Genomic DNA, 112351 nt, shown 5'->3' with positions numbered 1-112351 from the left:
TTGGACGTGGGCCTTGGACGTGGGCCTTGGACGTGGGCCTTGGACGTGGGCCTTGGACGTGGGCCTTGGACGTGGGCCTTGGACGTGGGCCTTGGAGTGAGCCGCGGGCCGTGAGCGGTCGCGCGGGCCGTGGGCGGTCGCGCGGGCCGTGGGCGGTCGCGCGGGCCGTGGGCGGTCGCGCGGGCCGTGAGCGGTCGCGCGGGCCGTGAGCGGTCGCGCGGGCCGTGAGCGGTCGCGCGGGCCGTGAGCGGTCGCGCGGGCCGTGGGCGGTCGCCGCGGGCCGTGGGCGGTCGCCGCGGGCCGTGGGCGGTCGCCGCGGGCCGTGGGCGGTCGCCGCGGGCCGTGGGCGGTCGCCGCGGGCCACAGCCCGCGGACCGGTGAGCCGCGAGCTATGAGCCGTGAGCCGTTGGCGTCAGCGTCAGCGTCAGCGTCAGCCACCAAGCCAATGAGCCTCTGCGCCTATGAGTCGCGGCTCAGCGGGACGTTAGCCGCCGAGCCCGTGGAGACCGGACCGCGAAATTGCTGTCGCCGCGACGTTGCCCAGGCAATGCGGTCCAATGCCTGACTGCCAGTCTGTCGAGGCCAGGTTTCGGACGACCAGGACAACGAGACCCGGCCAGCGCGACATTCGGCCAGCGCTACGCCCAACCAGCGCAACGCCGGGTCCAAGCAAGCACGGAACAACGGGCGTCGGCCGGCCAGCAAGTGGAGCGGGATGTCGAGCGGCCAAACCGAAAGCTTGATCGGAACACCCGGCGGATGCCGAGCCGCTTCGACGATCGGTGCCTGGAAGGTCGGCGGCGAGGGCTGATCCGGCAGTCTGGACACCGGACCGTTGAGCAGGCGTGCTCGGGCCCGGCCTCCGAAGCTTCGGGGTAGCGGAGCCCTGCAGGCGGAGACCGAGTCCTCGAACCGGCAAGTCAGCGGGAAGCGGAGACCTCCTGGCACAACCAGACACACCGAGTCCTGTGGCCGGCGGAGTCCGAGCCACTGCGCCGACGGCCCGGGCGCGCAAGTTGCCGGGAGGCCGAGTCACTCAGATGTTCGGTTGCTGGGCATCTAGCGGCAGGCCCGCCACTGCGGGTTCGGCCAAACTGTCGTGGTGGCCGGACCGGCGTGCCACCGAGACCGAGTCTCCTGGGCCAGCGGGGCACCGAGGCGCCCGGCCCAGATACCGTCCACCACGCCGCCGGCACAGCCGCGGGTGGAAGCGCCGAGCGTCGGAACGCCGAGTTGGCCCCGGCGGGCCAAGTTGCTTGGCAGCCCGCTGGCGGATGATGCTCCGTGGGTTCGGAGCGATGAAGCCACCTGCCGTGCGAAGTACCCACCACCGACGAGGTGGAGCACACCCAACACACGTTTGGATGACCAGGTGGCTCGTGTTTCACGTGAAACGCCTCAAGGCTCGATGCGGCCGACTTGGAGAGCTCACCGCTTCAGCGTTGGCGAATGCGAGGGAGTCAGCCGCCGCATTGACCGCCTTGTCCTCCAGCCGGGCGCCTCAGGCGCTGGCGGCCTTCCTCGATCAGGTCGGCGGGGCAGCGAAGTACCCAACCACACCGTCGTTTCACGTGAAACCAACGGGGCTCGTGGATCGCCTGGATCTGAATCTCCGTTGAGCCGTTGAGCCCTTTCCTTCGCTGACGGCGGCACCTTCAGGCAACCTGCGAGTCAACCGGACCGAGATCCAGATCTAGGAGCGACGAGGCGAGCTGCGCTCGGCTCCGGCAGCCACGCAACACCCCAGCCCAGTAGCCCATAGACCCAGCGACGTCGGCGCTCGGCGCTCGGCGCTCGGCGCTCGGCGCTCAGCGCTCAGCGCTCAGCGCTCAGCGCTCGGCGCTCGGCGGCCCAGCTTCCCGGCAGCGCCGGGAAGCTGGGCCCGTAGCCCAGCCACCCAGCATTCGGCCACACAGCATCAGGCGACGCCCATGGCCCGGCGACCCCGACAGCCGGCGACCTGCTGACCCGGCGACACAGCGACGAGCGACCCGGCAGCTCAGCGACCTGGTGCCTGACGACCCAGCAACAGGCGACGCAGCGGCGCGTCGACCATGTGTCTAGCCGCCGCACAGCCCGGAAGCCCAGGTCCCCGACGGTCCGTCTGCCGGCGCGATTCGGCTACCGGCTACACAGTGGCCGGCATTCGGAAGCCCGGCCCGGCAGCCCGGCGTCAGGCGATTCGACAGCTGGCCGTGACAGCGGCGCAACGACATAGCGTCTCGGCGTCCGGGCGGGCGTCTTGACGTCCGGGCGAGCGTCCCGGAGGAGCAGCGCCCTAATTCTCAGGCCCTCAGCGCTCTTCAACCACGGCTCGTTGGCAACACGTCTGGGCAGAGGTGATGGGAGAGCCTGCGAAACCAAGCCGGAGGATCGAAGCCACACTTCCGTTGGCCCCGAATTCATTGCCGGCAGATTCGGCGCCCTAAAGGTTCCGGGTGAGGCAGCAGCGAAACATTTCCCTGCGGGGAGGCTTCGAAGTGCGAGTGGGCTGACGGATGACGGTGCTGGAGTGACGACGCACGGACTTCAGTCGGTGCATCGAGAACCTGATCTCATCGAGCTCAGCCGCTGCCGAGGTTTGGCGCCAGGACGTTAGTGAATTTCCGGGCTCGGGTCGTTGGCGTGATCCGACCTTCAGTGGTGGGCCGGCCCGATCGCCGTATTGCGCAGCTCGCCCGAAGTCTCCACTGCGCCCTTCAGGACTCGGTTGTTTCACGTGAAACGGCGAGCGGTCGTGGCGATGCGGGCACCTCACCGCCCGCTGATTGCGCGACATGATCAGCGCGCCTGGAGCTACCGGAAGGGCCTGGTGTGGGTCGCATCAGACCCAATCGATCTTGATCGCAGATGTTGCTCGTTTCACGTGAAACCAAGTCTCCTGGAGCAAGCGACATGAGCGATCTAGAAACTGACCAACCGGCTCTCAGCCCGCTTCCCGACGAGACGCAGCCGGGTTTCCGCCGATGGTCGCGCAAGGAGCTCAGTAGAGACATCCGCACCGGCCTCCGCCGATCACCTCACTGAACGGCCGGGAGTACCGGGATGTCCGGGGAAGCAGGTAGTCCTAAAGGGCTCCGCCGGATCTCTGCGCTCGCGATCCTTGCCGCGAAGATGACTAAGGCCGCGAGCCGACGGGTGACTACCGAGGAAAGCTAGACAGCGGCTCAGAGAGGTCGCGCAAAAGAGGAGGCTCGGAACGATCGAGTGCAATCGTCTGCTTCGGATCGTGGGGCGTGAGCGTCGCCGGCTAGCCGAATAGAACGGCTCGGGACCCGGTCCGGCAACGCCATATGGCGGCAGCGCCAGTGATGGCCTGCCCAAGACGCCGGTTAGGGCACGCGCAACCGCCGAATCAGCCACGCACAGTTGCGACGCCAAGGCGGGCTGGACTGCTTCACGAGGACGCCGAGTCCATCCGAATCGTGACCTCGGGCAACCGACCGTCCGGTTGAGAGGCAACGCATTCGTCAGCGTGGACTCAGCTGCGACCCTCGATGGCTTAGCCGACCAAAGGCCGACCCGGGACTGGTCAGTCCAGACCATCACCCGCGGCCCAACGACAGCGACAACAGCAACCGGTGTCATCCGCTCAGTGATTGCATACGACGAAGCAACCAGGCCGGCGCGGCCCGGGCTGGCGAGTGAAGACCACTCCCACGAATCGTGGCCTGTCCGACCTTCGCGATCGCCTCTCACGTCGATGGGCCTTCGGGATCATGATCGTTCCCGCGGCAGGGACGCACGCGCGATCGCGGTTTGCCAAATCAACGTGATTAGTCTTCGTCTTGCGAGAAAGGTCGGCTGAGCGCGCCGTGATCTCGTGGAGTTGCAGCAAGATCCACACGAACACGTAGCTGGTTAGTGCCCGCAGCGGGCATGGCATGCGCCAAGACCTGATCTTGGCGTTTCTAAACCACAACCGCGTAGTTCTAGGCTGGGATCAAATCTCGGCACGATGGCTCTGACAGAAGTCGTTGAATCTTAAACCTATAGGGCTACTGCACTGCAGGTCAGGTCCCTCTGCCCACATCGGCTTGAGCTAAGGTCGGACACGAAGAAGGCACGCGATCCGCCTTGATCACGTGCCTCGCGTTCTCGTTGCCCGCCGACGCCTCCGGCGGCGAGCTCCGTCACTCCTCCGTGGCTTCGGCGCCCTCTTCTTCGACGCCGATCATGCCGACGATGCGTTCCAGATCGTCGACCGTTGCGAACTCGATCGTGATCTTGCCTTTGTTCCGTCCAATGTCGACCTTGACTCTGGTGTCGAAGCGATCCGACAACCGGTCCGCCAGATCGTTGAGTGCCGGCGCGTGGACCTTCGGCCTGCGGGACGGTGTCGCCTTCTTGGCTGGGCCGTCGGCGATGGCCAGCGACACCAGTTCTTCGGTGGCGCGCACGGACAAGCCCTCGGCGACGATGCGCAACGCCAGCTGCTCTTGCGCTTCGCTGTCGTCCAGGCCGAGCAGAGCTCGCGCGTGGCCCGCCGACAGCACGCCAGCCGCGACCCTTCGCTGCACCGGGGCCGGCAGGTTCAGCAGACGGATCGTGTTCGAGATCTGGGGGCGGCTGCGGCCGATGCGCTTCGCGAGTTCCTCGTGGGTCGCGCCGAACTCGTCGAGCAGCTGTTGGTAGGCGGCCGCCTCTTCGAGGGGGTTCAGGTTGGCGCGGTGGATGTTCTCGAGCAGTGCGTCGCGGAGCATGGCGTCGTCGCGGGTGTCGCGGACGATTGCCGGGATGTTCTCCTTGCCGACGGCCTGGGCGGCACGCCATCGCCGCTCACCCATGACGAGTTCGTAGCGCCCGTCGCCCATGTCGCGGACGACGATCGGCTGGAGGAAGCCGACCTCCTGGATGGAGATCTTCAGTTCCTCGAGCGCCTCTTCGTCGAAGACATGCCGCGGCTGCTTCGCGTTCGGCACGATCGACGAGACCGGCAATTCAGCGAAGCGCGCGCCCGGGACCGGAGCGAGCTCGCTTGTCGGCTCCGGACGTACGGGCTCCTCGTGCTGAGGTTCGGGCGCGGGCTCCGGCGGCACCGAAAACTGCGGTGGCGGGGCCGACACCGGGGGAGGAGGGCTGACCTCTTCGGTGGCGACAGCAGCGGCCGGCGCCGTCGGAATGAGTGCGCCCAAGCCTCGGCCGAGGCCTCCCCGCGGACGGTTCTTCATGCGGTGCCTCCGTTACTGACCCCACGCATCGCGATCTCCAGAGCGGCTTCGAAGTAGCTGGTCGCACCCCGCGAGCCCGGGTCGTAGGTCATCACGGACTGCCCGTAGCTCGGCGCCTCCGAGACACGCACGTTCCGCGGGATGACCGCCTTCAGCACCTTCTCCCCGAAGTGGTTCCGCACGTCCTGCTCGACGGCGTCGGCCAGCCGGGTGCGGCGGTCGTACATCGTCAGCAGGATCGTCGAGACGTCCAAGGTCGGGTTCAGGTGTTGTCGCACCAGGTTGATGTTATTGATCAACTGGTTGAGGCCCTCCAGCGCGTAGTACTCACACTGGATCGGGATCAACACCTCCTGCGCCGCGCACAGAGCGTTCACGGTCAACAGGCCCAGCGACGGCGGGCAGTCGATGAAGACGTAGTCGAACTTCTCGGGATGCGCGGCGATCGCTCGGGCGAGGCGAGACTCACGCGCCACCACCGAGACCAGCTCGATCTCCGCGCCGGCGAGGTCGATGGTCGCGGGCACGCAGTAGAGGTTTGGGATGCCCTCGACGGCCTGCGCGACGTCGGCCAGTGGCACGTTGTCGATCAAGCAGTCGTAGACGTCGGGGACGCCAGCGTGGTGCGGCACGTTCAGCCCGGTGGAGGCGTTGCCCTGCGGGTCGAGGTCCACCACCAGCACGCGGTTGCCGTGCAGCGCGAGTGCGACGGCGAGGTTCACCGTCGTGGTGGTCTTGCCGACGCCGCCCTTTTGATTCGCGACGCAGAGAACCCTCGGATGATCGGGCCGCGGCATCGTGATCTCGCCGCTCGGATTGAGGATCTGCACAGCACGCAACGCTTCCATGGCGAGCGGCGGATCGTCCTCATCCCGGCCCGGCGTTTCACGTGAAACATGCTCGTCCGGCTCGGCGTCTCTGGCGTCGACCGGCGGCGCGGACGTTGGCGAGACAGTCGTGCCGAAGGGCTGGACGGGAGGACCGGGCCGCGGCGCGGGCGTGGGATTGCGCGGGTCGACCGAGTACGCCACGTCATCCGGATGGTCACTCGACGGTGTCGCCGGTTGACCGATCGGAGTCCCGTACACCTGACCGCCTGAAGCTTGTGGGCCGGCAAATCCGGTGCCGACTCGCGGCTGCGGGACCGCCTGCTCGCCGCCTTCCACAGAGCCGCTCACGAAACCAAACCCTGGCGCAGCAGGGCGATCAGTCGAGCTTCCCGAGTACGGGTGGGAAGAGCTGTCGATGTCTGCGTAGGGGTTGGTTTCACGTGAAACAAGGCGCCCGCCGGGGCGTCCGTCGTCGAGGCCTTTGCCGTACTCATGCACCGTCTTGTCCCTGCCTGCTTGGAATGGGTCGGCACCGCGAGCGCCCACCCCGGCACCGTCAGGCGGTGGGCCAGGTGGGGCATGAGGCGGTGCACCGGGTGCGCCCGCCAACCGGTCCACACTATCGACGCGCGGCCAGCCTACGGCCGTCGGGCGGCCGCTGCCACGCTTGTCCGCCTGACGGGGCGATGCACCACGAGCCACATCCGTCGTCGGAGCGGCCCAAGTCGTTGAGGCCGACGAAGCGTCACCCGAAGGCGCTGTCGCATCGACCGTGTGGGGAGAAGTGAGAGCTGGTGTCGGCGCCTCCGACGCCGAGGTTGACCAGGCTAGGACCAAGGGCGCACTGCCAGCAAGACCCAAATCGAAGCCTGTGGACAACGTCATCGAGGCGGTCCTTACGGCCCCGGGGCCAACCTCGGCGTCGCCTCCCGCGAGCGGCGCCGCCCACGCTGTGTCGTGCGTCTCAAAGACCAAGAAGCCCGGTACGAGAGCAAGCGACGCCCCGCAAACCCGCGCTACCGAGGAGGGCCACCCGGTGTCCGAAAAGGTTCGCCGTGGCGCAACCTCCTCAGCATCGACGTCCCACGAGGATGCGGGCGACGACGTGTCGGCGGACCGGACGGACGGCAACGCACCCGCGGACGGGACCGACGACGCACCCAAGGTCGGGACCAACGACGACGTGTCCGCGGACGGGACGGACGGCAATGCACCCGCAGACGGGACGGACGACGACGCACCCAAGGTCGGGACCAACGACCACGTGTCCGCGGACGGGACGGACGGCAATGCACCCGCAGACGGGACGGACGACGACGCACCCAAGGTCGGGACCAACGACGACGCCGGGTGTTGAGATTGGGACGGCGTCGGAGAGGCGACTGGGGACGGTGCGGAAGAGGGCCCCGGGCGTGATCTGGCCGGCCATGACCGCTGGTTGGTTGGGCGGGCGATATGCGGACTCGGACGCCGCTGGTCCCCAGCCGAGCGGGCCCTGGAAGGAAGCTCCCGCCACTCCGTCGGAGAGCAAGCCAAGTCACCCTCGGGACGCACCGACAAGGATGGCACCGCGAGATCCAGCGTCCGCGACTGCCGCGATGTCCCGACCGCATCGGCCGGCACAGCATCAGCAGACATGACATGCGACGGAATCGCGGCCGTGGCCGGAGAAGGCTGGGCAGCCTCAGCCGGCAAGTTCGCCATGGACAGGTCCAGACACGGCAACCCGGAGGACAAGCGACCAGACGGCAAACGCAAGTCAACCTCAGCGGCCACCGACAAGGAGGGCACCGCGAGATCTGATGTCCCCGACTCCCGCGAAATCCCGACCGCCGCCAGACCTGGCGTTCCCGACAGCCGCGAAATCCCGACCGCCGCCAGACCTGGCGTCCCTGACTGCCGCGAAGTCCCGACCGCCTCGGCCGGCACAACATCGGCAGATGTCACCTCGGAAGCAAGCGCGGCCATGACCGGAGAAGGTCGGGCAGCCTCAGCCGGCAAGTTCGACATGGACACGTCCAGGCACGGCAACCCGGAGGACAAGCGACCAGACGGCAAGGGCATGCCTTGGGAAAGCGACGTGACCGTCGGGGAAGCAGACACCGGGGCCGGCAGCGACTCGGGCGCGGCGAGACCACGCCTGACTTCCACGAGGTGACCAGGCTGCCTCGGCCGACCTGACGTCACTGAGCCGGCAGACCACAAAGACAACGCCGCAACGGGCAACGTCGGGACCTCATGCGCCGGTCGCGCCGACACTCCCAGCGCAGACGGCACAGGCATGAATTCGGCGGGTGGCCAGGCCATGGTCGACGCAGGAGGCGGGGGCACGGCGGCCAGGGAAGGCGCGCACGAGGCCATCCTCGGAGCCGCCGAGGCAGACGCCGGCGAGGTCATGGACATGGGCGCGGACGTCGCAGACAACGGCGAAGGCGCACACGAGCACACAGACATGGACCACGGCGCCGGGATGGGCGCTATCGCGGCAGCCAATTCCGCCGAGGACGGGTGTGAAGGCAGCGATGCAGCAGGCGGCACCGAAGCCGAGCCCGGAACGGACGTGGAAGCCGACGCCGACGAGGACAACGGTAGGACCTGGGCTGCGGGCACTGGAACCAAGACCGGAACGGACGCAGGAGGCGATATCGAGGCCGGCGCGAGCGACTCCGGCAAGAACGTGGGCGAAGGCGAAGCCGAGACCGGAGTCGGTGCCGCAAGAGCCGGAGACGCCAAGGACGGCGCGGCCGTCGACAACACAACGCCAGGAAGCCCAAGCGAGCGAACACCCTCGCCCGAATCTCCGGCCGCAAGCCCGCGCCGCGGCGCGACGCCAGACCCGGCGAACGGCGAATACCACCCCGGCGCCGGCGCCGCGACCGCTTGAGGATCCACCGGCCCGGGCGCACCCCCCTGCCACTTCGCCGATCGCCTGCGTGCGCCCCGCCGACCCATGGATCAACCCCTCCGCGTGCTCCTTCGCCCGGATTCGCGTCCGCCATCACGACGCCCCGAGCCCGCCGCCCTCTTGGGCGGCTTGACCTTCGGCGGCACGACGACCCGTTCGCGGACGATCTCGACCACCGTGGTGGGTGGCTCGATCAGGCCTGCGCCGCAGACGGAGACGACCGGCTCGGAACCGCCCAGGCGGGCGACGGTCTCGCGGTGCTCGGCCACCTCGTCCGCGGCAGAGGCGCCCTTGAGTGCCAGCAACCGGCCGCCCACGGCGGCCAGCGGCAGGCACCAACCGGCGAGCCGGTCCAGCGGCGCCACCGCCCGCGCGGTGACGACATCGGCGGCGACGGGGGGTCCGCCGGCGAGGTCTTCCGCTCTGCCGCGTACGACCGTCACGGTCGCGTCGAGGCCGAGGGCTGTCACCGCCTCGGACAGGAAGGCGGTACGTCGTGCCAGCGGCTCGACCAGGGTGATGCTGAGATCCGGCCGCGCCACTGCGAGCACGATACCGGGCAAACCGGCACCAGAGCCCACGTCAATCACCGAAGCGCCGATACGGATCTTTTCGGATATAACGGCGCAGTTGATCAGGTGCCGTTCCCAGATGCGCGGTGCCTCCCGCGGGCCGATGAGACCTCGCACCACGCCATCGGTGACGAGCATTTCCGCGTACCGCTCAGCAAGGCCGAGCCGATCACCGAAGGCCGCGGAGGCCGCCTGCAGAAAGGGTCCCGGGGACGACGACGGCCCGGGTGCGAAGTCACCCGGGCCGGAGTCAGCCCCGCCGTCAAGCGGGAACGTCATCAGTCAGCCGCACGCACGACGATCCGCCGGTTGGGCTCCACGCCCTCCGACTCGCTCTCCACGCCGGAGATCGCGTTGACGACGTCGTGCACGCACTTGCGCTCGAACGCCGACATCGGCTCGAGCCGGACCGCGTCGCCGTGCTCCTTGACCTTTTCGACGGCGTTGCGCGCCACCGCGGCCAGCTCCTTGCGCCGGGTCGCGCGGTAGCCGCCGATGTCCAGCAGCAGGCGGCTCGGCGAACCGGTCGCCCGGAAGATCGCCAGCCGGGTCAGCTCCTGCAGCGCCTCGAGCGTCGCGCCGCGCTGGCCGACCAGGGGCTGCAGGCGGCCGCCGACGACCTCGACCATCGGCCGGCCGGCCGACACCAGCTCGTCGATGTCGCCGTCGTAATCGAGAATGTCCAGCAAGCCTTCGACGTAGTCGGCAGCGATCTCGCTCTGCCGGAACAAGTCGCTGTCGGAAGCCACGCTCTCCGACTTCTTGGTCTCCTCCGGCGCGGCCGCCTCCTCGACATCTTCCGAGACGGGAGATTCGGCGGCAGAAGAAGAGTCGGTGCTGGTGTCGGTCACGGTTGTCATCTCCGTACTAATCGGGCCGGACCTGTTCGGTCCGCTGTCCCGCGCGGTCGAGGCCGGGCGCGGGGAGGTCACTGTGTGGAAGGTCAGCTCCGTGGCTTGTTCGCCGGTCGGGCGCCCTTCTTCGGCACGGTCGGCTTGGCGCCGGGCTTAGGAGCACGCGATTTCGCGTCGACCACCGGGTTGCTCTGCGGCTCGGGCTCGGCGGCCTTGTTGCGGCCGAAGAGACCACCGGTACGCGCGGGCTGCACCGGGCTGGCCTTGCCGTTGCTCTTGGCCGGCGCCGCCTTCTTGGCCGGCGTGCCCTTCGCGGCGCCGGCCGTGCGACCCGGCATCGGCGGCGGCGGGAACTTGCGCAGCACCCACTGCTGCTGGGCCAGCGTGAACAGGTTGTTGGTCACCCAGTAGATGACCACACCGATCGGGAACAGCGCACCGGAAACCAGCAGCGACAGCGGGATGCCGTAGAGCATCAGGCGCTGGATCATCTTTTGCTGCGGGTCCTCGGCCCAGCCGGTCTTGAGGATCATCTGGCGGCTGGTCAGATAGGTCGTGGCCATCATGATGAGGACCAGCACACCAGCAATGATCTTGACCGTGACGCCGTTTGCCTGCAGCGCCGCGAGCTCCTGCACCGACGAGCCGAACTTCGCCGGCAACGGCACGGTGAACAGTGACGCGTGCGTCGCCTGGTCGAACTGCTCGGCGGTCCAGCCATAGAGCGTCTTGCCCTGGTTGTCCGGGCTCAGCCGGCGCAGCACGTGGAAGAGGCCCAGGAAGACGGGCACCTGCAAGAACATCGGAAGGCAGCCCATCAGGGGGTTGGCCTTCTCCGTCTTGTAGAGCTCCATCATTTCTTTCTGGAGCGTCTCCCGGTCACCCTTGTGCTTTTCCTGCAGCACCTTGACCTTGGGCTGGAGCGCCTGCATGGCCCGCTGCGACTTGATCTGCTTGACGAAGACCGGGAACAGCACGACCCGGACCGAGACCACGAGGAAGACGATCGCGAGGATCCAGGACCAGTTGGTGCCGAGGAAGCGGCCCTCGGGCACGCCGATCGCATCCCACAGGCCGTGCCATCGCAGCAGGATCCACGAGATCCCGTAGTAGATCCAGTCGAGACTCAATTCAAGCTCCAGTCACATCTGCCGGACGGTGACGGATCGGAACCGGGTCGAACCCGCCAGGGTGGAAGGGGTGGCAGCGCAGGACCCGCCAGATCGCCAGCGCGAGCCCCCGAAAAGCGCCGTGCCGCTCCAGGGCCTCCTGGGCGTACGCGCTGCACGAGGGATAGAACCGGCAGCGGGCCGGCAGTGCCGGGCTCAAGTAACGACGGTACGCGACGATCGGCGCGGTCAGCACGCGGGCGGCGGGGCTCATCGGCGCTTCCGGGGTGATCGAGCCGACGCCACGGCCGCGTCGAGGTCGGCGCGGAGGGTGTCATATGACGCGGTGGCGGCCGCCGGCAGTGCGCGTACCACCAGAGAAGCGCCGCCGGGCAGCTCGCCGAGCACCGGTCGCACCAGGTGGCGAAGCCGCCGTTTGACCTGGTTACGCACGACGGCGTTGCCGACGGCCTTGGACACGACGAAGCCGGCGCGCGCCGTGGTGGCGTGCGCCGGCTCATCGATGTGCAGATGGACGACCAGGGTGCCCCGCCCAGAGCGGCGGCCAGCACGGAACACTGCGGTGAAGTCGCTGCTCTTCCGCAGTCTCTGCGCCGCGGCCAGCACGACTACCTGGGCATTCCGGGCCCGCTCCAGCGTCGGCTCAGGCCGACAGCTTGGTGCGGCCCTTGGTGCGACGGCTGGCGAGGATCGAACGGCCGGCCCGGGTGCGCATGCGCAGCCGGAAGCCGTGGGTCTTCGCGCGACGGCGGTTGTTCGGCTGATAGGTGCGCTTGCTCACGTCAGAACTCCGAATCGGTGCAACGGGTGTGCAATGCGGAATGCACGACAGGTCCAGGGGGCATCACTGCCAGACGACCACTTTAGCAGGGGCCCGGCGGAGCAACCGCCCGACCCTACGCAGGCTGCATCCGGTGGTCAATCACCGCTCGCCGCGGCACGCCGGAAACGATCTTAGGTAGGCACAGATGGCGGTCTCTCAGCGCCTGAAGTGAATCTCCGCCGGGCGGCGGCCCACCGCCGGATGGGACGCCGGTTGAAGCGGCGGTGGCACCGCTGTTAGCGTGCCCGTTTGCTGGTCTCCGGTGTCGCGGGCAGAGCGGCTCCGTCCGGGCGGAACCGGACGAGGCCGTGAATCGTTCGGCACGGTGAGCCTGCGACCGCGCCAACGCAGGCTCCGGGTCGAGCTGCGATTCCGCGAGTTCGCCGACCATCCGGCCGGGGAGCGACCGCCAGTGGCCCCACAGCTTGTGGATAACCTGTGGACAGCCGGTGGATGAGCTTGGTTTGGGGGGAGCCGGTCGTCAGCCTGCTTCGAGGGTCGTCGGGCAGGGCGGAAGACCGGACAAGGCCACTGGGGGTCGGTGGCGATGGGGGTGGCGCGGCGGTGGCCGATTCGGTCGACCTGAGCGGGGTGTGGACCGCAGCGACGGACGAACTCGCGGACGAGATCGTCTCGGCGCAGCAGCGTGCCTACCTCCGGCTCACCCGCCTGCGCGCGATAGTGGAGGACACGGCACTGCTCTCGGTGCCCGACGCGTTCACCCGCGACGTGATCGAGTCGCGGCTGCGGCCGGCGATCACCGATGCGCTGTCCCGCCGGCTCGGCCGCCCGATCCAGGTCGCGGTCACCGTGCGACCGCCGGAGGACGGTTCCGGCCGGCCCGGCACGGTCTATGGCACGCCCCCGCCGATGGAGCAGCCCGCGCCGAACCACTATGCGGAGCCGACCGGCTCGGCTCAGCATTCGCCGCTGTCCCCGCCGTACTCGCGGGGGGTGCCGAGCGCGCGCGACGGCCAGGACGCGCTCTTCGCGGCGCCGATGCCGCAGACGCCCCCGCTGCAGGCCCCGGCGATGGCCGCGCCGCAGCAACTCGCACCGCAACAACTCCCCGCCGCGGAGAAGAAACAGCCCAACGAGTCCGGCCGCCGGATGCACACCGAGCAGTCCCAGTTCCGCGACAATCTGGGTTATCAGGACGACCGCCGCGACGACACCTTGCGAATGTCGCAGGGCGGCGATTCCGGCCCGATGCGCAACACCGCCAATCCGGATCGCCGGCCGGGCGGCAACGACGGCAACCGGCTCAATCCGAAGTACATGTTCGAGACCTTCGTCATCGGCTCCTCGAACCGCTTCGCCCATGCCGCGTCCGTCGCCGTCGCCGAATCGCCCGCCAAGGCCTACAACCCGCTGTTCATCTATGGCAGCTCCGGGCTGGGCAAAACGCATCTGCTGCACGCGATCGGGCACTACGCCACGACTCTGGGGCACGCCCGCTCGGTGCGTTATGTGTCCACTGAGGAATTCACCAACGACTTCATCAACAGCCTGCGCGACGACAAGACGCAGGCCTTCCAAAGGCGCTACCGCGACGTCGACATCCTGCTGATCGACGACATCCAGTTCCTGGAAAACCGCGAGCGCACCCAGGAAGAGTTCTTCCACACCTTCAACACGCTGCACAACGCAAACAAGCAGATCGTGATCAGCTCGGACCGCTCGCCGCGCCAGCTGGCCACGCTCGAAGACCGCATGCGCACCCGATTCGAATGGGGCCTGCTGGCCGACATCCAGCCGCCCGACCTCGAGACCCGCATCGCGATCCTGCAGAAGAAGGCCGCGCAGGAACGCATGTATGCCCCCGACGACGTGCTGGAATTCATCGCGTCCCGGGTCTCGAACTCGATCCGCGAACTCGAGGGCGCACTCATCCGGGTCACCGCATTCGCCAGCCTGACCCGCAGCTCGGTGCAGTTGTCCCTGGCCGAAGAGGTATTGCGCGACTTCATGCCGGACGGCGCCGGCCCGGAAATCACCGCCGACCAGATCATGGTCTCCACGGCCGACTATTTCGGCGTCAGCCTGGAGGACCTGCGCGGCCATTCCCGCAGCCGAGTCCTGGTCAACGCCCGCCAGGTCGCGATGTACCTCTGCCGCGAACTGACCGATCTGTCCCTGCCACGAATCGGCCAGGCCTTCGGCGGCCGCGACCACACCACGGTCATGCACGCCGACCGCAAAATCCGCCAGCACATGGCCGAGCGCCGATCCCTCTACAACCAGATCGCGGAACTGACCAACCGCATCAAACAAAACACCTAGATCAAATTCTTCCGGGTACGCCGGACACAAAGTCCCGCCCCCACCCGGCGGCCGCACTGCAACAAAAGGCCGTCTGCACCCATCCGGCCCAGGCGATTGATCATCGGCCGTCCGCCGGACGGCCGATGATCAAGCAGGTGGGAAAGCACAACGCCCGCGGCCGCAGCACCGTCCCCACCCAGCTCGCCGTGGTGGCGGTGCTGGTGGGCGCGGCGTCCGGCGCCATCGCCTACGGGATCTGCGCCCTGCTGGCCGAGCCCGAACATCCCGCCCGCAGTGGCCGCTTCAAGATCGGGGCCCGAATCCTGATCGCACTCGCCGTCATTGCCGGCCTGGCCACAGTCCTAATCCAGCCCCTGGCCCTGAGGAGGCCGGGACCTCCTGGTCCCGACGTGGCCGACTGGACGGGCGGCGCGGTTCGTGGTTCTGGCACGCCGAAGCGCGGGCTGCACGATCGGGCGTGGCGAGGGGCGCCACATCGCGATGAGCCAACGCCGAACTGGCACTGGCTCGCGCCGGATCGGTCTTGAGCAACTCCACCCCGGCAGAAAGGGCCCTGACCCTCGCGCACCCGTCTCACTCGCAGCTGCGCTCAGGGGCAAACCCGAGAGTCAAAAGGGCAATCTTCCGATAGCCACGGCGGCTGGCACGGCGCCGAGGGGGCGAGCAGCCGGTCGGTGGTGGGCAGTTCGCGTGGGTGGGGCCCGCCACATTCGGCCGCAACATGATCTAAGGCGAGTTTGGCCGATCGCGCGGCTTCAAATGGACGACGCAACCTGGGGCGACGCGGGACGACGGGCTGACGACGCACCGGCCGGGATGGAGACGCCGCGCCGCCGGCCCTCACTCTCGAAGATCATCCAGGCCGCGGCGGGATTTAGCGGCGGCCGGGGCGCGCGGTCGTTCTGCCTGCTCTTCGAAGTTCAGTCGCCGGAGCGCGCCCTCCGCGGCCGCCAACCCAGCAGGTCAGCCGGCCCGGAGCACAGGGCGGACCGGCTCGATGCGGCACTTGCCGAGATGAGCTTCTGCCGACGGTCGAGCGGGCCGACCGAGGAGCTCATGATCGGCGCCCGCCACAGAGGTGTTGCTTATTTGTGCGCAGAGCAAGAACACGACGTTCACACCGTCGGGCCGGCCGCTGCAGGTAGGAGGCCGCCCGAGCCAGCTCGTTGACGCCCGGGGACTGGGCGAGGACGACGGCGGAACGCGACCTTGATGACGCCCGGGAACCGGGCGGACGGCGAAACGCGACGTTAATGACGAGCGCCAGGGGAGCAGCCCGGAAGGGGACGACCGGCCGCACTCGAGGCGAAGGCGATCGGCTGCGCCGCAGCTAGACCCAGCCGGCTGAGCAACAGCCCAACCCAGCCAGTGCAACCCAGCCAGTGCAACCCAGCCAGCCCAACCCAGCCAGCCCAACCCAGCCAGCCCAACCCAGCCAGCCGAGCCGTGGCCAAGCCCAACCGGACCGGGTTGACCGTCTCCACCCCGTTGACCGTGGTCACCGCGGCGGTGCGTCCGGGTTGTCGGGAAGGGGCCGGGCGGTCCGGCGCGGGTGAGGCCGGCCCGGCATGCTCGGTCGCATCCCGATCAGCGGCGGTTTTGGCCGGTCACGGCGGCTTCAACCAGACGACCGCGACCATCGGCGGAACATGAGAAAGGGCTGGCGTTGGGATCCGCGGCGGCCGAGGAGCGGTCACACTTGCCTGCACTTCGAGGATCAGCCCCGGAACAGGCTCCGCCGGCGACATTCAGCAGGTCAGCAGGCCAGAAGTACAGGGCGGGACCGGCTCGATGCGGGCACTTGCCGGGATACGCCTCTAGGAACGTCGAGCGGGCCGACCGGGGAAGTTCATGATCGGCATTACCTGGTGGAGGTGGTGCCGACCCTGGTCGCGCCATGGGGTGTTGCGTGTTTGTGCGCAGAGGAAGAACACGGCGTTCACACCGTCGGACCGGCCGCTTCGCAGGTCGGAAGGCGCGCGAGCGAACCGGCCCGGACGGACGAGGACGAATACAACCTGCCGCACCCAAGGCGAAGCTGAGCCGCGGCCGAAGCCGAGCCGCGGCCAAAGCCCCAGCAGGTTCGACGCTTCTACCGGGTTGATCGTCGTCGCCGCGGTGGTGGTGGCGGCGATGGTCCGCGCTGCGGGGAACGCGCCGGGCGGGCATGCGCGGGTAAGGCCCAGCGCGGCGTGTTCGGCCGCATCCTGACCTGCGGCGGGTTCGGCCGGTCACGGCGGCTTCGCTTGGCGGCTGGGTGGCTCACGACTATCTCGCCGAGCAGTGGAGCGAGCAAGAGCAGTGGATCGAACCAGAGCAGTGATCGGTGGCGGGTGAGGTGGTCGGCTACCCGCCAGTTAAGGAACCACACAAGACATGGACGGTCGGCCGGCGGTGAGATGGGTGCCCGCCATCTGGCCGTGCAGGGACCGCGCACCGAATGACGGCCCGGCCGGTGGGGTGGGTCTCGGCCATCTCCGTGCAGGGACCGCACACCAGAAATCGGCCATCTCCGTGCAGGGACCGCGCACAAGAAATCGGTCGGCCGGGAGGGGTGGCATATGCCCCGGTACCCCCGCCAGGCGGGAACCAGGCACGAGAAGGTGATCGGCCGGCGGTCGGGCTGGGGGTCTCCGCCACGTCGCCGAGCAGGGACCACCCACCAGAAGGCAGCCAGCCGGTCAGGCGGGCCCGGCCATCTTCCGAATCGGGATCGCGCACGAGATGGCGGCCGGCCGGTGGGGTCGCTCTTTGGGGTGAGGGTGTGTGGGCACCTGGAATGAAGGGTGTGCGCATCGGTCTGGACGCGCCAGCGGCCTTGATGTGCTCGCCCGGCCTCGGCGGGAGCTGCGGACCTCAGCCACCCACCAAGGCACGACACCCAGCCCTTGATCTTGACCGTCAACCACCCGCCGGACACACCCACGCCAGGAGGCTCAGGTCGTGGCCCCGCCATGCCACGACCGAGTCCGACTTTGCCCTGTGGCGCGTGCCATTGTTATCCACCGTTCGTCCCCAGGGGTTGTCCCCAGCGGTGGATAACCTTGATCGGCCTTCGCCCACAGATGTGGACAACTCCTGGGGAAATCGATGTGGACAGACACTCAGCGTCACAAAGTTGCGCACAGCCTGTGGACGCGTGTGGATTTCCTGTTGAAGGTTCTGGGGACGACGAGCCGGTGGCGTCTCGGCGTTATCCCCAGGCCTGGGGGCAAACCCGGTGGATAACCGGTGGATAGCCGGTGGACAACGGTGGACAACCGGCCCTCGCGTCGGAGACTGTGGACGCGGACCGGGGTTTGTACCCCGGTTGCCCACATGTTCATCACCGGTGGATAACCCGTTGACCAGCGCAAACGGGGGTTCTCCACAGAGTGCACAGGCCCTACGGTTATGACGAGTTATCTCTTCTAAGAGAACAAAAACCAATCATCAGCGTTGGGGATGGTGTGGAGGAGCCGCTCCGCGGTGGACCAGGCCTCCAAAACCAAAATCGCACCGGGGTCGGGGAAGCGTCCCGAGCCCTCGCGCCATAGAGTTCGGGGTCCGCCCCCTAATAAGAGGAAGCTCGCGGAGGACAGCATGAAGTTCCGGGTGGAGCGAGACGCACTCGCCGACGCCGTGGCGTGGACGGCCAAGAGCCTGCCCAGCCGCCCGTCGGTGCCGGTTCTCGCCGGCGTCATGCTGCGGGTCACCGACGGTCGCCTGCACGTCTCTGGTTTCGACTACGAGGTCTCCAGCCAGGTGAGCGTGGAGGTGCAGGCCGACGCCGACGGCGCCGCCCTGGTCTCCGGTCGCCTGCTCGCCGAGATCACCAAGGCCCTGCCCAACAAGCCGGCCGACATCGCCGCCGTCGGCGCGCATCTCGAGCTGGTCTGCGGCAGCGCCCGCTTCACCCTGCCGACGATGCCGGTGGAGGACTACCCGACGCTGCCGGAGATGCCATCCAGCGCGGGCACCGTCGACGCTCAGGCCTTCGCCTCCGCCGTGGCGCAGGTGGCGATCGCCGCGGGCCGCGACGAGACGCTGCCGATGATGACCGGCGTGCGGGTCGAGCTCAACGGCACCTCGCTCGCCATGCTCGCCACCGACCGCTACCGGCTGGCGATGCGTGAGATGGAGTGGAACCCGGACGACCCCGAGATCAGCCTCAACGCGCTGGTGCCGGCCAAGACGCTGAACGACACGGCGAAGACGCTCGGACCGCTCGGCGGCGAGGTCACCATCGCGCTGGCCCAGGGCGCGGCCGGCGAGGGCATGATCGGTTTCGCCGGTGGCACCCGGCGCACCACCAGCCGCCTGCTCGACGGGGCAAACTACCCGCCGGTGCGCTCGCTCTTCCCGGCCAACCACAACGCCAGCGCGCAGGTGCCGGTCGCCGCCCTGATCGAGGTGGTCCGCCGCGTCGCCCTGGTCGCCGAGCGCACCACCCCGGTGCTGCTGAGCTTCAGTGAGGACGGCCTGGTCGTCGAGGCCGGTGGGACGGAGGAGGCGCGGGCCAGCGAGGCGATGGAGGCCACCTTCACCGGTGAGGCGCTGACCATCGGCTTCAACCCGCAATACCTGATCGACGGCCTGCAGAACCTCGGCGCGCCGGTGGCGTTCCTGTCATTCGTCGACGCGTTCAAGCCGGCCGTGATCTCGCCCGCCTCTGAGGACGGGGAAATCGTGCCCGGTTACCGCTATCTGATCATGCCGATCCGGGTAACCCGCTGATACTGGGCTGAGGAAACACTCACCGAGGGGGAAAGAACCATGCAGCTCGGCATGATCGGTCTGGGCCGGATGGGCGGAAACATGCGTGACCGCCTCCGCGCGGCCGGGCACGACGTCATCGGCTACGACCACCACCCGGAGAACAGCGACGTCGCCAACCTGACTGAGCTGGTGGAGAAGCTGTCCGCGCCGCGTGCGGTGTGGCTGATGGTGCCGGCCGGCAAGATCACCGAGGACGCCATCAACGAGCTCTCCGGGCTGCTGTCCGAGGGCGACATCATCATCGACGGCGGCAACTCCAAGTTCACCGACGACAAGCCCCGCGCGGAGCGGCTGGCGCCCAAGGGCATCGGTTACCTGGACTGCGGCACCTCCGGTGGCATCTGGGGCATCACGAACGGTTACGCGCTGATGGTCGGCGGCGAGGCCGAGCACGTGGCCCGCGTGCAGCCGATCTTCGACGCGCTCAAGCCCGCCGGGCAGTTCGGCTTCGTGCACGCCGGCCCGGTCGGCGCCGGCCACTACACCAAGATGGTCCACAACGGCATCGAGTACGGCCTGATGCAGGCCTACGCCGAGGGCTACCAGCTGATGACCGCCTCGGAATACGTGCAGAACGTGCCCGGCGTGATCAAGAGCTGGCGGGAGGGCTCGGTGGTCAAGTCCTGGCTGCTCGACCTGCTCGACCGTGCGCTCGACGAGGACCCGACGCTGGCCGGCATCCGGGGCTATGCGGAGGACACCGGCGAGGGCCGCTGGACGGTCGACGAGGCGGTCCGGCTCGCCGTGCCGCTGAACACCATCACGTCCTCGCTGTTCGCCCGGTTCGAGTCCCGGGTCGACGACTCCCCGGCCATGAAGGCCGTCGCCGCGCTGCGCAACCAGTTCGGCGGACACGCGGTCAAGCGCTGATTTCATGCATGTGCGCCGGGTCGAGCTCGCGGACTTCCGTTCCTATCAGCGGGTGGCCGTCGATCTCGACCCCGGCGTGACCGTGCTGGTCGGCCAGAACGGCATGGGCAAGACCAATCTGATCGAGGCGCTGGGTTATGTGGCCACTCTGGACAGTCACCGGGTGGCCACCGACGCCCCGCTGGTCCGGTCCGGCGCCGCCTCCGCGGTGATCCGGTGCGCGATCGTCCACGATGGACGTGAACTGCTCGTGGAGCTGGAGATCGTGCCCGGCAAGGCGAACAGGGCACGGCTCAACCGTTCTCCGGTGCGGCGCCCCCGCGAGGTCCTGGGCGCCCTGCGGATGGTGCTCTTCGCCCCGGAGGACCTGGAACTCGTCCGCGGCGACCCGTCCGAGCGCCGCCGCTACCTCGACGACCTGCTCGTCGCCCGGCAGCCGCGGTTCGCCGGCGTGCGGGCCGACTACGACCGGGTGATCAAGCAGCGCAACGCGTTGCTGCGCACGGCATACCTGACCCGCAAGGTGGGCGGCAACCGCGGCCAGGACCTCTCCACCCTCGAGGTCTGGGATCAGCACCTCGCACACCACGGCGCCGAGCTGCTGGCCGGCCGGATCGAGCTGGTCACCGCGCTGGCGCCGCACCTGACCAAGGCCTATGACGCGGTCGCGGCCGGCCGCACGTCGGCCGCCATCTCCTATGCGTCGCGCCTGGGCGAGGGCCTGCTGCCGGAGCGTCCGGCGCTGCAGGAGGCGCTGCTCGCGTCGCTCGCCGAGCGCCGGCCGGCCGAGATCGAGCGCGGGACCACGCTGGTGGGCCCGCACCGCGACGACCTCACGCTGGTCTTGGGAGACCTGCCCGCCAAGGGGTACGCGAGCCACGGCGAGTCCTGGTCGTTCGCCCTGGCGATGCGGCTGGCCGCCTACGACCTGTTGCGTGCCGACGGCATCGAGCCGGTGCTGGTGCTCGACGACGTGTTCGCCGAGCTGGACGCCGGCCGGCGGGACAGACTGGCGGCGCTGGTCTCCGATGCCGCACAGTTGATCGTGACGTGCGCGGTGCCGGAGGACGTCCCGTCGTCGCTGGCCGGCGCCCGCTTCGAGATCACGCTCGGGGAGGTGAACCGTGTCGGAGGAGAAACCGCCGGAGCCGAAACCTGAACAGACCGGTCCGGAACTCGTCGGCCCGGAGCTCGCCCGAGCGGTGATCGAGGCCGCGTTCGCGAAGCGCAAGGCCGCACCCCGCAAGCCGTGGCGGCCGACCGGTGCGGCCGGCGAGCGGCGCCTGCGCGGCTACTCCGGACCCGGACCGGACCCGCGCGACCCGCAGCTCTTCGGCACCATGCTCGACCGCCTGATGAAGCAGCGCGGCTGGGAGAAGCCCAAGGCCGAGGCCACCGTCTTCGGCGCCTGGGAGAAGGTGGTCGGCGAGGACATCGCCAAGCACAGCCGCCCGGTCAAGCTGGACGACGGCGTGCTGACCGTCGAGGCCGAATCCACCGCGTGGGCGACCCAGCTGCGGATGCTGGCCGGCTCGCTGATCAAGAACATCGCCAAGGAGGTCGGGCACACCGTCGTGAACCGGTTGAACATCCACGGCCCGTCCGCGCCGTCGTGGAGCAAGGGCCCGCGCCGGGTGCAGGGCCGCGGCCCCCGCGACACCTACGGCTAGGCCGCTCAGTAATCCGCGAAGACCGCGTAGCCCCGCTCGGCGCAGCGGCGGTAATACGCCGCCAGGATGGCGAGTTCGGTGCGCGCGAAGGTCCAGTGTGGCGCGTTGCCGGCGTCGTCGCGCAGGGCCGACAGCCGGTGGTCCAGCCAGCGCAGCTGCTGCTCGGCCAGCCGGCCCTCCTTGATCGCGGCCCGCATCACCGCCGCCACACTGTCGAAGGTGACCAGGTCACCGTGCTCCTGATGCCCCTCGACAAACCGCTCCAGCCCGCCCGCGATCCACGCGCAGCCGTCCGGGTCGATCACCGGATCCTCATCCTCGGCCGCCGCGTCAGTGGCGTAGAGAACCCCTTCAAGACCAAGAAGAAGATCAACCAATTCGGTGTACGCGGTCGCGCGCACCGTGCCGGTCTTGGCGATGTGCAGGGCCAGCGCCCCGGTCGGCGCAGCGATCTCCGGCTGGTCGGCCACCTCGCCGAAGTCCACGAACTCGCCGGGCGCGACGGGGTCGTAGTACTGGTTTGTCCGCGGCCAGTGCACCGCGACGTTCTCCAGACCCTTGTCCAGCGCCATCGGGCCACCTCTCCTAGACGAGGCTGTCTCGTTCGGGGCGAAAGGTTACGACACCACCGCCCGCCGTCGTCAGGCAGTGTCGCAGCGCGTGGCCGTCGAGCCCGGCAGGCGCGCCCCAGCGGACCCCACCCGATCATTCGCCGTTGCGGAGCACTCGCAGGCCGTGTAGGTGGTCGCCTGGGAGGGGGTGTCAACGGCGCTACGGCAATCTGAGGCACCCGGACGGGGTGCCGGACCCTCGATAACTCGCGTCGGCGGAGTAGAATTACCGGAGACCGGGAAACCGCCCTGTTCGGCGTCGCAGTGAGTTGTCTGACGTCACGCTACGCGGTTTTCCAGCCGATCACGATCCGCGGGTGACCCGCGGCGACCGGCGCGCTCGGTTTCACCGGTGGTCCGCCTCCTCCCCGCGGGTCTCGTCGGTGCTGCCCCGTGCCCGCCGGCCGCCGACGAGCGCCTGCCAACCCGTGTCGGGCCCCTGGGGCCCCGGTGCGAGAAAGTGGCCGAGGGTGGCAGAGAAAAAGCAGGAGTACGGCGCAGAGTCGATCACCGTTCTGGAGGGCCTCGAGGCCGTCCGCAAGCGTCCCGGCATGTACATCGGCTCGACCGGCGAGCGCGGCCTGCACCACCTGGTGCAGGAAGTGGTGGACAACGCGGTCGACGAGGCCATGGCCGGCTACTGCGACACCATCAAGGTGGTCATTCTGGCCGACGGTGGCATCTCGGTCACCGACAACGGTCGCGGCTTCCCCGTCGACCTGCACCCAAAGCTGAAGAAGCCCGGCGTCGAGGTGGCCCTCACGGTGCTGCACGCCGGCGGCAAGTTCGACGGCAAGGCGTACGCGGTCTCCGGTGGTCTGCACGGGGTCGGCGTCTCGGTGGTCAACGCGCTGTCCACCCGGATGTTCGTGGAGATCCACAAGTCCGGCTTCGTCTACCGGCAGCACTACTCGGCGTCCAAGCCCGGCCCGCTGGAGAAGGGCGAGGCGACCGACACGACCGGTTCCACGGTCCAGTTCTGGCCGGACCCGACGATCTTCGAGTCCGTCGTGTTCGACTTCCAGACGATCTACCGCCGGCTGCAGGAGATGGCGTTCCTGAACAAGGGCCTCTCCATCTCGCTGATCGACGAGCGGCCCGACCAGCTGGACGAGAACGGCAAGCAGCGCCAGGTCACGTTCATGTACGAGAACGGCATCGCCGACTTCGTGCGGCACCTGAACAACACCAAGAGCGCGATCCACAAGTCCGTGATCATGTTCGAGTCCGAGGCCAAGGACGAGGGCATGGCGGTGGAGATCGCGATGCAGTGGAACGAGTCCTACGGCGAGTCGGTCTACACGTTCGCCAACACGATCAACACGCACGAGGGCGGCACCCACGAGGAGGGCTTCCGCGCGGCGCTGACCAGCATCGTCAACCGCTACGGCGCGGAGAAGAAGTTCCTCAAGGGCGACGAGAAGCTCTCCGGTGAGGACGTCCGCGAGGGCCTCGCCGCGATCATCTCGGTCAAGCTGGCGAACCCGCAGTTCGAGGGCCAGACCAAGACCAAGCTCGGCAACACCGACATGAAGGGCTTCGTGCAGAAGGTCGTCAACGAGTGGCTGGTCGACTGGTTCGAGCGCAATCCCACGGACGCCAAGCTGATCATCACTAAGGCATCCCAGGCTGCGCGCGCCCGGATCGCCGCCCAGCAGGCCCGCAAGCTGGCCCGGCGCAAGTCGCTGCTGGAGTCCGGCGCGATGCCCGGCAAGCTGGCCGACTGCCAGTCCACCGACCCGACGGTGTCCGAGCTGTTCATCGTCGAGGGCGACTCGGCCGGCGGCTCGGCCAAGCAGGGCCGCGACAGCCAGATCCAGGCGATCCTGCCGATCCGCGGCAAGATCCTCAACGTGGAGAAGGCCCGGATCGACCGGGTGCTGAAGAACAACGAGGTCCAGGCGCTGATCACGGCGCTGGGCACCGGCATCCACGAGGACTTCGACGTCGCCAAGCTGCGCTACCACAAGGTGGTGCTGATGGCCGACGCCGACGTGGACGGCCAGCACATCCAGACGTTGCTGCTCACCCTGCTGTTCCGCTTCATGCGGCCGCTGGTCGAGCTCGGCCACGTCTATCTGGCCGCCCCGCCGCTTTACAAGATCAAGTGGAACAACAAGGGCGACGACGCGCAGTACGCGTACTCGGACCGGGAGCGTGACGGTCTGATCGCGCTGCGGCAGCAGAAGAAGCCCAACGCGAAGCCGAACGACATCCAGCGGTTCAAGGGTCTCGGCGAGATGAACTTCCGCGAGCTGTGGGACACGACGATGGATCCGGCCACCCGGACGCTACGTCAGGTGACGCTGGACGACGCCGCAACCGCCGACGAGCTCTTCAGCGTGCTGATGGGCGAGGACGTGGAAGCCCGGCGATCGTTCATCCAGCGCAACGCCAAAGACGTGCGTTTCCTGGACATCTGAGGCGGGTGAGCGGTGCCGGAAGCGGTACCGCTCACCGTGGGTTATCCCCAGCTTCAGCGGCTTTCCACAGTGTTATCCACAGCCATATGCGCACTCTAGGCCTAGATGTCTGTTTTTACCTTCAGTAAGGGTTAACTGTGACTGACACTCCCGAGACCCCGGCCGGCGACGAGCCCCAGGACGTTCCCGGCGGCGGAATCTCCCAGCGCGTCGAGCCCGTCGGCCTCGAGGTCGAGATGCAGCGGTCCTACCTCGACTACGCGATGAGCGTGATCGTCGGCCGCGCGCTGCCCGACGTCCGTGACGGCCTCAAGCCGGTGCACCGCAAGATCCTTTACGCGATGTACGACGCCGGCTTCCGCCCCGACCGCGGCTACGTGAAGTGTGCCCGTGTCGTCGGTGACGTGATGGGCAACTACCACCCGCACGGCGACTCGTCGATCTACGACGCCCTGGTCCGGATGGGCCAGCCCTGGTCGTTGCGCTACCCGCTGATCGACGGCAACGGCAACTTCGGCTCGCCGGGCAACGACCCGCCGGCCGCCATGCGTTACACGGAGTCGAAGCTGGCGCCGCTGGCCATGGAGATGCTGCGGGACATCGACGAGGACACCGTCGATATGCAGGACAACTACGACGGCCGGGCCAAGGAGCCCACGATCCTGCCGGCGCGGTTCCCCAACCTGCTGGTCAACGGGTCCGAGGGCATCGCGGTCGGCATGGCCACCAAGATCCCGCCGCACAACCTGCGCGAGATCGCGGCCGCGGTGCAGTGGTGCCTGGACAACCCGGAGGTCGACGAGGCCACGACGCTCGAGGCGCTCCTGGAGTTCGTCAAGGGCCCGGACTTCCCGACCCGCGGTCTGATCGTCGGCCAGCAGGCGATTCAGGACGCCTACCGCACCGGTCGAGGGTCGATCCGGATGCGTGCCGTCGTCGAAGTCGAGGAAGACGCTCGGGGCCGTCCCTGCCTGGTCGTCACGGAACTGCCTTACCAGGTGAATCCGGACAACCTGGCCGAGCGGGTGGCGGAGCTCGTCAAGGAGGGCAAGCTCACCGGGATCGCTGACATCCGGGACGAGTCGTCCGGGCGTACCGGGATGAGGTTGATCCTGGTTTTGAAGCGCGACGCGGTCGCCAAGGTCGTGCTGAACAACCTTTACAAGCACACCCAGCTGCAGGACACGTTCGGCGCGAACATGCTCGCCCTGGTCGACGGCGTGCCGCGCACGCTGAACCTGGCGCAGTTCATCCGCTACTACGTCGAGCACCAGATCGAGGTCATCCGCAGGCGCACGGCCTACCGCCTGCGCAAGGCCGAGGAGCGCGCGCACATCCTGCGCGGCCTGGTCAAGGCGCTGGACATGCTCGACGAGGTGATCGCCCTGATCCGGCGCTCGCCGACCGTCGAGGACTCCCGGCAGGGCCTGATGCAGCTGCTCGACGTCGACGAGATCCAGGCCGGCGCGATCCTGGACATGCAGCTCCGCCGGCTGGCCGCGCTCGAGCGCCAGAAGATCATCGACGAGCTGGCCAGGATCGAGATCGACATCGCCGACCTCAAGGACATCCTGGCCAAGCCGGAGCGGCAGCGGGCCATCGTCAAGGAGGAACTGGCCGAGATCGTCGCGAAGTTCGGCGACGAGCGAAAGACCCAGATCATCCCGTTCGACGGCGAGGTCTCGATGGAGGACCTCATCACGCGGGAAGACGTTGTGGTGACGATCACACGCACCGGTTATGCGAAGCGCACCAAGGTCGACCTGTACCGGTCGCAGAAGCGCGGCGGCAAGGGCGTGAGCGGCGCATCTCTGCGCCAGGACGACATCGTCAGCCACTTCTTCGTGATCAGCACGCACGCCTGGATCCTGTTCTTCACGAACAAGGGACGGGTCTATCGGGCCAAGGCATATGAGCTGCCGGAGGCCATGCGCGTGGCCAAGGGTCAGCACGTCGCCAACCTGCTCGCCTTCCAGCCGGACGAGCACATCGCCCAGGTCATCCAGATCCCGAATTACCAGGTCGAGCCCTACCTTGTGCTCGCCACTAAGAATGGTCTCGTGAAGAAGACCCGACTCGAGGAGTTTGACTCCAACCGCAGCGGTGGCATCATCGCCATCAACCTGCGGGAGGATGACGAGTTGGTGGGCGCTTCGCTGGCCGCGTCGGAGAACGATCTGCTCCTGGTCTCGAAGCGAGCCCAGGCGATCCGGTTCAACGCCACGGACGAGGCGTTGCGGCCGATGGGCCGGGCGACCTCCGGTGTGATCGGCATGCGCTTCGGCGAGGCCGACGAACTCCTCGCGATGGAGGTGGTTCGTGAGGGCATGGACGTTTTGGTCGCGACCAACGGTGGGTATGCGAAGCGGACGCCGATCGAGGAGTACCCCGTGCAGGGGCGGGGTGGCAAGGGCGTGTTGACCGCGAAGATCACGGAGCGTCGTGGCGGACTGGTCGGTGCGTTGGTGATCAGCCCGGAGGATGAACTGTTTGCCATCACCAGCAATGGTGGTGTCATCCGGACTCCCGTGAAGCCTGTACGGCGCACGCGGGATCGGAACACAATGGGGGTCAAGCTGATGGACCTCCCTGAAGGTGTGACCATCGTGGCGCTTGCTCGTAATGCCGACGAGCCTGACGAACAGGACTAGTTGATGACGGAGACAACGGCGAAGTCGGGGAACTCGGGGACCTCGACATCTCCGGTCGACGAGACGCCGGGCAAGAACGGCGCTGATTCGGCCGGACGCGACGCCGCCGGCCGTGACGCGGCCGGCCGTGCGGCGGTGCCCGCCGACGGCTCGTCGTCAGCGCCAAAGTTCACCCGGGCTCCCGGCATGGCCCCGCCGCCCGGCGACCCGGGAAAAGACCAGCAGGATGAGGCGAAGCGGCCGGGTGGCCCCGCTGTGGCGAAGGGTTCCGCGACTGTGCCGATCGTCACAAAGGGAAACGCCGGTCAGCCGGCCGGCAACCCGGCTGCCAACCGCGGCGGCGCTGGTGGGAATGCCTCCGGACGCACCGGGGTAATGCCGCAGGCGGCGCCACCGCGGACCGGACAGGCCCCGCCGCAGGCGCCGAACGAGGCCGGCAAGCGCCCGGGTGGCGCGGCCGGCTCCGCCGCTGTCGGTGCCGCCCGGGTGACCGAGACGGTGCGCGCGGCGCGCCAGACGGTCACCTCGGCCGCCGCCCGTGGCCCCCGGCGGGCCCGGCTGAACCTCAAGCGCATCGACCCCTGGTCGGTCATGAAGTTCTCGTTCGCGGTGTCCGTGGTGCTCTTCATCGTGGTCGTCGTCGCCACCTCGGTGCTCTATCTGGCCCTCGACGCGATGGGCGTCTGGGGCGAGGTCAACCGCAGCCTCGGCGACCTGGTGAACGCCAGCGGCGGCGAGGCGGCCGGCGGCGGCTTCCGGGTGACCGCGTGGGGCGTCATCGGCACCTCGATGCTCGTCGGCGCGGTCAACGTGGTGCTCTTCACCGCGCTGGCCACGCTCGGCGCGTTCATCTACAACGTCTGCGCAGACCTGGTCGGCGGCGTCGAGCTCACCCTCGCCGAGCGCGACTGACCGTCACTCGCCTCGGGGGCAGCCGACCGGCTGCCCCCGATTTTGGGTGGCGCTGCGCGGTACGCTAACCTCGGTGTCGCGTTACGGGGCTATAGCTCAGTCGGTTAGAGCGCAGAGCTGATAACTCTGAGGTCGATGGTTCGATTCCATCTAGCCCCACCCTTTCCCCGTCCAGGTCTCATCCGCTTTGGAGACAGCCGTGCTGAAGAAACTCCTGATCGTGGCCGGTGTGATCGGTGCCGCGGCGTTGATCGTCAAGCGGGTCAAGGCCTCCAGCGACGAGCGTGCGCTGTGGCACGAGGCGACGACCGCGCCGGACCTGCGCTGACGGCTGCAGTTCCCGGGACCTGGATAGACTGGGTTTCTTCGGGGCCCTAGCTCAACTGGCAGAGCACCGCCTTTGCAAGGCGGGGGTTAGGGGTTCAAGTCCCCTGGGCTCCACTCGACTGGGGCCGAGGTCTGTCCGCGGGGTGCGCGGACCTGGCAGTCTCGTTTCCTTGCCTTTGCCTGGGCTTCGCCCGGCAAGAGCGGGGGCTCCGCCACCCGCACCCCCGCTGCCGTTGGGTTGCTGGCCGTTGGTGGTTGGGCTTGGGCGGGTTTGCCGTTGGCGCCTCGAGCTTCCCTGGGTGCCGCCCGTGCCACCCATCCCGCGCCGCCTTGGCCCGTTGGCCGTGCCGCGCCGCCTTCGTCGCGCCGCCCTCCCCGCGGCGCTTTGGCCCGTCGGCCGTGCCCGCGCCGCCTTCGCCCGCGCCGGCCTACCCCGCGCCGGCCTACCCCGCGCCGGCCTACCCCGCGCCGGCCTACCCCGCGCCGCCTTCGCCCGCGCCGGCCTACCCCGCGCCGGCCTACCCCGCGCCGGCCTACCCCGCGCCGGCCTACCCCGCGCCGGCCTACCCCGCGCCGGCCTACCCCGCGCCGCCTTCGCCCGTGTCCGTGTCGGCCGTGCTCGTGCCGCTCGCCCCCTCGTGCCGCTCACCCCGTGAGCCCTTACTTGCTGGCCTTGCGGTTGCGGCTGGGCTGGGTGGTGGGTTAGCGGGTGAGCTTTTTGATTGCTGCTTCTGTTAGTGGGGTGAAGAAGTTGATCAGGTTCTTGTCGGGGTCTCGGAACAGGAGGGAACGGTTTCCCCACGGCATTGTGGTGGGGGTTTGGACGAAGCCGGTGATGACCTTGGTTAGTGACTTGTAGGTTGCGTCCACGTCTTCGACTTGGAACTCGATGATGACTGTGTGGTTGTCGGCCGGGCGGGCGGCTCCGGAGGCGAACAGGGAAACCGTGCGGGTGCTGCCGATCGCCAGCGTCGCGGCTGGGGTGTTGAGTTCGGCGAAGTCCTCCGTCGACCAGGTGGCTTGGACGCCCGTCACCTGCTCGTAGAAGGCGACCAGGCGGTTGATGTCGTCGGTGATCATGCGGATCGATACGAAGTTCATGTGGGGACGGTAGGCCTGATACTGGACAGGTTGAGTCCAGTATTTGGAGTAAGTTTCGCGGTGTGGCGGGATCCACCAATCGCGTTCTGATGTTGCTCGAGCTGTTGCAGTCGGGTGGCACTCGGACCATGACCGAGCTTGCCGGCCGTCTTGGGGTTGGTGAGCGCACTGTGCGGCGTTATGTCGAGTCGTTGATTGAGCTCGACATTCCCGTGGAGTCGGTGCGGGGTCGGTATGGGGGATATCGGCTGGGGGCCGGCTTTCGGATGCCGCCGCTCATGCTCAGCGATGACGAAGCCCTGGCCGTGCTGCTCGGGCTGGTTGCCGGCAGTCGGGCGGGGCTCGCGACGGCGACGGGCACCGCAGGGGAGACCGCTGCGGCAAAGATTCGGCGGGTGCTGCCCGCGCGTCTCGGGGAGCGGCTCGATGCGGTGTTGGAGACGCTGGCGTTCACCACGCCGGCCGGGGAGTTTCCGGTGCCGGAGACGCCGATCCTGCTGGCTGTCGCGGATGCGGTTCGGCACCATCGGCCGCTCTCGATCAGATATACCGCCGGTGATGGGCGGCGCAGCGAACGGACGTTGCATCCCTATGGGCTGGTCGCGCACTCGGGGCGGTGGTACGTGACGGGGGTGGACCCGGGGATCGGCGAGGATCGGACGTTGCGGCTGGATCGAATCTCTGATGCGCGGGCGCTGCCCGGGGCGTTCGAGCCGCCCGGCGACGTCGACGCCAGTGAGCGTGTCCTAACTGGACTCGCGCGGGCCGCGTACCGTCATGAGGTTTTGATCTTGATCGAGGGGACGGTCGAGCAGGTGCGGGCGCGGCTTCCGGCCAGCGTCGCGCGTCTCGACGAGGGCGCTGACGGGTGGCTTCGGGTCGAGATCCGGGCGGAGCGGCTCGACTGGCTGCCGGGGGTGCTCGCGTCGCTCGACCTGCCGTTCGTCGTCGAGCGACCGGACGAACTGCGCGACCGGGTGCTCGCGGTGAGCGAACGAATGGCGGCGGCGGTCAGGTGAGATCGGTGACGGACAGGGCGGACAGGGCGGGGGCGCCGGCCGCGGGAATCGGGAACGTGCCGCCGGCGGCGGTGGGGGACCAGCCGAGAGCCACGCCATGGGTGATCAGCGTGCGGACGTCGTCGGCCGTCGGCAGGCTGTAGGTATCCGGCGGGGAGATCAGGTCGGCCTGCAGCGCGCACCCGCTCTTGCCGGAACCCCAGACCCGCACCCGCACGAACCGGTCGTCGCCGGCCTCGGTGATCGTGGCCCGCCAGGTGAATTCACGACCGTCCAGGTGCAACGTGCGCAACGGCGACCTCATCGGACGGCCGCGGCATATCGGCGGGACAGCTCTTCGAGCATGGTTCGCAATTCTGGTGGGTGCTGGACCTCGAAGTCGACGTCCAGCGACGTCAGGAACGTGATCAGGTCGCGCAACGACTCGGTGCCGGTGTCGAAGAGGCAGGTCCGGTCGTCGATCGGGGTGAGCAGGCCGGCGGCCGGTGGCAGGCGGTCGGCCATCTCCGCGTGCGAGGCGTGCAGGCGGATCCGGGCCTGGTGGCGGTAGGCCAGCGAGCCCGTGCCGCGGACCACGTGCCGGGCGGCGTCCTCCGGCGGCTCGCGCGGGGCGAACCGCGGGCCGGCCGGCAGCCGCGGCTGGATGCGGTCGGCGCGGAACGTGCGCCAGTCATCGCGGTCGCAGTCCCAGGCCAGCAGGTACCAGCGGCGGCCGGTGTAGACCAGTCGGTGCGGTTCGACGCGGCGGATCGAGGACTCCGAGTCGCGGCTCAGGTAGTCGAAGCGCAGCTGCTGGTGGTCCCGGCACGCCGCGGCGATCGTGGTCAGGGTGTCGGCGTCGACCGTGGCGCCGCCGCCGGCCGCGGAGACGGTGGCGTGGCGGAGCGCGTCGAGCCGGTGGCGCAACCGGGCCGGCAGCGTCTGCTCGAGCTTGGTCAGCGCACGCAGGGACGTCTCCTCGATGCCGGTCACCGTGCCGGCCGCCGCCACGCGCAGGCCCACTCCCACCGCGACCGCCTCGTCGTCGTCGAGCAGCAACGGGGGCATGGCCGAGCCCGGGGCCAGCCGGTATCCGCCGGTGAGGCCGGTGCTCGACTTCACCTCGTACCCCAGGATCCGAAGTCTTTCGATGTCGTTCCGGACCGTGCGAGTCGTCACGCCGAGGCGGCCGGCCAGGTCGGCGCCGGACCAGTCGCGGCGGATCTGCAGCAGCGTCAGCAGGCGGAGCAGGCGCACCGAGGTGTCCAACATTCGCGAAGTCTCTCACCCATTGCGGAACGGGAGGTTCCACAAGTGCCGATAGCGTCAACGGCAGAACGAAGACGACGACGACGAGAGGACAGACCGATGAGCCTGCGTGGATTCGCCACCCTGAACATCTGGGCCGACGACGTGGCGGCCGCCGCCGATTGGTACGCGAACTTCCTCGGCGTGCAGCCCTATTTCCACCGCAACGGGCCGGACGGGAAGCTCGCCTACGCCGAGTTCCGGATCGGCGACTACCAGGCCGAACTCGGCATCGTCGACCGGCGCTGGGCACCGAAGTCGGCGGCCACCGAGCCGGGTGGGGCGCTGATGCACTGGCACGTGGACGACCTGGCGGCGACCGTCGAGCGGCTCCTCGACCTCGGCGCCAAGGAATTCGAGCCGATCACGCCGCGCGGCGATACCGGGTTCGTGACGGCGTCGGTGGTCGACCCGTTCGGCAATGTGCTCGGGGTCATGTACAACCCGCACTACCTGGAGATCTTGGGGGAGACTCGGTGACATGAGTAATCACGTCTATCGCCTCAGCGAGATCGTCGGCAGCAGCCCGGACAGCGTGGACGACGCGATCCGCACCGCCCTGCGTAAGGCCTCGCAGACGGTGCGCAACATCGAGTGGTTCGAGACCCAGGAGATTCGCGGCCAGGTCGTCGACGGAGACGTCGCGCACTTCCAGGTACGCCTGAAGATCGGGTTCCGGGTCGAGGACTGACCGCCCGGCCGACGTAGGGTCGAAGCGTGACCGACATGCCGCCGAAGCTGGCCGAGATCGTCGACGAGTTCGCGTCGGCGCCGCGTGACGTGGTGCTCGAGATGTTGCTCGAGTATTCGGACGCGGTGCCGCCGCTGCCCGCTGAGTTGCAGGGGCACGAGGGCATGGAACAGGTCCCGGAGTGCCAGACGGCGTTCTTCCTGAAGGCCGAGGTGCAGGCGGACAAGACGGTACGCACCCTGTTCGACTGCCCGCCGGAGGCGCCGACGACGCGCGCGTTCGCCGGCATCCTCGCCGAAGGTCTGGCGGGCGCGACGATCGACGAGATCCTCGCGGTGCCCGACGACCTCTATGCGCGGATGGGCCTCGGCCAGTCGATCAGCCCGCTGCGGATCCGCGGCGGCACGGCGATTCTGGCGAGGCTGAAGCGACAGGTGCGGGAGCAGTCGGAGTGAGCATGGACATTCAGGTGTGGTCGGACGTCATCTGCCCGTGGTGCTACCTGGGCAAGCGGCGGCTCGAGGAGGCGCTGCGGGGTGACTCGGTCAGCACGGTGACGTACCGGGCGTTCCAGCTCGACCCGTCTCCCGTGCCGGCGCCGGTGCCGCTCACGCAGGCGCTCGCCGCGAAGTTCGGCGGGCCGGCCCGGGCTGAGCAGATGTTCGCCCACGTGCGGTCGCTCGCGGCCGCCGAAGGGCTGGAGCTCAACTTCGACCGCGCGATCTTGGCCAACACGTTCGACGCGCACCGGCTGATCGCCTGGGCCGCCGCCCAGGGGCGGCAGGCCGCGATGCTGGAGGCGTTGCAGGTCGCGCACTTCACCCACGGGGTGGACATCGGTTCGCACGCGGAGTTGGCCGGGATCGCCGGCGCGATCGGCCTTTCCGCGGGGTCGGCCGCGGAGTTCTTGGGTACGCGCGACGGGGTCGACGAGGTGAACGCCGATTTGCAGGCGGCGCACGACTTCGGCATCACGAGCGTGCCGACATTCGTGATCGATGCGAAGTATGCGGTGCAGGGCGCGCAGGAGGTCGAGACCTTGCGGGCTGCCTTCGCGGAGATTCAGCGGCGTGAGTCCGTACCCTCTTGATCTTGCTGTTCCACGTGAAACCTAGGCCTCTCGGGCCAACCCCTCGATGACGACGGCTCCCGGCAGCGCGCCGAGCGCCGGGCCGGCGATGGCGATCTTGCTGTGCCGCACTCCGGAACCGATGATCACGTGCGTCTGCGCGACGATCCGGGCGTCGACCAGCACCGGCCAGTCCTTGGGCAGTCCGATCGGCGTGATTCCGCCGTATTCCATGCCGGTGAGCCGCACGGCGTCGTCCATCGGCGCGAAGCTCGCCTTCCGGGCGTCCAGGTGCTTGCGCACGACGCCGTTGACGTCCGCACGGGTGGTGGCGAGCACGACGCAGGCCGCGTAGCGCGTGACGTCGCCGCGGCGCCCGGCCACGATCACGCAGTTGGCCGACTGCTCGAGCGTCACGTCGTAGGCCTCACAGAACGCCGCGGTGTCCGCAAGCTCCGGATCAATCGGCGCGACCAGCACCTGATCACCGTCGATCGGCGCCTCGGCCGGCCACACCTCGAGGGCGGCCGCGACCGGCTGGGCGAGCAGGTCAAGGCGGGACAGAGCGGGTTCGAGCTTCAGGCTTCCGATCACGCCCGCCATCTTCGCTCAATGGTGCGTGGGTAGGTAGTCCCGCCACGGGTGCGTCCCCAAGAGGTGCTCGATCAGCGACTGCAGGGCTGTTGCTCGTTCTCGCTGCCATTCGCGATGCGTGGGCATGCCCGGATGGGCCGGCAGCGTCGAGTTGCGGCGCCACATGCCCGCCTGGGCGATCACGAATCGTGAGGCCTCGGCGGGCTGATCGGCGAGCTGAGCCAGGGCCTGGCGTCGGGCGGTCTCCGGGCCGTCAACGTGACCTGCCGCCATCACGTCCGCGGCGAGCAGTGCGCGGTCCAGCCAGCGGGCTCCCATCGAGCCGTATCCCCAGTCGACCAGGGCGGCTCGACCGTCGGTGGAGTCGATGATGATGTTGTCGCCGCGGACATCCTGATGGCTGAGCTGCCGGCCGCTGGTCCAGCGTCGCCATCCGGCCGTGGCGGCGACCAGGGGCTTGATGTGGTGCCTCTCCCAGGCAGTCAGGGAGCCGGGGTCGGCGGCCAGCTTCGCCCAACCGTCGAGGTCGGGCAGGCGTTGGAGCACTGCCGGGACGCCGGGCGGAGCGGAGATGTCGGCCAAGACGGTGAACGTGCGGGCAGCCGCTCGGACCGACGAGGTGGTCCAGGGCGGGCCGGCCACCGGGCCTGGCACGAAGTCCGTGACCAGCGCGATCCAGTCGCCGTCCTCGGCGACGCCGCGGAGCCGAGCGGCGGGGACCTCCGCGGGCATGACCTCGAGGATTTGGGCTTCTTGCCGGTACAGCTGGTGCGAACCGGCGTTGACCGCCCTGGTGATCGCCTTTGCGAAGACTCGGACGCCGCTGCTTGATGTCAGGACGGCGGCCGGGCCGGGTGACATGCCGCCGGTCACGTCGTGAGAGTCGATTATGCGGTCGCCGACGCAGCGCTCGATCCGGTGGCGCAGGCCGGGCGGTGTGGTCTGCCACGGCGGCCGAGAGGTGAATGACACGGTCACGGCTCCTGAGCTTGTCACTGTCGGCGCACTGTGCTCGTCGGAAATCGCCGACCGTTGCCGGTGCTGCCGCCTCGCCCGACCCTGAATAAGGCGACTAGTCCCAGCCAGCGGTCGGAATCCTCCGGACGAACCACGCATCCGCGCCGTGATGTGTGCTCGCTCCCCACGGATTCTCAGGCCGGGCTCCAACCTGCCGAGTGTCAGTTGGTGTGGGAGAGCGACGCGGCGCACGGGTAGGCACGGTGAGTGGCCTCGCCCTGCTCGCGGGCGGCACGGCCGTGGCCGCGGTCGCCGGCGGCGCGCATTCGATCTTCGCGACGATCCTGCTCGGCATGCTCACGGTGGGCATGGGACACGCGCTGCTCGAGGAGATCCGGCGGCAGGCCAACCGGTCGATGGCCGGCTGGGCCGCCCACGACACGGTCAACGCGGTCCTCTTGGCAAGCTGGGCGGCGGGCGCGCTGATCGCCACGGTCCTGGCCGTGACCCCCATCCCGGTCCGGGCCGTCGGCCTCATGCTCTCCCTCGGGTACGCCGTGAGCTGCTGCTACTTCGTCGTCCAACGAGTCCGGGCAATCGCCTCCTCCCAGGCAGTGCTCCCCAACGACCCGCCGGCCGTCGTGGGCTCGCCCGCGGCCTTGGACTCGCCCGCCGCCGTGGGCTCGCCAGTCGTCATGGACCCGTCAGCTGTCATGGACCCGTCAGCTGTCGTCGATCCGCCCCGTCGTCGAGGAAGCCGGTAAACCCCACGAATCCTCCGCTGCCTGACCGGCCGGGTTCGATCGGGCGATCCGAGGATCGGGCTTTCCCAAGCCCGATCCTCGGCTGTCACCGCCGCGCGTCCCGTTGAGGTCGGCGCGGATTCGTCCTCACCGGTTGGCTTGGCGAAGCATCTCTTCTGTCTCAGGGTCTGGCATGAGCTCTCGGACGTCTTGCGCGCAGCGACAGGCGACGGCGGTCTTGGCCGCCCACACCAGCGCCTCCTCGCGTGAGGGAACGTCGACGACGCAGAACCCGCCGACCACCTCCTTGGTCTCCGGGAAGGGACCGTCGGTGACCGTCCCGTCCGTGCCCACGACGCTCGCCTGCTGCCTTTCCAGCCCGCCCCCGAACACCCAAACGCCTGCGTTCACGGCCTCCTGAACCACCGCGTGCGCGGCCTTGCCCACGTCGGGCCAGTCCTGGTCCGGGATGTGGTCCATCGCGCCTTCGTTGAACGAGATCAAGTACTGCGGCATGCCATCACTCCCTCTTGCCGGCGACCTCATGCAGCCGCCTCTCACCTGCTCTACGAATTGCTCGCCCCGAAATCGACGCTATGCCCAAGAACTTTCGCCGGACCTCCGCTGCTCGGCGGCGCGGGTGTGTGCGCGGAAATCATGACCGTGGCCAGGAGCCGTCGCAAAGCATCTGCCTGCCGCAGAACGCGCGCCGCAGCTTCCGGCGGGTGGCCACCGCAGTGTTCGGAGGGCTGGCCGACGATGAGATGGCGCACCCCACCGACGTGCGCCAAGGCTCAGGAACATCGGGATCGGCAGGATCTCGCCAACGCCAACACTCGCAAAGAAACCTCACTCCCCGCGTTGGTCCTCCAGCCGACTTGGTCCTCCAGCCGACTTGGTCCTCCAGCCGACTTGGTCCTCCAGCCGACTTGGTCCTCCAGCCGACTTGGTCCTCCAGCCGACTTGGTCTCCAACCTGACTTGGTCCGCCCGACTTGATCCCCACCCCGGAACTGGGTGGGGATCAAGTTAGGGGATAGGTACGACAGGTTTTGCCGCAAGTGGCCATCCCTGTGGATGGCGCCGCTGCGGTCACGCTTCACCGCTTCGGATTAGGCCTCAGGCGTCGGCCCGGGCTAGAGGCGAGCTGGTTGGTCGCGAGCTGGTTGGTCGCGAGCTGTGGTGGTCGCGAGCTGTGGGTCGCGCCAGAGGGAAGCCCGCCGGGGCGGTTCGCGCGCTGGGTGAACGTGAGCTGGGCGGGTCGCGTCGGGGTGGACGTGAGCTGGGCGGGTCGCGTCGGGGTGGACGCACGCTGTGTGGGTCGCGTCGGGATGGACGCACGCTGTGTGGGTTGTGCGCTGGCGTGGTCGCGAGCTTGGGTGGGTCACGCGCCGGGGTGGGTCGAAACAATGTCGGCGGGCTCTGGACGCCAGTTGAAATCTCAGATTCGGCGCCACGAGATCGTCGGAGGATTTGGTGTCTGCGAGTTGTAGCGCCAGCGCGCTTACTGCTCAGAGAGCTACTGCGTGTCGTTCATGGCGTTCACGCATGGCGTGCATGGTCGATGCTGCTTGCGACGACGATCCATCGCTCGGCGATGGGAGGCCGCCAAGCGTTGAGTTCGGCCGGACTTGAAATCATGTCCCGCTGACCAGCACCAGTTCGTTTCCTTCGGGGTCGGCGATTCGCCGGCGATTCTCCGACTCGTCAAGGAGCCGGCCACCGGCTGCGACGGTCGTGGCTAGGCGCTTCTGCGCGAGGTCCGACGGCACGGCGAGCTCGACGTGGATGCGGTTGCGTTGCCGGCGGCGCTCCGCCTCCGATGCGTCGAGTTCTTGGAACACCAGCACCGGGTTCAGTCGCCGCGGGTCGTGGATGTCGCTGGTCCCGGCTCGTCGGTCGTGGATGTAGCCGAGTGCGGCGGCCCAGAACGCTCGTATCGCGGGGACGTCGGCGGCGTCGAGGAAGAGCTGAGCGAAGCGTGGCAGCCCCGGATCCGCCGTGACGCCGAGTTTGCGGGCAGCGGTCTGGATGTTTTCGGCGAGGTCGGTGAAGTCGAGTTCGAGGCCGTGGGCGTCGTCCTCCCACTGGTCCTTACCGCTGTCGATGATCACTAGCCTGGGGCGCAGGTCGACCAACAGCGGGAAGCCCGAGTCGTCGGCCAGCGCTGCCGCCGCGGCGGCAAGGTCGCGCTGCTGCGTGGGCGAGGTGATGCGGTAGCACGCCATCGCGCTGAATACCGCCTGCCAGTCGGCTGTTCCGGTGCTCTCGCCGAGTGCCGCGCCCGGCACCAGGTCGACCTCGTTGCCGTCGGGGTCGGCGTGACGGACCCCGAACGGTCCCGATGGCTCACCAAGATTGACCCGCTCTACCGCTGCGGCCGGGCGCACCACGTCGAGGTGGATACGGTTTCGCAGCGGCCGTGGCTCGCTCGACTGCCGGATCCGTAGCGCTGGGTCGCGCCGCAACGGATCCACCAAGCCGCCGCCCTTCCCGGGTGCGTAGTCGAGCACGCGCTGCCAGAACCGCCTCACGCCAGAGGGGTTCGCGGATTCGAACACGACGCTCAGCTGCTGCAACACGGCAGGGTTCGCGGCCAGCCCGAGATCCCGTGCGGCCGCCGACACCGCCTCGGCGTGCTCGTCCGAGTCGAGGCGTACCCGCATGCCTGTCGCGCGCAGGTCGACGACGATCTCGGCCGACAGCTCCACGATGCGCCCGGCCAGCGCGGCCCCCGCGCTCAGCGAAGGCGTGTCGAACCATGCCGTCGCAACGCCGTCGACCGTCCGCCAATCCGTTCCGATCCCAGCCATGCCCGGCACTGTAGAGCCCATTGCGGACGATCTCCTTCCGGATGGTGAGCATGTCGGCCGGCCGCCTCGGTGAGCGTTAATGGCGATCGGGCAGCGGGCTTGATCTATTAACCTGTCGCGATGCGCTATCGGTCGGATGAAGAGGACAGCGCGCGCTGGGACGGGTTTGCGTTTCGCGATGGGGACATCGTCATCAGCACCCGGTCCAAGAGCGGCACCACCTGGATGCAGATGATCTGTGCGCTGCTGATCTTTCAGACGCCGTCGTTGCCGGCCAGGCTTTCGGCGCTCTCGCCCTGGCTGGATTGGCTGGTTGTCCCGGCCGACGAGGTCCATGCCCAGCTCGACGCCCAGCCGCATCGTCGTTTCATCAAGACGCACACCCCGCTCGACGGGGTTCCGATCGACTCGCGGGCGACCTACATCGTCGTGGCTCGGCATCCGCTCGACATGGCCGTCTCGCTGTTCCACCAGAGCCGCAACCTCGATCGCGCCCGCATTGCCGCCCTAAGCGCCGGGCAGGGCGACCCGCCGCCCGCCCGGCCCGGCGGCGACCCGCCGCCCGCCCGGTCCGCGACGGCGCCGGCCAGCCGCCCCGAAAAGCCGGCCAGCCACCCCGAAACGCCGGCGGAAGAGCCACAGCCACCCCCGATCAAGGAATCACTGCTGCGCTGGATCGACCAAGAGGTTGCGCCGGCTGACGCCATGGACTCGCTCCCCGGCGTCATGTGGCACCTCACCGACGCCTGGCAACGTGCCGCCGACAGCGACAATGTCCTGCTCGTGCACTACGCGGACCTTTCCGCCAACCTCGACGCCGAGATGCGTCGGATCGCGGGACAGCTGCGGGTCGACGTACCCGAAAAGGTTTGGCCTGATCTCGTGGATGCGGCCGGCTTTGCGCGGATGCGGGAGCGTGCGGACGACCTCGCCCCGGACCCGGCCGGCATTTTGAAGGACCGGAATGCCTTCTTTCGGCGCGGCGCCTCCGGTTCGGGGCGGGAGATGCTGTCGGACGCCGAGTTCGCGCACTACCTGGACCGGGCCGCCGCCCTCGCCCCACCCGAGCTGCTGGCCTGGCTGCACCGCTGAGCATCGGCAGACTGGTGAGGCTGCACCGCGGTCGGAGGAGCACCGGTCCAGAGGCCACCCGCGCGCAGTCGAGTTGGCAAGCCGGCCCGGAGTTGACCGCGGCCGCGAAACCTCCGGACACAACAGCTGTGGACGGGCCGGCAGCGGCATAGGCACGTCTCGCGGGGAGCCAACCTTTCCCCACCCCGGAACTGGGTGGGGAAGAACTTAGCGGTGAGGTACGACAGCTTCTTGCCGCAAGCGGCCTCCCCTGTGGATGGTGAACTGACCTAAGGCGCCAGCGTGCGCACCACATCCCAGGCCGGCGGCCAGTCCCGCGCCTCGATCACGCACCGGGCGAAGAGCCACCGCCGCACCCGAAGCTCATCCAACCCGAGCAATCCAGCCATCCGATCCGCGAACCCACCCGGATCCGCCAGCAGCCGCTCCGGAAAGTTCAGCATGTGCTGCAGAGGCTCATAGGCCGGATCCCCGACATACGGCTTCGGATCGACCACCAGCCACGGCTCCCGCTGCGCGGCCAGCACGTTCTCCGGATGCAGGTCCGTGCACAACAGCACCTCGCGGGAGGCCGAGGCGGGCAACTCACCCCACAGCTCGAGCCCGCGCCGGGCCAGACCAGCGTCGGGCGGGACGAACCCGGACCGCTGATAACCCCGCGCCCACATCGCACACATCGACGACAGCGTGCGGAACGAATGCCCGGCCGGCGGCGTGATCCACAGCCGGGTCAGCAGCCCGGCGACGACCTCATCCTGCCCGAGCGGCGGCAACGCGGTGATCAGCGTCGTCCCCGGCTCGCAGGCCTCCAGCAGCAGCGCACAGGTCGACCCGTGCTGCTCCGAAGCCAGCAGCCGCACCGTGCCGTGCCCGTCCCAGACGCGCAACCCATCGGCCTCGTGCAGCGCCTCGTCGTGCAGCCAGCCCACTTTCAACACGACACCCGGCCCGGCCGGCGCGACCCAGGAGGCCGAGCCGCCGGGCTGGAACGGCTCGCCCAGCCGCAGCGACCACCGCGAGGCGAGGTCGTCGATGATCGCCGGCAGGCCTTCCAGCCAGGACCGGACCTCGGGATTGTCCGAAGCCGTCCGGGCCAGGTTGTCGGGGAGAATCAGGTCCAGTCCTCTCTCGTGGGGGGCATGTCGCTGGCGCCGTCGCGCCGTGTCTTCACCGCCAGCACCTGGTTGACGCCGATGCGGCCCCGCTCGAAGGCCAGCGCCGACGCCGCCATGTAGAGCCGCCACACCCGCGCCCGGCCGGCGCTCGTCAGTCGCACCGCCGTCGACCAGTCGGCCTCCAGATTTGCGACCCATGCCCGCAGGGTTCGCGCGTAATGCTCTCGCAACGCCTGCACGTCGCGCACCTCGAATCCGGCGCCTTCGAGCAGCGAGACCGTCGTGCCGAGGGGAGCCAGCTCGCCGTCCGGGAACACGTAGGCGTCGATGAACGACCGCTGCTTGGACGAACCGCGCGGACCGAGCGACGAGATCTGGTGGTTGAGCAGTCGCCCACCCAGCTTGAGCTGGGCGAACAGGACGGCCGCATATTCCGCATAGGTGTCGGTGCCGACGTGCTCGGCCATGCCGACGCTGGAGATCGCGTCGAACGGCCCGTCGTCCAGGTCGCGGTAGTCCTGCACCCGGACGTCCACCTGCTCGGTCAGCCCGGCCTCGGCGATCTGCTTGCGCGCGTAGTCCGCCTGCTCGGTGGAAAGGGTGATCCCGACGACCTCGACCCCATGACTTTGCGCCGCGTGCAGCGCCAGGCCACCCCATCCGCAGCCGACGTCGAGCAACCGCATGCCGGGTTTGAGATCCAGCTTGCGGCAGATCAGGTCGAGTTTGTCGCGCTGGGCGTCGGCAAGATCAAATGCAGGATCAAAAGATGTCCAGTACGCGCACGAGTACACCATGCTGTCGCCCAGCACGATCCGGTAGAAGTCGTTGCCCACGTCGTAGTGGTGGCTGATCGCGTGCCGGTCCCGCCGCCGACTGTGGCGCGTGCCGGACATGGCGATCTCCTCGGCCGGCGGCGCGGGCGGCGGACCCAGGACCCCGAGTCGCACCAGGTCAGCGACGATGGATCGCAGCCGCGGACGGGAGGTGAGCGGCGGACCGCCGAAGATCAGCGTGGACAGGGTGGTCAAGACGTCGTAGATGTCGCCGGAAACGTCCAGGTCGCCGGAGACGTAGGCGCGGGCGAGCCCGAGTTCGTTCGGCGACCAGACGAGCCGGCGCAGCGCCCGCCGATTGCGGATGATCAGGGTGCCCGACCCGCGCGGGCCGGCCTCGGACCCGTCCCAGGCGCGCAACCGGATCGGCAGCGGAGCCTGCAGCAGAGTTTCCAGCAGTGAAGTGAGTTTGGCGGCGGTCGGCATTGGCCCTCCCCAAGCGTGCAATGGGGGTCGCGCTGGGGGAATGCGCCCGCCTGGCCCGTCAGCGCGGCCGATAGTTGATCTGCCGACTATCCACCCGGCACGCACTGATGCATAAGTGCCTGATGTAAATCTGTGATCAGCAACTCACACGCTGCGCAGGATGCGTTCCAGCTGGTCGACGCGCATCCGCCGGGCGTGGCCGCGCCGGCTCTCGGCGTACGCCAGAAGAATGGTTCTGCGCTCGACCTCGGAGAGGATGCCGGCGAACGGGGACGTGCGACGCAGCTGCACGGCGAGGTCGGAGGAGGAGGTCAGCGCCTCGAGCACCGCCTCGACGCCCTGGTCGAGCACCGCGTCCCAGCGATCGAGCCAATCCCACGCCGCGCCGTCCGGATGGATCCGCCGCAGCCGCCGCAGGTTGATCGCCGCGGCCGCGAGCAGCGCCGGCGGGTTCGCGACGAGCTTGCCGGCCACCGCCCGATGCAGCCACAGCGCTTCCATCGCGTCGCGGCCCAGGCCGGGCTCGATCAGCGCCTCCACATCGGACCGCCGGATGCGCCGATGGCCGTTGACCCGCACGAACGGCAGCAGCCCACGCAAACACAGATCCACCACGTGCGCCCGCGAGGACCGCAGCAGAATCGCGGCCTGCCCGGTCGTCACCAAATCACGTGAACGCGTCTCCACGGGACGAATAGTGGCGTTCGCCACCCCGTCGATGCAACAACCGAACGGCTGATGCCTCTTTCACGCGTGGGCGCTGACGGAAATCTCGCCGATCGACACGGCGGCCTCGCCTTCGAGTATCTTACCGATTCGCCCGGCCTCCGTGTCGATGGCCTTGAGCTGCGCTTTCGTCGGCGGGCGCAAAGTCTCGACGGTGATCCGCACGCGTCGGCCGGACCGCTTCTGATGCCAGACGCCGGCCACCCGCCCATCGATGAGCACCACCGGAAAGTTTCCGGCCTGTCCACGATTGAGGGCGCGCTCGGCGGCCGCCTCCGGGAAGAGGGTGGTCCGGGGATGACAACCAATCTGGTACGCGTCGAAGTACGGCAACAGCCGCAGCCCCCGAGCCGGGCGCTCGCCTCCGCCGACGTCACCCTCATTGACCAGCGCTTCCACACCGTCGAAGTCGATCGTCTCAAGATCGGGCAGCCGCTGCAGCAATGTGGAAGTCCAGCCCGGCGGCGACCCGAGCCAGCGAGCGAGTTGTGCCGGGGTGGCCGGGCCGTAGGTGTGCAGAAAGTTGCGCACGAGCGCGGCGAGGGCGTCGTCCGTCGGCAACGACGATGACAGGCCGGGCGATTGGTAGGTGGCTCGGCGGCCTCGATCCGGGCCGTAACAGAGGGCGCCGCGGAACATGGCGGTGGCTTCCACCTGCCGCCAGCGTGGCCATTTGTCCTGGAAGGCGTCCATGGTGCGCTCGCCGGCCCAGGCGCCGACCCGCTCAACGATGGCCGCGGTCAACTCATCCAGGGTCAGGGTCGTGTGCGAGGCCGCGTCTGAGATTGCTGCGATGACCTCGTCGGTTTGGGTCGCGTCCATTCGGACGCCGTCTGGCCAGGGGTTTGGGCTGGGCGGGATGGCGGACATTGCCGCCGTCCACATCGGAAGGTCGGCGGTGGCGAGCAGATGCACGGTGCCGCGTGGGCCTCGGGTCTTGATCAGGGTGCGGTTGGTCCAGAGCGCGTTGCGTACCGAAGAACGGGTTTGATCTGTCGTGCGAATGCACAGCGAGATTTCGGCCGCGGACATCACCTGCGCATGCACCCCGACCATCGCGGTGGCGGCCGCGGCCAGGTCGGCGTCGGCCCGCGGCTCGGCGAGATGGTTGCGCTCGAGCCGGCGAGCGGACACTTCGTCCCAGGTCAGACGCCGCACCGACCCAGTCAAGCACGTCTCCGGTGAGGGCACCGGCGGAGCCGGACCCGAGCAGGTGCCGGAGTGCGGCCGTGGGGCCAGGGTGGCGGGGCCAACGTCGCGGAACCAAGGCGGCGGAACCAGGTCGGGACAAAGGCCCGGGACCAGGTCCGGGACCGAGGCGGCGGGACCAGGGCCAGGGACCAGGGCGGGCGGGACAGGGCGGCGGGACCAGGGCCCGGGACGAGGGTCGGGGCCAGGGCAGGGGACGAGGCCGGAATCGGAGCCGGGACGGGGGCGCGGGGGACTGCACCACCGGGGCGGCCGGCAGTGAGCACATCGGAGAGTGCCGGCCGGGCGGCCGGCACTCTCGACTGCGATGCGTTACCTCGACCAGCGCGGCAAGCCCTTGCGAGCGGCCGGATCCAGCGGCTCACTGAATCGCAGATGATTGCCGAACGGGTCGGAGATGGTCATCAGCCGCAGCCCCCACGGCATCTCCTGGATCTCCGGCACCCAGATCGCCGGGCCCCAGACGCGGCTGCCCATCTCGCCATATCGGTCCTGGAGTTCCGAGCGCAGGGCGTCGAGCCCGTCCAGATTGATCGCCACGGTAGCGCCGTGGCCCGGGTCGTAGGGCTGTTCGGTCAGCTGGAACGTGGTCTCGCCGCGGATGATCTGGCCGTAGAACGGTGAGCCGGGACCGCTCGCCGGCCCGCCCCAATCCAGTGTGAAGCCGAGAAACTGCAGGTAGAACTCCTTGGCCCGGTCCTCGGAGAAGATCCGCAGGATCGGGATCGTGCTGGTGGTGGCTCGCCGCGGATCGGTGAGGTCCGGGCCCTCGACGAGGTAGCTCGGCACGATCCGGCTCTCCGCGGCCTCGGTGATCTTGGCGGCCAGGATGTTCCAGTCGTCGAAGCCGAACTGCTTCGCCACGATCTCCAATGCCCGGCTGTGGGACAGCGATCCGTCCGGCAGCTCGCTGCGGAGCGTCCTGGCCATGAGTTTGGCGTCGCGGAATGTCCGCATGGTCTGATCCCTCCACGGCGAACGTCGTGGCCGGTGCTTGCGTTGCCGGCTGGTTCGCCGAGATCGAAGGGCAGATCAGCGCGAATCCAAGAGTGCGATGCGTTCACCAGCCCCGGAGGGGTGCAAGCGGCGGGCCGCATCAGCCCTGCTCGGATCCTCAACGGGCCGCGACACAGTGTCAAGACCAGCCGGCGAGGAAAGCAGGACGGCCAGCGCGTTGACCGTGATCACGATGGCGATGCCGACCCATTCGTGCGCGCCCAGCCGCTGGCCGAGCAGCATCAGGCCGGCCAGCGCCGCCAGCACCGGGTGCACGCTCATGAACAGCCCGAAGAACCGCGCCGGCACGTGCCGCAACGCGATCAGATCGGCCGCATAGGGCACCACCGAGCTGAACAGCCCGGCGCCGACCGCATAGAGCACGGCCGCCCCGTGGAAGTCGATCAGGAACAGCACCGGCAGGTTGAGCAGCGCCGACACCGACGTGCCCAGCGCGGGCGCGGTCAGGCCGGGCAGTCGCCGTCCGAGCAGCCGGTTCAGCTGGATGTAGGACGCCCAGCACAGCGCGGCCAGCAGCCCCAGGCCGATGCCCGGATAGTCACTGGACGGGCCAGGCAGCACCAGCACGTAAACGCCGACCCCGGCCAAGATCGCACAAACCAAATCAATCCGGGTACGCGAGCCGAGCAGCGCCACCCCCAGCGGTCCGAGCACCTCCAGCGTCACCGCGAGGCCCAGCCCGATCCGGTCGATCGCGGTGTAAAGACTGAAGTTCATCACCGCGAACACCACTCCGAGCAGCAGCGTCGGCCACCACTGCGCCCACGTCATCCGGCGGATGTCCGGGCGCGCCACCGGCAGCAGCACGGCCGCGGCGACGAACTGCCGCACCGCGACCACCCCGGCCGGCCCGATCATCGGGAACGCGTGCGCGCCGATCGCCGCGCCGGCCTGGTTGCTGGCCGCGCTGCCGAGCATCGTCGCGATGCCGCCCGCCGTCTTCATGCCTCGAGCATTCGCCGAGGAACGCCGGACCGGAAATGCATGGGCCGCGGCTTTAATACGCTGAGCGTATGGATGTCCAGCTGCGGCAGCTCCGCACCCTGGTCGCGGTGGTGGACGCGGGCACCTTCACCGACGCGGCCGCGCTCCTCGGCGTCTCGCAGGCGGCGGTCTCCCGTTCGGTGGCCGCGCTGGAGTCGGCGCTCGACGTGCGGGTGCTGCAGCGCACCACCCGGCACGTGGCGCTGACCGACGTCGGTGCCCGGGTGGTCGCCCAGGCGCGCCGGGTGCTGGAGGAGGTCGCCCACCTCGGCCGGATCGTCGAGGGCGCCCGCGCCGAACTGCGGGTGGGCTATGCGTGGGCGGCGCTGGGCCGGCACACGCGCGGGCTGCAGAAGCGTTGGGCCGCCGCGCATCCGGACGTGCCGCTGGTGTTCGTGCAGGTCAACGAGCCGACTGCGGGGTTGAGCGACGGCACCGCCGAGGTCGCGGTGATCCGGCGCCCGCTGGACGACGCTCGGTTCGCCACCGCCGAGGTGGGCGTGGAGAACCGCTACGCCGCCGTCTCCACCGACCACACACTGGCCCGCCGCCGAGCGGTGCGGCTGGCCGACCTGGCCCGCTATGCGGTCGCGATCGACGAACGCACCGGCACCACGACACCGGAGCTGTGGCCACCCGAGGCCCGCCCGGCGACGATCCGCTGGACCCGCACGATCGACGAATGGCTCACCCAGATCGCCGCCAACCAGGCGGTCGGCGTGACAGCCGAGGCGACCGCACACCAGAACCCCCGGCCCGGCGTCGCCTATCGGGTGTTGCGAGACGTGCCCCCGATCACGGTCCGGCTCGCGTGGTGGCGCGACAACCCACCGACCTACCTGGCAGAACTGCTCGCCCAGATCCGCGGCGTCTATCGGCCAACGTCGGGCTGAGAGCCGAGTCGCGCATCGAGGGCCAAGGGGGCCAAGGGGCATAGGGGCCAAGGGGCCAAGGGGCCGAGGAGCAAAGGGGCCGAGGGGTCGAGGAGCCAAGGGGCCGAGGGGTCGAGGGGCCGAGGGGTCGAGGGTCGAGGTCGAGGGCGCCCGTCGGGCGGCCGCGCCTCGCGAGGTGGGGGTCAGGCTGAGGCTGACGTCGGCAGCAGGGCCAGGTCGCTGAGCGAGATGATGCCGACCAGCTTGCGGTCGGCATCGCAGACCAGCAGTCGGCGCACCCCGCGCTCGCGCATCGCCCGCACCGCCTCCTCCACAGTGGCCGACTGCTCCACCATGATCATTTCGCGGGAGACGATGGACTCCAGCGTGGTCGTCTTGGGCGACAGACCTTCGGCGATCGCCCGCACCACGATGTCGCGGTCGGTCACCAGCCCGGCCATCGTCGGACCGTGGGTCACCACGACGTCGCCGATCGACTGGTCGCGCATCGCCTGCGCGGCCTCGTCCAGAGTCGTGTCGCCTGGCAGGTAGACCACCCTGCGGGTCATCACCTCGGCGACCGATGTCCTGGTCATGATCGTGCACCTCCCGCAGCGAACCCCGTCACCATCCGGCTACCCGGAGTGGCCCATCGTTACACGCGGGCGACCGCGGCGACCATGTCCGACATGGCGATCTCGGCACGATCACCCGTGACGCGGTTGCGCAGCTCGCCGAAGCCCTCGGCGAGGCGGCGTCCGACCACGACGGTGCGCGGGATGCCGATCAGTTCGGCGTCGGTGAACTTCACTCCGGCGGACACCCCGGCCCGGTCGTCCACCAGCACCCGCAGCCCGGCCGCGACCAGGTCGGCGGCGAGCGCCAGCGCGGCCTCGACCTGCCCGTCCTTGCCGGCCGCGACCACGTGCACGTCGGCCGGCGCGATCTCGGCCGGCCAGACCAGGCCACGCTCGTCGTTGTGCTGCTCGGCGATCGCCGCCACCGCGCGGGAGACGCCGATGCCATAGCTGCCCATCGTCGGACGCACCGGCTTGCCGTCCTTGCCCAGCACATCGATCTTGAACGCGTTCGTGTAACGCCGGCCGAGCTGGAAGATGTGCCCGATCTCGATGCCCCGGCGCATGGTCAGCTCGCCGTCGCCGCAGGCCGGGCAGGCGTCGCCGGGCCGCACCTCGGCCGCCTCGATGGTGCCGTCGGTGGTGAAGTCGCGGCCGGCCACCACCGAGGTCGCGTGCCGGCCCGGCTGGTTGGCGCCGGTCAGCCACGCGGTGCCGGGCGCGACCCGCGGGTCGGCCAGATAACGGATCGTGCGGTCCTGCGGCCCGATGTAGCCCTTGACCAGGTCGGGCCGGGACGCGAAGTCGTCGAACATGGTCGCGGTGGCGGGCGCCAGCGCGGCGTCGAGCCGCTTGAGGTCCACCTCGCGGTCGCCCGGCACCCCGATCGCCAGCAGCTCGGGCTCGCGGCCCGGGTGCCGCACCGTGACCACGACGTTTTTCAAGGTGTCGGCGGCGGTCCAGTCGGTGCGGCCCTCGAGCGCCTGCTCGTTCGCGAAGTCGACCAGCGACGCGATGGTCGGCGTGCCCGGCGTCTCGTGCACGGTCAGCGGGCCGTGCTCGACCGCCGCCACCTCGGGCACCGGCGTGGTCACCGCCTCGGTGTTCGCCGCGAAGTCGCACTTGGTGCAGCCGACGAAGGTGTCCTCGCCCACGTCGGCCATGGCCAGGAACTCCTCGGAGGCCGATCCGCCCATCGCGCCGGACACCGCGGCCACGATCGTGTGCTCCAACCCCAGCCGAGCGAAGATCCGCTGGTATGCACCCCGCATCGTCGCGTATGCCGAGACCAGCCCCTCGTCGGTGAGATCGAACGAATAGGCGTCCTTCATCAGGAACTCACGCCCGCGCAGCAGCCCGGCGCGCGGGCGAGCCTCGTCGCGATATTTCGTCTGCACCTGGAAGAGCACCAGCGGGAAGTCCCGATAGGAGCTGGTCATGTCCTGCACCAGCAGTGCGAACATCTCCTCGTGGGTGGGCGCCAGCAGGTATTCGCCGTCGCGCCGGTCCCGCAGGGTGAAGATGTCGTCGCCGTAATCCGTCCAGCGGTTGCTCACCTCATAGGGCTCCCGGGGCAGCAGCGCCGGGAACGACACCTCCTGCCCGCCGGCCGCGAACATCTCCTCGCGCACCACCCGGGCCACGTTGTCGACCACCAGCTTGCCCAGCGGCAGCCAGGTGTAGCCGCCCGGCGCGGCGCGACGGATGTAACCGGCGCGCAGCAGGAGCCGATGACTCGGCACCTCCGCCTCGGCCGGCTCCTCGCGCAGGGTCTTGAGCAGCAGGGTCGACATTCGCAGAAGCATGTGACGAAGCCTAGAGAGGCGGTACGACGTTGAGCACGCGGATATCGGAGTGTCGTCAGCGTCACCCTGCCCTTCCACGCGGTCTGGTGCTTAGCTAAACAGTTGTTCGGTCAACGCTCGTTAAGGGGGACGTGACGATGGCCTGGGCCAAATACGTTGCCATGGGAGACAGCTTCACCGAGGGCATGAACGACGCCTATCCCGACGGCGAGGGCTTCCGTGGCTGGGCCGACCTGGTCGCCGCCCGGCTGGCCCTGGAGGCCGGCCCCGACTTCGGTTACGCGAATCTGGCGGTCCGCGGCCGCCTGCTCGACCAGGTCATCGACCAGCAGCTCGAGCCCACCCTGGCGATGGCTCCCGACCTGGTCAGCTTTGCCGCGGGCGGAAACGACGTGCTGCGCCGCAAGGTGCAGCCGGCCACCCTGATCGCCCGGCTCGACGACGTGGCCGGCCGGCTGCGCGCGACCGGCGCCGACGTGGTGCTGTTCCGCTTCGCCGATGTCACCGGGCACCTGCCCGGGGCGCGCGTGGTCGGGCCGCGGGCGGCCGCCCTCAACGACGGCGTGCGTGAGGTGGCCGAGCGGCACGGCGCCCATCTGATCGACCTGTTCGGCGACGAGACCTTCCGCAATCCCGCGATGTGGAGCGCGGACCGCATCCACATGTCGTCAGCCGGGCACCGGCGGGTGGCCGCGCACGTGCTGAACGCGCTCGGCGTGGGCGTCGACGAGGAGTGGATGCTGGTGCCACCGGCCCCGGCCCCGACGCCCTGGCTGCTGGCCCGCGGCGATGACCTGCGCTGGGCCGGGCAGCACCTGGCGCCGTGGATCAAGCGGCGGCTGGCCGGCGTCTCCTCCGGCGACACGATCACCGCGAAGCGTCCGACGTTGACCCCGATCTCCGACTGAGTCCGACGTAGGTTGAGAAGATGGAGACTGATCCCGCCCCCGAGCTGAGGGCCTACGCACATCCCGACAAGCTGGTCACCACCGAGTGGCTGGCCGCCCATCTCGGCGAGCCGGGCCTGGTGGTGGTCGAGTCGGACGAGGACGTGCTGCTCTACGACACCGGGCACATCCCGGGCGCCGTCAAGGTCGACTGGCACCTCGAGCTGAACGACCAGGTGACCCGGGACTATCTGGATCCCGCCGCGTTCGCCGAGCTGTGCGCCGCCAAGGGCATCGGCCGCGACGACACGATCGTGTTCTACGGCGACAACAACAACTGGTGGGCGACCTACGCGCTGTGGGTGTTCAGCCTGTTCGGCCACCAGGACATGCGGATCCTGGACGGCGGCCGGCAGAAGTGGGTGGCCGAGGGCCGCGAGCTGACCCGGGAAAAGCCCGTGCGCGACCGTGCGGACTACCCGGTGCCGACCCGCGACGACGCGCGGATCCGGGCGTTCCGCGACGAGGTGGAGTCGCACGTGACGAGCGGGCGGCCGCTGGTCGACGTGCGGTCGCCGCAGGAGTACACCGGCGAGCTGACGCACATGGCGGCCTATCCGCAGGAGGGCGCGCTGCGCGGCGGCCACATCCCGGGTGCGGTGAGCAAGCCGTGGAAGTCCGCGGCGAACGAGGACGGCACCTTCAAGCGGGCCGACGAGCTCACCAGGATCTATTCCGACGAGCTCGGGCTGAACCCGTCGGACGACGTGATCGCCTATTGCCGGATCGGCGAGCGGTCCAGCCACACCTGGTTCGTGCTGACCCACCTGCTCGGCTTTGAGCAGGTCCGCAACTACGACGGCTCCTGGACCGAGTGGGGAAACCTGGTCCGGGCGCCCATCGTCAAGGGCAGCGAGCCGGGCGGCACGAAATCGTGAAGCGCTGATTGATCGGGTTCACTAGCGTCCTGGGGCGTGACCAACACGTTCCAGGTGGACCTGCGCGGCATCGTCGACCTGCTCAGCCATCACCTCTATGCGAGCCCGCGGGTCTATGTCCGCGAGCTCCTGCAAAATGCGGTCGACGCGATCACCGCGGCCGGCGGTGACCAGACCGGTCAGGTCCGGATCACCACCGGCGCGGAGGCGCTGCGCGTCACCGACAACGGCATCGGCCTGACCGAGGCGCAGGTGCACGAGCTGCTGGCCACCATCGGCCGCAGTTCCAAGCGCGACGAGCTCGGCTTCGCCCGGCACGAGTTCCTCGGTCAGTTCGGCATCGGCCTGCTCTCCTGCTTCCTGGTCGCCGACGAGATCCGGGTGCACACCCAGCACGCCGGGTCGCCGGCCGTGCTGTGGACCGGCTTCTCCGACGGGCGTTACGAGGTGCGCCCCGGCCCGGACCGCGAGCCGGGCACCGAGGTCACGCTGCTCCCGCGCCGCGGCACCGAGGAGTTCCTGACCCCGGCCACCGTCCTCGACCTGGCCCGGCACTACGGCTCGATGCTGCCGATCGACATCACCGTGGACGGCACGCCGGTGACCGGCGGCGAGGTGCGCTGGTCGGAGCAGACGGTCGGCTTCCGCCCGTTCGACGTGATCGAGCTGAACGTGCCCGAGGCCGGCCTGACCGGCGCCGCGTTCGTGCTGCCCACCCCGGTCAACCCGGCCACCCGCGGCGGCCACCGGGTCTATCTCAAGCGGATGCTGCTCTCCGAGGCGGTCGACGGGCTGCTGCCCGAGTGGGCGTTCTTCGCGCGCTGCGTGGTGGACAGCACCGAGCTGCGGCCGACCGCCAGCCGCGAGGCGCTCTATGAGGACTCGCTGCTGGCCATCGCCCGCGACGGCATCGCCGATCAGCTGCGTGGCTGGCTGGTGCGGCTGTCCGCGACCGATCCGCGGCGGCTCGGCGACTTCCTGCGGATCCACCACCTCGGCGTGAAGGCGCTGGCCCTGCACGACGACGAGATGCTGCGCCTCGTCGAGCAGTGCTGGCCGATGGAGACCAACATCGGCCGGGTCACGCTCGCCGACTTCCGCGAGCGGCACGGCACCCTGCGGTACGCGGCCACCGCCGACGAGTTCCGCCAGCTCGCGGCCGTCGCCGCCGCGCAGAACATCGCCCTGATCAACGGGGGTTACGCGTACGACGACGAGATCATCGAGCGGCTGCGCGAGGTGGATCCGGCGATCCGGGTCGAGCGCCTGGAACCGGCCGACCTGGCGACCCGCTTCGAGGCCGTCGACACCGAGGCCGAGCTGCGGCTGCGCCCGTTCCTGGCGGCCGCCCAGCGCCGCCTCGACCGGCTCGGCTGCGAGGTCGTGCTGCGGTCCTTCGAGCCGGCCGGGCTGCCGGCGCTCTATCTGGTCAGCCGGGCCGCCGCCTTCCACGAGCAGCTCAGCGCCACCCGCGACCGGGCCGACGAGCTGTGGGCGGGTGTGCTCGACGCGCTCTCCGGAGCCGGCCCGGTCGAGCGACCGCAACTGGTGCTCAACCATCGCAACCCACTGATCCGCCGGATCGCCGGGCTGGGCGATCCGGAGCTCGCCGGGTTGTCCGTGGACGCGCTCTACGGCCAGGCGCTGCTGCTCGGCTACCACCCACTGCGGCCGGCCGACGCGACGCTGCTGAACTCGTCGTTCCTCGGCCTGCTGGACCACGCCGTCGGAGGTGACCCGGAGTGAACCCGACCAAGAAGCAACTGTGGAGCATGCTGAGCGAGGCGCGCGGCCTGCCTTGGGGCGCCGCCCGCATCGCCGCCTTCGAGCAGGTGCTGTGGCGTGCCGACGCGAGCGGCGACCGCGAGCTGTCGTTCGCCGTGCGGATGGACGCCACCTCGTCCTATGTGCAGGGTGGTGAGCCCGGCAAGTCGTTCGTCACGTTCTCCTGGTGCTTGAGCGAGTTCGACAACGACCCGGCGCCCTATCACGGCGCCTGGGAGCACACCCTGCTGTGGCAGTTCAAGCACATGATCGGCGCCCTGCTGAAGTTCCCCGAGGTGCCGCTGGCTCGCACCTACGACGTGCTGGACGACATGGAACGCCGCTACCGGGCGGCCGCCGGCGACAACCTGCAGCCGGTCTACAAGGACCGGCACCACGTCGCCGCGCACATCGGCGACACGGCGAAGGCCGACGAGTGGTACCAGCGCTGGGTCACCTCGCCGCGCTCCGATCTGTCCGACTGCATCGGCTGCGATCCGTCGTCCCGGGTCTTCTATCTGGTGAGCCGGGGCCGGGACGAGGACGCGATCGCGGTCGGTGAGGCCGCCATGGCGTCCAATCTGACCTGCTCCGAGCAGCCGCAGGGCATCCTGGGCAACCTCGTCGTGCCCTATCTGCGCACCGGCCGGATCAGCGACGCGGTGGACGCGCACCTGCGGTCCTACCGCGTCTTCCAGCGGAACATCGCGGACATGTACGACGTGGCCGAGGCCATCGAGCTCTGCGCCCGCACCGGCAACGAGCACCGTGGCCTGGAGATCCTGCAGCGCCACGTGGGGTGGCTGCCGAAGTCGCCGTCACCGGCCACGACCATGTACTTCGCCGCGACGGCCGCACTGCTGCTGCGCCGGTTGGACGAGATCGGGCACGGTGACGTGACGATCCGGCGGGACGGCCTCGACGTGCCGGCCGGCACGTTGCGCGCGGAGATGTCGGCGCAGGCGCTGGAGATCGCCCGCCGGTTCGACGCCCGCAACGGCACCACCGCGCGCAGCGCCGCGGTCACCGCGACCCTGGATGCCGAGCCCTACGACGTGGCTCTGCCGCTGACCGGCGCCCGGTCGACGACCCGAACGGGCGATGAACGATCGTTAAGTTAGCGAACTTGACAGCCGGTTATCGTTTACTTCGTGACGGTAGATCAGCAGCATCGGACGGGTCCGCCCGCGCCGCGCCGGCGCTCGCGGCGGGACGAGATCCTGGACATCGCGGTCGGGCTGTTCGCCCAGCGTGGCTACCACGGCGTCTCGATGGACGACATCGGCTCGGCGGCCGGCGTCACCGGTCCGGCGCTCTATCACCACTTCGCCGGGAAAGAGGCCATGCTGGTCGCGGCGCTGATCCCGGTGAGCGAGGGCCTGCTGCACGGAGGCCGTGAGCGGGTCGCCCGGCACACCGACGACGCGCACGCCGCGCTCACCGACCTGATCGACTTCCACGTCGCGTTCGCGCTGGCGAACCCCGCGGTGATCGCCCTGCACCTGCACGAACTCGACCGGCTGCCGGAGGAGCCGCGCCGGCAGATCCGCAAGCTGCAGCGCCTCTATGTCGAGGAGTGGGTCGGCGTGCTGGCGACCTTGCGTCCGGGCCTGGATCCCGCTGAGGCGCGGGTGCTCGCCCACGCCGCCTTCGGCCTGATGAACTCGACGCCGTTCCTCGGCGCCGAGGTCGAGCGAAACCGCGCGGCGGCGCTCCTGAGGGAGGCCGCAGCCTGTGCCCTGGAGGGCCGCTGAACTGGAAGGCTGGTGAAACGATGATCGACTCGCTGCTCGTCGCCAACCGCGGCGAGATCGCCCGCCGCATCATCCGCACCGCCCGGCGCCTCGGGATCCGGGCGATCGCGGTGCACTCGGATGCGGACGCCGAGATGCCGTTCGTGGTCGAGGCGGACCAGGCGGTGAACATCGGGCCGGCCGCGCCCGCGTCGAGCTACCGCAATGTCGAGGCGATCCTGGCCGCCGCCAAGAGCACCGGCGCGCAGGCGATCCACCCCGGTTACGGCTTCCTCAGCGAAAACGCCGCGTTCGCTCGTACCGTCGAGGAGAACGGCCTGGTGTGGATCGGGCCCGGCGCCGACGCGATCACCGCGATGGGCGACAAGATCAATGCCCGCAACCTGATGGCCGCGGCCGGCGTGCCGGTCGCGCCGGGCACGACGGACCCGGCGGCGTCGGTCGACGCGGCGGTCGAGGCCGCCGCCGGGATCGGTTACCCGGTGATGGTCAAGGCGTCCGCGGGCGGCGGCGGCATGGGCATGGCGGTGGCCGCTGACGAGGCCGCGTTGCGCAAGGAGTTCGACAAGGTCAGCGGCTTCGCCGAGCGGACCTTCGGCGACGGCTCGGTGCTGCTGGAGCGCTACTTCCCCCGGGTGCGCCACGTCGAGGTGCAGATCCTCGGGCTGGCCGACGGCCGGGTGATCGCGCTGAGCGAGCGCGAGTGCTCGGTGCAGCGCCGCAACCAGAAACTGGTCGAGGAGGCGCCGTCCCCGGCCGTGTCGCCGAAACTACGCGCCCGCTTGCTGGCCGCCGCGGTCCGGGCCGGCGAGGCCGTGGGCTACCGCAACGCGGGCACCGTCGAGTGCCTGCTCGACCCGGTGACCGGCGAGTTCTTCTTCCTGGAGATGAACACCCGCCTGCAGGTCGAGCACCCGATCACCGAGCTGATCCACGGCATCGACCTGGTCGAGGAGCAGCTACGGATCGCCGCCGGACTGCCGCCGACCTTCGATCCGGACACGCTCATCACCGCCGGTCACGCGATCGAACTGCGGGTGAACGCGGAGGATCCCAAGCGGTTCCTGCCGGGCCCCGGGCACATCACCACCTGGATCGAGCCGAGTGGCCACGGCGTCCGGGTCGACGCGGGCTACTGGGCGGACCTGACGGTGACGCCGTTCTACGACTCACTGCTGGCCAAGGTGATCGTCTACGGCCACGACCGCGCCGACGCCATCGCCAAGGCCCGGGTCGCGGTGGCCGGCTTCCAGATCGCCGGCCCCAAGAACAACCTGCCGTTCTTCGCCGAGTTGCTGGAAAATTCGGAGTTCCTCAGCGGCGACTACGACACCGGCATCGTGGGACGGATGCGATGAACGTCTCGATCCGCGAGGTCGCGCCGCGCGACGGCCTGCAGAACGAGGAGCCGATCCCGGCCGACGCCAAGGTCCGGCTGATCGACGCGCTCTCCGGCACCGGCGTGCGCCGGATCGAGGCGGTGTCGTTCGTGCACCCCAGGGCGATCCCGCAGATGGCCGACGCGGACGAGGTGTGGGCGCGGGTCCGGAAGCACCCGGAGATCCGCTACTCCGCGCTGATCCCGAACACCCGCGGCGCCGAGCGCGCGATCCAGGCCGGCTTCGGCGAGATCGAGGTCGTGGTCTCGGCCAGCGACACGCACAACCGGCGCAACCTGAACCGCTCGACGGCCGAGTCGCTGGACGGCATCGCCGGGCTGATCCCGCTGGTGCACGAGGCCGGCGCGACCCTCGAGGTGATCGTCGCGACCAGCTTCGGCTGCCCGTTCGAGGGCGACATCGATCCGGATCGGGTGGCCGGCATCGTGGCCCGGGTGCGTGCCGACGGCGCCGACCGCATCGCCTTCGGCGACACCACCGGCATGGCAACCCCACGACGGGTCAAGGACCTTCTTTCCGCCGTACGCCCGGACCTGCTGCACTTCCACAACACCCGGGGGACGGGGCTGGCGAACATCCTCACCGCGCTGGATCTCGGGGTGACCGAGTTCGACGCGAGCGTCGGCGGGATCGGCGGCTGCCCCTATGCGCCGGGCGCCTCCGGCAACGTGGCGACCGAGGAGGTCGTGCACATGCTGCACGACATGGGGATCGACACCGGAATCGACCTCGACGCGCTGATCGAGGTGGCGGAACTGGCCGAGAAACTGCTCGGCCGGACGCTGCCGTCCGGTGTTCTTCGGGCCGGACCGCGTACCAGATTGGTGTGATTCCCGCGGTTGATTCGTCCGATTATTTTTCCTATTTGTCCGCGTGACCCCGGTCGGGTCTCTTCGTTACCCATATCGAGTGGCCGATATCGCCGCATCCGGGAGGCCGGAGGCGGTGGGCGAGCCACCGGTCTGTGTCGAACGACGAGGGGTGGACCATGACGGGGTGGGTGAGCGAGCGCATGCCGCACGCGGCACTCGCGTCGTCCCCGCCCGACGCCGGCGCCGGCACGCGCATGCCGCCCCACAGCCAGGGGGCGGAGACGCGTCGCACCGGATCCCGGTGGGCCTTGCGTGCTCTCGTCATCGGCGGTCTGGCCGGTGCCGCCTGGCTTCTCACCGGCGCTGCCGCGCACGCCGCGGACCAGGACGCCACGGCCGAAGGGTCGTCGCTGATCGGATCCGTCGTGCACGGCGACGCCACACCGGTGGTTCGCGACGTCCTCAAGGTGGCCGCCCAGCCGCTGGACGCCGGACACCGGGAACACGCCCAGAAGCATCGGAAACACCAGCACCAAGGGGTCACCGACACCGTCCTCGCCACGCCGACCCGGGTGCTCACCCGGCCGGCCGCCGCGCTGACGGGAACGCTCGACGAGGTGGCCCCCGCGCACGGCAAGAACGACGCGAACACCGCACTCGGTGCGGTGGACCGTGTCGTCCGGGAGTTGTCCGGCCCACTCCGCCTCACCGGCGGACCGGCGGACTCCAGCCGACTCGCCCCGGTGGCGGCACCGCTCACCCGGCCACTGCACTCGGTCGTCGACGCGCTGCCCCAGGCAGCCGTACCGGCCGGAACGCAGCGTCCGGCATCGGCTGAGAAGCCGGTGATCCGTGCGGCGGCGGCGACACGGACCGCGGACGCCGGTACGGCCCCGCACGTCAAGGCACCCGGCCGCCCGGCTGGTGCAGATGACGTCCTGGCCACCACGGCGTACGCAGGCAAGAGGCACTCGATCGTCACCGAAGGGCACCCGGCCACCGCTTCGGCGGGCCGGCCGGACTCGCCCGGAGATGACGGACCTGCTCCTCGGCGGGTGCACCTCGGGGCACTCAGCGGCATCTCGACCTCCGCGTCGGGAGCTCCGACGGAAGGTGGCTCTGCGGCCTTCCTTCCGGCTGCGGTCGTGAGCGGTCTGGTGAATTCCCACCGGCTGCGTATGGCGACCGATGTCGAGGCCCGGCGATATGACGCCGAGGCACCGACCGTCTCACCTGACTAGTGACGGACGCCGGCCTCGGGCAGGCACCCGACCGCCCGGTCATGGGTGGCGACCGTCCGGATTCCACGAACCGTTTGCGAACAAACGGCGAATCACGCACGGCTGAATCCGTCACATCACCGCTGTGGGCGCACGTCGACAAGCGGAGTCAGGTCCGGAGAAATCAAGCCAGGCACCGCTGCGCCCGAATGCACCTTGTTCCGCAACGCCCAACTGAATACGCGCACCACCATTCTGCTGACATTTTCGAAAGGCACTTCTTTCTCATGAAGACTTGGGTTCGCAAGACTCTGAGCGTCGGTGTCCTGGCCGCTGGCGCCCTGCTGGTCGGCTCCACCGCCGCGCACGCCGACGTCGACCAGAACTCCTGGGACAACAACGGCATCGGCAACGGCATCCAGATCGTCTCCGGCATCACCGCGCCGGTGAACGTGGTCGGCAACGCGATCGGCGTGGCGGGCGAGGCCAACGCGGCCGGCTCCGGCTTCAACTCGACCGAGGGCCACCGCAAGGTCAAGCAGACCTCGAAGGACAACAACGGTGTCCTGAACGGCCTGCAGGCGTACGCCCCGGCCTACGTCCCGGTCAACGTGGTCGGCAACGCGGCCGCGGTGCTCGGTGAGGCCAACGCCGCCGGCAGTGGCGTGAACAAGCGCACCGAGAGCACCCGCACCGAGGGCAAGAAGGGTGGCGACGACGACGTCACCCAGAACTCGTGGGACAACAACGGGATCCTGAACGGCGCCCAGCTGTACTTCCCGATCGAGATCCCGATCAACCTCTGCGGCAACGCGATCGCCCTGCTCGGCGAGGCGAACGCGCAGGCGCACTGCTCCAACGGCAGCTGGAAGACCGAGTCGGGCTCGGCGACGCAGAACACCACGGACAACAACGGCGCGCTCAACGGCGTCCAGATCCTCAGTGGCCTGCACATGCCGGTCAACCTGTCCGGCAACTCGGTCGCCGCGCTCGGCGAGGCGAACGCCGCGGCCGTCTCGCAGAACACCGAGGGCGGTTACGACGACGTCACCCAGAACTCGTCGGACAACAACGGCATCGCCAACGGCCTGCAGGCGTACGCGCCGGTCGAGATCCCGGTGAACATCTGCGGCAACGCCCTGGGCATCCTGGGCGAGGCCAACGCCGCCGCGGCGTGCAGCAACGGTGGTGGCAAGGGCAAGCACCACGACCACGACGGTGACGACAACGACGGCGACAACGACGGCGACAACGACGGCGACTACGACGGTGACCACGATGGTGACCACGATGGTGACTACGCCGGCGACAACGGCAACGACGACGCCGACTACGGCGACGCGCCGCGCAAGGCCCACGGCGCCAAGGCTCACGGCAAGTCCGCCGCGACCGAGGCTTCCCCGGTCGGCGGCCTGACCGATGGTCTGACCAAGGGCGGCAACGTGCCCAGCGTCGGTGGCCTGAACCTGCTCAACACCCTGGGCTGATCCAGCTCTGAAGGTCACGGGTCGCGCCGTCCCGGGCGCGGCCCGAACCGACGCCACGCGGCGTCGGGATAAAGCCGGTGCTCCTCCACAGCGCCGGTGACGCAAGGAACGGAAGGGAGCCTCCGCAGCCGGCGGAGGCTCCCTTCCGGCGTTGGCGGGGTACGCTACCCTAACGATCGTTCAGGATCGTTTCGAAGGGGCTTGGCTCAGAGGAGGAGGCGCGGTGTCGGTCGACGACGAGGCGTTGGCCCAGGTCCGCAAGCGGGTGATGGCGGGCGGGGCGGAGCGTTACCACGCCGCGAACGCCGCCAAGGGCAAGCTGTTCGCCCGCGAGCGGATCGCGTTGCTGACCGACGAGGGCTCGTTCGTCGAGGACGGGCTCTATGCGAACAGTCTCGCCGACGGACTGCCGGCCGATGGCGTGATCACCGGAAACGCCCGGATCGACGGGCGCGACGTGTGCGTGATGGCGAACGACTCGACGGTCAAGGCCGGGTCGTGGGGCGCCCGCACGGTCGAGAAGATCATCCGGATCATCGAGCGGGCCTATGCCAACGGCGTACCCATGGTCTATCTCGTGGATTCGGCGGGCGCGCGCATCACCGACCAGGTCGACCTCTTCCCCGGCCGGCGCGGCGCCGGAAAGATCTTCCACAACCAGGTTCGGGCCTCCGGCTCGATCCCGCAGGTCTGCGCGCTGTTCGGCCCGTCCGCCGCGGGCGGGGCCTACATCCCCGCGTTCTGCGACGTGGTCGCGATGGTCGAGGGCAACGCGAGCATGTACCTGGGATCCGACCGGATGGTCGAGATGGTGACCGGCGAGAAGACGACGCTCGAGGCGATGGGCGGCGCGCGGGTGCACTGCGCCGAGTCCGGCGTCGGCCACTTCCTCTGCAAGACCGAGCAGGACGCGCTCGGCGTGGTCCGCGACTACCTCTCCTACCTGCCGTCCAACTGGCAGCAGGAGCCGCCGGCCGCGGCCGCCAAGGCGCCGGCCACTGTGGACCTCGCCGCGCTGGTGCCGGTCAGCGAGCGGCAGGCGTTCGACATGCGGCGTTATCTGAAGGGCATCGTCGACGAGGGCTCGTTCTTCGAGATCCACGCCTTGTGGGCCAGGGAGTTGACGGTCGGCTTCGCCCGGCTCGACGGCCGCGTGATCGGCGTGGTCGGCAACAACTCGATGTTCAAGGGCGGCGTGCTGTTCGTCGATTCGGCGGACAAGGCGAGCCGCTTCGTGCAGCTCTGCGACGCGTTCAACGTGCCGCTGCTGTTCCTCTCCGACGTGCCCGGGTTCATGGTCGGGTCGGCGGTGGAGAAACAGGGCATCATCCGGCACGGCGCCAAGATGATCACGGCGATCAGCGAGGCGACCGTACCCAAGATCTGTGTCGTGGTCCGCAAGGCCTACGGCGCCGGGCTCTACGCGATGGCCGGCCCCGGTTTCGACCCGGACGCGACGATCGCGCTGCCCACCGCAAAGATCGCCGTGATGGGCGCGGACGCGGCCGTCAACGCGGTCTATGCCAACAAGATCGCCGCGATCGAGGACGAGGCCGAGCGGGCCGAGTTCGTCGCCGCCAAGCGCGCCGACTACGAACGCGACATCGACATCATGCGGCTGGCCAGCGAGCTCGTCATCGACGCCGTGGTCGAGCCGGCCGACCTGCGTGGCGAACTGGTCCGCCGGTTCGCCGCCGCGCAGGGCAAGGAACGCGGCTTCTCCCGGCGCCGGCACGGCGTCACCCCTGTCTAGATCGCAGAAAGAGGACCCCGTCATGGTCGACTTCCGGCTCAGCGAGGAGCAGGAGGCGTTGCGCGAGAGCGTGCGGGAATTCGCGCGCGAGCAGGTCGCACCGGTCATCGCCGAGCACTACGAGCAGCACACGTTCCCCTATGACCTGGTCCGGCAGATGGGCAAGATGGGCCTGTTCGGACTGCCGTTCCCCGAGGAGCACGGCGGCATGGGCGGCGACTACTTCGCGCTCTGCCTCGCCCTCGAGGAGTTGGCCCGGGTGGACAGCTCCGTCGCGGTCACCCTGGAGGCGGCGGTCTCGCTGGGTGCGATGCCGATCTTTCGTTTCGGTACGCCGGAGCAGCAGGCCCGCTGGCTGCCGCAGCTGACCAGCGGCGAGGCCCTGGCGGCCTTCGGTCTCACCGAGCCGGGCGGCGGCTCCGACGCCGGTGCCACGATGACCCGCGCCACGCTCGACGAGGCCACCGGCGAGTGGGTGATCAACGGCTCCAAGGCGTTCATCACCAACTCCGGCACCGACATCACCTCCCTGGTCACGGTCATGGCGGTGACCGGGGTGAACCCGGACGGCAGCAAGCAGCTGTCCACCATCATCGTTCCGTCCGGCACGCCGGGCTTCACCGTCGCGCCCGGCTATTCCAAGGTGGGCTGGTGCGCCTCGGACACCCACGAGCTGGCCTTCGACGACGTGCGGGTGCCGGCCGGAAACCTGCTGGGCGAGCGCGGTCGGGGCTTCGCGCAGTTCCTGCGGATCCTCGACGAGGGACGCATCGCGATCGCCGCGCTGTCCGTCGGGCTGGCTCAGGGCTGCGTCGACGAATCGGTCACCTATGCGAAGCAGCGCCAGGCGTTCGGGCATGCGATCGGCGACTTCCAGGCGGTCCAGTTCATGATCGCGGACATGGAGTTGCGGGCGCACACCGCTCGTCTGGCCTATTACGACGCCGCCGCGCGGATGCTGGCCGGGGCGGACTTCAAGGCCTATGCCGCGGTGGCCAAGCTGCACGCCAGCAACGCGGCGATGGACAACGCGCGCTACGCCACCCAGGTGCACGGCGGCTACGGCTTCATGAACGAGTCGGCGGTCGGCCGTTTCTATCGGGACGCCAAGATCCTGGAAGTGGGCGAGGGCACGTCCGAGGTGCAGCGCATGCTGATCGCCCGCAACCTCGGACTCTGAGATCATTTAACGGTCGCGTGTCGTGATTCCGACCGCCGCTCGGTCCGATGCCTGACAACACCGCCGCTCAGTTCGGCAGGCATCGACACAGGTGCCTACTTTCAGGGCATGGCATCTGATCACGGGGCGGACCGCGAAGGTCCGGGATTCGGGGCCATGCTGGGCAGTCATCGCAGGCGGGCCCGGCTGACCCAGGACGAGCTGGCCAAGCGCGCCGGCATCGGCGTGCGCACGGTGCGGGATCTGGAGCGCGGCCGGGCCAACCGGCCGCAACGCACCACCGTCGAGCTGCTGGCGACCGCGCTCGGGCTGACCGGCGCCGAGCTGCGCGACTTCCTCAGCGCGGCTCGTGGCCCCGCGCCCGAGCCGGGCCGGCCGCCGCGGTTCGTGCGGCTCCCGCCGGCCGGCGATCTGATCGGCCGCGACGGCGACGTCGACGAGCTGGTCGCCCGGCTCACCATCCGCCCACCGCTGGGCCCGCGCGGCGTCACTCTGGTCGGACTGGCCGGTGTCGGCAAGACCGCGCTGGCACTGGCGGTCACCCACCGCATCGTCGACGCACACCCGGGCGGGGTGGCCGGCATCGTCGTCACCGACGGCTTCACCACCGGCGACATCCTGGGCATGGTCGCCGCGGTGTTCGGCGTGGGTCGCTTCGACGACCTGTCCGCCCGGTTCGCCGCCCGGTCCGGCGTGCTGCTGATCGACGCGGTCGAGCGTGCGCCGGAAGCCGTCGCCGAGGCCCTGTCCCGGCTGCTCGAGCGCATCCCGACGCTGCGTTTCATCGCCACCGGCCGGCATCCGATCGGTCTGCCGGCCGAGCGGGTGTGGCCGCTCGCGCCGCTGGTCGCGCCGCCGGAGGCGGCCACCACGCTGGCCGAGGCGAGTGCCTACCCGGCGGTCGCGCTGTTCCTCGACCGCCTTTCCCGGGTACGCCGCGCGCCGGTCGAGCCCGACGAGGTGGCGCCGCTGGCCACGCTGGTCCGCCGGCTGGGCGGGCTGCCGATGGCGATCGAGCTGGCCGCCGCGCACGGCCGGGTGCTGACCGTGGCCGAGATCCTGGACCGTTACGGCGACCGGCTGCTGGATCTGACCGGCCGCCCGGGCGACGCCGTGGTCTCGTTGCGTGACGCGGTGGCCGCCAGCTACAACCTGCTGGCCCCCGAGGAGCAGTGGGCGCTCCGCCGCCTGGCGATCTTCCGTCACCGCTGGTCGGTCGCGCTGGCCGAGCGCCTGGTCGAGCCCGGCCCGGGTGCGGGCACCGACGTGGTGCATCTCCTTGACCGCCTGCTCGAGCTGGGCCTGCTCAGCGTCCGCGGCAGCGGCGCCTTCCGGTTCCGGCTGCTCGACGTGGTTCGGGACTTCGCCGCCGAGCGGGCCGCCGCCGAGGGCGAGCTGGCCGCCGGCCGGCAGCGGCACGCCGAGGTGATCGCCGACCTGGCCAACGAGATCGCGCCGGAGCTGATCGGGGCAAACCTGTCGGCGGCGGCCAAGCGGCTCGACGACGTGGCCGGTGACCTGGGCGCGGCGCTGACCTATGCGGCGTCGGAGGACCCGCACACCGCGCTGCGGATCGCGGCGGCGCTGCCCCGGTGGTGGCGGTTCCGCGGGCGGGACGTGACCGGACGGCAGTGGTTGCGGCGGCTCCTGGACGATCCACGCACCGCGGACGCCGACGTGGCGATGCGGGCCTGGGCGAAGGTCGGCCTGGCCCAGCTCGCGCTCGAGCACGGCTCCGGCGGCGAGGAGATCGAGTCGGCCACCTCCGCGCTGGACGACTTCGAGGCGATCGGCGCGGTGGACGGGCAGCTCACCGCGCACACCCAGCTGGCCGCGCTGTGGATGACCACCGGCAGCTTCGACGCCGCCCGGCGGCACGGCGAGGCGGCGCTCGGCCTGGCCCGCGCCGGCGGCCGGGTGCGCGACATGGCGGTCGCGGAGAACAACCTGACCTGGCACGAGATCCGCGAGGGCGACCTGCCCGCGGCCCGCGAGCGGCTGGCGGCGGTGGACCGGCTGGCGGCCCGTTGCGGCGAGCATCGGCTGCGCGCGCTGGCCGCGGCGAACCTGGCCGAGGTGGCCCGGCTGGACGGGCAGCCCGACGAGGCCGAGCTGCTGGGCCGGCGGGCGGTGGCCGAGCTCGAGGTGCTGGGCGACCCGAACCACCGGCGCCGGGTGCTGGCCACCATCGGGCTGGCGCTGGCCGAGGCCGGGCGGCTGGCCGAGGCCGACGAGGTGCTGCGCGAGCTGCGGCCGCCGTCGGACGCGGAAATGCCGGTGGACGGGCCGGCCGCCGTGGTCGAGGCGTCGATCGCGATGCGCCGGGGTCACGAACGGGAGGCGGCGGAGACCTTCGCCCGGGCGGCCGCCGCCTATGCCGGCGGGCATGATCCGCGGGATGTGGTGGAGGCGTTGGTCGGGCTGGTGGTCTGCACGCCCGATCCGGAGCCGCGGCAGGTGGCTCTGCGCCGGCTGGACGATCTCTGCCGGACCGGCGGGATCACCCTGCTGCCGCGCGAACTCAAGCTGCTGGGTCGCTGATCAACGAAGGGGTCGGCGCGGACGACCGGCGCTTCCTCCTGTGGCCCCCCACACGCCGGTCGTCACAACGCCCCAATCGGTACGCGGCGTGAACGAAGGCTCCCCCGTAGCTCCCCGTGCGCGCCCCGGTCGCGCCGCATCCCCCTTGCGGAGATCACCCTAGCGGCGGCAGCGCAGCGTTCCGGGCGGATGCGCGGCTTATGTCCTAGGCGTTCTGCGGTTCTGCCGGTACTTCTGCCGGTCCGTCCAGACTCGCGCCGCTGCCGGCCGTGGCGCACGGATTGACCGCGTCACGCAGTGCACGCAGACCGTCGAGCAGGCTGTCGTATTGCGCCGGGCTCAGCGGGTCGACGAGCCAGCGCTGGATCAGGTCGAGGTGACTCGGCAGCAACTCGTCGAGCCGGGCCAGCGCGGCCTCGGTGATCACCGCATAGGAGCTGCGCCGGTCGGTGGCACACGCCTCGCGCCGGACCAGGCCCTCGCGGTCCATCCGATCGACCACCCGGGTCACGCCACTGGTGGACAGCGAGGTCTGGGCGGCCAGGTCGGTCATCCGCAGACGCTGCCCGGGCGAGCGGGCCAGCCGCATCAGCACCTCGAACTCGACGGGGGACAGGCGGTTCTCGTCGAGCTGCGCCGAGAAGCGGTTCATCAGCCCGGTGTAGGCCTCGGTGAAGAGACCGACCGCGGTGAAGCGAGGGTCGTTCAGATCGGTGTTCACGTGACCGATCCTACCAGGCACTTGACATGTGGAATATTGCCGAGCATATAGTTGCTGTGTCACACAACAATCCGGCATCCCCGAGAGGAACCAACTGTCATGACCGAGTCCGTCGCTTCCAGCACCCGCGACTTCCAGGGTGTTCAGGTCCCCGCAGCCGGCACCTACCTGCTGGATGCCGCGCACAAGCGCATCGGTTTCGTGGCGCGACACCTGATGGTCAGCAAGGTCCGCGGCAACTTCGGCGAGGCCGAGGCGACCATCGTCGTCGCCGAGGACCCGCTGCAGTCGTCCGTCACCGCGACGATCAAGACCGCCAGCGTGCACACCGGTCAGCCCGACCGTGACAACCACCTGCGCACCGGCGACTTCTTCGAGGCCGAGAAGTACCCGACGATGGAGTTCCGCAGCACCGGCATCAAGTCCTTCGACGGCGGCGAGTTCGTGCTCGAGGGTGAGCTCACCATCAAGGACGTGACCAAGCCCGTCGACCTGGCCGTCGAGTTCGAGGGTGTGGGCCGCAGCCCCTACGGCTTCGACGTCTTCGGCTTCAGCGCCAGCACCGAGATCGACCGCGAGGACTGGGGGCTGACCTACAACATGGCCCTCGAGACCGGCGGCGTGATGATCAGCAAGAAGATCAAGATCGAGATCGAGGGCGAGGCCATCCGCCAGGCCTGATCCCTCGGCCGCCCACCGCAACACTCGAAGCGCCGTCCCCGTAGGGGCGGCGCTTCGGCGTATGCGCCGGACCGGTGGCGGGCGGCTCGGACAGATGGCAAGGTGAACCGCGCGCACACGGTTGTTCACTGCGTGTGGGGGAGGCCGGAATGGGCAAGGACCTGTCCCAAGCCGTCTACTCGCCGCAGAACCGCACGGTCTACCGGCGCAAGGTGCGCCGCTGCCTCGACGCGCTGGCCCAGATGCTCGACGCCGGCGCGTTCGACGCGGAGAGCCGGATGACCGGCCTCGAGATCGAGCTCAACCTGATGGACCAGGACGCCGAGCCGGCCATGCGCAACGCGGAGATCCTGGCCAACCTGGCCGATCCGTCGTTCCAGACCGAACTCGGCCAGTTCAACATCGAGCTCAACGCCCGCCCCCGGATGATCGCCGGGCACGGTTTCACCGAATATGAGACCGACATCCTGGAACGGCTGGCCCGGGCCGAGGACCGGGCCGGCAAGGCGGACTGCACGATCGTGATGATCGGCTGCCTGCCCACGCTCACCCCGGAACACCTGGTGCTCGCCAACCTCTCGGCCAACGAGCGCTATCGCGCGCTGAACGACGAGATCGTCGGCGCCCGCGGCGAGGACTTCGCGGTCGACATCAAGGGTGTCGAGCGACTCACCACGGCCAACGACTCGATCGCGCCCGAGGCGGCCTGCACCAGCGTCCAGTTTCACCTGCAGGTCCCGCCGGAGCACTTCGCCGCGCACTGGAACGCCTCCCAGGCCATCGCCGCGATCCAGGTGGCGGTCGGCGCCAACTCGCCCTATCTGCACGGCCGGCAACTCTGGGCGGAGACCCGGATCGCGCTCTTCGAACAGGCCACCGACACCCGTCCGGACGAGCTCAAGGCCCAGGGGGTACGCCCTCGCGTGTGGTTCGGCGAACGATGGATCACGTCGGTGTTCGACCTGTTCGAGGAGAACGTCCGCTACTTCGCGCCGCTGCTGCCGATCCTGGAGGACGAGGATCCGCTGGCCGTGCTGCGCGCCGGCGGGGTGCCGCGGCTGGGTGAGTTGCGCCTGCACAACGGCACGGTCTACCGCTGGAACCGGCCGGTCTACGACGTCATGAACTCCCGGCCGCACCTGCGCGTGGAAAATCGCGTGCTGCCGGCCGGGCCGACCGTGGTCGACCTGCTGGCCAACGCCGCCTTCTACTTCGGGCTGGTGCGCCAGCTCGCCGAGGAGGACCGCCCGGTCTGGTCACGGCTGCCGTTCGAGGTGGCCGAGGACAACTTCCACGCCGCCGCGCGACACGGGATCGAGGCCGACGTGCGGTGGCCGGGGCTGGGCGAGGTGGCGGTCACCGACCTCGTGCGGCGTGAGCTTCTGCCGAAGGCGTACCGCGGGTTGGAGAAATTCGGGGTTGATCCGGCGGAGCGGGACCGGCTGCTGGGCGTGATCGAGGGCCGGTGCCGGACCGGGCGCAACGGCGCGGTGTGGCAGGCCGAGGCGGTGTGGGCGGCCGAGCGGAACCGGCGGCTGGACCGGACCGCGGCGCTGCACGACATGCTGCTGCGCTACAGCCTGCTGCAGCACGCCAATCAGCCGGTGCACACCTGGCCGGTGGTGTGAGGCCTATTTCTCCGGCGGGCGAGGTGGGTTGATCTTCGCGACCGGCGGGGCCGAGGGCGGCGCGGCCACGGTCGACTTGCGTGGCGCCTCGAGCTCGGCGGTCTGCTCGTCGTCGCGCGAGGACTGAGCTGCGGGTTTGTCACGACGCAGGCGGCTCGCGATGGACGGCTTGACCTCTTTCGGCGCCGCCGCGGCGGCCGGCTTGGCCGCGGCCTTCGCCGATTGCTCGGCTCTCGGAGCCTGCGCCGGCCGACCCGGCGAATCGGCTCGCGCCGCCGACTCCGACCGAGTCGCCGAGTCCGTTCGCGTTGGGGACTCCGGTTGCTTTGGGGACTCCGGTTGCGTGCGCGATGCTGCTCGCGTGGACGACTCCGATCTGGCCGGGGACTCTGCTCGCGTGGGCTGCTCGGCCCGGGGACGCGGCGTCTTGGCCGGGCGGACCGCGCCCAGCTCCTGGGTGGGCTCCTCGTCGTCGCTCTCGCGGACGTGGGCGGTGCCGGTCGCGGCCGGTGGCGCCGGCCGATGGTGGTCGTCCTTCGCGCGCTGCTCGGCGCGCTGGCCGGTGGTCACCACCAGCGCGGAGCCGGCCAGGCCGGCGAGCACGGCATAGGGCGCGATGAGGTACGCCGACTGCAGCTGCCCGATCGCACCGGTGAGCTGCGGCGCCAGCAACAGGAAAGCGGCCGCCACCAGCACCGGGCCGACCGCGCCGGACGCCGCCGTGCCCACCCCGAGGTTGCCGCGCCGGGCCGCCGGCCAGGCCGCGATCACGCCCAGCAGGAAGGCCGCGAACACCGTGATCAGCGCGCTCGGCCAATAGATCGTGCCGTACCGCTGGTCGTCACCGAGCGGCGCGAACTGCCAGCTCGTGAGGTATGTCGCCGCGGGACGGCCGCCGGTCAGCTCCACCACGATCGCGGTCGCGGCGAGCGCCCAGAGATAGGCCGAAGTGGCGATCAGGTTGGCCGCGACCGGGCCGGAGACGACCGCCCAGTAGGCGATCACGATGCCCAGGGCGATGCCGATCAGCGCGTACACCGCGGCGGTGGTCTGTGGAGGAAGCGTGTCCGTGCGTACCGCGGACCGGGCCGGCAGCGCGACCAACGCGACCGTCAGCAGCGCACCGAGGCCCGCGCAGAAGGCGAGCGCGAACCGCAAGGGCCCGGAGGGCCGAGCCGTCGGACCACCGCGCAGGGCGGCCGCGATCATCGCGCCGAACACCGTCGAGCTGGCGGCGATCCACGTCGCCCAGCCGAGACTGCCCAGCCAGACGCTGTCATCGGGGGCCGGCGTGACCGGCCAGACCACGACGCCGAGACCGTAACCGAGACCCAGCTGAGCGGCGCCCGTCGCGGCTGCCACTCCGGCCGCGGCGGCCACCTGTGTCGTCCAACCCTTCTCGGCCATGCGCGGCACTGTAGCGAACGTTGAATGTCCTGCGCTCGTCTCGATTGTCGGCGCTCGTCCCACAGGCCTCTCAAGATTCGATACGTTGACCAGGGCGCGCAGAGAGGAATCGCGGATGTCCGACGAGACGCGACAGTTCTCGCCCTTCGACGATGACGATGACGACCGCACCCAGGTGCAGCCGAATCACCCGGACGATGCCACCGCGGTGACGCCGCGGCCGGACTCGACCTCCGTCATGCCGCAGCGGGACTGGGCGGCAGACGATGCCGCGTGGGCCGGCCGCGCCGAGGTGCGGGCGCCGCGGCCCAGCCGGGAGGACTGGTCGACCTCGGCGTGGGATGACGACGGACCGCCGCCGCCCGGTCAGCCGCGCGGCAAGTGGTGGATGCCGATCCTGCTGGGCATCGTCGGCCTGGTGCTGCTCGGCGCGCTGGGCTGGGGGATCTATCTGATCGCCAACGCCGAGGACACCGGCGGGGAGACCACGCCGACCGCCTCCGTGCCGCCGCCGGCCGCGACGACCCAGGCCGAGACCACCCCGCCGACCACGGCTCCGACCACGACGCCGCCGACCACGCCGTCCACCACCCAGCCGGCGGAGACCGCGGTGACCGTTCCGGCGCTGGTCGGGTTGTCGCAGCAGGAGGCACAGCAGGCGCTCGATCGGAGCGGCCTGACCTATCGCCTGATCTTCCGCAACTCGGACTCGCCGGCCGGCACGGTGATCGACAGCGACCCGGCCGAGGGTCAGGAGGTGCCGTCGGACACGCAGGTCACGCTGGTCATCGCGACGCAGCGCACGACGGCGCCGACCTCGAGCCCGCCCACCGGGCAGGCCGAGGAGGACTGACTCTCAGCGTGCGGTGCGTCTCAGCGTGCGGTGCGGACTCGGAGGGGGCCGGTGTTCTGGCCCGGAGTCCGGCTGTTGCGGGTCCGGGGGTCTGGCGCCTTGCCGACTTGGCGAAGCCCACTGACCTGCACAAAGATGGACCGCCGCTCAACCGCGTCCCCGCCGGAGTTGAGCTCGTAGCCATCCAGCCAGACCCAGCCGTCGTAGGTCGGCCAGTCGTGCACCCGAATCACGCGGAACAGCATCGGCGCCGCGAACTGGACGCTGGCAGCCTTCGTCACGTGTATGACATCGCCGGACCGAGGAAGCACGTCATCTCCTGTCCTGTAACTCGTCGCGGGGTGGACGGTTAGTTTTGCCGCAGGTTGACCGGCGATGCTCCAGTGTGCCCGGTTCGTGAGCCTTGGCATTCTCCACGATGGACATTGGGGCTTAGAGGGGTCCGGTTGCATGTCCTGATCACTAACGAACAATAAGTGACCTGGGCCATACCGAAGAGATTGCACTACCTTCCGTATTGATGCAAGTTGCATGTCAGCCGTCCGTGATTGTTTGATCACGGTCACGGGTTGAACCGGCTATTGATCAACGGGAGACTGGGCTGGTGAATGCCCGTCGAAGCCCCGCGATCCGCCGCCGCCGACTGGGCGCGGAACTGCGACGATATCGCGAGACGGCCGGCGTCACGATAGAGGTGGTGGCCGACCGGCTGGGGTTTTCTCCCTCGAAGGTGTCACGCATGGAAACTGGACATAATGGTGCAAGTCCGCGCGATGTGGCCGACATGCTGTCGCTTTATCGAGTGGATAGCCGCGAGGCGGCGGACCTTGTCCAGATTGCCCGTGAAGCGCGACAAAAGGGGTGGTGGCACCCGTATAGCGCGGTGTTGGTCGGTGACTATGTGGGGCTCGAGGCGGCCGCCCGGGCAATACGTGCATATGAGCAACAGGTGATTCCGGGATTGTTGCAAAGCGAGGATTACGCCCTTGCGATGATTCGGGCCGCCCGATCGAGTGACAGTCCTCGAGAAATCGATCGGCGCGTGCATGTGCGACTCGCCCGGCAGTCTTTATTGATTCAGGACGATCCCATTGATCTGCATGTGGTGCTCGACGAGGCGGTGCTGAGCCGGCCGGTCGGCAGCGATGCGGTAATGCGTGATCAATTTCTGCGCCTGGTCGAGGCGCAACAACTGCCCAACGTCACCCTGCAGGTGCTGCCGTTCGCGGCCGGCGCGCACGCCGCGATGGACGGCGCCTTCGCGATCCTGGACTTCCCCGATTCGGCGGATGCGGACGTGGTGTACGCCGAGAACGCCACCGGAGGGCTTTTCCTGGAGAAGAAGCACGAGTTGAGGAAGTACTACTCGATCTTCGACGCCATCTCGTCGACGTCGCTCACCGCCGAGGACTCGACGAGGATGATCGAGAGGCTGGTAGAGGAGCCATTGTGGAGATCACGACCAAGGGATTCAGGCTCGACCTGAACGACGCACAGTGGTTCAAGAGCACGCAGAGCGGCCCCAACTGCGACAACTGCGTCGAGGTCGCGTTCGTCGGCGAGGCGATCGCGGTCCGCGACTCGAAGAACCCCACCGGACCCGCATTGATCTTTACCGCCGCGGAATGGGACGCGTTCGTCGGCGGCGCCAAGGACGGCGAGTTCGATCTCTGAGCGCTGGTGACCGGCTCTCCTGGCGCGCTGCGGGAGAGCCCGTCACCATGTCCATTTGTCCTATTTGCCGTCGCCCGGACGGACCCGTCTCGTTGAACCGGTAAGCGCGGGCCGGACCGCGCCTTGACCACTTCAGGCGAGGCACTCCCTCGTCTTGATCATCAGGCGAGGCAAGGCGAAGACGATGAACGAGAACCTCAGCAACGGGTCGGCGACGGCGCAGGATCGGTTCAGTGGCGGGGTGAGCGCGTACCGGCAGAATCGCCGGGAGGCATCGCTGTCCCCGGACAACGACGGCGAGCTGGTGACCCGCCGGGACGGCACGCCGCTGCCCACCCGTTCACCGGGCCTGACCCAGGGGCTGGAGCCGACCAGCGCGCTGGACCGGGCCGCCAAGCTCCCGTCGCTGGACCTGCAGGGGCTGACCGAGCCGGTCTTCTCGCCGTCCAGCTGGAGCGATGCCGTTCCGGAGTCCGCGCCCGCGGCGATCACCTCGTCGGCCGCCTCGATGGCCGATCACCCGCTGCTGCGCGGGCTGCTGCTGGAACTGCCGACCCGCGGCACGATGCCGCCGTCGGACTGGCTGGACCGCTGGTTCGAAGCGGCCCGGTCCATCCTCGAGCTGCTCTATGTGCAGGAAGCCCGGAAGAAGTAGCTCAGGGGACCAGCTGCTTGGGCAGGCGCTTCAGCGGAGCGATCGCGCCGACGCTGAGACGGTTGTGCCGCATCGCGTGCCGGATGCCGATGGCCACCACCGCGAGGCCGGCGACGGTGATCGCGATGCCGGCCACGGCCGCGCCGGGCACCTCGACGATGCCGGCCGCGATCGGCAGTCCGACCAGCGCGGCCAGGCCGGTGACCTGAAGCGGCGCGGCGACCAGCGGGTGTGCGGCGGCGGCGATCAGGCCGGGCGGGACCGGCGCCCGCGGTGCGGTCGCAAAGGCCCCGGCGCCCTGCCGGACCTGGGCGAGGCGGCGCCGGGTCGTGAAGAGCACAACCGATCCGGGTACGGCCGCCAGCAGCGCCGCCGTGGGCGCGGCGGACCGGCCGGACAACATGCTGGTGACCACGGGCACCGCCAGGAAGGCGATCAGCCCGGCGCCGACCAGAGTGGACAGCAGCGTCGCCCGGCGGCGCAACTCGGCGGCCGTGCGCGCGGTGGGGAGCGCGTCGGCCAGCAGTCCGGCGGTGAGCCAGACGGCGGCGAGGCTGCCGATGAGGGCGATGTCCGCGGTGGTGTTCACATCGACAGACTTCACCCACCGCGCAACCCGCATAACCGGGATATCACCGGACCGGCACCCCTAGGGGCCCTCCTCGCTACGCGTTGTGCGCACGTGACTACCTTGCGCGCTCATTCGTCCGGGCGAAGTGGACAATCACCCTTGTTGTGCCGTGACCAGCGCCCTAATGTCAGGTCACGGACTCGACCTGGGGAGGTCGGCCGGGGTCTCCTCGTGAGGCCCCGGCACTCCGTCTTTCAGACCGCGAACGTCTCGACCGGGTCCGAGGTCGGTGGCGGTGGGGTCGCCTTCCACAGCCCGGAGCGCTGGGCGGCCAGACGGGCGACGTAGTTCGGGTTGAGCAGGATGTAACGCCGCCACAGGCGCTTGGGCTCGAGGCCCAGCCGCCACAGCCACTCGAGAGCGTATTTCTGCATCCACGCCGGCGGGTTCTTCAGCAGGCCGGCGTGATAGTCGAAGGCGGCGCCGACGGCCAGCAGCGGCATGTCGAGCAGCGGCCGCATCGCGTAGGTGAAGACCTCCTGGCGCGGACAGCCCAGGCCGACCAGCACCAGCCGGGCGCCCGAGGCCTTGATCCGCTCGGCGATCTCGGCGGGCTCGCCTGGCTGCGACTTGCGGAACTTGGACGCCTCGACCCCGGCGATCTTCAGCGCGGGGAACATCCCCTCCAGCGCCGGGACCAGCTTGTCCAGGACCGGCTGCGTCGAGCCGTAGAGGTAGACCGGCAGGCCCTCGGCGGCGGCCTCGCGCACGACGCGCAGAGTGAGCTCGGGGCCGTAGACACGGTCGGTGAGGCCGGCGCCGTAGAGCATGTTGAGCGCGCCGCGGACCGGCTGGCCGTCGGGCGTGGCGAGGTCGAACGAGTTGAGGCGGGCGTTGTGCGCCCGGTCCTGGACGCCGGTCATCACGCCGTGCACGGCAAGGGCGGTCACCGCGAAGGGACGGCGCTCGCGGGCCGCCTCCATGATCTGTGCGGTGGCGGCCTCGTAGTCGATGATGTCGACCTGGACGCCCAGCACGTTTCCCTTGCCTTTTGCGATCATGCGCCGGGAGCCCACCTGTCGACGTTGGCCTCGTACATCTCCTGCAGGATCATCGGCACGTCGTAGACCTGCTTCCAGTCCGGGTAGTCGGCCTGGAAGGCGGCGTTCGAGCCGATCCACCACTTGTGGTCGCCGACCCGGTTGTCCTCGACGTATTCCGTGATCATCTCGTGACCGGTGATCTTTTCGGCCAGCGCGAACGCCTCCAGGTGCGAGGAGTTGGAGAACCGCCCGCCGCCGAGGTTGTAGACGGCGCCCGAGCGCGGGTTGCGGAAGAAGGCCTCGAACGCGGTCAGCACGTCGTGGCTGTGGATCGAGTCGCGGACCATTTTGCCCTTGTAGCCGAAGATCGAGTATTTCCGGCGCTCCATGTTGCAGCGCATCACGTAGCCCAGGTAGCCGTGCAGCTCGGTGGCCGAGTGCGCCGGCCCGGTCAGGGTGCCGCCCCGGAAGAGAGCGGTCTTCATGCCGAAGTAGCGGCCGTATTCCTGCACCATCACGTCGGCGGCCACCTTGGACGCGCCGAAGACCGAGTGCAGGCACTGATCGATCGACATGTCCTCGGTGATGCCCTGGTAATACTCGTGCTCTTCCGGAAGCTCCCAGCGGGTCTCCTGCTCGACCAGCGGCAGCGAGTTGGGCCGGTCGCCGTAGACCTTGTTCGTCGAGCAGTGGATGACGGCGGCCTCGATCGCGTGATCACGCACGTTCTGCAACACGTTGAGCGTGCCGGTGGCGTTCACGTCGAAGTCGGTGAAGGGGTCGCGGACGGCCCAGTCGTGCGACGGCTGGGCGGCGGTGTGGATGACCACGGCCAGGTCCTTGCCGTACCGCTGGAAGATTTTGGCGAGCGCGTCCCGGTCCCGGATGTCGATGCCGTGGTGCGAGTACCGGTCACCCAGGTCGTCGCTCAGCTTGCGCACGTTCCAGGCGGTGGAGGCCTCCGGCCCGAAGAACTCCTGCCGCATGTCGTTGTCGATGCCCACGACATCGAGCCCGAGCCCGGCGAAGTGCCGAACCGCCTCAGACCCGATCAGCCCACCGGACCCGGTAACCAGCGCGACAGCCACGAAAACCCCAAACCTAGGCACCAAAACCGCCGCGAGCATACCCGTAGACCACACACCCCAGACGAGGGCGACAAGCAGCCGGGCCCACGAGGAAATTACGTCCGCGAGGGAAGAATCACTCACCGGTGCTCACGGCGTACCCAGAAGGGCCAGAAAGAAAGTCACCCAACCGTGACCACCGGTTCGGGGGGCAAGCGAAGCGAGCCGCCAGACCACCGACCCCGGCGGCAGACCACCTGGCGCGCCCATCGCAACGCGGGGCTTCCGGGGGCTCGGCCCCCGGAGCAGATATGACGAGGCGGCGAAGGTGAGCGCTTTTCGCGAACACACTTCGCCGCCGACTCGTGGGGATGGGGGGAGTTGAACCCCCACGTCCTTTCGGACACACGGACCTGAACCGTGCGCGTCTGCCATTCCGCCACATCCCCGTGACGCGTTGCGAGCCAGGACAGATTACGCTGTCCCAGTCACGTCCTAGAGCATAGAAGCCCCGCGACGCCGGAAACATTAGCACGGCGCCGGGGGCCGTTATACGAGGGTCAGAAGTGCCGGTCGCTCTTCGCAGAGATGCGCAAGCGGCGGCCGGATACCATCATGTCCTCGGAACCCGAGGAGGAGCCGGTGAGCGTGCTGCAGCGCTTCGAGAAGCGGTTGGAAGGCCTGGTCGAGGGGGCCTTCGCGAAGGTGTTCAAGGGTGTCGTGCACCCAGTCGAGATTCTTAACGCCATGCAGCGGGAGGCCGAGGCGCACAAAGCCATCCTTGCGGGTGGCCGGACGCTGGTGCCGAACCGTTACGTGATCGATCTGTCACCGTACGATCACAGCCGGTTGGCGCCCTATGCCGCCGCGCTGGCGCAGGAGCTGGCGCAGTCCCAGGCCGAGTTCATCGGTGAGCAGGCCTGGACTGTCTATGGCGACGTCATCGTCGAGATCGAGCGCGGCGACGGGCTCGACACCGGCATGTTCCGGGTCACCGCGGAGGTCTACACCGGCGGCGAGGTCGCCCCGGTGCAGCAGCCCGCATATGACGCCGGACCGCAATACTCGCCCTACGACCAGCAGCAGGGCGGTTATCAGCAGCACGGTGGTGGCGGCGGGCACAACGGGCGCAACGTGGGCCTGGTGTCGGGCGACGGCCGCACCTACCCGCTGCAGATGGGCTCGACCGTGATCGGTCGTGGCGACCAGGCCAACCTGCGTCTGCCGGACGTCGGCATCTCCCGCCGGCACGCCCGGCTGGACTACGACGGCAGCCAGGTCGTGCTGACCGACCTCGGGTCGACGAACGGCACGATGGTCAACGGCCAGCGGGTCTCGGCCGTGGCTCTCAACCCGGGCGACATGATCCAGCTGGGCACGACCACGTTGACGTTCCGAGTGGACGGCTAGGCACCTTGCCCGAATTCGTACTGACCGTCGCCCGGTTCGGCTTCCTCATCCTCCTGTGGATCTTCGTGTTCACGGTGGTCGGGGTCATCCGCCGGGACCTCTTCGCCGGAGTCCGGTCCAAAAGCATCGTCGCCAGCCCTCGGGGGGTGGGCGGTGCGGTGATGCCGGGCCGGCCGGCGAAGGCGAAACGCGGTAAGGCGGCACGACAGCTCGTGGTGACCGCCGGTCAGTTGGCCGGCACCCGCATCACTCTCGGTGAGGCGCACATCACGATCGGTCGCGCCGAGGACTCGACGCTGGTCATCACCGATGACTACGCGTCGGCCCGGCACGCCCGCCTGGTCCCGCGCGACGGCCAGTGGTTCGTCGAGGACCTCGGCTCGACGAACGGGACCTATCTCGATCGGGGTAAGGTCTCCGGGCCCACTCCCGTCCCCCTTGGCGTGCCGATCCGGATCGGCCGCACTTCCCTCGAGTTACGGCCATGACTCTGACCCTGCGCTACGCCGCTCAAAGCGACCGCGGTCTGATCCGAGACGGAAACCAAGACTCCGTCTACGCCGGACCGCGGCTCCTTGCTGTCGCCGACGGCATGGGCGGGATGGCCGCCGGTGACGTCGCCAGCAACATCGTCATCGCCGCGATGGCTCCGCTCGACGAGGACGTCCCCGGTGACGCGCTGGTGGACGCGCTGCGGCACGCCGTCGGCAACGCCAACCAGACGTTGCGCGACACGGTTGACGCCAACCCTCACCTTGAGGGCATGGGCACCACTCTCACCGCGGTGCTCTTCTCGGGCAGCAAGATCGGCATGGTGCACATCGGCGACTCCCGGGCGTACATGTTGCGCCAGGGTGAGTTCGCGCAGATCACCAAGGACGACACGTACGTGCAGATGCTGGTCGACGAGGGCCGGATCAGCCCCGAGGAGGCCAGCAGCCACCCACAGCGCTCGCTGCTCACCCGGGCGCTGGACGGGCGCGACATCGACCCGGAGTACTCGGTCCGCCAGGTCCTCAAGGGCGACCGCTATCTGATCTGCAGCGACGGTCTGTCCGGCGTGGTCAGCTCGGAGACCATCGGCGACAGCATGCGCGACATCCCCGACCCGCAGGTCTGCGTGGAGCGCCTCGTGCAGCTCGCGTTGCGCGGCGGCGGGCCGGACAACATCACCGTGGTGATCGCGGACGCGACCGACGCGGACATCATGGAGCAGGCGCCGATCGTCGGTGGCGCGGCGGCCCGTGACCGGGGCAACGCAACGGTGGCGGACGCCTCCAGCGCCGCCGCCCGGGCAGCCGCCCTGCAGGGCCCGCCGCGGCCGCCGCAGCCGGACGGCGCGGCCTATGAGACCCAGGAGCCGGAGCCGAAACGGCATCCGGTGCGCACCAGCCTGCTTCTGCTCGTGCTCCTCGCCATGCTCGGCGGCGGGCTCTATCTGGGCTGGCAATACACGCAGAAGCAGTACTACGTGGGCGCGACCGATTCCGGTCAGCTCGCGATCTTCCGCGGCGTGCCGGGTGAGGTCGCCGGGCTCGACCTGTCGAGCGTCAACGAGACCAGCGACGCGCGCCTGGACGACCTGACCACCACCGCGCAGGACCGGGTCAAGCAGGGCATCCAGGCCGAGAACCGGCCGGACGCCCAGCGCCGGCTCGCCGAGCTGACCATGGACGCGCCGACCAACCCCAACCTCAAGCCGGTGTGCGCGCCGGTCCTGCCGAACCCGTCCCTTTCGGGTGGACCTTCGGCCGGCGCCTCGGCGACACCCTCAGCCGTGCCCTCCACGGCCGGAGAATCCTCCGCAGCAGGCCGGAGCAACGCCCCCTCGGCGCCGGCCTCCGCGCCCGTCACCACTCCGGACGCTCCGCCCTCCGACGCTGCGCCGCCGGTCATCGATCCGGTCGGTTGTCGGCCGGTCGACTGAGCTTCCGCTCAACACGTCTGGGGACTGCTTCTTGACCGCGCCCGCCGTACCGGCTCCCACACCCGCTTCCACGGGTGAGATGCCGCGTATCCCGGGGCTGAAGACCCACCGCAACGCCGAACTGGCGCTGCTCGCCTTCGCGATGATCCTGGTCGCGGTCTACGGCGCGACGGTGGAGGCCAACCAGTTCGACCGGGTCACGCCCACCTTCTGGGTGCCGGCCGCGCTGCTCAGCGTGCTGTTCCTCAGCCTGCATCTGGTGGTTCGCTTCGTCGCGCCCTATGCGGACCCGGTGCTGATCCCGGCGGTCGCGCTGGTCAACGGCCTGGGCGTCGGCTTCCTGCGGCGGCTGGACATCGCCAAGGCGATCTCCGACAAGGCCCCCGAGCCGGGCATCTTCGCCGGCACCGGTGGCCGCCAGCTGGCTTGGACGCTGGCCTCGCTGATCCTGGCGGCGGTGCTGCTCGTGGTGATCCGCGATCACAAGCAGGTCTCGCGGTACGCGTACACGCTGGGCCTGGTCGGCATCGTGCTCGTGATGATCCCCGCCGTGCTGCCCAGCAGCCTGTCCGAGATCAACGGCGCGAAGCTGTGGATCCGGATCGGCTCGTTCTCGATCCAGCCCGGTGAGTTCGCCAAGCTCGCGCTGGTCTCGTTCTTCGCGTACTACCTGGTCCGCAAGCGCGAGGTGCTGTCGCTGGCCAGCAAGCGTTTCCTGGGCATCGACTTCCCGCGTGGCCGCGACCTCGGCCCGGTGGTCACCGTCTGGCTGCTCAGCCTCCTGGTGCTGGTCTTCGAAAAGGACCTGGGCACCGCCCTGCTCTATTTCGGTCTGTTCGTGGTGACGCTCTACGTGGCGACCGAGCGGGCCAGCTGGCTGATCATCGGCCTGCTGATGTTCTTCGGCGGGGTCTACATCGCCTACCTGCTCGGCGCATCCGTCGGCGGTCCGTTCGCGAACTTCTACGACCGCGCCGAGGTCTGGCTCGACCCGTTCGCGTCCGCGAACTACGACCGGGTCGGCGGCAGCTACCAGCTGGTCCAGGGTCTGCTCGGGCTGGGCACCGGCGGCCTGTTCGGCACCGGGCCGGGGGCCGGCTCGCCGGGCTTCGTGCCCGAGGTGCGCACCGACTTCATCTTCGCCGGGCTCGGCGAGGAGATCGGTCTGTTCGGCCTGTCCGCCCTGCTGGTGGTCTATGTGCTGATCGTCGAGCGGGGCCTGCGTGCGGCTATCGCGGTGCGCGACTCGTTCGGCAAGCTGGTCGCCGGTGGCCTCGCGTTCACGCTGGGCTTGCAGGTCTTCGTCATCGTTGGTGGCATCACCGGGTTGATCCCGCTGACCGGGCAGACAACGCCGTTCCTGTCCGCAGGTGGCTCATCCCTCATGGCGAACTGGCTTCTCATCGCCATGCTGCTCCGAATCTCGGATGCGGGGAGACGCCCGGCGGCGGGCGGCCCGCACGAACGCACGGCCGGTCCGAAGCAACCGCCGGCTCAGCTGCACGGCGCCATGACGGAGGTGATCAAGCCGTGAATGCTCCACTGCGTAAGGCCGGCGTGGTCATCCTCGTCCTGTTCGGGCTGCTCTTCGCCAACCTCAACTGGGTGCAGGGCTACAAGGCCGACGAATATCGCACGAGCGACTACAACCGCCGCGTCACGGTGGCTGAGTACGAACGCCCGCGCGGCATCATCGAGGCCGACGGCCAGCCGCTGGCGGAGAACAGGGCGACCGACGGAGTCCTGAAATACCAGCGGGTCTACCCCGACAAGGAGCTCTACGCGCCGATCATCGGCTACAAGCCGGTGAGCAACGCGGAGACCGGCATCGAGCGCAGCGAGGACGAGTTCCTGGCCGGCACCAGCAACAAGCTGATCGCCGACCGGTTGAGCGACATGTTCACCGGCGACACCACCGGCGGCGGCAACGTCGTGCTGACGCTGAGCACCCGGGCCCAGGAAGTGGCCTGGAAAGAGATTACCGAGAACGAGCGTGGCGTGAAGAAGGGCGCGGCGGTCGCGATCGACCCGCGCACCGGCGCGATCCAGGCCCTGGTCTCGATGCCGAGCTACGACCCCAACCCGCTGGCCAGCCACGACGAGAAGACGTTCGCGGCGGCGTTCAAGAAGCTGAACGACGACAAGAGCAAGCCGCTGCTCAACCGGGCCACCGGCGACACGCTGCCGCCCGGCTCCACGATGAAGGTGATCATCGCGGCCGCGGCGCTGCAGGCCGGGAAGAACCAGCAGAGCGAGATCCAGGCGGGCCCGACCTACACCCCGCCGGGCAGCGGCACGCCGATCCGCAACGCCGAGGACGAGGTCTGCCCGGGCGGCCAGATCGACCTGAAGGAAGCCCTCACCGAGAGCTGCAACACCGGCTTCGCGCGCCTCGGCGTCGAGCTCGGCCGCGACCGGGTGATCAAGGCGGCGCAGGCGTTCGGCTTCGGCCAGAAGGACCTGACCGTCGGCAACCTGGACGGCACCGGGCTGGTCGTCGCGGCGAGCGAGACCGGCGCGATGGCCAACGCGGACGGCAGCACCGACCAGGCCGCGCTGGCCCAGTCCTCGATCGGGCAGCGGGACGTGCGGATGACGCCGCTGCAGGGCGCGCTGATCGCCGCCACGGTGGCGAACGGCGGCAAGCAGATGCGGCCATACCTGGTGCAGCAGCTGCTCGACTCCGAGCGCCGGCCGATCTACACGGCCAGTGGCAAGGTGCTGCGCACGCCGATCGACGGTCAGGTCTCCAACGACCTGCGCGAGATGATGGTCAGCGTCGTCGAGAACGGCACCGGACGGAGCGCGAAGATCAGCGGTTTCGAGGTGGGCGGCAAGACCGGCACGGCGCAGAACGCCGAGGGCGCCGACCCGCATGGGTGGTTTGTCGGGTTCGCCTACAACGAGAAGGGCGAGGCCGTCTCCGCGGTGTGCGTCATGCTGGAGAACGTGCCCGGTGGACATGCCAGCGCCGAGGCGGCCCGGATCTCCGGGCTCATCATGCGGGCCGCGGCCGGCCGGGGAGGGGACTGAGATGATCAGCCCTGGGGTCACCCTCGGTGGGCGCTACCGCCTGGAGGACCGCATCGCCGGCGGCGGCATGGGCGACGTGTGGCGCGGCACCGACGAGGTGCTGGGCCGGACCGTCGCGGTCAAGATCCTGCTGCCCGCGCTGCTCGACGAGCCCGGCTTCGCCGAGCGGTTCCGCGGCGAGGCGCGCACCATGGCGACCATCAATCACCCCGGCGTCGTGGACGTCTACGACTACGGCAGCGACCAGCAGCTCGCCTTCCTGGTGATGGAGTACGTCGAGGGTGACGCCCTGTCCCGCACGCTGAGCCGGGTCGGCCGGCTCACCCCGGCCCGCACCATGGCGCTGGTCGCGCAGGCCGCGGACGCCCTGCAGGCCGCACACGCCAACGGGATCGTGCACCGAGACGTCAAACCCGGCAATCTTCTGGTACGCCCGAACGGCACGCTGGTGCTGACCGACTTCGGCATCGCCCGTTCCGCCCTGGTCGGCCAGCTCACGGTGGCCGGCTCGGTGCTCGGCACGGCGTCCTACATCTCACCCGAGCAGGCCTCCGGCGCGGTCGCCACCGCCGCCTCCGACGTCTACGCGCTGGGCGTCGTGGCCTATCAATGCCTGTCCGGGCACCGCCCGTTCGACGGCGCCACGCCGATCGAGATCGCCATGAAGCATGTGCGCGACAACCCGCGTCCGCTCCCGGCCGACATCCCGCCGGCGGTCCGGCAGATCGTCGACCGGGCGATGGCCAAGGACCCGTCGGCCCGCTGGCCCACCGCGGCCGCCATGGCCGGTGTCGCCCGCCAGGCCGCATCGTCGCTGACCACGGCCCACCAGCCCCCGATCAACGGCGCCGGCCCGTCGGTGCCGCGCCCGCAGTCCGGCGGCCCGTCGATGCCGCGACCCCATTCGGGCGCGCCGGCGATGCAGGGCCGGCCGCCATACCCGCCGGTGCCGCGTCCGGTCTCGGGCGGTCAGGCGCGGGGGGCCGCCTCGGTGCCCCCGGCGCAGCAGCCGTATCGTCACCCGTCGGTGCCGCCGGGACCGCCGATGGGGCCGCGCAAGCAGATGGCGCCCCCGCCGGAGACCTCCGGCGGACGTCAGGTTCTGATCGTGCTCGCCGTGGTGCTGGCACTGTTGGTGTTGTTGTGTGCAGGGGTCATCTCGTTCCTGTTGAAGCAGGGTGGCTCGACTGCCCTGGGCGGTTCCGCGGGGAAAGCAGCGGTCGTCCGCACGGGCGTGGTCGGCGAGGGAACGCCGGCGACGTCGTACCGTCTTAGAGAGCGGGCTGCCGATCAGCGGCGCCTGGAGACCGCGAGCGAAGGACGACAGACGCTATGACGGCGCAGGCCCGCCTGCTCGGTGGCAGGTATCAGGTCGGCGAGTTGCTCGGCTACGGCGGCATGGCCGAGGTGCACAAGGGCCGCGATCTGCGGCTCGGCCGCGACGTGGCGATCAAGATGCTGCGCACCGACCTGGCCCGCGACGCCACCTTCCAGGAGCGATTCCGCCGCGAGGCGCAAAACTCGGCGGCGCTGAACCACCCCGCCATCGTCGCCGTCTACGACACCGGCGAGGAGCTCTCGTCCACCAACGAGAAGCTGCCGTTCATCGTGATGGAGTACGTGAGTGGGCGCACCCTCAAGGAGGTGCTCGCCCAGGAGCAGCGCATCCAGCCGCGTCGCGCCCTCGAGATGATCGCCGACATCTGCGCCGCGCTGGAGTTCAGCCACCGGCACGGCATCATCCACCGTGACATCAAGCCCGGCAACGTGATGGTCACCCCGAACGGCCAGGTCAAGGTCATGGACTTCGGCATCGCCCGGGCCCTGGCCAGCGGCGCGACCACCATGACGCAGACCAGCGCGGTGATCGGCACGGCGCAATATCTGTCGCCGGAGCAGGCGCGCGGCGAGTCGGTGGACGCCCGCTCGGACGTCTACGCGGCCGGGTGCGTGCTCTTCGAGCTCCTGGTCGGTCACCCGCCGTTCGTCGGCGACAGCCCGGTCAGTGTGGCCTACCAGCACGTACGCGAAGACCCGAAGGCGCCCAGCGACATCAACCGCGAGGTCCCGCCGGACGTCGACGCGATCGTGCTGAAGGCGCTCGCGAAGAACCCGCTGAACCGTTACCAGAGCGCCCAGGAGATGCGGGCCGACGCCCTGCGCGCGGTCGCCGGCCGCCCGGTCCTGGCCACCCCGGTGATGACCGAGGCCGACACCATGGCGATGGGCGGCCCGATGCGCCAGCCGGCCGCCACCACCCAGATCAACCGCCCGGTCCCGGGCATGCCGCCGCGCCCGCCGCAGCGCAAGTCGTCGTCCTGGGTGATGGCCGTGCTGGCCGCTCTCGGCGTGCTCGCGGTGGTCGCGCTCGGCGTCGGGCTGGCTCTGTCCCGCAACAACGACCCGGAGACCCCGCCGCCGACCGCGCAGGCCGCGGTGCCGAGTCTGAACGGTCTGACCGAGGACGAGGCCAAGGACAAACTGACCCAGGCGAAGTTCACCACGTTCGCGGCCGGCGACCCGGTCACCACCGACGACTGCCCGGACACGCCCACCGTGGCCAAGCAGGATCCGCCTGCGAACGAGCGGGTTCCCGTCGACCAGGCGATCAGCTACTCGCTCTGCAAGGCGCCGGACAAGGTCACGGTGCCCAACCTGGTCGGCAGCACCCGCGGCGCGGCCGAGTCCGCGCTCACCGAGCTCAAGCTCAAGGTCGACTTCGATGAGGTCGACAGTGACAAGCCGGAAGACCAGGTGCTCGAGGTCGAGAAGGCCGGCGACCAGGTCAACCCGGGCACCACGATCACGGTGAAGGTGTCGCGCGGCAACCAGGTCGTGGTGCCGAACGTGGTGGGTCGCACCGAGGACGCGGCTCGGGCGGTGCTGAGCAACCAGGGCTTCAACGTGAGCGTCGAGACGGTGCAGGCCGATGGCACCCCGGGCACGGTCGCCGATCAGGATCCGAAGGCGAAGCAGAAGGCGAAGCGCGGCGCGAAGGTGACGATCTTCGTGATCGCCGAGCCCGACCCGGATCCGAACCCGACGACGGGCGACCCGACCGATGACCCGACTCCGCCGACCGGCGGCGGGATCCTCAACTAGCTAGCTGGTCGCGAACGCCGCGCGCCGCCGGGACTCGACCTCGGCGGCCAGCGCGGGCGCCTTCTCCAGCGCCTCCGGCAGGCCGCAGGTGGCCAGCCAATTCGCCAGCATGGTGTGGCCGCCCTCGGTGAGCACCGACTCGGGGTGGAACTGCACGCCCTCGACCGGCAGCTCCCGGTGCCGCATCGCCATCACGATGCCGCTGTCGGTCTGCCCGGTCACCTCGATCTCGGCGGGCAGCGTCTCGGGCAGCACCGCCAGCGAGTGGTAGCGGGTCGCGGTGAACGGATCGGGCAGCCCGGCCAGCACCCCGACGCCCTTGTGGTGCACCTCGGACGTCTTGCCGTGCAGCAGCTCGGGCGCGCGCTCGACGGTGCCGCCGAAGACCGCCCCGATCGCCTGATGTCCCAGGCACACACCGAAGAGCGGGACCTTTCCGGCGTACGCCCGGATCACGTCCATCATGATCCCGGCGCGGTCCGGCGTGCCCGGCCCGGGAGACAGCAGCACCCCGGCGGCGCCGAACCCGCCGACCTCCTCGACGGAGATCTCGTCGTTGCGGCGGACCTCGCATTCGGCGCCCAGCTGGCCCAGGTATTGCACCAGGTTGAAGACGAACGAGTCGTAGTTGTCGATCACCAGGATGCGCACGATGTCACCGGCCCGCGGTTCCGGAGGGATGGGGAGCGTTCGACTCTTCGCTGTACGGGAGCTCGTCCGGCGCGCCTTCCTCGCCGGGGATCACCGCGTCCGGGTTCTGCTGGCCGGGCCCCTGTTGCTGCTCGGTGCCGGTGCCCACCTGCACGTCGTCGAACGGCAGCAGCGGAGTCGCCCAGGGGAACACCACGTACCAGAGCAGCGCGCCGACCGCCGCGATCAGGACGATCGATCCGCTCAGCTTGCCGGCCAGGCCGAAGGGCAGCTTGCGCCAGATCCAGGCGTACATGAAATCTCTCAGCCCTTCTTCAGCACAGCCGGCATGCCGGCGTCGGGCAGGGTCTGGTCGCGGACGACCGTCTCGGCCAGCTCCGCGTGAATGATCAGCCGCTCGTAGTTGTTGAACTTCGGGTTACAGGTGGTCAGCGTCAGCATCTTCTTGGTCGCCTTGGCCTTCGGCTTCCCCGGCACCGGCGCGACCACCTCGACGGCGCTCGGCAGCACGACCTCGTTGCCGGTCACCTTGTAGATGAACCAGTTGTTCCGGGTCTCGACGCCGATCACGTCGCCCGTCTTCAACTCGTCCAGCCGCCAGAAGATCTTCCGGATCCGGTGGCCGGCCACCGAGAAGTTGCCCACCTGCCCCGGCAGAGCGGTCTGCGGGTAGTGCCCCGGCGCATAGCGGATGTCCTGCGGCCGGACGCCGTTGACGACCACCCACTCCTTGTCCAGCTTCGGGATGTACAGCCGCCCGATCAGGTTCTTGCCCGGCGCGGCAGGCCCCGCCGGAGCGCTCGGCCCCACCGTCGGGTCGGCCCACTCCTGCGCCAGAGAGTCGTCCAGGCTGTTCTGCTCGTCCTGCACCGCCGCCGAGTTGCCGAACACCTCGTACCCGGCGAACAGCAGCACGACCAGCCCAAACGTGATCATCAGCTCGCCGGTGACCCGGATGCCGGCGCGGATGCGGGAGCCCAGCGTCGGCCGGGTCAACTCGGAGTACACGCTCTTGTAACCGTTGTCTGTCTGTTCAGGACGCAGCTTGACGATCTTTTCGCCCCTTTTCGGGGTGATCTCTTCCGCGTCGGTGGTCGGTTCGGACGGGTTGGCGGCGGCTTCCGCGACCGCAGCCATGGGTGCGGCCCCGACGGCCACATCGCCGTCGGAGACAGGCCGCTGCGCGGTCGAGCCCGGCAGCTTGGGTGCGGGCTCAGCCGGGCGATCCAGGTCGATCACCGCGGGGAGCAATCCGGTCGGGGCATCAGCGGTACGAATGACAGCAGTGCGCTCGGGATCCTGCCCCACAGCCGGCCCGCCGCCGACGCCCTTGCCGTTCTTGCCCTGCTTGCCGCCTCGGCCCGCGCCCTTGGCCGGGCCGTTGGCGTTGCTCTGATGCCCCGTGGCGCCCTGGTTGGACCCGCTGGTCCCGCTGGTCGCGCCGGCCGAACCGCCGATCACGGGCACGTTGCCACCGACGACCGGCACCACTCCACCAGAGGCCGAGCCACCGGCGCGGCCGCCAGGGCCGTCGAAGGCCGAGCCACCGGCGCGGCCGCCAGGGCCGTCGAAGGCCGAGCCACCGGCGCGGCCGCCAGGGCCGTCGAAGGCCGAGCCACCAGCACGGCTGCCGGGGCCGTCGAGGGCCGAGCCACCCTGCCCAGTTCCGTCGGCGCCAGGCTCGCCCCGGCCGGCGCCACCTGCGCCTTGCCCACGCCTTCCAGAACCAGGTCCTCCGGCGACGGGTCCGTTCGCGCCGGGTGCACCTGCCCGAGGGTCGTCCGAGCCGGGCCTTCGCAGAGCAGCGCCGCCGACAGCAGCACCGCCCACGGCAGCGCCGCCCACGGGTGCACCGCCAACAGCGGTCCCGCCGACAGGGGCGCCGCCAACCGTCGCGCTGCCTGCGGCCGGTCCGCCCTGGCCGAGCCCGGCTTCCCCCCGCGGGCCAGCAGATGGGTCTTCCGAGTAAGGACCGCGGCGCCTCGCAAAGCCGCCGACGGGCGCACCCCCAGTCGGGTCGACGTGGCCGAATTCGCCGCCATCAGATCGGCCGTTAGATGGGTCTTCCGAATTGGCCCCGTGGCGCGCGGCAACGCCGCCCGTGGGCGCGTTGCCTACAGCCGCGCCCCCGACATTGCCCGCAGCCGCTTCGCTGTGACTGAATTGCCCAGAGTCCGATCGGCCTGAGTCTGATCGGCCAACACGTGGGTCTTCCGAGTAAGTCCCGCGGCGCATGGCGCCGCCGATTGCCGGCTCGTCCACTGCCGCCCCGCCGCCGCCCGCCGGGCCGCTGACGACCGTGTCGCCTGGAGATGCATCGCTCAGGTCTGCGCCTCTGACCGCCGGGCCGCCAGTTGCCGGGCCGCCGACAGCGGCGCCTCCATGGCTGCCCGCGCCCGGTCCAAACTGGCTCGTCGCCGGTCCGAACTGGCCCTGCCCGCCGGAACCCGGTCCACCCTCAAACGAGTTACTCGACCCGCGCATGGCCGCGCCGCCGCGAGCAGCGTTGTTGTTCGGACCGTATTGGTCGTCGAAGCCGCCGCCGAGCGAAGCGCCACTGATCGGCGGCCCGCTTACCGCGCCGTCACGCCTGGCTCCGCCATTCCCAGCCGGGCCGCCGGCGAAGTCGCCGCCCACAGCGGCCGCACCGCGCGGAGCCGAGCCGCCGACCGCTGCGCTGCCCGCGGCCCCCATGGCCGGACCGCGCATGGCAGCACCACCAGCCGCAGACCCACCGAAGCCTCCGCCTCGGGTCGAGCTGCCGGTCAGACCGTAGCCGTCGTCGTGGGGCCTACCGACCGAAGCGCTGCCCGTCGGTGCGCCGCCCACGGCCGTGCCGCCTCTGGCGTCATCGCCGCCGGCGTGGCCGTTGCGGAATTCGCCGCCGAGGGCTAAGTCGCCCGCTGCGGGTCCGCCGTAGGTGTCGCCGGAGTTTTGGTTTGAGCCATAGCCGTTGCCGTAGGGGATGCCGACTGAGGCGCTGCCTGTCGGTGGTCCGCCCACGACGGCGCTGCCCCTGGTGTTGTCCTGTTCAGGGCGGCCATCGGCGCCGAAAGTTGAGCCGCGGCCGGCTCCGTTCATGGCTTCGTTGCCGGCTGCGGACCTCGCGCTGCGGAGGTTACCGAAGGCTCCGTCCGGCTCGTGTGAGCCGAAGGCTTCGCCTTGGTGAATCGGGCCGGGACGGTTGTCGAAGGAACTGCCGGCCGCCGGCCCGCCACCGTGGGCTTCGCGATCTCCGGCCGGGGCGCCGGGGTAGGTGCCGCCGGTCGCCGCGCGGTCTCCGGGGCTGGCCATCGGGTCGGCGGAGGTGCCGTGCTGGTCGTCGCCGTCCGCGAAGTGATTCGGCTGGCCGGCAGTTCGGCCCGTGAAGCCGTCGGCCCAGTCTTCGTCGTCGCCGCCGTTGCGAAGGCTGGCGAGCCAGTCGTCACCTTCGCCGTCGTCCGGGCCGTCGCCCCACCCGGCGCGGTCCCCGCGTCCGCCGAACCCTCGGCCGCCATCCGGGTCTGGCTGGTTGCCACCCCGCCGGAAGGACAGGCCGCGCCGGCCGCCACGGTCCGCGGGTTCGTCAGCACTCTGCCCGGCGTCCGAGCCGCCGGGTTGGCCATAGGTCGGAGCGTTTCGGCCGCCGCGATCCGCCGGCTGGTCACGCCCAGCTGCGCCGTAGGTCGCGGCGCTGTGGTCATTGCCTGACTCGCGCTGGTCGCCGTGGACCGGTCGGCCGTATTCGTCGGACCTGGTCTGATCCGGCCCGAAGGCCGGGCTGCGCCGGGTGCCATAGTCGCCGCCGCCGGGCTGCCCCGGGTAGTCCGAGCCGGGGCCGAAATCCGAACCGACAGGTTCGCGATAGGCCTCGCCGTGCTGGTCCTGGCCACGCACCGGCATCGCATTGGGACCGCGGCGGCCGTCATTTTCCGCGCCGCCCGTCGGGAAGGCCGACCGCGGATCCGGGCCGCCATATCGGCCGGCCGCTGGTGGTTCCGTTTGGCCGCTCGGGCTGCCGTAGGCCGCGCCGCGGTGGTCGGCGACCGGCCCGGATGCGGCGCCACGTCGGGCCTGGTACTCCTCGCCGCCCTGCCGGTCCTGGCCGAACGGCTGCCGCCGATCGTCCGGTGCCGCGGATGGACTCCAGCCGTTCTCGTAGCCGCGTGCATCTGTTGCGCCGCGCCGGTCATCCGCGCCAACGGCCGCGGATCCGCCGCGGATCGCGAACGAACCGCTATCCACACCCTGGCCTGCGACGACGCCGGACGGTCCGGGCGGCACCGGTACGCCGGCCGAAGCACGGCCGGGCGTTGCCGGGCGCATGTTCGGGACGCCCGCGCTTCTGGACGCCGGTGTCGTTGCTCGTCCGTAGTTCCCATTGGCGTCCGGCACGTCCGCGGACTGCGTCGCCGGGCGCATGGCCGGCACTCCGCCTCCGGCGTGCGGTTCGTCTGCCGCCGAGAAGAAGTCGAATTCGGACTCGCCGGCCGCGACCGAACCGCCGGGCGCGAATGGCCGGCCACCCGGCTCCTCGCGGAAGACGATCGGCCCGCCCGCGACACCGCCGTCCGCGGCCCACTCGGCGTCGCGGCCGTCACCGACCATCGGCCAGTTACCGTCCCGCTCGCCGGCGCCGCCGGAGGCCCGTCGTCCGCCGTCGCGCGGGCTCCCGGCTTGCGGCAGGCCCAACCCGTTCTCGTCCGGCCCAAACCCGTGCGCGGCAGCCGCCCGCCGCCCGCCGACCGGCCAGCCGTCAATGCCCGTGTCATAGCCGGCGGACCCGTTGCCGCTCAGAGGGTTACCGGTCCGGCCGCCCTGTCCGTCGCCGTTCCCGACCGGCGCCCGACCGCCACGTCCACCGGCGGCCCAACCGTCCACGCCCTGGTCATAATCGGTCTGTCCATCACGACCGTCCGCTGTGCGCCCGTAGGCTTGGTCGCCATCGCCGGTGCCGTCCGGCACTTGCTCGCCGCGCCCGCGCCGCCCGACCGCCCAACCGTCGATGCGGCCGTCGTTCTGGACCGGTCCGCGGTCACCGCGACCGTCAGCGACCCAGCGGTTGCCAGCGAGTTCTTGGTTCTCACGGTTGGTGTGCGGGTGCGCTGCCTCGCGGTCCGAGCCGTCGTCGGCGCCGCCCGCGGACCAGCTCGCGCTGACCGGCTCATCCGGCGACCAGCCGCGGCCACCGGCACTGGGACCGTCCCCGCGGCGGCCGCCGACATACCGATCGTCATCGCCACCAGAATCCCGCCCACGGCCGCCTGCCGCCGGGCCGTCGTCGCCGCGGGAGTCGCTTTCCGACCAGCCGCCCCCGCCAGGAGAGTCTCCGCCGGAGGCGCTGTTCACCGGTGCGGTCGCGGGTCCGAGGCTGCCCGGCCATTGCTCGGCGGCCCGGTCATCGGGGCGCCGTCCAGCCGGGTCACCAGCATTGTCGTCACGTCCGAAGCCGTCCGGGTCCTCGAACGGCCAGCCGCGCTGAACACCGGCCCCGGAGTCGGCACCAGAACGCGCCGCGCCAACCCGAGCGCGGCCGTCCACCCCGGCACCACGACCAGAACGTCCACTTTGGTCACGATTCGCGCGCCCACTGCCGGCTCGCGAAGATCCACCGACCTGCCCCGGCCACCGGCTGCCCACGGTGCCACCGGCCGGCGCACGTCCACCGTTGCTCCGGTTGTCGCCGTCGCGGCCCGGAGACCCCCCGTCGCCCTGCACTGCGTCCCGCCCATCCCCGTAGTTCGGTCGGCCGCCGTTGCTGCCCACGGCCTGCGAACGCTGATTCGCCGGTCCGCCGACCCCACCGCGCCGAGCCGGGTTCTTCCCAGCCCCGACGCGACGATCCGATCCCGGCCGACCCACATCAACCTGCGCATCATCACGATCCGCGCCCGACAGGGTCTCATCTCCGGCCCCGCCGCGAAGTCCCCACAAGCCGTGATCAGCATCGCTCCAACCATCACGGGCCTCCACCACCCGCGCAATCTCCTGCCCACCCCGGCCGCGACGATCCCATCCCACGTCGCCCGCATCGGTCGACCGGTCGCCGGTCCCGACGTGCTGCGCGGCCTCCTGGCGGCTCACGCCCGCCTCGCGAGTCTCATCACGCGGTCCGCTGGACGGCTGGACGGCCTGGCCGCGACGGCTGAGTTCGGCGTCGGCTTCGTCGATTGACTGGCTGCCAGCCGCTGTCGTCTGCGTGGGTTGTTGCTGCTCGGGGAGGCGGCCAAGGCCTGCTTCGCGGTGCTGGTCGTGCGATCTGCTGGGCGACGGAGTCGCCTGCTCATCCCGGCCGCGACGATCCCATCCCATGTCGCCCGCATCGGTTGAAGGGTCGCCAGTCCCGGCGGGCTGCGCCTCTCGGCGGCTTATGCCCGTTTGGCGAGTCTCATCGCGCGGTCCGCTGGACGGCATGATGGCCTGGTCGCGACGGCTGAGTTCGGTGTCGACCTTCTCGGTTGACTGGCCGCCAGCCGCTGTCGGCTGCGCGGTTTGCTGCTGATCGGGGAGGCGGCTAATGCCTGCTTCGCGGTGCTGGTCGTGCGATCTGCTGGGCGGCGGAATCACCTGCTCGGCTCGGCCGAGGCGATTCGAATCGGCGGCCGGCTCGGTTGCCTCGTCACGGAGTTCCGCATCCGGACGACGTCGCGAATCGCCTGGTCCTCGATCTCGCGCAGACTGCGCGAACACTTGCCGACCAGTTCCGCGATGACCCGATTCGGAAGCACTCGCATTGAATTGCTCGACGCCCGAGCGATCAGCAGACCGGGTGAGCTCTCGCGTGCCGACATCGCGGCTTTCCGGCCAGGAACCGTCCGGGTGGACCCGCGCGCCGTCATCGACGGCCGGCGGCTGCTGATCCGGGACGGCACCTGCGTGACGGTCCGTCCATGGCTCCCGTGAGGCTCCAGCCGCATCCGCGGTTTGCTCGGACATCGCTCGAACGCCCGAGGCCGACTCGAACCCGGGGCGTGCCGGCTGTGCGGGCTCCCCGACGGTGCTGTCGTTCCAGTTCGCAGCGGGCTGCGCACTATCGGCAGCCGCCTCCACGTGGCCTTCGACCGGCACGAAGCCCGGCCCGTGAACGACGGCATCGCGCCGATCTTGACCGACAGCTGGAAGGACCGAATCTGTTCTAGGCAGGTCGACCGTCGCGCCTACGAATTCGGACGCATCGCCCTCGATGGTCCTCGGAATGCTCGCGCCACCGACGAATGTGTCCGCGCCGTTCAGCGGCGTAGTAGCAGCGATTCGCGCCGCGTCTCCGCCGCGGCTTGCCGGATGCGGATCGATTCGAACCGCGTCCACAGCGGTCGCGTCGCTGCCTTCACCAGCGCTCGCGGGATTCGCCGCGACCGCGGCGGGACCAGAACCCGCGGCTTCTGCGTCGTCACGAGCGGGATTCGCCGCGTCACTCGAATCCAGATCGGCGGCGCCCGCAGGGTCTGCCATCTCCGGCGCATCGGCCGTGGACGGCCGGCCCTGTGCGGCATCCCTGTGCAGGATCGCGGTGTCCGCGGGTGAGGACTCGGCAGAATCCATGCCGTCGGCCTGCGAAGCGGGTCCTTGCGGCAGTGCCGAGGGCGGCGCCGGTGGCCGCTGAGACGGTCCGGAGTTGGCCCCCCGGAACGGCACGGCCGAGGTCGGTCCGGCAGGCCGCAGCACGGCGGGCGGCCGCTGTGCGGAACCCTCAGCGACACTCGGACGCCCACGCCCCGACGTGGCACCCCCCGGTGCGGCCCAGGCCCCAGACGCCTGCCGCGTCGCAAGATCCGGCGAAGAAGGACGAACCTGCGGCGCCCGCCCGGAAGACTTAGAAGCTGCGGCGGGTCCGGTGGTCGCGGATGACCCGGCGCCTGCGGAAGGTGCGATAGCTGCGGATGACGCCGCGCCTGCGGAAGGTCCGGAAGCAGCGGAGATCGCCGAAGCCGCTGAAGGCTTGGAAGATCTGGAAGCTGCCGAAGGTCCGGCAGCTGCGAAGGTTCCGGAGGCCGCGGAGGGTCCGGAGGCCTCGGAAGGTCCGGAAGGCGCGGAAGGTCCGGAAGCCGAGGCGGCGCCGGGCGAAATGACAGGAACCCCAGGAACGGAAGGACCGGAATCCGACACTGAGCGACCCGCCACATCCCGCCCCGCAACCGCCCGCCCGGAAGCAGCCCGTCCAGGCCCACCGCCCGCGGTGATCGACTGCCCTAACCCCACCGGCGGGTCCAACGGCCCACCCGGCACCCCATCCGGCGCGGCATCACTCACGCGCGGAATGAAAGCCGTCTGCGCATCACCGTCAGGCGCCCGGTGGCGACCCGAGTTCGGCACGTCAGAGGCGAACTCGGGTGGAACGCTCACTGCGCCGCCCGGGCGGATCGGAGGTCACTCGACCCGTCGTACGCACGCACTGTCACGTTCCTCTCGGTGGTTTCCTGGTACCCGAGGCCGAAGTCGGCGACCGCATCGCGGAACTCTTGGACACCCTCCGCGGACTCCAACGCCGAACGCAGTGCTGTGGGTTCGCCGATCGCCGTGATCTTGAACGGGGGCGAGAAGACCTGGCCGTGCAGAAGCAGCGTGTTGCCGACACAGCGTACCGCGCTCGTGGAGATGACCCGGATGTTCATGATCGTCATTGCCTCGGCCCCACCGGCCCACAATGCGTTGACCACAGCCTGGACATCGCCCTGGTGAACGACCAGATCATCGTTCTTCGGATTGTTCGGCCCACCGTCGCCGACCCGTCGCGAAGAGTCGTTCAGCACCACCGTGACACCCGGTCCGTGCAGCTCCGTGAAGCCGGCCGCGGCCTGCATCGAATCCGCCCGCTGGCGGGCCGCTTTCAGCGGGGCGTCGACCTCGGCCAGGCGGGCCTCGTCCTGGTCCTTCTGGGCGCGCAGCTCCGCCGCCCGCCGCTCGGTCTGCACCAGCCGCGCTCTCTTGTCCGAGAGCAACTGTGCCAACTGCGGACGGCGATCGTCTCGTAACGCCGTACCCCCGGCTGTTGTCGCCGACGTCGTGAAGAGCAGACCCGCCGCCACCGCGATCAGCGGGACCCCCATCGACCAGCCTCGTTGCTTCTGGCCGCGCAGCCGGGGCCGCAGGCCGCCGAGCGCGCGGCGCAGAACTTGACGCCAGGAAGGCGCACCGGTGGTGTACTCCACGCGCTACCCTCCGACGTCGTAAGTGGTCCAAGCGGAACGAAAGTTACCCGGCGGGTGCCGGTGCGCGCGCCGCCTTGACTACGCTAGCTGTCGAACACTATTCGCCACGGGCTGCAGACGGGGATCCCGCCGCCGCTCAGCGGTGGTTTGTTCACCACTTGTTGCCCGCCCAGGAGAGCGTCGTGCCGAAGTCGCAGGTTCGCAAGAAGAAGGTCTACACACCGCCGACCGACGTTCGGCCGGCGGTGAATGCCAACAACAAGAAGCCGAGCCCGGTGTGGCTGCCGGCCAGTGCGGTGACGCTGATCGTGCTGGGCATCGCGTGGCTGGTCGTCTACTACCTCTCGGAGCAGCAATACCCGGTGGAGGCGTGGCGTTACTGGAACCTCGCGGTGGGCTTCGGCGCGATGGTCGCGTCGCTGGCCATCCTCGCCCGCTGGCGATGAGGCGGCGGTAAGAGGAGCGGGCTGCCCACAGCCCGCAGACAAGCGCGCGCTGCCTGCTGAGACGCGGCCGGCGCGATAAAGTTCGAGGCGCACCCCGTGGTTTTTGCACTCGGGGTGCGTTTATCGTGTGAACCCCCAGGTGCGCGCGACTTACTCGCGGGTAACATAGGGCCACCGCGACATCGAGGAGGCCGCCGAAGATGGGCACTGCGCAGATCATCGCCACCGTGCTTGCCGCAGCCGTCACGGTCGTGGCCACCGCGCTGGCCATTCGTGCCGTCCTGCGGATGACCTCGGTGATCCGGCTCGGCAAGCCCGATCCGGCCCGCTTCACCGACAAGGGCGCCCGCACCAGGACGATGCTGGTGGAGACCGCAGGACACACCCGGATGCTCAAGTGGGGCGTCGTCGGGGCCGCGCACTGGTTCGTGATGGTCGCGTTCGTGGTGCTGTCGCTGCTGGTGCTCGAGGCATATTTCGAGGTGGTCGACCCCGAGCTCGGGCTGCCGATCATCGGGCACTGGACGATCTTCGGCCTGGTCACCGAGTGGATCGGCGTCCTCGGCACGGTCGGCATCCTGGTCCTGATCGCGATCCGCCAGCAGCAGATCCGCGCCAAGCGCAGTCGCTTCACCGGCTCGACGATGTGGCAGGCCTATTTCGTCGAGGCGATCATCGTGGCCGTACTGGTCTGCGGGTTTTTGATCCGGGGTTTCAAGGTCGCCACCGATCACTTCGAGTACCCGCTGTGGGCGACTCCGGTGAGCCACGCGATCGGGGCATTGCTTCCCGACTGGGCGGACGGCGCCACCTGGGTCGCGCTCGTCAAGATCTACATCTCGATGGCCTGGCTGATCACCATCGCGTTGAACGTGACCATGGGTGTCGCGTGGCACCGCTTCCTGGCGTTCTTCAACATCTTCTTCAAGCGGGCGCCGGAGAAGCCGGCCGGTTCCGGGCTGGGCGCGCTCAAGCCGATGATGAGCGAGGGCAAGCCGCTCGACTTCGAGGAGGCCGACCCGGAGAAGGACCAGTTCGGCGTCGCCCAGGTCGAGCAGTTCACCTGGAAAGGCCTGCTCGACTTCAGCACCTGCACCGAGTGCGGCCGCTGCCAGTCCCAGTGCCCGGCGTGGAACACCGGCAAGCCGCTCTCGCCCAAGCTGATGATCCTGTCGCTGCGGGACCATGCCTATGACAAGGCGCCCTATCTGATGGCGGGCGGCGGCAAGGATCTGACCGGCGAGGAGAAGGCCACCGAGGCCCAGCTCGCGCACATGGACGTGCTCGCGCTGGCGGAGGGCAACCGGCCGCTGATCGGCACCGAGGACGAGCAGGGCGTGATCGACCCCGACGTGCTCTGGTCCTGCACCACCTGCGGCGCCTGTGTCGAGCAGTGCCCGGTGGACATCGAGCACGTCGACCACATCGTCGACATGCGGCGCTACCAGGTGCTGATCGAGTCCAGCTTCCCGGCCGAGGCCGGCGTGATGCTGCGCAACCTGGAGAACAAGGGCAACCCGTGGGGCGCGCCGCAGAACACCCGCGAGGACTGGACCAAGGGCCTCGACTTCGAGGTGCCGCGGGTCGGCGAGAAGGACTTCGAATACCTGTTCTGGGTCGGCTGTGCGGGCGCCTTCGAGGACCGGGCCAAGAAGACCACCCGGGCGGTCGCGACGCTGCTGCACGAGGCCGGCGTCGACTTCGCGATCCTCGGCGAGGGCGAGACCTGCACCGGCGACCCGGCCCGGCGGATCGGCAACGAGTTCGTCTTCCAGATGCTCGCCCAACAAAATGTGGAGACGCTCAAGGAGGCCGAGGTCAAGAAGATCGTGGCCACCTGCCCGCACTGCTTCAACACCTTGGGCAACGAATATGAGCAGCTCGGCCTCGAGGTCGAGGTGGTGCACCATACGCAGCTGCTGGCGCACCTCGTCAAAGAGGGCAAACTCACCCCGGTCCAGCCGATCGAGGGCGATGTGACCTACCACGACCCCTGCTACCTCGGCCGGCACAACCGGGTCTTCGACGCGCCTCGCGAAGTTCTGGGGGAAGCGGCCAACCTCGTGGAGATGCCGCGCAACTCCGAGCGGTCCTTCTGCTGCGGCGCCGGTGGCGCCCGCATGTGGATGGAGGAGAAGATCGGCAAGCGGATCAACGTGGAGCGCACCGAGGAGGCCCTCGCGACCGGCGCGAAGACGATCGCGGTCGGCTGCCCGTTCTGCTACACGATGATCGGCGACGGGGTGACCGGCAAGGGCGAGCAGGACAACGTCGAGGTCGTGGACGTCGCCACGGTGCTGCTGAGATCTCTGAAGCAGGACGTGTGACCGTGTCGAACTGAGCGGCCCGCCGATCGTCACCAGAGGAAAGTGGTGATCGAGAGGAGAGTCGCATGCGATACGTCATGATCCTGACCGGGGCCGAGTCCAACTGGTTCGACGAGGCCACCGCCAGCGGGTTGATGGACGAGGTCAACGCCTGGTGGGAGAAGTGGTTCGAGGCCGGCAAGATCGTCCAGGGCGGCGCCGAGCTGCAGCCGTCCAGCACGGCCAAGACGGTCGGCGCGGGCCCGGACGGCACGCCGACCGTGACCGACGGTCCCTACCTCGAGATCAAAGAGGTCGTCGGCGGCTTCATCAACCTGGTCGCCGACGACATCGACGAGGCGATCGCGGTGGCCTCGGGCTGGCCGGGCATCCCGCTCGGTGACCGGGTCGAGGTCCGTCCGGTCATGGAGCGATAGCGGCGAGTCGGCGGGCGAGCAGCTCGCGCTCGGCCGGGTTGGTGGCCAGCGCGAGTGCTCGCCGCAGGTGGTCCGAGGGGTCGCGGCCCAGCCGGCTCAGCAGGTCGGCCCGGGTCGCGTGCCACAGCCGATAGCCGGACAGGTCGTTCTCCAGCGCGTCCACCTCGGCCAGCGCCGCGGCCGGGCCGTCGACGAAACCGGTGGCCACGGCCCGGCTGAGCCGCACGACCGGCGACGGCTTCATGATCATCAGAGCGTCGTAGAGGCGGCGCACGGCCGCCCAGTCGGTCGTTTCATAGGACGGCGCGAGGGAGTGCTGGACGGCGATCGCGGCCTCCAGCTGATAGGGGCCCGGGCGATCCTGCGCCGCGGCCCGGCCCAGCCGGGACAGCGCCGACTTCACCAGGGTGACGTCCCAGCGGCGGCGGTCCTGCTCGGGGAGCAGCACGAGCCCGTCGGCGGAGAACCGGGCCGCCGCCCGCGACTCGAGCAACTCCAGCAGGGCGGCCAGCCCGGACACCTCGGGCTCGGCGGGCATCAGCAGGGCGAGCTGCCGGGTCAGGTCCAGCGACTCGCGGGCCAGGTGCCGGTGCCGGTCGACGGACAGGTAGCCCTCGTTGAAGATCAGATAGAGCACGGTGAGCACGGCCGGCAGGCGTTCGGCGTACTCATCGGGTCTGGGCACCTCGAAGCGCACCCCGCGCTCGCGGAGGCGGCGTTTGGCCCGGACCAGCCGCTGGGCCATCGTCGCCGGCGGCAGCAGGAACGCCGCGGCGATCGCCTCCGAGCTCAGACCGGCCACCGCGTTCAGCGTCAGCGCCATCTGCGCCGGCTCGGGCATCGCCGGATGGCAGCACGCGAAGATCAGCGCGAGCCGGTCTTCGCCGCTCGGTTCCGGCGCCGGCGCACCGGCCAGCGCGGCCAGCTTGTCGCGGCCGTTCGCCTCGCGGCGCAGCCGGTCCAGCGCCTTGTGCCAGGCCGTGGTGACCAGCCAGCCGGGCGGATTGTTCGGCACGCCGTCGTCCGGCCAGCGCCGCAGCGCCTCGGCGAGGGCGTCCTGCAGCGCCTCCTCGGCCCGGTCCAGGCCACCCAGCCGCCGCGCGAGCACGCCGAGCAGGCCGGCCGCGTCGGCCCGCCAGACGCCGTCCAGCACCGCCCGCACATCGCTCACGCTGCCAGTCTGCCCGGAATCCGGAATCGGCCTTCGCGCCCCCCGACCATGTGTTTGCCTGACTGCGATGATCACGAAGACTCGCAGGTGGCGGCTGGTCGCGGTGGTGCTGGTGGTGCTCGGTGTGGCGACCCCCGCGCACGCGGCGCCGGACGACGCGCCGGAGGTGACCGCCCTGCTAAAGCTGCAGGCCAAGCTCGCCGACGCGATCGGTGGCCGGCCCACGTTCGGCGCGACCGGGGTCGACGACGGCTATCCGGGCGGGTACGCGCTCGCGGCCGGTACCGACTCGGCGTGTTCCTCCGCCACGGAGGCGACGTGGTGCTGGGGCGCCGGGGAGAGCGAGCCGGTCAAGCTCGACTCCGACGTCGCGTCCGGCCCGCTGACGACCGGCCGCGCGCACACCTGCGAGCTCGAGTATTTCGACGAGACCGACGAGGGCGGCGACCTCTACTGCTGGGGTGACAACGCCGAGGGCCAGGTCGGGGACGGCACCACCACGACGGCCGCCGAGCCGGTGCAGGTGGCGAGCGGCATCCGTCAGGTGGCCGCGGGCGCCGATCACACCTGCGCGATCCTGGACGACTCGACGGTGCGGTGCTGGGGGCGCAACGACGTCGGCCAGCTGGGACTGGGCAGCGTCGGCCCCTCGGAGTCGAGCCCGCAGGCGGTGACCGGCCTGACCGACGTGATCGACCTGGCGGCCGGCGGCGACACCACCTGCGCGATCGACGACGGCGGGGACGCCTGGTGCTGGGGCTCGGACGCGGAGGGCCAGATCGGTGACGACAGCGTGACCGCGACGCCGGTCGCCGCGCCGGCCGCGGTGGTGATGACCGACGTGGGTGACGAGTTCACCCAGCTGGACCTCGGACGCGGGCACGCCTGCGCGGTGACCTCGGGGGGCGGCGTCTGGTGCTGGGGCTCCGACACCCACGGGCAGCTCGGCGACGGCGCGCCCGCCGCCGAACAGGACCGCCCGGTGGAGGTCGGCGGGGTCGAGGACGTCTATCAGGTGAGCGCGGGCGGGGACAGCACCTGCGCGGTGGCTCAGATGGGCCAGGCGCACTGCTGGGGTGCGAACGCCGAGGGTCAGCTGGGCGTCGGCGACCGCACCGACCGGGACGAACCGGCCGAGGTGGATCAGAGCGCGGTGCCGGAGTCGGCCTTTCTCGCCCTGCTCGTCGGCACGCACGGCAGCCTCCTGGTGCAGCTGTCGGTCGGCGACGCGCACACCTGCGCCCTGGACATCCAGGGCAACCCGTTCTGCTGGGGCGACAACGCGGACGGGCAGGTCGGCGATGGCACCACCACCGACCGCCTGACCCCGGTGGCGACCCTGCTCGCGCCCGGCTTGGTGACCGACGTGAACGTCACGCCCGGCGACGCCGAGCTGGGCGTGACCTGGTCGGCCCCGGCCGAGCTGGGAGTCGGCGAGCTGGACTCCTACGGCGTCCTCGCGATCGGCGACAGTTTCGGCCCGCAGTGCATCACGAAGACACCCGGCTGCACGATCTCCGGCCTGGACAACGGCGCCGAATATCAGGTGCTCGTCGCGACCGTCACGGACGCCGGCTTCTCGGTCAGCGCGGCGGTGCCCGGCACCCCGCTGGGCCGCTCCGCGGCACCGGTGCCGGGCAGCGGCGGCGGCTCCCCGCTGCCGATCACCGGCGCCGCGGTCTCGCTGCTCATCCTGCTCGGCGGCGGCCTGGTGCTCGGCGGCCTGCTGCTGCGGCGAGCTTAAGAGCTGCCGCCGGAGTTGGCCGCCGCGCTGCTGGAGACGGCGGCGGCGATGATCGCCGCCTGGATCTGCTCGATGGCCTCCTGCACCGCGGTGGCCGCCCACGCGCCCTCGCCGATCTCCTTGAGCCGCGCCTTCACGAGCTTGCGGTCCAGGTCGGGGAAGACCTTCTTCTGCAGGCCGGTCGCCGCGATCAGCGAGCACAGCGCCGCGGTCCGGGGCTCGACCGGCCCGGATCCGGTGATCGCGGCGCGCATCCGTTGCCGCGCCTCGGTCTCCTGCGGCGGCTCGACGCCGTGCGTGGCCGGGTATTTCGTGCGGGGGAAGATGGCCAGCACGCGACCCTTCTCCCGGCGGACGATCTCCTTGGTGACCAGGCCGTCCATCACCGCGTCGCGAGCGCCCTTGGCGAGCTTGGACACCCAGGTCTTGGCGGAGCGCGGCCGCTCGTCGGCGATCCGGGCCAGCGCGGCGTCCACCACGGGATCTCCGGTGGGCGAACGGTCCAGCACCACGACCTTCTTGTCCACCACGTCGACCCGGGCGGCGAGGGTGAGATCGAGCAGCAACGCACCGCCGAGCCCGTTGTCCAGATGCATGCCGTCGGTCACCGGGGTCCCGTCATCGTGGTAAGCGATCAGGGCGAATTCCTCGGGCAGGTTCATCACTCGAAAGTAACCCGAGACATCGACCGGGCGCGCGGCGCGAAGGCGGATGCCCAGGCCCGGCACAATCAGGGCACAATGAGGGCCGAGGTGAACCGATCATGGACGGCCTGTTCCTGACCGCGGTGCTCCCCTTGGTGGCATTTGTGCTGCTCACGGCGGGCAACGCGTTTTTCGTGGTCGCGGAGTTCGGTCTGGTCACCGTGGACCGGGCAGAGATCGACAAGCGGGCGGCGGCCAACGACCGGCGGGCTCGCACCGTTCGTCACGCACTGAGCGAATTGTCCTTCCAGCTCTCCGGCGCGCAGCTCGGGATCACGATCACCGCCCTGCTCACCGGATACCTGGCCGAGCCGGCGCTGTCCCGCCTGATCACCCCGCTGGTCGAGCCGGTGGCCCGGGGCGCGACGGAGACCGCCACGCACGCGTTGTCGCTGATCCTGGCCACTCTGGTGTCGATGTTGTTCGGTGAGCTCGTACCCAAGAACGCCGCCCTGGCCCGCCCGATGCGGGCCGCACTCGCCACCGCCGCGCCGTTGCGCACCTTCTCGCGGACCTTCAAATGGCTGATCGGCGCGCTCAACGGCTCGGCGAACTGGCTGGTCCGCCGCCTGGGCATCGAACCGCAGGAAGAGCTGGCCAGCGCCCGCAGCCCCGAGGAGCTGGGCCTGCTCGCCGCGATCAGCGCGCGCGCCGGTGCGCTGCCGACCGAGACCGCCACCCTGCTGCGCCGCACGATCCGGTTCGGCGAGAAGCGGGCGGCCAAGGCGATGACGCCGCGGGTGGACGTCGTCGGGCTCAAGACGACGGCGAGCGTCGCCGACCTGATCGCGCTTTCGCGCGAGACCGGACACACCAGATTCCCGGTGTACGAGAGCACGCTCGACCTGGTCACCGGTGTGGCCGGGGTGCCCGACGCGCTGGGTGTCCCGCCCGAGCGCCGGGCCGGCACCACCGTCGACGCGATCGCCCGCGAACCGGTCTACGTGCCGGAGAGCCTCGACCTCGACAAGGTGCTCGCCGCCCTGCGCGCCGCCGACGCCGACCTGGCCATCGTGGTCGACGAATACGGCGGCACCGACGGCGTGGTGACCGTCGAGGACCTGATCGAGGAACTGGTCGGGGAGATCTCCGACGAATACGACGTGGACTTCCTGGAGACCGGCACCCAGGAGCTGACCGCCCCCGGTGGCGAGAAGACGTTCCTGGTCGACGGCCTGTTACGCGAGGACGAGACGCTCGAGCAGACCGGATTCCGGCTGCCCGAGGGCCCGTACGAAACGCTCGCCGGTTTTCTGCTCGCCCGCCTCGGCCACATTCCGGTGCCCGGGGAGTCGCTCGCCGAGGACGGCTGGGAGTTCACCGTGATGGAGGTCGACCGGCACCGCATCGAGCAGGTCCGGGTGGTCGCGCCGGCGCCGGAGCCGCTCGATGGTTGAGCTGCTGGTCACCGTCGTGCTGCTGCTCGGCAACGCGCTCTTCGTGGGTGGCGAGTTCGCGCTGATAGCGTCGCGTCGCACCGCCCTCGAACCGCTCGCCGCCACCTCGCAGCGTGCCCGCTGGGCGCTGTCCGCGATGAACCAGATCCCGCTGATGATCGCCGGCGCCCAGCTCGGCATCACGATCTGCTCGCTCGGCCTGGGCGCGATCGCCGAACCGGCCCTCGCGCACCTGCTGGAGGGCCCGTTCACCGCGCTCGGACTGCCGGAGGGCGCGGTGCACCCGGTCGGGTTCGTGCTGGCCCTGGGCATCGTGGTGTTCCTGCACACGGTGGTCGGCGAGATGGTCCCGAAGAACATCACGCTGGCCGGCCCGGAACGCTCGGCGCTCATTCTCGGCCCGTTCATGCTGGGCTTCTGCATCGCGACGAAGCCGCTGCTGACGGCCATGCGCTGGGCCTCGCGCACGGTGCTCTCGCTCTGGAAGATCGAGGCCACCGACGCGGTCAAGACCGTCTTCACCGCCGAGGAACTGGCCGGCATGGTCACTCAGGCGCGCAGCGAGGGCCTGCTCGGCACCGAACAATATGAGCGCATCCACGCCGCCCTCGGCCTCAACAACCGCACCGCCGCCGACACCCTGCGCCCGTGGGCCGGCGTGACGACCGTCACCGACGACGTGTCGCCCGCGGCCCTGGAGGCGGTCGCCACCCGCAGCGGCCGATCGCGCTTCCCGGTGGTCCAGCGCGAGACCCGGCGCGTGCTCGGCTTCGTCCACATCAAAGACATCCTGGGGTACGACGGCGCGCAGCGCCGCCTTCCGATCCCGGCCGAGATCATCCGGCCGCTGGCCGTGGTGCCGCCCGATCGCACCCTCGCCGACCTGCTGCTCACCATGCGCCGCGACCGCCGGCACATCCTGTTGGTCAGCGACGGGCGCACGCCGCTCGGCGTGGTGACGCTGGACGACGTGCTGCACGCGGTGGTCGGCGAACCGGCCGACCGCTTTAGTGTGCTTTAACACTGTTTCAAAGACAGGCCGCGTGGAAATGGCGTAGTAACGCCGCGATACGGACAATGTCCGCATGTCTGACACCCGCCTTGCTCGTGCCGGCGCGATCGCGACGGCGCTGGTCCTCGGCGTGGGAGTGGTCACCGCCGTGCACCTGTCCCGGGGCGAGAGCCTGCCGCAGACCGGCCCGCTGCCCGCCTTCGCCGTGCTCCCGCCGCCGTCCGCGGGCGTGCTCACGAACACCGGGTCCTTCTCCACGCACGAGCGACCCGGCCGGGTCGCCGTGGCCGCCGCGCCGATCAACGTGCGCTACACCTTCGACGGCGGTGTGGACAAGCCGATCACCGACACCCAGGGCGGCCACGAGCTGCGTCCGGTCGGCCAGAACGGCGGCGCGCTCAGCCTGGTGCCGCAGGGCCTCGGCCTGGCCGTCGAATATCCGGACCGGTGCACCATGCAGCGCGAACGCGACTGCCCGCGGGCGATCCTCGAGGGCACCCGCGACGACGCGCTCAACCCCGGCAACCGCCCGGTGCAGTACGGCGCGTCGATCATGATGACCCACGCGGACCTGGCGGACGGCGCGAACGTGCTGCAGAAGGGCTACTCGGTCGGCGGGGTCAGCCAGTTCAAGCTGCAGGTCGACCATCGGCAGGGGCACCCGAGCTGCGTAATCGCGTCGCGGGCGCGGATCTACCGGGCCGAGCCGCTGATGGACGTCGCGGACGGCGCCTGGCACGAGGTGGTCTGCTCGCGCAGCGCGAACCGGCTGGCGATCGTGGTGGACGGCGTGGAGCGGGCCGGGGTTGCGGTGCCGCCGTCCCTGTCGATCGCGAACGCCGAGCCGCTGCGGGTCGGCGGCAAGGGCGCGAACCGAGGCAACGACCAGTTCGCCGGCCGGATCGACAACGTGTTCATCGCCATCGCGTGACACACTGCGACGGTGCTGTGGGACGTCGCGCCGATCGGGCCGGATGAATATCGCGGCTTCGGTGACAAGGGCCCCAACGGGCGGACCTTCGGTGGTCACGTCGCCGCTCAAGCGCTGCGGGCGGTGGGCGCGCCGGTCGCGTCGCTGCACGCGCGATTCGTCAGCGAGGGTCGTGGCGGCGAGTCCATCGACTACCGGGTTTCCGTTGTGGGGGACCGGTTTCGCCAGGTCACGGCCACGCAGGCCGGACGCACGATCCTGACGCTGGATGTTTCTCTCGGGGCACTCTCAGTGGCGCCCAGCGTGGCGGTGCCCGTGCCGGATGCGTGGACTCCGGACGGGCCCGGCGAGGCCGCGTGGCTGGACCATCTGCTCGGCCGGATGCCGTTCGACTTCCGGTTCGCCGGGCCGCCCAGCACGATCGCGGGACGCCGCGGCGAGCGGGTGGCCGGTCAGGCGTTCTGGTTGCGCACCCGCTCCCGCCTGCCGGATTCGGCGCCGGACCACCAGTGCGCGCTGACCTACGTCTCCGACCTGCTGCTGGTGTCGACCGCGCTGGCCCGGCACGGTCTCGCGCACGGCAGCCGGCCCGGTCTGCAGTCGGCCAGCCTGGACCACGGGGTCTGGTTCCACGCGCCGTTTCGAGCCGACCAGTGGTTGCTCTATGCGCAGGAGACGCTCACCACCAGCGGCAATCGCGGCCTGTGCGCCGGGCGGCTCTCCGATCACGACGGCCACCTCGTCGCGTCGGTGCGCCAGGAGGTCCTGACCCGCCTCCGATAGGCCGACCCCGAGCGGTTGACGTCGTTCGGTTGAGATGCACCGTAAAGCGGACAACCAGCTTTTTCAACACCAAAACATCATGGAGAGTACGCGGTGCGCGCCGAACTGGCGTGATCACAGCATCGAGGAGTACGCCATGAGAAAGTCGACGGTCCTCGTCGTCTTCGCCGCATCCCTGCTCGGGCTCGCGTCCCCGGCCGCCGCGGCGCCACCGGCCACCAGCGGGTCGATCAGAGTCACCATCGTGACGCCCGACGGGGTGCCCGCCACGGTCACGCTGGCCGGCAAGACGAAGCAGATCGCGGCCAAGCCCCCGGCCGGCAAGTCCACCGTGGTCACCCTGAAGCCACCGGCCGGCCTCTACGCGGTGCAGACGCCGAGCCTGATCTTCAACGGCGTGCGCTACGTCGGCCGGGCCTCGGTGCCGGTCGTGCCGGTGGTGCCGAACGGCCGTGCGGTCACGGTCACCTACGCGGCCGACGGCGCCGCCCGCGACCTGCACGCCGCCACGGTGACGGCGACCGGGGTGGGTCTGGCCTGGACCGCCCCGGCCGGCGCCAAGTTCATCCTCCGGCGTACGCCCGGCCGGGTGCCGGTCAGCCTGAGCTCGCTCGGGACCGGGGTGCCGGTGAAGGGCACGACCGCTGCCGACAGTGGGCTGAAGGCGGGGCAGCAGTACACGTACTCGCTGTTCACGCTGCTCAAGGGCCGTTGGTACGGGCCGCTGACGGTGACCGCGGGCCCGGCGGCGGGCGGTGCCGAGGCCAAGTACGTGGCGAACCCGCAGGCCCTGCTCGCCAAGCCGGCCGACCTGGTCTCGGCCACCGCGACCGGCGACGGTGTGCGGGTGGTGCTGCAGCCGGGCGTGCCGACCCCGGTGCTCGGGTCCGGCGTGGTGCTGCCGATCTCGGCCGCGCTGGCCGGCGGCTTCCTGGGCGTGGTGACCGCGATCTCCACCGACGGCCGCACGCTCACCCTGGAGTCCGGCGGTCTGGCCGACGCCTTCGACTACTACGAATTGAATGTCGACCAGTTCTCCGTGACCGGCGATGAAGCACCCAAGGTCGCGGCCAAGGCTGCCAAGGCCGCCGCGTTCGGCTGCAAGGAGTCGGACAGCACCTCGGTCAGCTTCTCCACCGACGTCGTGCTCGGCGGGCACTTCGCCACCAAGGTCGACAAGTACAGCGTCCTCGGCGCCGACGTGCCGGTCGGCGCAACGCTGGACATGGGTCTGACCGCGGACGTCACCAACTCGGCGACGATCAAGACCAGCAGCAGCTTCACCTGCAAGGCCAACCTGCCCAAGCTGACCAAGCAGCTGACCGTGACGCCGATCCCGATCGCGCTCACGTTCGAGCCGAAGGCCGAGTTCACCATCACGAACGCCCTCGAGCTCTCCGATGTCGGTCTGCAGACCACCGCCGGCGTCAACGTCAAGGGCACGATGAGCGTCAAGAGCGGCGCGTCGTTCTCGGGCGGCACGACGATGAAGACCGAGCCCCTGTCGCCCAAGGTCACCGCGAACGGCAAGATCGGCGTCAAGCTGGGCGGCGAACTCACCGTCGGACCGGGTGTCACGTCGGAGAAGGCCGGTGTCACGGCCGGGGTCAGCGGCAGCCTCTACCCGGTGGACGCGTCCTTCGGGCCGGTGTTCACCGCGCAGGACGGCCGATTCAACGCCTGCACCGAGATCAAGGCCGCCTTCTCCCGCAGCCTCGCCCTGACCGCCAAGGCCTGGCTGGGCAAGCTCTGGAAATACGACGCCAGCGTCACGGTCGATGCGCTGACGGGCTCGACCGGTTATGCCGGCTCGCCGTGGGCGTTGCCGAAGGGTTGCAAGGACCTGCCCGCCGAGCCCGGTGGCAGCAAGGATTCGCTGCTCGGTGACGGGGTCGAGAAGGTCGACGACACCACGGTCGGCGCGCCCGAGCAGTGGGGTCACGTCGAGGGATTCGTACCCGGGAAGAAGACCTGGGTCTTGAGCACCGGCCAGATGGCCGACGCGCTGGGCGATCCGTCGAAGTTCGCCAGCACCGGGCTGGGCCGGGAAGGCGACGCGGAACTGACCGAGTTCGCCGGGCACGAGACCCACGACGCGGCGTCCTACCAGGTCAAACTCGTTCCGGAGAAGAACACGCTGCACATCCGCTACGTCTTCGCCAGCGAGGAGTACCCGGAGTACGTCGGCAGCAACTTCAACGACGTGATGGCCGTGCGGGTGGACGGCAAGAACTGCGCGCTGGTGCCCGGCACGACCCAGCCGGTGTCGGTGAACACGATCAACGCCGGTCAGAACCCGGACTACTACGTGGACAACGCCGATGGCGCGGCCGGCTACGCGACCAGCATGGACGGGCTGACCAAGCCGCTGACCTGCTCGGTGCCGGTGACGCCGGGCAAGGAGGTGACCGTGCAGATCGCGGTGGCCGACTCGACCGACTTCATCTATGACAGTGCGATCGCGCTGGTGGACGGCGGCATTTGGACCGACTGACGCGGGTGATGCGGGCCGGTCGTGGTTCGCGGCCGGCCCGCCGTCAGCGATAACCGAGGTCGCCGGCCTTGCCGCCGGTCGCCATCACCTCCGTGTAGTAGCGGTGGAAGTCGGGACGGGTGCCGTCGAGGTCGGTGACCGCGTAGTGCGCGGCGAGATCGGCACTGGACAGCGTCCGTCCGCTGAAACGCGCGCGATCCGGATCGGCGGCCAGCGCGGCGACACCCCGGCCCACATAACGTGGCGACTCGGTCATGCAGAAGTGCGGGTCCTGCGCGGTGGCGTCGCGCCAGTTGTCCTCGCCGACCCCGTAGTCGTCCAGCATGCGTTCCGAGCGCAGCCAGCCGGGCGTGACCGCGACCGCGCCCGACCCGTGGTCGCGGAGCTCGGACGCCTGCGCCTGAGCGAGGCGGATGACGCCGACCTTCACCAGGTCGTAGAAGACCGAGCCCCGATAGTCACCGTCGACACCCGCCGTGCCGTCCGTCATTTCCACGACGAGTCCGCCGGGCCGCCGGATCAGCAGCGGGAGCGCGTGGTGACTGGTGATCAGGTGGGTGTCCAGGCCCTGATGCAGCAGGCGCAGGCCGTTGCGCAGGTCGTGCGTCCACAGCGGCTCGCCCCACTCGGTGAACATGTCCCCGCCCCAGACGCTGTTCACCAGGATGTCGAGGCGGTCGTGGTCCGCTCCGATCCGGTCGACCAGGGCGGCGACCTCGGCGGGGTCGCTGTGGTCGACACGGACCGGGATGCCGGTGCCGCCGATGGCGGTCACCGCCGCGGCGGTCTCCTCGATGGTCTCCGGGCGGTTCATCTCGGAACGGGTGGCGCCGCTGCTGCGGCCGGTGCAGTAGACGGTCGCGCCGAGCGCGCCGAGCTCGACGGCGATGCCCCGACCGGCGGCCCGGGTCGCGCCGGCGACCAGGGCTACCTTGCCTCGCAGATTCGTCGTCATGGCACGATCATCGCGTGCGACCCGAGATCACCGAAAGGCTGGCCCGGCGACTGGTCGACACCCAGTTTCCACAGTGGTCGGACCGGCCGTTGCGGCTGCTCGATCCGGCCGGATCGGATCACGTGATCTATCGGCTGGGCGATGACCTCTCGGTCCGCATCCCGCGGCACAGCGGGGCGATCAGGCAGGCGCAGAAGGAGTGGAAGTGGCTGCCGCGGCTCGCTGCGGCGCTGCCGCTGGCGATTCCGTCGCCGGTCGCGGTCGGCCGCCCGGACTTCGGTTACCCCTGGCCGTGGGCGGTCTCGCGGTGGCTGCCGGGCGTCGCCGCGGTGGCCGATTCGGACTCGGTGGCCCGGGAGCTTGCGGGCTTTCTGCTTGCCCTGCAACGGTTTCCGGTGCCCACCGGACCACGGGCGGATCTGGCCGCGCGGCCGCTGGCCGACCGGGACGCGGACACCCGCGCCGCGATCGCCGAGGTGGCCGGTGACTTCGACGCCGGCGCGCTGACCGAGGTGTGGACGGCAGCCCTGCGCGCGCCGGGCTGGGCGCGGCCGCCGGTCTGGTTTCACGGCGACTTCCACACCGGCAACCTGCTCGCCGTCGATGGTGAGCTCAGTGCCGTGATCGACTTCGGCGGGCTGGGCGTGGGCGATCCGGCGTGCGACTTGATGATCGCGTTCACGTTGCTGGGTGCCCGGACGCGATCGGTCTTCGGTGATGCGGTCGGCCTGGACGACGCCACCTGGGCGCGCGGGCGTGGCATCGCGCTGGCGGCGGGGTTGAGCGCCTACACGGCGTACGCCGCCACCGATCCGCGGGTGGCGGCCGCGACCACGCGACAGATCACGGCGACCGTGGAGGGTTTCGCTCAGTAGACACCGGGTAATCTGGACATATGGAACAAAACGGGATCAATCTTCGCTCAATGATGCGACGCGCGGCGGCTGCGGCCTTCGCCGTGACCACGGTGTCGGTCCTGGCGGTCAACGCTCAGCCCGCCAGTGCCTCGTCGCACCGGCCCTGCTCAGTCGTCAAGCACAGCAACACCTCCGGCGTGATGAAGGTCGGCACGGCGACGGCCACGGTCGGCGCCGACGGCATCAAGCTGACCACCGCGCAGTCCCAGAAGGACGACATGGTGTCCTGGAAGACGTCGTTCAAGCCGGTGCCGGCCGGCACGGTGAACGAGGTGAGCTACGAGACCGTGAAGCTGGACAAGACGGCGAACGACAACAACGTCGTGAACGACGCCGCGCTGCCCGCGTACCACATCTACGTGAAGACGGCGAAAGGCGACGGTGTCCTGATCTTCGAGCCGTACTACTACCTGATGTCGATCAAGGCGGGGGGCAACCCGCAGCGCATGCTGCGCACCGAGTGGAACGTGCTCGACGGTCCGCTGTGGACCTCGTCGACCACGATCAACGGCCTCGACAAGACCGCGGGTGGCCCGGCCGAGAAGACCTTCGCGCAGGTGGTCGCGGACAACCCGAAGATGACCGTGACCGGCGTCGGCTTCGGGCTGGGCACCTACAACGCCGGCGTGATCTCGGTGCTCGACGAGCAGCGCTTCGCCACCACGAAGTCCTGTTCCGAGCACCAGTGGTCGACCGGCTTCAAGAACGGTTCGTGGTGGCCGGGCTGGCTCCACTGATCAGGTGACGGATGCCCGCCAGCCAGGCCTCCGGGTTGTCGAAGTGGGCCATGTGACCTGCTTCCGGCACCTCGACCAGGCTGCTGGCGGGCAGCTCGGCATGCAGCCGGCGCGCGACCTCGATCGGGAAACAGCGGTCCCGGGCGCCGTGCAGGATGAGCGTCGGGCCGCCCCAGGCGCGCAGCACCTGCGCGGCGATCCAGCTGCCAGATCTGCGACGGCACGTCGGCCCCGGCCATCGCCCGGCTCAGCTCGCCGTCCGTCCCGTCCGCCAACGTGAAGTCGACCTCGGCGAGTTCTTCTCGATCCGCGGCCGGCGTGAAGTCGGTGTAGGCCGTGGTCGAGGCCAGGATGAGCCGGCGAACGACCTGCGGGTGCCGCTCGACGACACGCATCGCGATCCGGCCGCCGTAGGAGAAACCCAGCACGTCGGCGACCGGATGGCCGAGCTCGCGGATCAGCCGGCCACGTCGTCCGCCAGGAACTCCGGCTACAGCTGATCTTCGGCCAGCTCCCCGTGCGGCGGGATGCGCTCGCTGCGCCCACATCCGCGCAGGTCGACCTACTTCATCCTGGCGGCACTCCAAGATCAACCCCTTCATGGGTACGCGATCATCAAGCGCGCCGACACCCTGTCGAACGGGCGGGTGAAGCCGGCCACGGGCACGCTCTACACGGCGTTGGACCGCTTGACCGGCGATGGATACGTACAGGTCGTCAATGAGGAAGTGGTCAACGGCCGCTCGCGCCGCTACTACGCCCTGACCCCCGAGGGCCGCGCGGCCCTCGAAGAGGAGGCGGCCCATCTGGCCGCCGCCGCCCGCGTCGTGATTGCCCGTCCCGCGGTGGGTCTCGCATGACCGCCGAGCTGGAGCGGCGCTATGCCCGCCTGCTGTTCCTCTATCCGTCCGACTACCGCCGGACCCGTGGCCCCGAGCTGCTGGAGACGTTGCTGGAGTCGGCCGAGGAGGGCCGCACCCGCCCGCCCGCGCGTGAGGTCGTCGCGCTGGCGATCAGCGCGTTCCGGGTGCGCGCCGGGCGCACCCAGCGCCAGACCGTCCGGGAGAGCCGGCTGGCCGCCTGCCGCGCCGCCGCCTTGATGCTGCTGGTCTATGGCACGGCCAGCGCCGGCGTCCGGCTGTTCGACCTGCTCCTCGGCGCTCCGATTCCGTGGAACACGCCCCCGCAGGTCGCCCTGGCCATGGTGGCGTTCGGCGTGGCCGCGGTGGTGGTGGCCGTGTTCAACCGCTTCCGGGTGGCGGCCGTGATCGCCGCGATCGTCTATGCGACCGCGCTCGTCGCCG

Annotated in this window: 101 protein-coding genes, 3 tRNA genes and 1 pseudogene (1 of these 105 only partly in view); 65 read left to right on the top strand and 40 right to left on the bottom strand. The window is 69.8% G+C overall.

Going from position 1 to position 112351, the window contains the following annotated elements:
* Nucleotides 1-4133 precede the first annotated feature (4133 nt).
* Together ACZ6TI_RS05255 and ACZ6TI_RS05250 are read right to left on the bottom strand one after the other, a co-directional pair.
* Nucleotides 4134-5171, bottom strand: coding sequence for a ParB/RepB/Spo0J family partition protein (locus ACZ6TI_RS05255; protein ID WP_465343732.1), 1038 nt, complete (start codon nt 5169-5171; stop codon nt 4134-4136).
* A complete protein-coding gene (locus tag ACZ6TI_RS05250) occupies nt 5168-6349 on the bottom strand; it encodes a ParA family protein (protein WP_465344287.1) in 1182 nt (393 codons plus the stop codon). Before ACZ6TI_RS05250 ends, ACZ6TI_RS05255 begins: the two co-directional genes overlap by 4 nt.
* Before the next feature lie 523 nt (nt 6350-6872).
* On the opposite strand from ACZ6TI_RS05250, the gene ACZ6TI_RS05245 reads away from it, so the two are divergent.
* From ACZ6TI_RS05245 to ACZ6TI_RS05235, 3 genes are all read left to right on the top strand, one after another.
* Complete coding sequence (locus ACZ6TI_RS05245; RefSeq protein ID WP_465343731.1) at nt 6873-7358, top strand: hypothetical protein; 486 nt, start codon at nt 6873-6875, stop codon at nt 7356-7358.
* Between the two features lie 279 nt (nt 7359-7637).
* Complete coding sequence (locus tag ACZ6TI_RS05240) at nt 7638-8159, top strand: hypothetical protein (protein WP_465343730.1); 522 nt, start codon at nt 7638-7640, stop codon at nt 8157-8159.
* Between the two features lie 147 nt (nt 8160-8306).
* Complete coding sequence (locus tag ACZ6TI_RS05235; RefSeq protein WP_465343729.1) at nt 8307-8885, top strand: hypothetical protein; 579 nt, start codon at nt 8307-8309, stop codon at nt 8883-8885.
* A gap of 71 nt (nt 8886-8956) precedes the next feature.
* On the opposite strand, the gene rsmG is transcribed toward ACZ6TI_RS05235, so the two are convergent.
* From rsmG to rpmH, 6 genes are all read right to left on the bottom strand, one after another.
* Nucleotides 8957-9757, bottom strand: a complete 801-nt coding sequence (gene rsmG, locus ACZ6TI_RS05230) for a 16S rRNA (guanine(527)-N(7))-methyltransferase RsmG (protein WP_465343728.1) — start codon at nt 9755-9757, stop codon at nt 8957-8959.
* Complete coding sequence (locus ACZ6TI_RS05225; RefSeq protein ID WP_465343727.1) at nt 9757-10329, bottom strand: Jag family protein; 573 nt, start codon at nt 10327-10329, stop codon at nt 9757-9759. The genes rsmG and ACZ6TI_RS05225 overlap by 1 nt, the downstream gene beginning before the upstream one ends.
* Nucleotides 10330-10421: 92 nt before the next feature.
* Nucleotides 10422-11462 (bottom strand): membrane protein insertase YidC, encoded by a 1041-nt coding sequence (yidC, locus tag ACZ6TI_RS05220; protein ID WP_465343726.1) that lies wholly within the window; start codon nt 11460-11462, stop codon nt 10422-10424.
* A 1-nt stretch (nt 11463) separates the two neighbouring features.
* Nucleotides 11464-11715, bottom strand: a complete 252-nt coding sequence (yidD, locus tag ACZ6TI_RS05215; RefSeq protein WP_465343725.1) for a membrane protein insertion efficiency factor YidD — start codon at nt 11713-11715, stop codon at nt 11464-11466.
* Nucleotides 11712-12068 (bottom strand): ribonuclease P protein component, encoded by a 357-nt coding sequence (gene rnpA, locus ACZ6TI_RS05210; protein WP_465343724.1) that lies wholly within the window; start codon nt 12066-12068, stop codon nt 11712-11714. The genes yidD and rnpA overlap by 4 nt, the downstream gene beginning before the upstream one ends.
* A 37-nt stretch (nt 12069-12105) precedes the next feature.
* Entirely contained in the window at nt 12106-12243 is a 138-nt protein-coding gene (gene rpmH, locus ACZ6TI_RS05205) for a 50S ribosomal protein L34 (RefSeq protein WP_465343723.1), read from the bottom strand.
* Between the two features lie 606 nt (nt 12244-12849).
* Here rpmH and dnaA point away from each other — a divergent pair.
* The 6 genes from dnaA to ACZ6TI_RS05175 all read left to right on the top strand — a co-directional run bounded on the left by dnaA (nt 12850) and on the right by ACZ6TI_RS05175 (nt 21869).
* A complete protein-coding gene (dnaA, locus tag ACZ6TI_RS05200; RefSeq protein WP_465343722.1) occupies nt 12850-14568 on the top strand; it encodes a chromosomal replication initiator protein DnaA in 1719 nt (572 codons plus the stop codon).
* A 125-nt stretch (nt 14569-14693) separates the two neighbouring features.
* Nucleotides 14694-15098 carry a hypothetical protein gene (locus tag ACZ6TI_RS05195; protein WP_465343721.1) on the top strand — a complete coding sequence of 135 codons (405 nt, stop codon included), beginning with the start codon at nt 14694-14696 and terminating at the stop codon, nt 15096-15098.
* Between the two features lie 3055 nt (nt 15099-18153).
* On the top strand, nt 18154-19287 hold the full coding sequence (dnaN, locus tag ACZ6TI_RS05190; RefSeq protein WP_465343720.1) for a DNA polymerase III subunit beta: 1134 nt from the start codon (nt 18154-18156) through the stop codon (nt 19285-19287).
* A gap of 39 nt (nt 19288-19326) precedes the next feature.
* Entirely contained in the window at nt 19327-20199 is an 873-nt protein-coding gene (gnd, locus tag ACZ6TI_RS05185; RefSeq protein WP_465343719.1) for a phosphogluconate dehydrogenase (NAD(+)-dependent, decarboxylating), read from the top strand.
* 4 nt (nt 20200-20203) lie between these two features.
* The gene (gene recF, locus ACZ6TI_RS05180; RefSeq protein ID WP_465343718.1) at nt 20204-21358 is read left to right on the top strand and encodes a DNA replication/repair protein RecF; all 1155 of its coding nucleotides are present in this window, start codon (nt 20204-20206) and stop codon (nt 21356-21358) included.
* Nucleotides 21324-21869 carry a DciA family protein gene (locus tag ACZ6TI_RS05175; protein WP_465343717.1) on the top strand — a complete coding sequence of 182 codons (546 nt, stop codon included), beginning with the start codon at nt 21324-21326 and terminating at the stop codon, nt 21867-21869. Before recF ends, ACZ6TI_RS05175 begins: the two co-directional genes overlap by 35 nt.
* Nucleotides 21870-21874: 5 nt before the next feature.
* Here ACZ6TI_RS05175 and ACZ6TI_RS05170 read toward each other — a convergent pair whose 3' ends face one another.
* Nucleotides 21875-22441, bottom strand: coding sequence for a hypothetical protein (locus ACZ6TI_RS05170; protein WP_465343716.1), 567 nt, complete (start codon nt 22439-22441; stop codon nt 21875-21877).
* A gap of 509 nt (nt 22442-22950) precedes the next feature.
* Here ACZ6TI_RS05170 and gyrB point away from each other — a divergent pair.
* The 6 genes from gyrB (at nt 22951) to ACZ6TI_RS05140 (ending at nt 28907) form a co-directional block, all read left to right on the top strand.
* Nucleotides 22951-24903, top strand: coding sequence for a DNA topoisomerase (ATP-hydrolyzing) subunit B (gene gyrB / locus ACZ6TI_RS05165; protein WP_465343715.1), 1953 nt, complete (start codon nt 22951-22953; stop codon nt 24901-24903).
* A 137-nt stretch (nt 24904-25040) separates the two neighbouring features.
* Nucleotides 25041-27554, top strand: a complete 2514-nt coding sequence (gene gyrA, locus ACZ6TI_RS05160) for a DNA gyrase subunit A (protein WP_465343714.1) — start codon at nt 25041-25043, stop codon at nt 27552-27554.
* A gap of 3 nt (nt 27555-27557) precedes the next feature.
* Nucleotides 27558-28466 carry a DUF3566 domain-containing protein gene (locus ACZ6TI_RS05155; protein ID WP_465343713.1) on the top strand — a complete coding sequence of 303 codons (909 nt, stop codon included), beginning with the start codon at nt 27558-27560 and terminating at the stop codon, nt 28464-28466.
* Between the two features lie 85 nt (nt 28467-28551).
* A tRNA-Ile gene (locus tag ACZ6TI_RS05150) sits at nt 28552-28625 on the top strand.
* Between the two features lie 40 nt (nt 28626-28665).
* Entirely contained in the window at nt 28666-28794 is a 129-nt protein-coding gene (locus ACZ6TI_RS05145; protein ID WP_233625464.1) for a DLW-39 family protein, read from the top strand.
* Between the two features lie 40 nt (nt 28795-28834).
* Nucleotides 28835-28907 (top strand) — tRNA-Ala (locus tag ACZ6TI_RS05140).
* A gap of 588 nt (nt 28908-29495) precedes the next feature.
* Here ACZ6TI_RS05140 and ACZ6TI_RS05135 read toward each other — a convergent pair.
* Nucleotides 29496-29894, bottom strand: a complete 399-nt coding sequence (locus ACZ6TI_RS05135; protein WP_465343712.1) for a VOC family protein — start codon at nt 29892-29894, stop codon at nt 29496-29498.
* An 89-nt stretch (nt 29895-29983) separates the two neighbouring features.
* Between ACZ6TI_RS05135 and ACZ6TI_RS05130 the strand changes: the two genes are divergently transcribed.
* Nucleotides 29984-30913 carry a helix-turn-helix transcriptional regulator gene (locus ACZ6TI_RS05130; protein ID WP_465343711.1) on the top strand — a complete coding sequence of 310 codons (930 nt, stop codon included), beginning with the start codon at nt 29984-29986 and terminating at the stop codon, nt 30911-30913.
* On the opposite strand, the gene ACZ6TI_RS05125 is transcribed toward ACZ6TI_RS05130, so the two are convergent.
* A complete protein-coding gene (locus ACZ6TI_RS05125; protein ID WP_465343710.1) occupies nt 30906-31205 on the bottom strand; it encodes a hypothetical protein in 300 nt (99 codons plus the stop codon). The genes ACZ6TI_RS05130 and ACZ6TI_RS05125 overlap by 8 nt on opposite strands.
* A gap of 8 nt (nt 31206-31213) precedes the next feature.
* Nucleotides 31214-32164 carry a helix-turn-helix transcriptional regulator gene (locus tag ACZ6TI_RS05120; protein WP_465343709.1) on the bottom strand — a complete coding sequence of 317 codons (951 nt, stop codon included), beginning with the start codon at nt 32162-32164 and terminating at the stop codon, nt 31214-31216.
* A gap of 96 nt (nt 32165-32260) precedes the next feature.
* Here ACZ6TI_RS05120 and ACZ6TI_RS05115 point away from each other — a divergent pair, with 96 nt between their 5' ends.
* From ACZ6TI_RS05115 to ACZ6TI_RS05100, 4 genes are read left to right on the top strand one after another with little or no spacing between them, the layout of a single operon-like run.
* Nucleotides 32261-32680: a VOC family protein gene (locus ACZ6TI_RS05115; RefSeq protein WP_465343708.1), complete on the top strand. Its 420-nt coding sequence runs from the start codon at nt 32261-32263 to the stop codon at nt 32678-32680.
* 1 nt (nt 32681) lies between these two features.
* Nucleotides 32682-32891 (top strand): dodecin, encoded by a 210-nt coding sequence (locus ACZ6TI_RS05110; RefSeq protein WP_465343707.1) that lies wholly within the window; start codon nt 32682-32684, stop codon nt 32889-32891.
* Nucleotides 32892-32917: 26 nt separating this feature from the next.
* Entirely contained in the window at nt 32918-33346 is a 429-nt protein-coding gene (locus ACZ6TI_RS05105) for a SufE family protein (protein ID WP_465343706.1), read from the top strand.
* A gap of 2 nt (nt 33347-33348) precedes the next feature.
* Nucleotides 33349-33981, top strand: a complete 633-nt coding sequence (locus ACZ6TI_RS05100; RefSeq protein WP_465343705.1) for a DsbA family oxidoreductase — start codon at nt 33349-33351, stop codon at nt 33979-33981.
* 21 nt (nt 33982-34002) lie between these two features.
* On the opposite strand, the gene ACZ6TI_RS05095 is transcribed toward ACZ6TI_RS05100, so the two are convergent.
* Together ACZ6TI_RS05095 and ACZ6TI_RS05090 are read right to left on the bottom strand one after the other, a co-directional pair.
* Nucleotides 34003-34551, bottom strand: coding sequence for a YbaK/EbsC family protein (locus ACZ6TI_RS05095; protein ID WP_465344286.1), 549 nt, complete (start codon nt 34549-34551; stop codon nt 34003-34005).
* Nucleotides 34552-34569: 18 nt separating this feature from the next.
* Nucleotides 34570-35526 carry a phosphotransferase family protein gene (locus ACZ6TI_RS05090; RefSeq protein ID WP_465343704.1) on the bottom strand — a complete coding sequence of 319 codons (957 nt, stop codon included), beginning with the start codon at nt 35524-35526 and terminating at the stop codon, nt 34570-34572.
* A 248-nt stretch (nt 35527-35774) separates the two neighbouring features.
* On the opposite strand from ACZ6TI_RS05090, the gene ACZ6TI_RS05085 reads away from it, so the two are divergent.
* A complete protein-coding gene (locus ACZ6TI_RS05085) occupies nt 35775-36275 on the top strand; it encodes a hypothetical protein (protein ID WP_465343703.1) in 501 nt (166 codons plus the stop codon).
* 126 nt (nt 36276-36401) lie between these two features.
* Here the strand turns inward: ACZ6TI_RS05085 and ACZ6TI_RS05080 are convergent, their stop codons facing one another.
* Entirely contained in the window at nt 36402-36770 is a 369-nt protein-coding gene (locus tag ACZ6TI_RS05080) for a YciI family protein (protein ID WP_465343702.1), read from the bottom strand.
* Between the two features lie 1120 nt (nt 36771-37890).
* Entirely contained in the window at nt 37891-39066 is a 1176-nt protein-coding gene (locus ACZ6TI_RS05075; RefSeq protein ID WP_465343701.1) for a VOC family protein, read from the bottom strand.
* Between the two features lie 120 nt (nt 39067-39186).
* Between ACZ6TI_RS05075 and ACZ6TI_RS05070 the strand changes: the two genes are divergently transcribed.
* Nucleotides 39187-40158 carry a sulfotransferase domain-containing protein gene (locus tag ACZ6TI_RS05070; RefSeq protein WP_465343700.1) on the top strand — a complete coding sequence of 324 codons (972 nt, stop codon included), beginning with the start codon at nt 39187-39189 and terminating at the stop codon, nt 40156-40158.
* A 269-nt stretch (nt 40159-40427) separates the two neighbouring features.
* On the opposite strand, the gene ACZ6TI_RS05065 is transcribed toward ACZ6TI_RS05070, so the two are convergent.
* The 6 genes from ACZ6TI_RS05065 to ACZ6TI_RS05040 form a co-directional block, all read right to left on the bottom strand.
* Complete coding sequence (locus tag ACZ6TI_RS05065; RefSeq protein WP_465344285.1) at nt 40428-41159, bottom strand: aminoglycoside phosphotransferase family protein; 732 nt, start codon at nt 41157-41159, stop codon at nt 40428-40430.
* 110 nt (nt 41160-41269) lie between these two features.
* A complete protein-coding gene (locus tag ACZ6TI_RS05060; protein ID WP_465343699.1) occupies nt 41270-42535 on the bottom strand; it encodes a class I SAM-dependent methyltransferase in 1266 nt (421 codons plus the stop codon).
* A 144-nt stretch (nt 42536-42679) separates the two neighbouring features.
* Complete coding sequence (locus tag ACZ6TI_RS05055) at nt 42680-43198, bottom strand: helix-turn-helix domain-containing protein (RefSeq protein WP_465343698.1); 519 nt, start codon at nt 43196-43198, stop codon at nt 42680-42682.
* Between the two features lie 84 nt (nt 43199-43282).
* Nucleotides 43283-44419 carry a winged helix DNA-binding domain-containing protein gene (locus ACZ6TI_RS05050; RefSeq protein ID WP_465343697.1) on the bottom strand — a complete coding sequence of 379 codons (1137 nt, stop codon included), beginning with the start codon at nt 44417-44419 and terminating at the stop codon, nt 43283-43285.
* 363 nt (nt 44420-44782) lie between these two features.
* Entirely contained in the window at nt 44783-45427 is a 645-nt protein-coding gene (locus tag ACZ6TI_RS05045; protein ID WP_465343696.1) for a glyoxalase superfamily protein, read from the bottom strand.
* A gap of 75 nt (nt 45428-45502) precedes the next feature.
* Nucleotides 45503-46432, bottom strand: a complete 930-nt coding sequence (locus ACZ6TI_RS05040) for an EamA family transporter (protein WP_465343695.1) — start codon at nt 46430-46432, stop codon at nt 45503-45505.
* Nucleotides 46433-46500: 68 nt separating this feature from the next.
* On the opposite strand from ACZ6TI_RS05040, the gene ACZ6TI_RS05035 reads away from it, so the two are divergent.
* The gene (locus ACZ6TI_RS05035; RefSeq protein WP_465343694.1) at nt 46501-47364 is read left to right on the top strand and encodes a LysR family transcriptional regulator; all 864 of its coding nucleotides are present in this window, start codon (nt 46501-46503) and stop codon (nt 47362-47364) included.
* A 182-nt stretch (nt 47365-47546) separates the two neighbouring features.
* Here ACZ6TI_RS05035 and ACZ6TI_RS05030 read toward each other — a convergent pair whose 3' ends face one another.
* Nucleotides 47547-47939, bottom strand: coding sequence for a CBS domain-containing protein (locus ACZ6TI_RS05030; RefSeq protein ID WP_465343693.1), 393 nt, complete (start codon nt 47937-47939; stop codon nt 47547-47549).
* Nucleotides 47940-47998: 59 nt separating this feature from the next.
* Entirely contained in the window at nt 47999-49726 is a 1728-nt protein-coding gene (locus ACZ6TI_RS05025) for a proline--tRNA ligase (RefSeq protein WP_465343692.1), read from the bottom strand.
* A gap of 137 nt (nt 49727-49863) precedes the next feature.
* Here ACZ6TI_RS05025 and ACZ6TI_RS05020 point away from each other — a divergent pair, with 137 nt between their 5' ends.
* The 12 genes from ACZ6TI_RS05020 (at nt 49864) to ACZ6TI_RS04965 (ending at nt 65462) form a co-directional block, all read left to right on the top strand.
* Entirely contained in the window at nt 49864-50634 is a 771-nt protein-coding gene (locus ACZ6TI_RS05020) for an SGNH/GDSL hydrolase family protein (protein ID WP_465344284.1), read from the top strand.
* A 20-nt stretch (nt 50635-50654) separates the two neighbouring features.
* Nucleotides 50655-51551 carry a sulfurtransferase gene (locus ACZ6TI_RS05015; RefSeq protein ID WP_465343691.1) on the top strand — a complete coding sequence of 299 codons (897 nt, stop codon included), beginning with the start codon at nt 50655-50657 and terminating at the stop codon, nt 51549-51551.
* A 36-nt stretch (nt 51552-51587) separates the two neighbouring features.
* Nucleotides 51588-53297: an HSP90 family protein gene (locus ACZ6TI_RS05010; protein WP_465343690.1), complete on the top strand. Its 1710-nt coding sequence runs from the start codon at nt 51588-51590 to the stop codon at nt 53295-53297.
* Nucleotides 53294-54436 (top strand): hypothetical protein, encoded by a 1143-nt coding sequence (locus ACZ6TI_RS05005; protein WP_465343689.1) that lies wholly within the window; start codon nt 53294-53296, stop codon nt 54434-54436. The genes ACZ6TI_RS05010 and ACZ6TI_RS05005 overlap by 4 nt, the downstream gene beginning before the upstream one ends.
* Before the next feature lie 30 nt (nt 54437-54466).
* A complete protein-coding gene (locus ACZ6TI_RS05000; protein WP_465343688.1) occupies nt 54467-55069 on the top strand; it encodes a TetR/AcrR family transcriptional regulator in 603 nt (200 codons plus the stop codon).
* 20 nt (nt 55070-55089) lie between these two features.
* Entirely contained in the window at nt 55090-56427 is a 1338-nt protein-coding gene (locus ACZ6TI_RS04995; protein WP_465343687.1) for an acetyl-CoA carboxylase biotin carboxylase subunit, read from the top strand.
* Nucleotides 56424-57299 (top strand): hydroxymethylglutaryl-CoA lyase, encoded by an 876-nt coding sequence (locus ACZ6TI_RS04990; RefSeq protein WP_465343686.1) that lies wholly within the window; start codon nt 56424-56426, stop codon nt 57297-57299. Before ACZ6TI_RS04995 ends, ACZ6TI_RS04990 begins: the two co-directional genes overlap by 4 nt.
* A gap of 158 nt (nt 57300-57457) precedes the next feature.
* Nucleotides 57458-58522: a hypothetical protein gene (locus ACZ6TI_RS04985; RefSeq protein ID WP_465343685.1), complete on the top strand. Its 1065-nt coding sequence runs from the start codon at nt 57458-57460 to the stop codon at nt 58520-58522.
* 266 nt (nt 58523-58788) lie between these two features.
* The gene (locus tag ACZ6TI_RS04980; protein ID WP_465343684.1) at nt 58789-59988 is read left to right on the top strand and encodes a chaplin family protein; all 1200 of its coding nucleotides are present in this window, start codon (nt 58789-58791) and stop codon (nt 59986-59988) included.
* Between the two features lie 223 nt (nt 59989-60211).
* The gene (locus ACZ6TI_RS04975) at nt 60212-61741 is read left to right on the top strand and encodes an acyl-CoA carboxylase subunit beta (protein WP_465343683.1); all 1530 of its coding nucleotides are present in this window, start codon (nt 60212-60214) and stop codon (nt 61739-61741) included.
* Nucleotides 61742-61763: 22 nt separating this feature from the next.
* The gene (locus ACZ6TI_RS04970) at nt 61764-62921 is read left to right on the top strand and encodes an acyl-CoA dehydrogenase family protein (RefSeq protein ID WP_465343682.1); all 1158 of its coding nucleotides are present in this window, start codon (nt 61764-61766) and stop codon (nt 62919-62921) included.
* 108 nt (nt 62922-63029) lie between these two features.
* Nucleotides 63030-65462, top strand: a complete 2433-nt coding sequence (locus ACZ6TI_RS04965; protein WP_465343681.1) for an ATP-binding protein — start codon at nt 63030-63032, stop codon at nt 65460-65462.
* Nucleotides 65463-65667: 205 nt separating this feature from the next.
* On the opposite strand, the gene ACZ6TI_RS04960 is transcribed toward ACZ6TI_RS04965, so the two are convergent.
* Nucleotides 65668-66183, bottom strand: coding sequence for a MarR family winged helix-turn-helix transcriptional regulator (locus tag ACZ6TI_RS04960; protein WP_465343680.1), 516 nt, complete (start codon nt 66181-66183; stop codon nt 65668-65670).
* Nucleotides 66184-66282: 99 nt separating this feature from the next.
* Between ACZ6TI_RS04960 and ACZ6TI_RS04955 the strand changes: the two genes are divergently transcribed.
* Both ACZ6TI_RS04955 and ACZ6TI_RS04950 read left to right on the top strand, forming a co-directional pair.
* Nucleotides 66283-66864 (top strand): YceI family protein, encoded by a 582-nt coding sequence (locus ACZ6TI_RS04955; protein WP_465343679.1) that lies wholly within the window; start codon nt 66283-66285, stop codon nt 66862-66864.
* A 149-nt stretch (nt 66865-67013) separates the two neighbouring features.
* Nucleotides 67014-68492: a glutamate-cysteine ligase family protein gene (locus tag ACZ6TI_RS04950; protein ID WP_465343678.1), complete on the top strand. Its 1479-nt coding sequence runs from the start codon at nt 67014-67016 to the stop codon at nt 68490-68492.
* Between the two features lie 3 nt (nt 68493-68495).
* Here the strand turns inward: ACZ6TI_RS04950 and ACZ6TI_RS04945 are convergent, their stop codons facing one another.
* Nucleotides 68496-69899 (bottom strand): Hansenula MRAKII killer toxin-resistant protein 1, encoded by a 1404-nt coding sequence (locus ACZ6TI_RS04945; protein WP_465343677.1) that lies wholly within the window; start codon nt 69897-69899, stop codon nt 68496-68498.
* Nucleotides 69900-70014: 115 nt separating this feature from the next.
* On the opposite strand from ACZ6TI_RS04945, the gene ACZ6TI_RS04940 reads away from it, so the two are divergent.
* Nucleotides 70015-70752 carry a PASTA domain-containing protein gene (locus tag ACZ6TI_RS04940; protein ID WP_465343676.1) on the top strand — a complete coding sequence of 246 codons (738 nt, stop codon included), beginning with the start codon at nt 70015-70017 and terminating at the stop codon, nt 70750-70752.
* Between the two features lie 20 nt (nt 70753-70772).
* Here ACZ6TI_RS04940 and ACZ6TI_RS04935 read toward each other — a convergent pair whose 3' ends face one another.
* Nucleotides 70773-71063, bottom strand: a complete 291-nt coding sequence (locus ACZ6TI_RS04935) for a hypothetical protein (protein WP_465343675.1) — start codon at nt 71061-71063, stop codon at nt 70773-70775.
* 293 nt (nt 71064-71356) lie between these two features.
* Here ACZ6TI_RS04935 and ACZ6TI_RS04930 point away from each other — a divergent pair, with 293 nt between their 5' ends.
* The 3 genes from ACZ6TI_RS04930 to ACZ6TI_RS04920 all read left to right on the top strand — a co-directional run bounded on the left by ACZ6TI_RS04930 (nt 71357) and on the right by ACZ6TI_RS04920 (nt 73081).
* The gene (locus ACZ6TI_RS04930) at nt 71357-72238 is read left to right on the top strand and encodes a helix-turn-helix domain-containing protein (protein WP_465343674.1); all 882 of its coding nucleotides are present in this window, start codon (nt 71357-71359) and stop codon (nt 72236-72238) included.
* Complete coding sequence (locus tag ACZ6TI_RS04925; RefSeq protein ID WP_465344283.1) at nt 72208-72426, top strand: DUF397 domain-containing protein; 219 nt, start codon at nt 72208-72210, stop codon at nt 72424-72426. The genes ACZ6TI_RS04930 and ACZ6TI_RS04925 overlap by 31 nt, the downstream gene beginning before the upstream one ends.
* Nucleotides 72427-72610: 184 nt before the next feature.
* A complete protein-coding gene (locus ACZ6TI_RS04920) occupies nt 72611-73081 on the top strand; it encodes a hypothetical protein (protein WP_465343673.1) in 471 nt (156 codons plus the stop codon).
* A gap of 1 nt (nt 73082) precedes the next feature.
* Here ACZ6TI_RS04920 and ACZ6TI_RS04915 read toward each other — a convergent pair whose 3' ends face one another.
* From ACZ6TI_RS04915 to ACZ6TI_RS04900, 4 genes are all read right to left on the bottom strand, one after another.
* Nucleotides 73083-73685: a hypothetical protein gene (locus tag ACZ6TI_RS04915; RefSeq protein WP_465343672.1), complete on the bottom strand. Its 603-nt coding sequence runs from the start codon at nt 73683-73685 to the stop codon at nt 73083-73085.
* 221 nt (nt 73686-73906) lie between these two features.
* On the bottom strand, nt 73907-74713 hold the full coding sequence (locus ACZ6TI_RS04910) for a WecB/TagA/CpsF family glycosyltransferase (protein WP_465343671.1): 807 nt from the start codon (nt 74711-74713) through the stop codon (nt 73907-73909).
* On the bottom strand, nt 74710-75783 hold the full coding sequence (locus ACZ6TI_RS04905; protein ID WP_465343670.1) for an NAD-dependent epimerase/dehydratase family protein: 1074 nt from the start codon (nt 75781-75783) through the stop codon (nt 74710-74712). Before ACZ6TI_RS04905 ends, ACZ6TI_RS04910 begins: the two co-directional genes overlap by 4 nt.
* A 345-nt stretch (nt 75784-76128) precedes the next feature.
* Nucleotides 76129-76211: transfer RNA gene (locus ACZ6TI_RS04900), tRNA-Leu, on the bottom strand.
* Between the two features lie 166 nt (nt 76212-76377).
* On the opposite strand from ACZ6TI_RS04900, the gene ACZ6TI_RS04895 reads away from it, so the two are divergent.
* The 7 genes from ACZ6TI_RS04895 to pknB all read left to right on the top strand — a co-directional run bounded on the left by ACZ6TI_RS04895 (nt 76378) and on the right by pknB (nt 85234).
* Entirely contained in the window at nt 76378-77172 is a 795-nt protein-coding gene (locus tag ACZ6TI_RS04895) for an FhaA domain-containing protein (RefSeq protein ID WP_465343669.1), read from the top strand.
* A 5-nt stretch (nt 77173-77177) separates the two neighbouring features.
* Nucleotides 77178-77660: an FHA domain-containing protein FhaB/FipA gene (locus ACZ6TI_RS04890; protein WP_465343668.1), complete on the top strand. Its 483-nt coding sequence runs from the start codon at nt 77178-77180 to the stop codon at nt 77658-77660.
* Nucleotides 77657-79099: a PP2C family protein-serine/threonine phosphatase gene (locus ACZ6TI_RS04885; RefSeq protein ID WP_465343667.1), complete on the top strand. Its 1443-nt coding sequence runs from the start codon at nt 77657-77659 to the stop codon at nt 79097-79099. The genes ACZ6TI_RS04890 and ACZ6TI_RS04885 overlap by 4 nt, the downstream gene beginning before the upstream one ends.
* Before the next feature lie 79 nt (nt 79100-79178).
* Nucleotides 79179-80633 carry an FtsW/RodA/SpoVE family cell cycle protein gene (locus ACZ6TI_RS04880; RefSeq protein WP_465343666.1) on the top strand — a complete coding sequence of 485 codons (1455 nt, stop codon included), beginning with the start codon at nt 79179-79181 and terminating at the stop codon, nt 80631-80633.
* The gene (locus ACZ6TI_RS04875; RefSeq protein ID WP_465343665.1) at nt 80630-82132 is read left to right on the top strand and encodes a peptidoglycan D,D-transpeptidase FtsI family protein; all 1503 of its coding nucleotides are present in this window, start codon (nt 80630-80632) and stop codon (nt 82130-82132) included. Before ACZ6TI_RS04880 ends, ACZ6TI_RS04875 begins: the two co-directional genes overlap by 4 nt.
* Nucleotide 82133: 1 nt before the next feature.
* Nucleotides 82134-83468 (top strand): serine/threonine-protein kinase, encoded by a 1335-nt coding sequence (locus ACZ6TI_RS04870; RefSeq protein WP_465343664.1) that lies wholly within the window; start codon nt 82134-82136, stop codon nt 83466-83468.
* Nucleotides 83465-85234: a Stk1 family PASTA domain-containing Ser/Thr kinase gene (pknB, locus tag ACZ6TI_RS04865; RefSeq protein WP_465343663.1), complete on the top strand. Its 1770-nt coding sequence runs from the start codon at nt 83465-83467 to the stop codon at nt 85232-85234. Before ACZ6TI_RS04870 ends, pknB begins: the two co-directional genes overlap by 4 nt.
* On the opposite strand, the gene ACZ6TI_RS04860 is transcribed toward pknB, so the two are convergent.
* From ACZ6TI_RS04860 to ACZ6TI_RS04850, 3 genes are read right to left on the bottom strand one after another with little or no spacing between them, the layout of a single operon-like run.
* Nucleotides 85235-85885: an aminodeoxychorismate/anthranilate synthase component II gene (locus ACZ6TI_RS04860; protein WP_465343662.1), complete on the bottom strand. Its 651-nt coding sequence runs from the start codon at nt 85883-85885 to the stop codon at nt 85235-85237.
* Between the two features lie 4 nt (nt 85886-85889).
* Complete coding sequence (locus ACZ6TI_RS04855; protein WP_465343661.1) at nt 85890-86180, bottom strand: hypothetical protein; 291 nt, start codon at nt 86178-86180, stop codon at nt 85890-85892.
* An 8-nt stretch (nt 86181-86188) separates the two neighbouring features.
* A complete protein-coding gene (locus ACZ6TI_RS04850; protein WP_465343660.1) occupies nt 86189-91405 on the bottom strand; it encodes a class E sortase in 5217 nt (1738 codons plus the stop codon).
* A gap of 396 nt (nt 91406-91801) precedes the next feature.
* Here ACZ6TI_RS04850 and ACZ6TI_RS04845 point away from each other — a divergent pair, with 396 nt between their 5' ends.
* The 3 genes from ACZ6TI_RS04845 (at nt 91802) to ACZ6TI_RS04835 (ending at nt 93388) form a co-directional block, all read left to right on the top strand.
* Complete coding sequence (locus ACZ6TI_RS04845) at nt 91802-92038, top strand: hypothetical protein (RefSeq protein ID WP_465343659.1); 237 nt, start codon at nt 91802-91804, stop codon at nt 92036-92038.
* A gap of 318 nt (nt 92039-92356) precedes the next feature.
* Nucleotides 92357-92767, top strand: a complete 411-nt coding sequence (locus ACZ6TI_RS04840) for a hypothetical protein (RefSeq protein WP_465343658.1) — start codon at nt 92357-92359, stop codon at nt 92765-92767.
* 177 nt (nt 92768-92944) lie between these two features.
* On the top strand, nt 92945-93388 hold the full coding sequence (locus tag ACZ6TI_RS04835; RefSeq protein WP_465343657.1) for a hypothetical protein: 444 nt from the start codon (nt 92945-92947) through the stop codon (nt 93386-93388).
* Nucleotides 93389-94203: 815 nt separating this feature from the next.
* Here the strand turns inward: ACZ6TI_RS04835 and ACZ6TI_RS04830 are convergent.
* Complete coding sequence (locus tag ACZ6TI_RS04830; RefSeq protein WP_465343656.1) at nt 94204-95013, bottom strand: DUF881 domain-containing protein; 810 nt, start codon at nt 95011-95013, stop codon at nt 94204-94206.
* Nucleotides 95014-95195: 182 nt separating this feature from the next.
* Between ACZ6TI_RS04830 and ACZ6TI_RS04825 the strand changes: the two genes are divergently transcribed.
* The 3 genes from ACZ6TI_RS04825 to ACZ6TI_RS04815 all read left to right on the top strand — a co-directional run bounded on the left by ACZ6TI_RS04825 (nt 95196) and on the right by ACZ6TI_RS04815 (nt 98202).
* A complete protein-coding gene (locus tag ACZ6TI_RS04825; RefSeq protein WP_465343655.1) occupies nt 95196-95459 on the top strand; it encodes a cell division protein CrgA in 264 nt (87 codons plus the stop codon).
* A 200-nt stretch (nt 95460-95659) separates the two neighbouring features.
* Nucleotides 95660-97786, top strand: coding sequence for a (Fe-S)-binding protein (locus tag ACZ6TI_RS04820; RefSeq protein WP_465343654.1), 2127 nt, complete (start codon nt 95660-95662; stop codon nt 97784-97786).
* A 65-nt stretch (nt 97787-97851) separates the two neighbouring features.
* A complete protein-coding gene (locus ACZ6TI_RS04815; RefSeq protein ID WP_465343653.1) occupies nt 97852-98202 on the top strand; it encodes a YciI family protein in 351 nt (116 codons plus the stop codon).
* Here the strand turns inward: ACZ6TI_RS04815 and ACZ6TI_RS04810 are convergent.
* Nucleotides 98189-99373 carry an RNA polymerase sigma factor gene (locus tag ACZ6TI_RS04810; RefSeq protein WP_465343652.1) on the bottom strand — a complete coding sequence of 395 codons (1185 nt, stop codon included), beginning with the start codon at nt 99371-99373 and terminating at the stop codon, nt 98189-98191. The two genes, ACZ6TI_RS04815 and ACZ6TI_RS04810, sit on opposite strands and share 14 nt — an antisense overlap.
* A gap of 67 nt (nt 99374-99440) precedes the next feature.
* Here ACZ6TI_RS04810 and ACZ6TI_RS04805 point away from each other — a divergent pair, with 67 nt between their 5' ends.
* Nucleotides 99441-101117: a hypothetical protein gene (locus ACZ6TI_RS04805; protein ID WP_465343651.1), complete on the top strand. Its 1677-nt coding sequence runs from the start codon at nt 99441-99443 to the stop codon at nt 101115-101117.
* On the opposite strand, the gene ACZ6TI_RS04800 is transcribed toward ACZ6TI_RS04805, so the two are convergent.
* Nucleotides 101114-101779: a GOLPH3/VPS74 family protein gene (locus tag ACZ6TI_RS04800; protein WP_465343650.1), complete on the bottom strand. Its 666-nt coding sequence runs from the start codon at nt 101777-101779 to the stop codon at nt 101114-101116. The genes ACZ6TI_RS04805 and ACZ6TI_RS04800 overlap by 4 nt on opposite strands.
* A 101-nt stretch (nt 101780-101880) precedes the next feature.
* On the opposite strand from ACZ6TI_RS04800, the gene ACZ6TI_RS04795 reads away from it, so the two are divergent.
* From ACZ6TI_RS04795 to ACZ6TI_RS04775, 5 genes are all read left to right on the top strand, one after another.
* The gene (locus ACZ6TI_RS04795) at nt 101881-103218 is read left to right on the top strand and encodes a hemolysin family protein (protein WP_465343649.1); all 1338 of its coding nucleotides are present in this window, start codon (nt 101881-101883) and stop codon (nt 103216-103218) included.
* Nucleotides 103211-104239 carry a hemolysin family protein gene (locus ACZ6TI_RS04790; protein WP_465343648.1) on the top strand — a complete coding sequence of 343 codons (1029 nt, stop codon included), beginning with the start codon at nt 103211-103213 and terminating at the stop codon, nt 104237-104239. The genes ACZ6TI_RS04795 and ACZ6TI_RS04790 overlap by 8 nt, the downstream gene beginning before the upstream one ends.
* Before the next feature lie 64 nt (nt 104240-104303).
* The gene (locus tag ACZ6TI_RS04785) at nt 104304-105161 is read left to right on the top strand and encodes a LamG-like jellyroll fold domain-containing protein (RefSeq protein WP_465343647.1); all 858 of its coding nucleotides are present in this window, start codon (nt 104304-104306) and stop codon (nt 105159-105161) included.
* Between the two features lie 12 nt (nt 105162-105173).
* On the top strand, nt 105174-105944 hold the full coding sequence (locus ACZ6TI_RS04780; RefSeq protein WP_465343646.1) for an acyl-CoA thioesterase: 771 nt from the start codon (nt 105174-105176) through the stop codon (nt 105942-105944).
* Between the two features lie 136 nt (nt 105945-106080).
* On the top strand, nt 106081-108438 hold the full coding sequence (locus ACZ6TI_RS04775; protein WP_465343645.1) for a choice-of-anchor L domain-containing protein: 2358 nt from the start codon (nt 106081-106083) through the stop codon (nt 108436-108438).
* Nucleotides 108439-108481: 43 nt separating this feature from the next.
* On the opposite strand, the gene ACZ6TI_RS04770 is transcribed toward ACZ6TI_RS04775, so the two are convergent.
* Nucleotides 108482-109393 (bottom strand): SDR family oxidoreductase, encoded by a 912-nt coding sequence (locus ACZ6TI_RS04770; RefSeq protein WP_465343644.1) that lies wholly within the window; start codon nt 109391-109393, stop codon nt 108482-108484.
* 14 nt (nt 109394-109407) lie between these two features.
* Between ACZ6TI_RS04770 and ACZ6TI_RS04765 the strand changes: the two genes are divergently transcribed.
* Both ACZ6TI_RS04765 and ACZ6TI_RS04760 read left to right on the top strand, forming a co-directional pair.
* The gene (locus ACZ6TI_RS04765; protein WP_465343643.1) at nt 109408-110268 is read left to right on the top strand and encodes an aminoglycoside phosphotransferase family protein; all 861 of its coding nucleotides are present in this window, start codon (nt 109408-109410) and stop codon (nt 110266-110268) included.
* 50 nt (nt 110269-110318) lie between these two features.
* Nucleotides 110319-111047, top strand: coding sequence for a hypothetical protein (locus tag ACZ6TI_RS04760; RefSeq protein WP_465343642.1), 729 nt, complete (start codon nt 110319-110321; stop codon nt 111045-111047).
* Here ACZ6TI_RS04760 and ACZ6TI_RS04755 read toward each other — a convergent pair.
* Together ACZ6TI_RS04755 and ACZ6TI_RS04750 are read right to left on the bottom strand one after the other, a co-directional pair.
* The gene (locus ACZ6TI_RS04755) at nt 111010-111246 is read right to left on the bottom strand and encodes an alpha/beta fold hydrolase (RefSeq protein WP_465344282.1); all 237 of its coding nucleotides are present in this window, start codon (nt 111244-111246) and stop codon (nt 111010-111012) included. The genes ACZ6TI_RS04760 and ACZ6TI_RS04755 overlap by 38 nt on opposite strands.
* A 73-nt stretch (nt 111247-111319) precedes the next feature.
* Nucleotides 111320-111442, bottom strand: a pseudogene (locus ACZ6TI_RS04750) (hypothetical protein); the annotation flags it as partial.
* Here ACZ6TI_RS04750 and ACZ6TI_RS04745 point away from each other — a divergent pair.
* The 3 genes in view from ACZ6TI_RS04745 to ACZ6TI_RS04735 are tightly spaced (at most 27 nt apart) and all read left to right on the top strand, a layout consistent with a single transcriptional unit that may run on beyond the window.
* The gene (locus ACZ6TI_RS04745; protein ID WP_465344316.1) at nt 111422-111547 is read left to right on the top strand and encodes a hypothetical protein; all 126 of its coding nucleotides are present in this window, start codon (nt 111422-111424) and stop codon (nt 111545-111547) included. The pseudogene ACZ6TI_RS04750 and the gene ACZ6TI_RS04745 overlap by 21 nt on opposite strands.
* A gap of 27 nt (nt 111548-111574) precedes the next feature.
* Nucleotides 111575-111907, top strand: coding sequence for a PadR family transcriptional regulator (locus ACZ6TI_RS04740; RefSeq protein WP_465343641.1), 333 nt, complete (start codon nt 111575-111577; stop codon nt 111905-111907).
* Nucleotides 111904-112351, top strand: partial view of a hypothetical protein gene (locus tag ACZ6TI_RS04735; RefSeq protein ID WP_465343640.1) — the 5' portion only. Its footprint extends 437 nt past the window's final position; only the first 448 of its 885 coding nucleotides appear in the window; its start codon is at nt 111904-111906; the stop codon falls past the right edge of the window. The genes ACZ6TI_RS04740 and ACZ6TI_RS04735 overlap by 4 nt, the downstream gene beginning before the upstream one ends.

It is taken from the genome of Actinoplanes sp. NPDC051388 (genome assembly GCF_055586225.1).
Note: the sequence above shows the minus strand (reverse complement) of the source record. Positions and strands in the feature narration are given on the sequence as shown.

Excerpts from the sequence above, each read along its gene's own strand:
- ACZ6TI_RS04815 (WP_465343653.1), top strand. The coding sequence starts at position 97,852 with ATGCGATACGTCATGATCCTGACCGGGGCCGAGTCCAACTGGTTCGAC.
- ACZ6TI_RS05060 (WP_465343699.1), bottom strand. The coding sequence starts at position 42,535 with ATGCCGACCGCCGCCAAACTCACTTCACTGCTGGAAACTCTGCTGCAG.
- ACZ6TI_RS05020 (WP_465344284.1), top strand. The coding sequence starts at position 49,864 with ATGGCCTGGGCCAAATACGTTGCCATGGGAGACAGCTTCACCGAGGGC.
- ACZ6TI_RS04955 (WP_465343679.1), top strand. The coding sequence starts at position 66,283 with ATGACCGAGTCCGTCGCTTCCAGCACCCGCGACTTCCAGGGTGTTCAG.
- ACZ6TI_RS05240 (WP_465343730.1), top strand. The coding sequence starts at position 7,638 with ATGACATGCGACGGAATCGCGGCCGTGGCCGGAGAAGGCTGGGCAGCC.
- gnd (WP_465343719.1), top strand. The coding sequence starts at position 19,327 with ATGCAGCTCGGCATGATCGGTCTGGGCCGGATGGGCGGAAACATGCGT.
- ACZ6TI_RS04870 (WP_465343664.1), top strand. The coding sequence starts at position 82,134 with ATGATCAGCCCTGGGGTCACCCTCGGTGGGCGCTACCGCCTGGAGGAC.
- ACZ6TI_RS05235 (WP_465343729.1), top strand. The coding sequence starts at position 8,307 with ATGGTCGACGCAGGAGGCGGGGGCACGGCGGCCAGGGAAGGCGCGCAC.
- ACZ6TI_RS05030 (WP_465343693.1), bottom strand. The coding sequence starts at position 47,939 with ATGACCAGGACATCGGTCGCCGAGGTGATGACCCGCAGGGTGGTCTAC.
- ACZ6TI_RS04895 (WP_465343669.1), top strand. The coding sequence starts at position 76,378 with ATGTCCTCGGAACCCGAGGAGGAGCCGGTGAGCGTGCTGCAGCGCTTC.
- ACZ6TI_RS04910 (WP_465343671.1), bottom strand. The coding sequence starts at position 74,713 with ATGATCGCAAAAGGCAAGGGAAACGTGCTGGGCGTCCAGGTCGACATC.
- ACZ6TI_RS05015 (WP_465343691.1), top strand. The coding sequence starts at position 50,655 with ATGGAGACTGATCCCGCCCCCGAGCTGAGGGCCTACGCACATCCCGAC.
- ACZ6TI_RS04995 (WP_465343687.1), top strand. The coding sequence starts at position 55,090 with ATGATCGACTCGCTGCTCGTCGCCAACCGCGGCGAGATCGCCCGCCGC.
- ACZ6TI_RS05170 (WP_465343716.1), bottom strand. The coding sequence starts at position 22,441 with ATGGCGCTGGACAAGGGTCTGGAGAACGTCGCGGTGCACTGGCCGCGG.
- ACZ6TI_RS04820 (WP_465343654.1), top strand. The coding sequence starts at position 95,660 with ATGGGCACTGCGCAGATCATCGCCACCGTGCTTGCCGCAGCCGTCACG.
- ACZ6TI_RS04990 (WP_465343686.1), top strand. The coding sequence starts at position 56,424 with ATGAACGTCTCGATCCGCGAGGTCGCGCCGCGCGACGGCCTGCAGAAC.
- ACZ6TI_RS05045 (WP_465343696.1), bottom strand. The coding sequence starts at position 45,427 with ATGCGGACATTCCGCGACGCCAAACTCATGGCCAGGACGCTCCGCAGC.
- ACZ6TI_RS04760 (WP_465343642.1), top strand. The coding sequence starts at position 110,319 with ATGATGCGACGCGCGGCGGCTGCGGCCTTCGCCGTGACCACGGTGTCG.
- ACZ6TI_RS04940 (WP_465343676.1), top strand. The coding sequence starts at position 70,015 with ATGTCCGACGAGACGCGACAGTTCTCGCCCTTCGACGATGACGATGAC.
- ACZ6TI_RS04785 (WP_465343647.1), top strand. The coding sequence starts at position 104,304 with ATGTCTGACACCCGCCTTGCTCGTGCCGGCGCGATCGCGACGGCGCTG.
- ACZ6TI_RS04795 (WP_465343649.1), top strand. The coding sequence starts at position 101,881 with ATGGACGGCCTGTTCCTGACCGCGGTGCTCCCCTTGGTGGCATTTGTG.
- ACZ6TI_RS04970 (WP_465343682.1), top strand. The coding sequence starts at position 61,764 with ATGGTCGACTTCCGGCTCAGCGAGGAGCAGGAGGCGTTGCGCGAGAGC.
- rsmG (WP_465343728.1), bottom strand. The coding sequence starts at position 9,757 with ATGACGTTCCCGCTTGACGGCGGGGCTGACTCCGGCCCGGGTGACTTC.
- recF (WP_465343718.1), top strand. The coding sequence starts at position 20,204 with ATGCATGTGCGCCGGGTCGAGCTCGCGGACTTCCGTTCCTATCAGCGG.
- ACZ6TI_RS05155 (WP_465343713.1), top strand. The coding sequence starts at position 27,558 with ATGACGGAGACAACGGCGAAGTCGGGGAACTCGGGGACCTCGACATCT.
- ACZ6TI_RS05130 (WP_465343711.1), top strand. The coding sequence starts at position 29,984 with ATGTTGCTCGAGCTGTTGCAGTCGGGTGGCACTCGGACCATGACCGAG.
- ACZ6TI_RS04950 (WP_465343678.1), top strand. The coding sequence starts at position 67,014 with ATGGGCAAGGACCTGTCCCAAGCCGTCTACTCGCCGCAGAACCGCACG.
- ACZ6TI_RS04770 (WP_465343644.1), bottom strand. The coding sequence starts at position 109,393 with ATGACGACGAATCTGCGAGGCAAGGTAGCCCTGGTCGCCGGCGCGACC.
- ACZ6TI_RS04775 (WP_465343645.1), top strand. The coding sequence starts at position 106,081 with ATGAGAAAGTCGACGGTCCTCGTCGTCTTCGCCGCATCCCTGCTCGGG.
- ACZ6TI_RS05120 (WP_465343709.1), bottom strand. The coding sequence starts at position 32,164 with ATGTTGGACACCTCGGTGCGCCTGCTCCGCCTGCTGACGCTGCTGCAG.
- ACZ6TI_RS05075 (WP_465343701.1), bottom strand. The coding sequence starts at position 39,066 with ATGGCTGGGATCGGAACGGATTGGCGGACGGTCGACGGCGTTGCGACG.
- ACZ6TI_RS04985 (WP_465343685.1), top strand. The coding sequence starts at position 57,458 with ATGACGGGGTGGGTGAGCGAGCGCATGCCGCACGCGGCACTCGCGTCG.
- ACZ6TI_RS05100 (WP_465343705.1), top strand. The coding sequence starts at position 33,349 with ATGGACATTCAGGTGTGGTCGGACGTCATCTGCCCGTGGTGCTACCTG.
- ACZ6TI_RS04885 (WP_465343667.1), top strand. The coding sequence starts at position 77,657 with ATGACTCTGACCCTGCGCTACGCCGCTCAAAGCGACCGCGGTCTGATC.
- ACZ6TI_RS05035 (WP_465343694.1), top strand. The coding sequence starts at position 46,501 with ATGGATGTCCAGCTGCGGCAGCTCCGCACCCTGGTCGCGGTGGTGGAC.
- ACZ6TI_RS04790 (WP_465343648.1), top strand. The coding sequence starts at position 103,211 with ATGGTTGAGCTGCTGGTCACCGTCGTGCTGCTGCTCGGCAACGCGCTC.
- ACZ6TI_RS04740 (WP_465343641.1), top strand. The coding sequence starts at position 111,575 with ATGCGCTCGCTGCGCCCACATCCGCGCAGGTCGACCTACTTCATCCTG.
- ACZ6TI_RS05195 (WP_465343721.1), top strand. The coding sequence starts at position 14,694 with ATGATCAAGCAGGTGGGAAAGCACAACGCCCGCGGCCGCAGCACCGTC.
- ACZ6TI_RS05115 (WP_465343708.1), top strand. The coding sequence starts at position 32,261 with ATGAGCCTGCGTGGATTCGCCACCCTGAACATCTGGGCCGACGACGTG.
- ACZ6TI_RS04945 (WP_465343677.1), bottom strand. The coding sequence starts at position 69,899 with ATGGCCGAGAAGGGTTGGACGACACAGGTGGCCGCCGCGGCCGGAGTG.
- dnaN (WP_465343720.1), top strand. The coding sequence starts at position 18,154 with ATGAAGTTCCGGGTGGAGCGAGACGCACTCGCCGACGCCGTGGCGTGG.
- ACZ6TI_RS05070 (WP_465343700.1), top strand. The coding sequence starts at position 39,187 with ATGCGCTATCGGTCGGATGAAGAGGACAGCGCGCGCTGGGACGGGTTT.
- pknB (WP_465343663.1), top strand. The coding sequence starts at position 83,465 with ATGACGGCGCAGGCCCGCCTGCTCGGTGGCAGGTATCAGGTCGGCGAG.
- ACZ6TI_RS04855 (WP_465343661.1), bottom strand. The coding sequence starts at position 86,180 with ATGTACGCCTGGATCTGGCGCAAGCTGCCCTTCGGCCTGGCCGGCAAG.
- ACZ6TI_RS05025 (WP_465343692.1), bottom strand. The coding sequence starts at position 49,726 with ATGCTTCTGCGAATGTCGACCCTGCTGCTCAAGACCCTGCGCGAGGAG.
- ACZ6TI_RS05080 (WP_465343702.1), bottom strand. The coding sequence starts at position 36,770 with ATGCCGCAGTACTTGATCTCGTTCAACGAAGGCGCGATGGACCACATC.
- ACZ6TI_RS04980 (WP_465343684.1), top strand. The coding sequence starts at position 58,789 with ATGAAGACTTGGGTTCGCAAGACTCTGAGCGTCGGTGTCCTGGCCGCT.
- ACZ6TI_RS05255 (WP_465343732.1), bottom strand. The coding sequence starts at position 5,171 with ATGAAGAACCGTCCGCGGGGAGGCCTCGGCCGAGGCTTGGGCGCACTC.
- ACZ6TI_RS04880 (WP_465343666.1), top strand. The coding sequence starts at position 79,179 with ATGCCGCGTATCCCGGGGCTGAAGACCCACCGCAACGCCGAACTGGCG.
- ACZ6TI_RS04800 (WP_465343650.1), bottom strand. The coding sequence starts at position 101,779 with ATGAACCTGCCCGAGGAATTCGCCCTGATCGCTTACCACGATGACGGG.
- ACZ6TI_RS05110 (WP_465343707.1), top strand. The coding sequence starts at position 32,682 with ATGAGTAATCACGTCTATCGCCTCAGCGAGATCGTCGGCAGCAGCCCG.
- ACZ6TI_RS05135 (WP_465343712.1), bottom strand. The coding sequence starts at position 29,894 with ATGAACTTCGTATCGATCCGCATGATCACCGACGACATCAACCGCCTG.
- ACZ6TI_RS04805 (WP_465343651.1), top strand. The coding sequence starts at position 99,441 with ATGATCACGAAGACTCGCAGGTGGCGGCTGGTCGCGGTGGTGCTGGTG.
- yidD (WP_465343725.1), bottom strand. The coding sequence starts at position 11,715 with ATGAGCCCCGCCGCCCGCGTGCTGACCGCGCCGATCGTCGCGTACCGT.
- ACZ6TI_RS04920 (WP_465343673.1), top strand. The coding sequence starts at position 72,611 with ATGAACGAGAACCTCAGCAACGGGTCGGCGACGGCGCAGGATCGGTTC.
- ACZ6TI_RS04965 (WP_465343681.1), top strand. The coding sequence starts at position 63,030 with ATGGCATCTGATCACGGGGCGGACCGCGAAGGTCCGGGATTCGGGGCC.
- ACZ6TI_RS05040 (WP_465343695.1), bottom strand. The coding sequence starts at position 46,432 with ATGAAGACGGCGGGCGGCATCGCGACGATGCTCGGCAGCGCGGCCAGC.